This window comes from Burkholderia sola (assembly GCF_905400185.1).
Classification (GTDB): Bacteria; Pseudomonadota; Gammaproteobacteria; order Burkholderiales; family Burkholderiaceae; genus Burkholderia; species Burkholderia sola.
This window is the reverse complement of record NZ_FR989675.1, coordinates 1,542,925-1,658,267: the sequence shown is the minus strand read 5'-3', so window position 1 is coordinate 1,658,267 and position 115,343 is coordinate 1,542,925. Positions and strand designations below refer to the sequence as shown.

Sequence of the window (115,343 nt, the reverse complement as noted above, 5' to 3'; positions counted from 1 at the left end):
CTCGCGGCGAAACAGCTGAACCGTCCGAACATCGTGATCACGTCGGTCGACGGCGCGCCCGACATCGAGGTCGCACTCAAGTCGAATACGCTCGTGCAGGCGTCGTCGAGCCAGGATCCGTGGGCGATGGCGCAGCAGGCCGTCAATGTCGGCTACGGGATCATGAACGGCCAGAAGCCGGCCAACCCGATGATCCTGATCGAGCCGACGCTCGTCACGCGCGACAACGTGAAGACCTACAAGGGCTGGAGCGCCCCACGCTGATCGCGGCGAGCGCGCCGCCCGCCCGCGACGCCGGGCGGTGGCGGGCCGCGTCGCCGCGCGCGACGGCCCGTACTGCCCGACCGTTCAGATTCAGATCAACCGCCGTACGGCCGCGCGCGACGCCGCGGCACAAGGTTTCAACATGACGACGACGTTTCCCCGCCTGATCGTGTTCGGCGAAGCGCTGACCGATTTCATCCGCGACGACGCAAACCACTGGCACAGCATCGCCGGCGGCTCGTGCTGGAACGTCGCGCGCGTCGGCGCGCGACTCGGCGTGCCGACGGCCTTCGCCGGCACGGTCAGCCGCGACACCTTCGGCGACGAGCTGATGCGCAAGAGCGCCGACGCGGGGCTCGACATGCGCTTCATCCGGCAGGTCGACCGCGCGCCGCTGCTCGCGATGGTCGTATCGAAGCAGCCGCCCGACTATTTCTTCATCGGCGAAAACAGCGCCGATCTCGCGTTCGATCCGGCCGACTTGCCGGCCGGCGCGTTCGACGCGGCCGACATCGTGCACGTCGGCTCGCTCGGCGTCGTGCGCGAGCCGCTCGCGTCGCGCCTGATCGCGCTCGCGCAGGCCGCGCGCGCGGCCGGCAAGCGCATCTCGTTCGATCCGAACTTCCGCGCGCCGATGGCCGCACCGTCGTATCGCGACACGCTGCGCCGGTTGACCGCGCTCGCCGACTGGATCAAGGTATCCGACGAGGATTTGCGCGGGCTGTTTCCGGAACTCGACGAAGCAGCCGCGCTCGCGCAACTGCGCACGTGGGCGCCCGACGCGACGATGCTCGTCACGCGCGGCGCGGCCGGCATGCAACTGCTGCATCGCGATACCGTGCTGTTCCAGCCTGCGTTCCCGACTGAAGTCGCCGATACGGTCGGCTGCGGCGATGCGAGCATCGGCGGCTGGCTCGCGAGCCAGCTTGCGCGGCCCGATGCGTCGGCCGCCGAGCATCTGCGCCACGCGGCCGCGTGCGCGGCCGTGGCGTGTGAACATGCGGGCGCCTATGCGCCGACGGCCGCGGAAGTGGCCGACATGATCGAGCGCACCGCCGCCGGCGCCGCGCTTTCGCCATAGACGGCGCCGACGCGCCGCGCCGTCACGCGGCGCTCGTGCCTTCGCGGCCGCCGCTGCCGTTCGGCGGCCTGCCCGCCTGCAACAGTTGCAGGCTCTCGTCGACGCTCAGCTCCGACATCACGTCGGCGTGCAGCGTACCGTCCGCCGCGCGGCGCAGCGCATGCAGTGCGTGCACCTTGAGTCGCACGAGCGCGAGCCGCAGCCCGCGCGCCGCGCATTCGGCCGCGAACGTGCGCAACGATTCGATCGTCGTGCCGTCGACATCCGGCGTTTCCTCGAGACTCACCATCACGGTATGCGTGTCCGGCGCGGTCTTCAGCAGCGCCCGCACGCGATTGAGCATTCGGTCCGCGTTCGCGAAGAACAGCTGCGCCTCGGGCCGCACGATCAGCACGCCCGGCACCGATTTCGCCTCGGCATGGCTCGCGACGTCGACGAAATCGTGGCTGTCGCGCAGCCGGCCGAGCACGCTGACGTTCGGCTCGGACAGCTTGCGCAGCGTCAGCAGCAGGCTCACGCCGATGGCCGCGAGCAGCCCGTGCAGCACGCCGAGCACGAGCACCGCGAGCAGCGCCGCGATCACGACGAGCCGGTCGCGATGCCACGCCCAGTACGGCCGGAACACGGACGGATGCAGCGAATGGCTGACGGCGAAGATCACGATCGCCGCGAGCACCGGCTCGGGCGTGCGCGCGAGCTGCGGCAGCAGCAGCCAGACGATCAGCGCGACCACGCCGGCTGCCCACAGGCCGGCCACGCGCGACTGCGCACCGGCCGCCTCGTTCGCCGACGTCGCCGAATAGCCGGCGCCGACCGGCATCCCGTGCAGCAGGCCCGACACGAGGTTCGCGCAGCCGAGCGCGACGAGGTCGCGGTTCGGCGATACGGTATCGCCGTGCTTCAGCGCGAAATTGCGGATCGATCCGTACGATTCCGCGTACAGGATCAGCATCAGCGCGAATGCGAGCTCGACCGTCTGCATCCACGCATTGCGATCGAGATGCGGCAAGCCGAATTCGAGGTGCCGGAAGTCGATATGGCCGACGATCGCCATGCCGTACCGCTGCCAGTCGACCGCATAACTCGCCGCGATCGACAGCACGATCACGACGAGCGTCGCGGGCACGCGCGAGCGGCGCCCGAGCACGAACAGTAGCGCGAGCGCGGTCGCGCCGAGCACGACGCTCGCGAGATTCGCGTGCGGCGCGCCGGCGAGCAGGTCGAGCGCGACGTGCGGCGCGTCGCTGTGCTGCACGGCAATCGCGAGAATCTTCGGCAGCTGCTTGATAACGATCGTCAGCGCGAGACCGAACGTGAAGCCGCGCAGCACAGGCCGCGCGACGAAATCCGACATGCCGCCGAGCCGCGCGACGCCGGCCAGGATGAACAGCGCGCCCGTCATCGCGACGAGCGCCGCCGCCAGCGCGAGCTGCGCGGCCAGCGCCATCCCCGATTCGGCGAGCACGGTCGCGGCGAGCACCGCGGCCGACGACGACGTCGACGACACGATCGCGAAGCGGCTGCTGCCCGTCAGCGCATAGACGACGAGCCCCGACAGCAGCGCGATCAGGCCGGCCTGCGGCGGCAGATTGGCGAGCCCCGCATACGCGACCGCCTCGGGAATCAGCAGGCCGGCAATCGACAGGCCGGCGAGCGCATCGAGGCCGACGCGCCGCGTGCGCGGCGCGGGCGGCGCGTCGAGCGTCGCGAAATGGTCCGGATGTTGCGGGCCGGCGTCGGGGCGGATCGGGGCGATCGTCATGAGGCGGTGCGCGCCGTGCGCCGGTCAGGGTTTGACGGCAATCACGCCCGACCAGCCGGGCAGATAGCGCGCATCCTGCTCGTGCGCGCGATGCAGCGCGACGTCGAGCGCCTTCGCGAAGTTCTTGCGGATCTGGTCGAGCGTCACGTGCTGGCGCAGATAGTCGGCCCACAGGAATTCGCTGAACGGCGTCGCGTCCTTCGCATAGCCGCCCGCCGTGCGCAGCTCGCCGGCGAGGCTGCGGTACGGATCGTCCTCGAGGCCCGTCAGCGCCTTCGGCAAATGCGCATAGTCGCGCCGCGAGCCGTCCGGGCCGAACGGATGCACCCACTGGTTGTGTTCCATCATCCGCCAGAAGATCGTGTCGTCGAGCCACGACAGATCCTTCAGCAGCATCGCGTTCACGCGTGCCTCGCCCTCCTCGATCAGCGCGAGGCCGAGATGATGATGATCGGTGATGTAGTGCAGCCCGCCCGGGCCGAGCACGGCCGGGAACCAGTGCGATTCGATCGCGGCCTTGCGGGCGCGCCGGTTCAGCGCCTTCCAGTGCTTGCGCTTCGCCTTCACTTCGCGATAGCCGACCGTCATCTGGGTCGGACGCAGCGCGTCGAGCCTGACGGGAATGAGATGAACGTCGTTGCCGAGTGCCATGGTCGTACCCCATGTAGCGAAATTCCGGCAACGATACTCCTGATCGCGCGCGCCGTTAATCCGTCATCGTCTTGATCCGCGTTCGGTCGACGATCCGCGACGCCCGCTGCCTGCACGACGCCGCGCTACGCGCGCAAATCGTTGCGTTCGAGACGATGCCGGATGTAGGGAATGCCGTCGTGCACGATGCTCACGCGCCGCATTCCGAGCTTGCGCGCCACGTTCAGCGAGCCGCTGTTGGCCTCCGCGATATCGGCGATCACGCGCGGCAGGCGCACGGTGTCGAACGCGTGCCGCACGACGGCCGCCGCGGCTTCGCTCGCGATGCCGCGCCCCCACGTCGCACGCACGAGCCGCCAGCCGATCTCGACGTCGCGCGACCCGTCCTTGTAGTCGGGGATCAGCAGGATCCAGCCGATGAACACCTCGGGCGCGGCCTTCTCGAAGATCGACCAGTAGCCGAGACCGGGCGGATAGTCGCGCGTGATCCGGTGCGTGACGAAGCGGCGATGCTCGACGGGGTCGTGCCACGGGCCCGCGATGTGGCGAGTGACCTCGGGATCGCGATCCATCTCGATACACGCATCGAGATCGGCCAGCACGCGCGGACGCAGCCACAGCCGCGCGGCTTCGAGCACGGGCAATGCAGTGGCGGAACGGTCGTTCATCGGGACTCCTGATTCGGTGGCGATGCGCAGCGCGCGCATTACAGAACTGATACAAAAAGCCTTCCGGAATGATACAGAGTCCGGTCGCGCGCCTCGCGCGGCTCCGTTTCCATTTCCGAAACAGTGCATTTCGTAGGGATTATTCCCGATTCGCGGCTATCGCGCCCCACCTCGCGCGGCGCGCAAGCCTACACTCGATCAGTGCCCCGCGCCGCGCGCGAGCCGGGCCGGCATCCGCATGCAGAATCGCGAGCGCGCAAGCCAACGAGGAGACCCGCACATGAGCTGGACCCGCGAGCAACGCAACGTCACGATCGCCGCCTATCTGGGCTGGACGCTCGATGCGTTCGACTTTTTCCTGATGGTTTTCGTGCTGAAGGACATCGCCGCGGAATTCGCGTCGACGATCCCCGCCGTCGCGTTCGCGCTCACGCTGACGCTCGCGATGCGACCGCTCGGCGCGCTGATCTTCGGCCGGCTCGCCGACCGCTTCGGTCGCCGCCCGACGCTGATGGTCAACATCGCATGCTATTCGCTACTCGAACTCGCGTCGGGTTTCGCGCCGAGCCTGACCGCGCTGCTCGTGCTTCGCGCGCTGTTCGGCATCGCGATGGGCGGCGAATGGGGCGTCGGCTCCGCGCTGACGATGGAAACCGTGCCGACCCACGCGCGCGGCCTCGTGTCCGGGCTACTGCAGGCCGGCTACCCGAGCGGCTATCTGCTCGCGTCGGTCGTGTTCGGCCTGTTCTACCAATACATCGGCTGGCGCGGGATGTTCATGGTCGGCGTGCTGCCCGCGCTGCTCGTGCTGTACGTCCGCGCACACGTGCCCGAATCGCCGGCCTGGAAACAGATGGAGAAGCGCGCGCGCCCGAGCCTCGGCGCCACGCTGAAACAGAACTGGAAGCTCACGATCTACGCGATCGTGCTGATGACCGCGTTCAACTTCTTCTCGCACGGCACGCAGGATCTCTATCCGACCTTCCTGCGCGAACGGCACCACTTCGATCCCCATACCGTGTCGTGGATCACGATCGTGCTGAACATCGGCGCGATCGTCGGCGGGCTGTCGTTCGGCGCGATCTCGGAGCGGATCGGCCGGCGCCGCGCGATCTTCATCGCCGCGCTGATCGCGCTGCCCGTGCTGCCGCTGTGGGCGTTCTCCAGCGGCGCGATCGCGCTCGCCGCCGGCGCGTTCCTGATGCAGATCTCGGTACAGGGCGCATGGGGCGTGATACCGGTTCACCTGAACGAGATCTCGCCCGACGAGATCCGCGCGACCTTCCCCGGCGTCGTCTACCAGCTCGGCAACCTGCTCGCGTCGGGCAACGCGACGATGCAGGCGTCGCTCGCCGTGTCGAACCACGACAATTACGGCTTCGCGCTCGCGCTCGTGGCCGGCATCGTCGCCGTCGCGATCGCCGTGCTGATCCTGTTCAGCCGCGAGCGGCGCGGCATCGACATGACGCAATCGGTCAATACGCGTACCACTACCGGGTGACCCCGCACGTTGCGGCACCGCGTCATCGCGCGCGCCGCGCCCCGCCGGGCGCGGGCGCCGTGCTTTCCGCACCCGCACATCGAACTAGAGGAATTGATCCAGATTCCGCGCTTGCCCGGTCCGCCCGCGATTTTTTATCTTAATAAAAACGACTGTTTGAATCAGATAATCAAATCACCAGTTCGCGGCCGGGAAACCGGCATGGGAGGCGGAACATGGCAGTAAGTCAGGAGGGGCGGCCATCCGCGGGACGGCCGTCGGGGGCACGGTCATCCGGCACGCGGCAGACCGGCGGGACGAAGGCGCGCATTCTCGATGCGGCCGAGGACCTGTTCATCGAACATGGCTTCGAAGCGATGTCGATGCGGCAGATCACGTCGCGCGCGACGGTCAATCTCGCCGCGGTCAACTACCACTTCGGCAGCAAGGAAGCGCTGATCCACGCGATGCTGTCGCGCCGGCTCGACCAGCTGAACCAGGAACGCCTCGGCATCCTCGACCGCTTCGATGCGCAGCTCGGCACGCACATCACCTGCGAGCACGTGCTCGGCGCGATGTTCATTCCGGCGCTGAAGGCATCGCGCAACCCCGAACGCGGCGGGCCCGGGTTCCTGCGGCTGATCGGCCGCGCGTACACCGATCCTTCGCCGTTCGTGCGCAACTTCCTGACCGCGCATTACGCGAGCGTCGCGGGCCGCTTCTTCGACGCGTTCCAGCGCGCGCTGCCGCACCTGCCGCGCACCGAGCTCGGCTGGCGGCTGCACTTCGCGATCGGCGCGCTGTCCGGCGCGCTCGCGGGCGCCGAAACGGAAAGCCTGATCGACGAATTCTCGCAAGGCCGCACGATGAACGACGTGCAGATGATCGCGCGGCTGTCGTCGCTGATCGTCGCCGCGCTGAAGGCGCCGATGCCCGACAGCGCTCAACTGTCGATCTTCGCGGCGGTACTCGACGACGCGGGCGCAAGCGAAGCGTTCGGGCTGCCGCAGTCGTGCCCGACGACGACCGCCGAGGCTACGACACTGCATTCCACGAACTGAGCGCGCGAGGCCACGCGCGGCTTCCTGTTCACGATTTGATTGATACGCGCGGTCGGGCACGGCGTCGAGACGCCCGCGTCGGCCGGCCGCGAAGCACGGGGCATGGGCAGGCGCTGACGCGCGGGCCCTCGCCGAGAGCCAAGACCGGAGACACGTCATGTCATCTTCCGCAGCACCCACCTCGGCCCAACTTCCGCCGAACACCGACGCCGTCTGGTACGCGTCGTACCCGCCCGGCGTTCCGCACGAGATCGACGTCACGCAATACGCGTCGCTCGTGCAGTTCTTCGACGAATGCACGACCCGCTTCGCCGAGCGCGTCGCCTACGTGAGCGCCGGCGCGTCGATGACCTACCGCACGCTCGCGCAGAAGGTCGACGCATTCGCGTCGTATCTGCAAAGCGTCGGCGTGAAGCCCGGCGACCGTGTCGCGATCATGCTGCCGAACACGTTCCAGTATCCGGTCGCGCTGTTCGGCACGCTGAAGGCCGGCGCGATCGTCGTCAACGTGAACCCGCTCTACACCGCGCGCGAACTCGCGCATCAGTTGAAGGACAGCGGCGCGCAGACGATCGTCGTGTTCGAGAACTTCGCGCGCACGCTGCAGGACGCGCTGCCGGAAACGCAGGTGAAGCACATCGTCGTCACCGCGCTCGGCGACCTGCTCGCCGACGGCCTCAACGCGAAAGGCCGCCTGATCAATTTCGTGCTGAAGCACGTGAAGAAGCTCGTGCCGGACTACCACCTGCCGCAGGCGATCCGGCTGCGTTCCGCGCTCGCGCTCGGCGCGCGCGGCAAGCCGCAACCGGTGCAGATCACGCGCGACGATCTCGCGTTCCTGCAGTACACGGGCGGCACGACCGGCGTCGCGAAAGGCGCGATGCTCACGCACGGCAACCTGATCGCGAACCTGCTGCAGGCGAAGGCCTGGATCGCCGACCAGGTGTCGGGCGACGTCGAGACCGTGCTCACGCCGCTGCCGCTCTATCACATCTATTCGCTGACGGTGAACGCGTTCATCTTCATGGGGCTCGGCGGGCGCAACATCCTGATCGCGAACCCGCGCGACATGAAGATGGTGATGAAGATCATCCGCCACGAGACGTTCACGGGCATCACCGGCATCAACACGCTGTACAACGCGTTCCTCGACAACGAGGAATTCCGCAAGCGCGACTTCTCGAAGCTCAAGCTCGCGATGGCGGGCGGGATGGCGATGCAGCGCGCGGTCGCCGAGCGCTTCCAGCAGGTGACGGGCCGGCCGGTGGTCGAAGGCTACGGCCTCACCGAGTGCTCGCCGATCGTCACGATGAATCCCGTGGACCTGAACGACATGGCCGCGTTCAGCGGTTCGATCGGGCTGCCCGCGCCGTCGACCGTCGTGCGCTTTCGCCGCGAGGACGGCACCTGGGCCGCGATCGGCGAGCCGGGCGAGCTGTGCGTGCACGGCCCGCAGGTGATGCGCGGCTACTGGCAGCGCCCCGACGAGACGGCGAAGGTGATCGACGCCGACGGCTGGCTCGCCACCGGCGACATCGGCGTGATGGACGAGCGCGGCTTCATCCGCCTGATCGACCGCAAGAAGGACATGATCCTCGTGTCGGGCTTCAACGTGTATCCGAACGAGATCGAGGAAGTGCTCGTGATGCATCCCGGCATCAGCGAAGCCGCGGCGATCGGCATTCCCGACGAGGTCCAGGGCGAACGGATCAAGGTGTTCGTCGTGCGGCGCGACCCGTCGCTGACGGCCGAGGACGTGCTCGCGCACTGCCGCAAGAACCTGACCGGCTACAAGATGCCGAAATTCGTCGAGTTCCGCGACGCGCTGCCGCAGACGAATGTCGGCAAGATCCTGCGCCGCGCGCTGCGCGACGAGGAACTCGCCAAACTCAAGGCCGCGAAGCAAGGCTGAACGATCCATCGCTCCGGGAGACGCCGTCGATGAACGAACGAATGAAACGCCGCGCGCGGCATGCCGCCGTGGCGACCGTCGCGTGCGCGCTGGCGCTCGCGCAAGCCGCGCTGCATGCGCAGGAAACGGCCGGCGCCGAGAGCGCGGCGCAGGCGGCCGCGCTGCCGGCGGAGCTCGCGAAGGTCACGCACGAGCCGGTTGCGCAACAGGCGCGCTGGCTGCGCACGGCGGCCCAGCGCGGCACGCTCGCTCAGCTCGACGACACGACGCTCACCGCGCTCTTCAAGGCGCTCGATCCGCTCGCCGTGCCGCTCTATATCCGTCACGGCCCGAACGGCTATCCGTCCTACCAGTTCACGATGGTGCGCCAGGAGCGCATCAGCGGAAAATGGCCCGACACGCCCGATCGCATGCTCGTGAAGACGACCCGCGAGCCGCTGCGCCTGTATGCGAAATGGCTGCCGGGCGGCGCGCATGCCGGACAGGAGACGATCTACGACACGACGCAGCGCAAGGACGAGATGTACGGCCACCTCGGCGGCCTGCTCGGCAAGATTCCGCTGTGGACGGCGATCGACGGCGCGCTCGCGCGCGCCCAGTCGAATCATCAGGTGAAGGATCTCGGCACCGAGTTCATCGCGAACCTGTACCTGACCGAAGGGAAGAAATACGTGGAAGCCGGCGTGCAGCGGCCGACCGACGTGGAGGCCCGGACGATCGACGGCGTGCGCGTCGTCGCACTCACCTACGAAACGCCGACCGGCCGGCCGCAGTTCTATGCGAAAAAGGAAGTGCTGGGGCTCGACCTGCACGCCCCCTATTTCCGAACCGTCGAATCCTATGACAACGACGGCAGGATCTTCGAGCGGATCGTCATCGAGAAAATCGCGCCGACGCCCCTCGACGACACCGCATTCGACCCGAAAAACCCGGATTACGCGTTCTGACGCGCGTCGGCGCGGCTCACCGCGGGTTCAATCGTCATCGTCGTCGTGGTGACGATGCCAGTGCTTGTAATAGTGCTTGCGCCACTTGCGGTAGCGGTCGTCGTCGTCATCGCCGTAATAGCCATACCCGTAGCCCGGATAGGCGACGACGGCGGGCTGCGGCGCTACATAGACCGGCGCCGGCTCGACATAGACCGGTGCTACCGGCGCGACCGGTACGCCGATGCCGACCGACAGATCCACACGCCCCGCCATTGCACTGCCGGAAACGAGCAACGCCATGCTCCCGATCACCACTGCGACTTGCCTCTTGTTCATGCTCCGCATCCCTGATAAGCCGGCCCGCCCGGCTCGCGCGACCAATGTAAGCGCAGCGCGCGCACCGAGGTGATACGGGGCTGCGAGAGTCGTAACGCAGCGTAACGAAACGGCTTCGGCCGTTCGGCCTAATCGCGAAAATGCGCCGGAACGTCTATAGTGGGTTACGGTTCGACACAATCGCGACTGCGCGCTCCCCTATCGAACAGGGTAGAATTCCGCCAAACGCCTTGTGGACGAACACGCCACACACACGCACAACATATTCTCTGACGCAGGCTCCTGCCGCACCTCAATGGCCAATCCCGCAGAATCCCATCCGCAAAACGACTTCATCAATTCGGCGCGCAAGGAACGTAAGCGTGTTGAAATCTATCTCGTCAACGGCATTCGTCTGACGGGATGTATCGAGTCGTTCGACCAGTATCTGGTGATGCTGCGCACCCCCGTGGGTCTGCAAGGCATCTACAAGCGCGCGATTTCCACGATCCAGCTCGATACGGGCGGCTCGCGCCCTGGCGGCGGCGGCCCCCGCGGCCCGCGCACCGGCGGTCGCCCCGGCGGCCGTGAAGGCGGCGGTCACAGCCCGTACGGCTCGCACGGCGGCCCGCGCGAATCGCGCGGCGACGGCGGCTACGGCTCTCGCGAGCCGCGTGAAGGCTACGGTTCGCGCGAACCGCGTGAGGGTTACGGCTCGCGTGAGCCGCGCGAAGGCTACGGCGCTCCGCGTGAACCCCGCGAAAGCTACGGCGCGCCGCGCGACACCGGCGACGCATCCGGCAACGCCGCGCCGTCGGATTCCCGCGGCGGCAACGGGCCGGTCATCGTGACGCGGCGCCGGCGAATCGTGCCGGACGGCCAGTAAAACAAAAGGGCAAGCCAACCGGCTTGCCCTTTTCACTGGTACGGCCGGCGCGGCACGTCGCCGCACCGCCGCCGCGACCGGGTTCAGCGTGCCGTCGTCGGCAGGCCCGCGTTGGCCTCGCGCTGCAACGAACGCACCTGCTGCTGCAACGCCCGCAGTTGCGACTGAAGTTGAGCCTGTTGCGCCTGCAGCGTCGCCGTTTCGCTCCGCACGCTCTTCTGGCGATCCGCCACCGCCGCCTGCTGCTGGCGGGCGATCGAGATGTCCGCCTGCAGACGCCGCGCGCGGTCCTGCACGACTTCGATCTGCTTGTCCATCTGCGCCTTCTGCGATTCCAGCTTCGCCGCGCGCAGTTCGTCGACGGCCAGCCGCTCGGCCTGGTGCGAGAAATCGCGATAGATCGCTTCCGCTCGCGCTTCGTTGTAAGTCTTGATCACGCGCCAGAACGCCTTTTGCTGAAACAGCGCGACGAAATACGCACCGTCCTTGACGTTGAACAGCAGGCTCGCGCCGTAGCTGCCGTTGTAGCTCGTGCGCATTTCCGTCAGCGAATGCGCCTGGATCTGGCGCTGCAAATCGTCTACCGTGCTCGGCCCCGTCGACTCGCCGGCCTGCGGCTGCACCGACGTCGGTGCCTGCGAATCGATCACCGGAATCGCGGCCACCGGCGCCGACGCCGGCTGCACCGCCGACGGATCGCTGCCTGCCAGCCCCTGCGCGAACGCGCCTTGCATGCCTCCTACCAGGGCGAGCAATACGCTCACCCGCCCCAACCCCGTCATATGGCTCATGAAGTTTTATTCCCGCGCGGATCGTTGTCATTCCACGCGATTTTATCTCATTAATTACTCGCTTTCGCGGGTCTCGGGCTCTTCGTCGAAGATCTGGTACTTGCGCATTTTTTCCCACAACACCTTGCGGCTGATGCCGAGCTGCTGGGCCGTGTCCTGACGCCGCCAACCGTTGGCGTCGAGCGCCGCGATCACACGGTTACGCTCGTTCATGTCCCACTTGCTGCGATCGACGAACACCTCGGCCGCACTCTCCGCCGGCACCGGCTGGGCCGAGCTGCGTGCGTGCGCGATCAGCCGCTGCAGCCGCGCGGCATCCCAGCCGCCCGTCTGCCGCACCGTCACGCCGACGCGCTCGGCGAGGTTGCGCAGTTCGCGCACGTTGCCGGGGAAATAGCTGTCCGCCACCGAATCCGTGAGCCAGTACGGCAGGTCCGACAACTCGGCGAGCCGCTCCTCGCCGACCACCTGCGCGACGAACGACTTGAACAGCGCGATCTTGTCCACCGCACCGCGCTCTTCCAACGACGGAATGCTCAGCTCGATCACCGCGAGCCGGTAATAGAGGTCCGCGCGGAACAGCCCTTCCTTCACGAGCTGCGGCAGCTTCTTGTTGCTCGCCGCGACCAGACGGAAATCGACCTTGACCGGCGCCGTCGCGCCGACGCGCAGCACCGCGCCATCCTCGAGCACGCGCAGCAGCTTGACCTGCTGGTACAGCGGCAGATCGCCGACTTCGTCGAGGAACAGCGTGCCGCCGGCCGCCTGCTCGAAATAGCCTTTATGCGCAACAACCGCGCCCGTGAACGACCCTTTCGCATGGCCGAAGAACAGCGATTCGAACAGGCCATCCGGAATGGCGCCGCAGTTCACCGGCACGAACTCGCCGTGCCGATAGCGGGAATGCTTTTCGTGCAGCAGTTGCGCGATGCGCTCCTTGCCGACGCCGGTTTCGCCGTGCAGCAGCACGTTGGTGTCGCAGTCGGCGAACGTATCGACTTCGTGCAGCAGCGCCTGCATCGATTCGGAGTGCGCGACGAGTTCCGACGGCTGCAACGTTTCGGCGGCGTGCGCGCGCAGTTGCGTGACGAGCTTGCCGATCATGCCGCGCAGTTCCGCGCACGTGAAGTCGAGCGGCAGGATGTGCGAGTACTCGGGCGGATACTGCGACGCGTCGTGGTCGCGCGCCGCGCCGACCCAGACGACCGGCATGCCGATATTGGCCTGCCAGTCGCGCAGGAATGCCGCGCCGCCTTCGATCATCGTCACGCTGATGATCGCGAGCGACCGCCGCATCGCGGCGCGCTCGGGCGAGACCGTCGCGTTGTCGGCGCGGATCACTTCGACGTCGAAGCTCGCCATGCACCGGGCGACGCGGTCGACGATGTCCGCCTTGCCTTCCCAGACGTACAGGTCGAGCTCTTCGATTGCGGGCGTATTTCTCATCTGATCTGCTTCTTCAGTAAACCGTTTGGGCGACCCCGCAATTGAGCGAGATCTGATGGACCGTCGCCGCACCGACCTGGACGCCGAGGAGATTCAGCAGCGGAACGAGGACTGCGTCGAGACTCGACAGGAGCGGGCCGAGCAGGCCGGTCAAAAACGTGAGCAATGTGGAGACGAAGTTCCCCGGGACCGTCAGGACGTTGGCGCCGAACAGGCCGAGGTTGACGGTGATATTCGCAGCCGCGAGTTGCGTCAAAGCCGAGCTAAGCGCCGAACCGAGCGCATTCGAGTTCACCGTCCAGTAATTCGCATCGATCCCCGGTACGCCACTGAACGTATGCGATTGGGACGCGCCTTGGACCTGAACCGATATGTTGGACATGGAAACTGTCAACTGGGCCAGCCCGAGAACATTGGAGTTGATGATCTGTGCAGGCGACGTACAGCTGTAATTCGACGACAGGCTGATCTTGCCGGATGAATCGAGCGGCGGCTTGCCGATGCACAGATTGGCCACGCCCGGTTGGGCGGTAATGACGGCCGTGCTTGCCGCCTGCGTGGAAGCGCATTGCGTCGAGTTCAATGTGGCGGTGCCGGTACCGGCCTGAAGATAAATCGGCAAATTGACATCGACCTTCACGTTCAGCAACGCCAGCAAAGCGCCCAGCAGCGGCAACTGCGCCGTCCCAAGATAGACATTCAGATACACACCCACCGCCGCCGTCGACGCCTTCGTCCGCCACGTTCCCGTCGCCGGATCCTTCCCACCCTCGCCAACACCGATCGACGGCGGGCTGATGATCTGCACCTGCAACTGCGTCCCCGTCAGCCCGCCGAGATTCACCGACGGCACGTTGACCGCGACCGCCGGCTTGCCCGTTGCCGCGATCTCCGCACCGACCATCAGCAGATCAAGCAGATCCACCTGCGCGTTGAGCGCCGCCTGCGTATCCGCGAGCGCGACGTTCAGCAACCCGCCCGCGCCGCCGAGACCGATCGACGTGCCCGGAACGTTCGCGTTCAGAATCGCTTGCAGCGTCGCAATGCTCGCCTGCAGGCTTGCGTTCGCGACGGCCGTCTTCGTGGCCGCGTTCACCATCAACTGGATCAGTTGCGGCAACGTGAGCTTCAGCGCGAGCAGTTGATCGACCGTGCCGACGCCCGCCGCCACAACGAGATCGCCGACCGTCACGTTCGTGCACGCCAGCGCTTGATACGATGCGATGTTCAGGTTCAGGTTGGCGCCCAGCAGCGCGCCGATCAGCCCGTTGACGAGCCCCGGATTGCCGGACGCCGGCGCGGATCCGCCCGCGCAACCGACCCCGCCGAGCGCGGCCAAGGTTGCACCAACCGAGAATGTATCGATGTTCGTCGAACGCGCGGTCGATACCGCGGATATCGTCTGCGGGGGTCCGACGAAGAAGAACGGCACCTGACGCCTGACGATCACCTTGGCCGCGTTCAACTGCGTGGCCCCGGATGTCGCGGCAGCGTAGTAGCTCGGTGACGGGTTGACCGACGTATCCCAACGGCCGCACTCGATGTTGATCGTGTCGCCGTTCGACGCGTTGAGCCCGTTCGACTGCGCGTTGCTGGTCGCGGTGGCAGTCGGCTGCGAACAGGCGTCGTCCATCCTCTGCACGGCCGCGAGCGCGGCCATGTCGGCAATCCGCTGCACGTCCCGACGCTGGTAAAAGAGATTACCGACGCCAATGGCGCCAAGCGTCGTAATGGCGATCAGCGTCGCGATGATCGCCATCACCGAGAACGCGCCGCGCTGTCGTGACGCGCGACGGATCGTGCCGCCACTGTGCCGGATAGTCACCGTGGTGCTCCGTCAGCGCGCGAGATCGCCACCGGACAGTCCGCCGCTGCCGCCGCCGCTACCGCCGCCCGACGCCGACATCGTGCCGAACCACTGCGGAATCGGCGTCTTGAACGAGTCGATATAGCGCTGATAGGCAAACGTACCGGCGGCGCCATCGATCGGTTGCGGCGTGGCGGCCGCGCGGTTCGAGCGCTGCAGGTCGAGCAGCGCACTCGTCGCATGACCGATTTCGGCCGCCGGCGTGTCGCCTTGCGCATGCGCGACGCCCGCCCCCAGCGAGCAGGCGAACGCGATGCCCACGGCCCACACGCGGATTGAGGAAAGGTGAAACATGATGGCCTCCGTGAATATCGTCGTTATCGCGCGAAACGCTGCAGCAGCGGCACGGCAAGATCCAGATTGTCGCTGCTCGCCACCGACGGCACGGACACATTGGCCGGCGCATAGGCGGTGGCGCGTTGCTTCGCGCGCATCGCGGCCGCGACCTTCGTCTCGTCGTCTCGAATCTGGCCGCGCACCGCGGGCGACAGCTTCTGCTGATCCATCAGCCGCCGCGCGTCCTTCGCATGACCGGTCGCGAACAGGTAAAGCACGAAGTTGCTGAGAATCTTCGGGTTCTTCTGCTCGAGTTCGGCCGCCTTCAGCAGCGGCACGCGCGCGCCCGCCAGATCGCCTTCGCGCATCTTCGAATAGGCGAGGTCGGACAACGTCGCCGCATCGGTCGGCGCAAGCGTCGTCGCCTGTTCGAGCCGCTGCGCGGCCAGCGCGAAATCGCCGCGGGCGCCGGCGGTCAGGCCCAGCCCGCGATAGCCGCGCGCGGCGAGCGGCGTCGTCAGCAATTGGGTATAGGCGGCCACGCCGGCGTCGTATTGGCCGGTCGCGCGCAATGCGTCGGCGCGCAGCAGGATCGTATCCGGCGATGCGCCATATTGCTTCTCGTACTGATCGATGTGCGCGAGCGACGCAAAATACAGCCCCTGCGCCTGCATCCGCTCGATCAGGCCCAGATACATGCCCGGCGTATCGGGCGTCGCATTCTTGTCGGCGGCGGCCTGCATCAGCGCGCCACGTTCGGCCTGCGCACCGATTCCGTATCCGGACTCCTTGAACATCGCGCACCCGCTGGCCAGCAACGCGCACGCCGTCGCGCCTGCAATCGTGCGAACCCACCCCAATCGATTCATCTTGTGTCGCTCCTTCCCCTCATGCCGCATCAGCGCTGAAACGCAGCGAGCGCGGACAGCACGGTCATGATCCCGGGCCCCGCGGTCACGATCAGCAGTGCCGGCAACAGCGTGACGATCATCACGCCGGTCATCTTCACCGTCAGGCGGCCGATCTGCTCGCGCAGCGTCGCGCGACGCCCTTCGCGCAGACGATCGCCGAATTGCTTCAGCGGCTCTTGCACCGCGCCGCCATGCTTGTCGACCTGAATCAGCAAACGCACGATCGCGCGCAGATCCTCGTTGTCGAAACTGTTCGTCAGGCGTTGCAGCGATTGCTCGCGCGTGCGCCCGGCCGCGAACTGCCGCTGCGCGACGCCGAGCTCCCACGACAGCACCGGCAGCATCGTCTGAAAATCGTGCGTGACGACCTGGATGCTCTGGTCGAGCGACAGGCCGACGCCCTGCAGCAGCCGCAACATGTCGACGAGCAGCGGCAGTTCGGCCCCGATGCTCTGCCGGCGCGCGGTCGCGCGCCGGCGCACGTAGATTTTCGGCAGCATGTAGCCGGTCACGAGCGCGACGGAGATCCACAACGGCCAGCGCGTCTGCTGCCCGCGGCCGATCAGGACCAGCACGGCGAGCGCAGGCAGCAGGATCGCGCAGACGATGCGCGCGCCGACGAACAGCGCTCTGGCGCGCACGTCGACGAAACCGCACTGCTCGAGCAACTGGCGGTCTTCGTCGGCGATCAGATACCGGCTGAAGCCGGTCTCGAGCCACCGCATCCCGACGTCTTCGAAGCGTTCGCGCAGCCCCGCGAAACGGACGCGCGGCGCGGCAGGCGCCGCCGCGTCGCGCGCGGGCTCGGTGGCACCGGCGCGCGCGGCGGCCGCTTCGATCGCCGCTGTCCGGCGATCGAGCGCATCCACCAGCGCGCGCTCGGCACGCTGCACGAGCACGATGCGAACGATCGCGAGTGCGGCGAGCAGCAGCACGCCGACCGATCCGAGCACCAGCGCAAGGGCGCCTAAACGGTTTGCATCCATCGATTCACCTCAGCCGCGCGAGCCGGTACAGCCAGAAACCGCCGACCGCCTGCAGCACGAACGCCAGATAAATCATCTGACGCCCGCTATCGTCGCTCCACATCGTCGTGAAATAGCGCGGGCTCGTGGCGATGACGAAGCTGCCGACCGCGATCGGCAACAGCGCCAGCACCCATGCGGACAGCCGCGTTTCGGCCGACATCGCGGACAGTTCGCGCTCCGCCTGCTCGAGATCGCGCATGAACGTCGACATCCGGTCGAGCATCACGTCCGCCCGCCCGCCGTAGCGGACCGACAGACGCAGCACCGCACCGACCAGTTCGAATTCGCGGATACGATAGGTGTGCGCGATGTGCAGCATCGCGCGATCGATCTCGACACCGGAGCGCAGCATCCGCGACACGTCGTCGAGGCAGCGGCGCAGCGGCATTTCGGTCGTCTGAAGCGCCGACTGGAACGCCGCCGGCACGCTGTTCCCGAGCGTCACGAGCCGCACGATCCCGTCGAGAAACGACGGCAACTGACGGACGATCTTCAGGCGGCGCCGGCTGATGCGCGACGTGATCCACAGCACGACGAGCACACTGCCGGCAACGACCGCCGCTGCCGCGGCGAGCACGCCGCCAGCCATGCCGGCCCACAGCGCGAGCATCACAAGGACCCCGAGCGCCAGCACGAGGCCGGTGCGCACTTCGTCGAGGCCCACACGGTCGGACAGCACGGCCCATGCACCGAACGCCGACGCGCGCCATCGCGCGAACCCCTGTTCGGGCTCCTGCGCGTTGGCCGTACCGGCCGCCGGGGCGCGTGCGGTGCGCGTCTCGCCGGCCGGGGCCGCGGCGCGCGCGCCCTGTCCCACCCGGCTGTCGAAGAACCGCTGCGCATGCGCACGCCCTTCCCGCACCTGGCTTGCACGCCACAGCAGCAACCCGGCCGCCGCGCAGATCAGCGCGAACATCAGCGCGAGCAAGGTGGCGCTAGACATTGAAGCCTCCGCCTCGCCCGAAGTGGCCACCGAACCCGCCGCCGCCGGACGACACCAGCGTGCTGCGGAAACGTGCCAGCTTCGGCGAATGCGGATGAATGCCGAGCGACTCCCAATGATCGATCTCTTCGCCCTCCGGGGTGACGCGCGCCTCGTAACGATACAGCTCCTGCGTCGACACGATGTTGTCCGACATGCCGGTGACTTCGGTGATCGACAGGATGCGGCGGCGACCGTTGGACAGCCGCCCGATCTGCACGATGAAGTCGATCGCGTTGGCGATCTGCCGCCGCAGGCTTGCTTCGGTGCCCTGAAAACCGGCGAAACCGGCCAGCATCTCGAGCCGGTACAGGCATTCGCGCGGCGAGCTGGCGTGCACGGTGCCCATCGATCCGTCGTGGCCGGTATTCATCGCCTGCAGCATTTCGAGCACTTCGCCGCCGCGCACTTCGCCGACGATGATCCGGTCCGGCCGCATCCGCAGCGTGTTCCGCAGCAGGTCGCGAATCGTCACGATGCCGCTGCCGTCGAACCCGCCGGGACGGCTCTCGAGCCGCACGACGTGCGGGTGATTCAACGACAGTTCGGCCGTATCCTCGATCGTCACGACGCGTTCCGCCATCGGGATGTGGAACGCCAGCGCGTTCAGCAGCGACGTCTTGCCCGAGCTGGTGCCGCCCGACACGAGGACGTTGCAGCGCGCATCGACCGCAGCCTCGAGCAGCCGGCCGATTTCCTCGTTGTAGGTGCCGTTGCCCAGCAGGTCCTCGGGCTTCAGCGGATCCTTGCGGAACTTCCGGATCGACACGACCGGGCCGTCGATCGACAGCGGTTCGATCACGACGTTGACCCGCCCGCCGTCGGGCAGCCGCGCATCGACCATCGGGTTCGATTCGTCGAGCCGCCGGCCGACCGGCGCGAGAATCCGCCGCACGATCCGCAGCAGATGCGCGTTGTCGGTGAAGCGGATCGGCAGCTTCGACAGGATCCCGTGGCGCGACACGTAGATGTCGTTGTAGCCGTTGATCAGGATGTCCTCGACATGCGGGTCCGCCAACAGGTCTTCGATCGGCCCGAAGCCGGCGAGCTCCTTCGTCAGCGCCTCGGCCACCGCGCGCACCTCGCTCTCGTTGAGCGGGATGCGCCGCAGCCGCACGAAGCTGTCGATTTCGAGATCGACGAACTGGTTGATCGCCTGTCGCGACCAACGGCCGAATTCGGCACCCAGTTCCTCGATCCGCGTGAGCAGATGCTCGTGTGCGGCATTCTTGATGTCGTGAAACTGTTGCGTTTGCGAGAACGGCGCTGCGCCGTCGGCAAATTGAATGTCGTGTGCCATCGCTTACGACCGCTTCGTTGAGGATTGAATGATTCGCCTGAGCGCCGAGAGGCCGCCGGCCGCACGCTGTGTCGCTCCGGGCGCCGGCGCGCCCGCGAGGCGCTCGACCAGCGGCCCGAGCGCGCGGACGTACGGATCGCGTTCCGCGACCTCGGCGATCAGCTTGCCCTGGTTCGCCGCATGCCCGATCGACACGCGCCGCGACGGCAGCGTCGCGACCAGCGACAGGTCGAGCCGTTCGGCGATCTGCGCGGGCATCAGCCCAAGCTCGGCGTCGAACTGGTTGACGACGAGCCGGATCCGGTCGGTCGCCGCGCCTGCCTCGCGCAACCCGTCCAGCATCTCGACCGCCGACACGACCGATGCCACGCCCTGGTCGCAGACCAGCCATGCTTCGTCCGCCAGGTTCACGACCTGCGCGATGAATTCGCGATTCGGGAAGCCGCCGAGATCGACGATCTGGTGATCGAAGAACGCGCGCAGCCGGTTCAGCAACGCCGCGCACGACGCCGTCGCCACGTCGCGCAACTCCGCGAGATTCGGTGGCAGCGTCGTCAACGCGACGCCGCTCGAATGACGTGCGAGCGCGGTCGTGACGAACGTGCGGTCGATCCGGCGCAGGTTGCGCACGGCCTCGACGAAATGGAATTCGCACCGCGTGTTCAGGAACAACGCGCCGTCGCCGGCCGGCAGCCCGAGATCGAGCAGCGCCGCCGTGCGCGCAGGGTCGGCCGGCCGCCGCTGCATCAGCACCGACAGGTTCGCGGCGAGCGTGCTCACGCCCATCCCGGCGCGTGCGCCGAGCAACGCGGTGACCTTCCCGTGACGGTTGGCCGGCTCGCTGACGTTGTCGAGCAATACGCGCGTGATCCGCAGCGCCTCATCGGCCGGCGCGGAAAAATCGACGAAATCGCGCACGCCCGCGCGCAGCGCGGCGAGTGCCCCTTCCGGTTGCGCGAGCGAGCCCAGTGCGACGACCGGCACGCCCGGATGCGCCGCGCGTACCGCGGCGACCACCGTGCTTGCCGCCGCGCAGTCACCGGAAAAATCGATGAACACCAGTGCCGGATTCAGCACGCCGATACGCTGCGACAGCGCGGCGCCGTCGAGCGGCACCCCTTCGACCGCGCCGGCGGACACGAGCGATTGCGACAGCCAGTGCACATGCTCCGCGAGCGCGGATGCACAGACGAAGTAGTCGGTGACGGCGGGCTCAGCCAAAGAGTAGGTTCTCGCATTCATCTTGGATACTCCCAATGAAGCAAGGCATCGCGTCGTACGCGACGGCCTGCGCGGTCCGGTAACGATTCGGCGCGCTCATTTCGAGAACCCCGGCCCCGCGTCCGGCGATGCCATGCCGCCCAGATACGAACGCCACACCGGACCGTCGCGCTGCTCGGACAGCTCGCCCGGCGTCGCCGGCAGCGGTGCACCCTGCGCGATCGGGGCAACGAGATGCGGCGTCACGATGATCACGAGTTCCTTGTCGTTCTGCTGGTAGCTCAAATTCTTGAAAAACGCACCGATGATGGGCAGATCGCCCAGGAACGGCACCTTGTTGACGTTGGACGTGGTCTCGCGGTCGATCAGGCCGCCGATCACGAAGCTCTCGCCGTCGCCGAGCTCGACCGTCGTGTCCGCGCGCCGCGTCGTCAGCGCGGGTACCTGCACGCCGTTGATCGTGATCGAATGCACGAAGTCGAGCTGGCTCGACTCGGGCGCGACCTTCAGCGCGATCCGCCGCGGGTTCAGCACGGTCGGCGTGACCGTGAGCCCGACGCCATAGGGTTTCCATTCGATCGAAATCGTGCCGAGCGATTGCGGCACCGGCACCGGAATCTCGCCGCCCGCGAGGAAGTTCGCGCTCTGGCCGGACAACGCGACGAGCGTCGGCTGCGCGAGCACGCGGGCCAGGTTGTTCGCCTCGAGAATCGACAGGTCGGCGAACAACCCGTGCGTCACCGAATTGACGACGAGGTTGAACGCCGACGAAATCGGCACGTTCGTGTTGTAGGTGAGCGAACCGCCCGGCGTACCGGTAATCGATGTGAGCCCCGTCGGCGCGAAGGCGCCGAACGCAAAGCCGTTGCTCTGCTTGAAGAAGTTCAGGCCCGCCTGCTTCAGCACCGAACGGCTGAATTCGACGACACGTACGTCGACCTGCACGACATTCTTGCCGGAGATCGTCGACGCATCGAGCGTCGTTCCGTCCTTGCCGCCGACCGTCTTCGCTGCGTGGACTGCCCGCTGATGTCCGTCGAGCGTTGCGGCCGCACCGCCGATCACCGTCGCGCCGCCGTACGTGTTCACGCTCGGCGACGCGCCGTCCAGCAGCGCCCGCGCCGCACCGCTCGTAACGTTCACGTTATAGGCGGTCGGCTCGTCGCGGCCGCGCTCCCAGATCATCACGTTCGTCGCACCGGCATTCTTCGCCACCAGCAGCACGCCGCCGCGCCCGCCCTTCACGACGAGCACGTCGGCCACCGACGGATCGCCGACCGCGACCCGCTGCAGTGCGCGCCCCGTCGCAAGCTGCCGCTGCGCGCCGACCGCAAGGCTGATCGTGCCACTCGTGTCGGCCGCGTCCGACAGCGGCGGCATCGCCAGTGCGCTCAATGCAATCGCCAAACCAACCAGTTTCTTTTTCATTGTTTTGCCGTCTTCGTCCCGCTCAATAAGCGACCGTTTCGGTCCGCCCACCCCGAATGACTTCGATGCTGCCGCCGCTCGGATGCCGCGCGACCACCCGTGGCGCCGCACGCGGGGCCGGCGCCGTCGTCGCGCTCTTCGACAACTCGCCCAGCACCATGCCGGCCGCGGCAAGCGCCGACGGACTCTTGTCGTCGCCGACGCGAACGGCGACGGTTTGCGCCGCGACGTCGTCGTCGCGCGGACTACGCAGCGCGAGCACGAGCCGGCCGCTCTGCTCGGCGAGCGTCAGCGCGTCGACCTGCGCCGTGGGCACGGCCAGCACCGCGGTCCGCGTGCCGATCACCGAGCCGTTCGAGCTGTCCCGCTCGGTCGTCGCATCGCCGAACGACAGCACGCGGACCTTCGACATCAGCAGCCGCGCCTGAGTATTCACGATCTCGGCCGTCGACGTCCCGCCGATCGCCACGCCGGTCCCGTCGCGCTTCAGATTCACGAACACGTCGACATAGTTGCCCGGCCGCACGCGGTTGCCAACCGCGTTGGTCTCGTCGACCTTGATCGCCACGGCGCGCTCTCCCGGTGCAATCTGCTCGGCGAGGCCGGACGACAATGCGCTCCCGACGACGGCCGCCTGCGCGGGAATGTCCGCTGCCGGAATGCGGCCGACCAGTTGCAGCGGATCGGCGAACGCCCCCTGCGGAGCGGCGCTCGACTGCTGGACCTTCAGCGCATCGGCCGGAATCGGCTGGCCGGCTTGCAGTTGCCGCGTCGTCACGACGACCGGCACGCTCTGCGTCGCGACCGTCGACGCAACCGGCGCGACGTCGGCCGGCTTGCGACCGAGCATCCACGCATAGATGCCGAGCAGGATCGCGATCGCGATCAGCAAGCCCGCGATGATCTTCGTCAGGTTGTTGGCCATGGTGTTGTTATGCTTCCCCGCTACTCACGATTGAATTCTCCGCGCGACGTCGCCGACCGGGCGCCCTCGACCGGCACGGCGCCGTCGCCGCCGTCTATATGATGTTGACCGGGCTGATCTGCACCATCGCGGTTCCGGTGAGTGTCGACGGCACCGGCAACAGCGAACCGAGCAGCGGGAACGACGGAATCAGCGGGCTCTGCGCGTACGGGTAGGTCAACGTGATCTGGACGCACAGCATCGTCGCGTCGTACGAACAGTTACCTTGCTGCGTGGGCGAGCATGTCGACCCTTTCAGCCAGGTGGTCAGGTTCGTCGCGGCCGTGCATGCGGCCTGGGCCCGCGCCGCCAGCGCGGCTTGCTGCGCTGCCTGCACCGATGCGGCCGCACCGACCTGCTGATAGTTCAACGCGGCGCGCGCGCCTTCCGTTGCGGCAAGCGTCAGATTTTGCTGGGCCGCGAAGATCATCCCGTACGTGATGATCGCGTACAGGATCAGGAAAAACACCGGGAGCATCAGCGCAAATTCGATCGCCGTCGCGCCACGCTCGCGCCGCCGCGTCCCGGATGCCGGACGAACCGCCGTCATTGCACTCCCCCGGTCGCGATCCGGTACAGGCACCACAGGGCCGCGGGGATCACGAGAAACGCGGCATACGGCGAGGCCCGGAAACCGGCGATCTGCATCGTCGGGGAACGCCGCTGCCACAGGGCCGACACCGGCGTACGGGTGGAGAAGACCAGCATGCCCGCATGCGCGAATGCCAGCAGGCTTGCGACGATCCAGAGCCACAGCAATGCTTGCGGGCCGCACCACGCGCCCAGCACCGCGAATACCTTGACGTCTGCTGCGCCCATGACGCGCAGCACGAAAAACGGGAAAAGACCGAGAAAGCCGACCAGTACGCCAATGAGCGCCTGATTCACGGATATGCCTAATGGATTATGTCCGGCGAGCACAAATGCGGATACGAACCCACCGATCACCAGTGAATTCGGTATGCGCCTATGCCGGATGTCCTCAAGCGCGACGAGCGTCGCCCACGCGAGGAAAACCCCGACGCCAGTTAGCAGGATCATTTGCGCCCCGAACGGCAAAACTTACCGCGCGGATTGCCGAAGCAATCCGCGCCCCTGACAACAGGGAAATGAGCAAAAGCTCGTTCGTTATGCCTTCGGTAGCTGGTTCGCGATGTAGCTGAACGCCCCGGAAATGCCGCCCGTCAACGTGCCAACGGCAGTGACGAGAGCAACGGCGATCAGCCCTGCGATGAGGCCATACTCGACTGCGGTAACCCCGTCTTCTTCCTTAAGGAAACGCTTGATGATTGCTTTCATTTTATTCCTCGTGCCTGTATTTACGTTTTCTGGCCTTTATACGTATACATCCCCGCATTCTGGCCGTTTGCCCCAACCGTTCGTCACATCTGCTGTAACGTCAACCGGGTGCGCTTTCTTTATAGGTCGCCCCGAAGGGCATTGCTCACGATTTGATGCAAGTTAACATTCGCGATAGCGCTCCTCCTCGAACGTAGTGTACCGAACCGTACATTTCCTTACATCTGCTCCCGATTCTATATCCGTTCCTATTTAAATTCCAACCTCTTTTAACCGCTCTGACGGAAAAAAAGACCAGGAGCACGACGTATTTGTACGGCGTTTCGGTACGACTTACACATAGGATTTACGATAGGTTAGATGTGCACACCTAATCCATCAGTAAAACCATTGCCGTGTCCACCAAGCCTGCGCGGGGCCCACGTTACGCCGCACGCGTAACGCCAATGTTGTGACGTTACGTTACGAAACGGCCGAAACCGTTCTCATTCATCTGCTTTTAAACAGATTCAACAATCTTTCAATTCCCGCGACTTCCTTTTCCGACAAGGAATTGCCTCGTTTAAAACCGGTTGTCGAACCGTCGGGCCTCGAAATGGCACGACAGTTGCAGAGTAGTCCTCGCACCACTCAACACAACGCAGTTCACAACACATTTTTAATGCGAGGAAGAAATGGACATTAAGGTTATCCCTCATGGCGTGTTCCGGACGACTCTGATCGCGGCCACCGTTGCAGCCATGCTCTCCCTCTCCGCGTGCGGCGGCTCCGGCTCCATCAGCCAGGGCCTCGGCGGCGGTTCCAGCTCGGGCGGCGGCGATACGATCTCCACGTCGGGCGGCAACGGCACGAGCGGCACCTCGGGTACGAGCGGCACCTCCGGCACCAGCGGGACCTCGGGTACGAGCGGCACGAGCGGTACCTCCGGCACCAGCGGAACTTCGGGTACGAGCGGCACGTCCGGCACCAGCGGAACTTCGGGTACGAGCGGTACGTCCGGCACCTCGGGTGTCTCGTCGAACGCCGTGGGAACTGTCCTCGCACAAGCCAGCACGATCCCCACGGGGCTCGGCGGCGCCGTCTCGGGTCTCGGCACCGTCATCGCCGGCCAGTCGCTGCCGGGCGTCAATCCGGGCACCACGCAAGCCGCGGGCGGCATCGTGCAAAGCGTAGGCGGCGCGGTCACCGCGCTGGGCAATGGCCTCGGCAGCGGCCTCGGCCAGCTCGGCGCGACGAAGGATCCGGTCGGCACCACGGTCGCCAGCACCGGCGGCGTGGTCAATCAGCTCGGCGGCGCAGTCACGCAAACCGGCAATCTGGTCACGAGCCTCGGCAGCGGCCCGCTGTCGCCGCTCGCGCCGGTCACGGGCGCCGTCGGCGGCCTCGTATCGACGCTCGGCGGCGCCGTGTCGAACGGCGGCACCACGCTCACCAACGCGCTGTCGACCGGCCCGATCCAGCAAGTCACGCAAACGGTCAGCTCGGCCATCACGCCGATCACGACGATGGTCGGCCAGACGACGCAGACGATCGGCGCGGCAACCGGCCTCGGCGCACCGGTCAACACGCTGCTCGGCACGATCGGCAACGGGCTGAACCAGGCCGGCGCGCTGATCGCATCGACGGGCGGCAACCCGGTCACCACGGGCCTCGGCGGCACCGTCTCGTCGACGGGCAACACCGTGAAGGCCGTCGGCGGCCTGCTCACAGGTGGCACGGGCGGCGTGACGAATCCGCTCGCGCCGCTCGCCGGCCTCCTCGGCACCGTCGGCGGTCTGGGCGGTGCAGCAGGCGGCACGAGCGGCGGCCCGCTGGCTCCGGTTACCGGCCTCGTCTCCACCGTCACCGGCGCGCTCGGCGGCGCCGCAGGCGGCGCAGGCGGCGGCCCGCTGGCTCCGGTCACCGGCCTCGTCTCCACCGTCACCGGCGCGCTCGGCGGCGCCGCAGGCGGCGCAGGTGGCGGCCCGCTGGCTCCGGTCACCGGCCTGGTCTCCACTGTCACCGGCGCGCTCGGCGGTGTGGCGGGCGGCGCGGGCGGCAGCCCGCTCGCACCCGTCACCGGCTTGGTCTCCACCGTGACGGGCGCGCTCGGCGGTGCGGCAGGCGGCAGCGGCAGCCCGCTCGCCCCGGTGACGGGCCTCGTCTCCGCGGTCACCGGCGCACTCGGCGGCGTAACGGGCGGCGGCAATCCGATTGCAGCGCCGGTCCCCGCAGCCACCAGCACCGTCGGCGCGCCGGCGCTGAGCGGCGGCACGGGTGCCGTCACGAGCTCCGGCTCCGGCACGAACCTGCTCGCACCCGTCACGTCGCTGATCGGCGGCTTGCTCGGCGGCACGCACAAGTAATCCGACATCCATTCATCGACAAGACAGCGAGGAGTCCATCATGTCCCAGCGTTCCAACACGACGACCACCCTGCGCCAATGGCGCGTACCCCTTACCGTTTTCGCGACGGCCTGCCTGCTCGCCGCGTGCGGCGGCAACAGCGTCAGCGCGCCGCCGAGCGGCAGCACCAGCGGGACGAGCGGCACCAGTGGCACGAGCGGTACCAGCGGGACGAGCGGCACCAGCGGCACGACGACCGGTACCAAGGGCGCCGTCAGCACGCTCGGCCAAACCGCCACCGACCTTGGCAGCACCATCGGGAACGTCAGCCTGCCGGGCCTCGGCGACGGCGTGACGAAGGGCGTCGGCAGCACCGTGTCGAGCACCGGCACGATCATCGACGCGGCCGCCGATGCGTTGAGCAACGGGCTCGGCCAGACCGGCTCGATCAAAGATCCGGTCGGCACGACGGTCGCCGGTCTCGGCAACGTCGTCGGCGCGACGAGCAACACGGTGTCCGGCCTGAGCTCGACGGTCAAGGCGCTGGGCGCGGGCCCGCTGGCGCCGCTCGCACCGGTCACGACGCCGGTCGGCACCGTGCTCGACACGGTCGCCAACGGCCTGACGGCCGCCGGCACGACGATCGGCTCGACGCTGTCGTCGGGCGCCGTGCAGCAGGTCACGCAACCGATCAGCTCGGCGATCACGCCGCTCGTGATCACGGCCGGCCAGGTCACGCAGCAGGTCGGCACGACGACCGGTCTCGGCCAACCCGTGTCGGGCCTGCTCGGCCAGATCGGCGGCGCGATCAGCTCGGCCGGCAAGCAGGTCGGCGGGACGTCGAGCCAGCCGCTCGTCGGCGACGTCGGTCAGCTCGTGACCGCGGTCGGCAATACCGTGACCAACGCGGGCGGCCTCGTCAATCCGAACGGCCCGAACGGCGCAGCACCGATCCCCGGCCTGATCACAAGCCTCGTCGGCGGCTCGACGGCAACCGTCCAGAACGGCTCGTCGTCGGGTTCCGCTTCGACGAATCCGCTCGGCGGCCTGCTGTCGGGTCTCGGTTCGACACCGCTCGGCTCGCTCACCGGCGCAACGGGCGGCTCGGGCAGCGGCCCGCTCGCACCGGTCACGGGCCTCGTCTCGACGGTCACCGGCGCGCTCGGCGGCGCGACGGGCGGCGCAGGCAGTGCAAACCCTCTCGCGCCCGTCACCGGTTTGCTGAATACTGTCACCGGAGCAGTGGGCGGTGCAGCAGGGTCCGGGGGCTCGAGCCCGCTCGCGCCGGTCACGTCGCTGGTCGGCAGCGTGTCGGGTACGGCATCGTCGGGCAGCGGTTCGACGGGCCTGCTGGCACCGGTCACGGGGTTGCTGGGTACGCTGGGTAGCGTCGGCAAGTAAGGAGGACGGTCGCGTCATCGCAGCCGGAGCGAATGACGCGGCCGTACGAACACAACCGGCATGGCGGCACGCGGCGCGCGACACCTGGGTGTCGCGCGCCGGCATTACAAAGAAGACGAAAAGCAAGGCCTACGAGGAAGAACAATGAAATCCAGACTCGACAGATGGATGATGCTGCTCGCCATCGCGGCAGCAGGCACGGCACAGGCGCAAACGCGCGTCGGCGGCAACCCGCTCGACTCCCTTCCCCAGATCAACGCACCGAAGACGGGCCCGAACGTCACCGTTCAGGTCGCGCCGCAGGCGCCGCAATTGCAGGAGCTGCTGTCGCGGCACCTGACGCCGAAGACGTTCCAGGTCGAAGGCGTGAAGTCGATACCGTTCGAGGAAATCACGCGCCGCTTCACACCGCTCGTCGGCAAGGACATCACGATCGGCGAGCTGATCGAAACCGCCAACGGCGTGACGAAGCTGTATCAGGAACGCGGCTACGCGCTGTCGTTCGCGTTCGTTCCCGCGCAGACGTTCGAGAACGGCGTCGTGCGCATCACGGTGGTGGAAGGCTATGTGTCGGACGTCAAGGTCACCGGCAAACCCGGCGCGATGGAACCCAAGATTCGCGCGATTGCTGCCCACATCACGGACGATCGCCCGCTGCGCCGCGCGACGTTCGAGCGTTACGTGAACACGTTCGGGCTGTTGCCGGGCCTCACGGTGAAGGCGAACGTGCCGCCGCCGCAAACCACCGACGGCGCGACGACGCTCGAACTCGCGGTCGATCGCAAGCCGTTCAACGTCAGCACGGGGATCGACTTCAACCACCCGGGCGTCCAGGGCCTCATCACCGCGACCGAAAACGGCCTCACGCGGTTCGGCGAGCAGTTGAGCATCTCGGCGCTCGCGCCGCCGGGACGCGACAAGCAGACCTACTTCGCGTTCAGCGGCGCGGTGCCGATCGGCAGCAACGGCCTCATCACGCGCCTCGATGCCAGCACGTATCGCGGCAAGCCGACCGACAACCCCGGCCTGCCGTCGTCGGTCGAGCGCACGGTCAAGAACGAGAAGCTCGGTCTTTCGGCCTCCTATCCGATCTTGCTGAACAATCAGCGTAGCCTGCTCGGTACCGTGTCTGGCTATGCGTCGCACAACGAAGACCGTTACCAGAGCAAAATCAACGGCAACAGCATCGATACGCGCTCGCAAGTCCGCGTGCTGCAGATGCAGCTCGACTACACGAGCGTCCAGCCGAAACAGGTGCAGAAGCTGAGCGTCAACGTCGCGAAGGGCTTCAACATCCTCGGCGCGTCGAAAGCGCAGGACACGACTATCGGTACGACGACGATCTCGGCGGACAGCCCGATCTCGCTGACCTTCGTTCGAACCGGCGCGACCTTCACGCAGACGAACGAATGGCCGTTCCGCATCGGCACGTCGGTGTCGCTGACCGGGCAATACAGTCCCGATTCGCTGCCGACGTCCGAGCAGATCTCGTTCGGCTCGACCCGCTATGCGCTCGGCTATCAGCCGGGTGAAACGTCGGGCGACTCGGGCTGGGGGATGTCGCTCGAAGTCAACCGCGGCTTCACGCCGGGCTGGACGTATCTGAAATCGATCACGCCGTACATCGCATACGACATGGCGCGCGTGTATCTGCACGCGGGCACGCCATCGCCGAATCGCATGTCGTCGGTCGGCATCGGCGTGCGACTCACGGACAGCCGCTACTACAGCCTCGATCTGAACGTCGCCAAACCGGTCGGCGATGCGCCGGTCGAAAGCGCGTCACGCAGCCCGCGCATCAACGCGGCGTTCTCTTATCAGCTCAACTGATCGGTCACCAAAGTCACGAACGGCGAGCGTCATGCTGGCCGTTTCGATTAGAGTCCCCTCTATCAAACGCGGCGTGCGGTTTCACGTATTCTGGCGAAGCTCGCAACATGCCCGCCCCATGCAGACGGTCGTGCGAGCGAATCGAACAGACATGCAAAACAAGGAGGATGACAATGATTCAACTGACTCGCCCGTTGCGTGCACTCGCCATCGCCGGCGCCCTGCTCGCGTGCGCAGCCCCCACGTTCGCACAAGCCGACAGCCCCATCGGCATGTGGCAAACGATCGACGACAACACCCATCAACCGAAGGCGCTCGTGCAGATCGCCGAGGACGGCGACGGAGCGCTGACGGGCAAGGTCGTCAAGGGCCTCGGCGCGAATGATACGCCCGATCGCCGCTGCACCGCATGCACGGACGAGCGCAAGGATCAGCTCATCAAGGGCATGACGATCATCAAGGCGATGAAGAAGGACGGCGACCACTGGGACGGCGGCAACATTCTCGACCCGGAGAACGGCAAGGTCTACAAGTGCAAGATGACGCTTGAAGACGGCGGCCAGAAGCTCGTGGTGCGCGGCTACATCGGCGTGTCGCTGCTGGGCCGGTCGCAGACCTGGGTGCGCCAGCAATAACGCCGTACGCGCGAGTACGCGCGGCTCAATGAAAAATCGGCCTGCGACGACGTCGCCAGGCCGATTTCTTTTGGTGCACGCACAACGAAAAACCGATGGGCTTCACGCCGCGTGCTTCATCGCATCCGATGGATAGCTGCCCGGCGCACGATATGCGGGTGCCGCGTGGCTACGCGCCTCCGCCGCCTTCGATTGCGTGTGCTTGCGCATCCGCGCGGACAGCTCATTGCAGAGATTCATGCCGACGTCGCCATAGAGCTCACGCATCACGTTCATCAGCGTGCCCGTTTCGTGCCACGCCTTGAAGCGTCGATGGCATGTTTGATACGACGGGTAACGGCGCGGCATGGCCGACCATGTCGCGCCACTGTAGATCACCCAGAGCACGCCGTTCAGCACGGCGCGCGTATTGGCTAACGGCCGGCCGCGCAATTCGGTGCGCGGCTGCATTTCGGGCAGAAGCGGCGCGACGCAGCGCCATTGGTGGTCGGTCAAATCGCGATACGGGGTCATGGACATCTCCAGCCTTAATAACCATGACACCACAATATCGGCTCACCTCAACGATGAATATAAGACAAATCCGAAAATACCCTGAGATTCGCTGAATTTAACCGAAATTGACGTTTAAATGTCGCCAATTACCCGAGCCGGCAATCGGCTCAGGTCAACGACGTATCGACGATGCGGCGCGGCGTCTCGATATATTCCTTCGACTGCATCTCGACGATGCGCGAGACCGTACGCGCGAATTCGTTGGCCATCGGCCCTTCGACGTACAACGCCTCGGCCGGCACCGCCGCGGACATCAGCAGCTTGACCTTGTGGTCGTACAGCACGTCGATGAGCCACGTGAAGCGGCGCGCTTCGGACGCCATCCGCGGCGACATCTGCGGCACCTCGGACAGCACGATCGCATGGAAGCGGCTCGCCAGCTCGAGGTAATCGTTCTGCGAACGCGGGCCACCGCACAGCGTCGCGAAATCGAACCACACGACGCCGTCCGCCTTGCGCAGCGCCTTCAGCTCGCGCTTCTCGATATGCAGGATCGGGCTCTCGTCGGGCACGGCCGCGAGCTTGCCGAATGCATGGCGTAGTTCGCGATCGGCCTCCGCGCCGAGCGGCGTGTGATACATCTTCACCTGCGCGAGCGTGCGCTGGCGATAGTCGACCCCCGCGTCGACGTTGAGCACGTCGAGCTTTTCCTTGATCAGCGCGATCGCCGGCAGCATGCGGTCGCGATGCAGGCCATCCGGATACAGGTCGTCGGGATCGTAATTGGACGTCATCACGAACTGCACGCCGTTGTTGAACAGGCGGTCGAGCAGGCGGTATAGGATCATCGCGTCGGCGATGTCCGACACGTGGAACTCGTCGAAGCAGATCAGCCGGTAACGCTTCGCGATGCGTCGTGCGAGTTCGTCGAGCGGATCGGCCTGCCCTTTCAGCTCCTCGAGCTCGCGGTGCACTTCGCGCATGAATTCGTGGAAATGCAGGCGCGTCTTGCGCTGCACGGGCACCACCGCGTAGAAGCTGTCCATCAGGAAGCTCTTGCCACGGCCGACACCGCCCCACATGTAGACGCCGCGCGGGAGATCCGGGTGATTGATGAGCTTCTTGAACGCGTTCGAGCGGCGCGCCTTGTAGTCGACCCATTCGTCGAAACAGCGCTGCAGGCGATCGACGGCCGCGCGCTGAGCGGGATCGGACTGATAGCCGCGCGTGGTCAGTTCGCGCGTGTAGTATTCGGTGACGTTCATCAGGGCAAACCGGAAAAAACAAAGGCGAGCGGGAAAAACCCGCCCGCCCTCGTCATGAGACGGTTGCGCCAGCCGGTGGCCGGCCGGCGCTATACCGCGCTCAGCTGTTCAGCGAGCGCTTGTCGACCGCGAGCGCCGCTTCGCGCATCACTTCCGACATCGACGGGTGCGGATGGCAGATGCGGGCGATGTCTTCCGACGCCGCCTTGAACTCCATCGCCACCACGGCTTCCGCGATCAGGTCCGACGCGTTCGCCGCGATCACATGCACGCCGAGCAGTTCGTCGGTCTTCGCGTCCGCGATCATCTTCACGAAACCGTCCGGCGCGTTCATGCCGAGCGCGCGGCCGTTGATCGAGAACGGGAACTTGCCCGACTTGATCTCGCGGCCTTCGGCCTTCAGCTGCTGCTCCGTCTTGCCGACCCATGCGATTTCCGGGTACGTGTAGATCACCCAAGGAATGCAGTTGTAGTCGATGTGCGGCTTCTGGCCGTCGATCACTTCCGCGACCAGCACGCCTTCGTCTTCCGCCTTGTGCGCGAGCATCGGGCCGCGCACCACGTCACCGATCGCGTACACGTTCGGCACCGCCGTGCGGCAGTGGTCGTCCACGTCGATGAAGCCGCGCTCGTTGGCCTTCAGGCCGATGGCCTCGAGGCCGAGGTTGTCGGTGTTCGGCACGCGGCCGACCGACACGATCAGGCGGTCTGCGTCGAGCGTCTGCGCGTTACCGTCCTTGTCCGTGTACGCGATCGACACGCCGTCGGCGCTCGTCTTCACGTCGCCGATCTTCACGCCGAGATGGATGTCGAGGCCCTGCTTCTTGAACAGCTTCGCCGCTTCCTTCGCGAGCGCTTCGTCGGCTGCGCCGAGGAACGCCGGCAGCGCTTCGAGCACCGTCACTTCGGCACCCAGGCGACGCCACACCGAGCCGAGCTCGAGGCCGATCACGCCCGCGCCGATCACGGCGAGCTTCTTCGGCACCGCGTCGAACGTCAGCGCACCTTCGTTGTCCGACACGATCTTGTTGTCGACCGGGATGTTCGGCAGGTGACGCGCCTTCGAGCCCGTCGCGATGATCACGTTCTTCGCGGTGACGACTTCGGTTTCACCCTCGCCGCTCACTTCGATCTGCACGCCGGCGTCGGTCTTGCCGGTGAACTTGCCATGGCCCTTCAGCCAGGTGATCTTGTTCTTCTTGAACAGGAACTCGATCCCGCTCGTCATCTTCTCGACGATCGCGTCCTTGCGGCCGAGCATCTTCGCGACGTCGATCTTCACGCCGTCGACCGTGATGCCGTGGTCGGCCAGGTGATGCGACGTGTTCTCGAACTCTTCCGACGACGCGAGCAGCGCCTTCGACGGGATGCAGCCGACGTTCAGGCAAGTGCCGCCGAGCTTCAGCGCGCCGGCCGGGTTCTTCCACTTCTCGATACAGGCAACGGTCTTGCCGAGCTGCGCGGCGCGAATCGCGGCGATGTAGCCGCCGGGGCCGGCGCCGATCACGACGACGTCAAATTCCTTGGACATGACAATCCTTTCTACTTGTACGCCCGTGGGTTCGCGCTTGGGCGCGAACCCACGGAACGGGTCGATGCGGTGAGACTCGGCTTACAGGTCGAGCAGCAGGCGTGCCGGATCTTCCAGCGCATCCTTCATCGCGACGAGCGACAGCACGGCTTCGCGGCCGTCGATGATGCGGTGGTCGTACGACAGCGCGAGGTAGTTGATCGGGCGGATCACGATCTGGCCGTTTTCGACGACCGGACGCTCCTTCGTCGCGTGCACGCCGAGGATGGCCGACTGCGGCGGGTTGATGATCGGGGTCGACAGCATCGAGCCGAACACGCCGCCGTTCGAGATCGAGAACGTACCGCCCGTCATTTCCTCGATCGACAGCTTGCCGTCCTTCGCCTTCTGGCCGAATTCGGCGATCTTCTTCTCGATCTCGGCGAGGCTCAGCTGATCCGCGTTGCGCAGGATCGGCACGACCAGGCCGCGCGGCGAACCGACCGCGATACCGATGTCGAAGTAGCCGTGATAGACGATGTCGTTACCGTCGATCGACGCGTTCACGAGCGGGAACTTCTTCAGCGCATGCACGGCCGCCTTCACGAAGAACGACATGAAGCCGAGCTTCACGCCGTGTTCCTTCTCGAACTTGTCCTTGTACTTGTTACGCAGCTCCATGACCGGCGCCATGTTCACTTCGTTGAACGTCGTCAGGATCGCGTTGGTCTGCTGCGATTCGAGCAGACGCTCGGCGATACGCGCACGCAGGCGCGACATCGGCACGCGCTGTTCCGGACGGTCGTTCAGCCAGGTCGCTGCCGACGCCGGCACCTTCACTTCCGGCAGTGCCGGCTTCGCGGCGGCGGTCTTCGCCGGTGCGGCGGCCGGAGCCGCCTTCGGTGCGCTGCCTGCTGCCAGCGCGTCGCCCTTCGTGACGCGGCCGTCGCGGCCCGACCCTGCGACGTCGCCCGTCGACAGGCCCTTCTCGGCCAGCAGCTTCGCGGCGGCCGGCGATGCGGCGGCCGAGCTCGATGCGGTCGCGGCAGCCGGCTGGGCGGCCGGCGCGGCTGCTGCAGGCGCGGCGGCCGGCTTGACTTCGGCGGCGCCTGCCGCTGCTTCGGCAGCACCTGCCTTCGCTTCGGTGTCGATCGTCGCGATGATCTGGTCGGCGACCACCGTGTCACCGTCGTTCTGCAGCACTTGCGCGAGCACGCCCGCTGCCGGCGCCGGCACTTCGAGGACGACCTTGTCGGTCTCGAGTTCGATCAGGATTTCGTCCTGCGCGACTGCTTCGCCCGGCTTCTTCTTCCACTGCAGCATGGTGGCTTCCGACACCGACTCCGACAGCTGGGGGACTTTGACTTCTACGATAGCCATGTGATTTTCCTGGATGCTTAATCTGGGGTGTGACGAGGTTCGTGCGATTCCTTCGGCCGGTGCGGCGCGCGACGCGCGCGGGGGCCAAAAGGGACGGGAAAGCGCCGCGCGCCTTCCCGTGTCGCTTGACGTCGGTTATTTCGCGATCGATGCGCTCTTCAGGCGGCCGAATGCCCCTTCGATCAGGGCCTTCTGCTGCTCGTAGTGCTTCGCGTAGTAGCCAACCGCCGGCGAGGCCGAAGCCGGACGGCCGCTGTATGCCAGCTTCTGCCCTTCCTTCATGCCTTCCTTCAGGTGGTGCTCGACGTAGAACCAGGGGCCCTGGTTCTGCGGCTCGTCCTGCACCCAGACCACTTCAGTCGCGTTCTCGTACTTCTTCATTTCGGCTTCGAACTGCTTGTGCGCGAACGGATACAGCTGCTCGATACGGATGATCGCGACGTCGTTCGCCTTCGCTTCACGGCGATGCGCGACGAGGTCGTAATACACGCGGCCCGAGCATGCCAGCACGCGCTTGACCTTCTTCGCGTCGATGCCACCATCGGTTTCGCCCAGCACCGGCTGGAACGAACCCTTCGCCAGTTCCGACAGATCCGACACCGCTTCCTTGTGGCGCAGCAGCGACTTCGGCGTGGCGACGATCAGCGGCTTGCGGAACAGACGGATCATCTGGCGACGCAGCAGGTGGAAGATCTGCGCCGGCGTCGTCGGCTGGACGACCTGCATGTTGTGGTCGGCACACAGTTGCAGGAAACGCTCGATACGCGTGGACGAGTGTTCCGGACCCTGGCCTTCGTAGCCGTGCGGCAGCAGCATCGTGAGACCGGACACGCGGCCCCACTTCACTTCGCCCGACGAGATGAACTGGTCGATCACGACCTGCGCGCCGTTGACGAAGTCGCCGAACTGCGCTTCCCACAGCACGAGCGTGTTCGGCTCGGCGGTCGAGTAACCGTATTCGAAGCCCAGCACCGCTTCTTCCGACAGCACCGAGTCGATCACCGTGAACTTCGCCTGACCGTCGGCGATGTTCTGCAGCGGCACGTACGTGCCGTCGTTCCAGCGCTCGCGGTTCTGGTCGTGCAGCACCGCGTGACGGTGCGTGAACGTGCCGCGGCCCGAGTCCTGGCCCGTCAGGCGCACCGAGTAGCCCGATGCGACGAGCGACGCGAACGCGAGGTGTTCGCCCATGCCCCAGTCGAGCGGCTGGTCGCCGCGCGCCATGTTACGGCGGTCGTTGATCACGCGCTCGACGAGCGGGTGAACCTTGAAGTTTTCCGGGACCGTGGTGATGCGTTCGCCCAGGCGCTTCAGTTCGGCGAGCGGCACGGCCGTGTCGGCTGCGTCCGTCCATTTGCGGTTCAGGAACGGAACCCAGTCGACCGCGTACTTGCTCTTGTAGTTCGACAGGACCGGATCGACGGTGTGGTGACCGTCGTCCATCGCCTTGCGGTACGCCTTCACGTAGTTGTCGGCGTCTTCCGCGGTGATCACGCCCTGCTGCACGAGCTTCTCGGCGTACAGCGCACGGGTGCCCGGGTGCTGCGCGATCTTCTTGTACATCAGCGGCTGCGTGACCGCCGGCGTGTCCTGCTCGTTGTGACCCAGCTTGCGGAAGCAGACGATGTCGATCACGACATCCTTGTGGAACTGCATCCGGTAGTCGATCGCGATCTGGATCGCGAGCACGACGGCTTCCGGATCGTCGCCGTTCACGTGCAGCACCGGCGCTTCGATCATCTTGACGACGTCGGTACAGTACAGCGTCGAGCGCGCGTCGCGCGGGTCGGACGTCGTGAAGCCGATCTGGTTGTTGATGACGATGTGCAGCGTGCCGTGCGTGCCGTAACCGCGCGTCTGCGCGAGGTTCAGCGTTTCCATCACGACGCCCTGGCCGGCGAAGGCCGCGTCGCCGTGGATCTGCACCGGCAGCACCTGCAGGCCGTCTTCGTCGCCGCGACGGTCCATCCGCGCCTTCGCGGAACCTTCGACCACCGGGTTCACGATTTCGAGGTGCGACGGGTTGAACGCGAGCGACAGGTGGACCGGGCCGCCTTCCGTCGACACGTCCGACGAGAAGCCCTTGTGGTATTTCACGTCACCGGCCGGCAGGTCGTCGACGTGCTTGCCTTCGAATTCGGCGAACAAGTCGGCCGGCATCTTGCCCAGCGTGTTGACCAGCACGTTCAGACGGCCGCGGTGAGCCATGCCGATGATGATTTCCTGCACGCCGCTCTTGCCCGCGTGCTGGACGACTTCGTCCATCGCCGCGATGAAGCTTTCGCCGCCTTCGAGCGAGAAGCGCTTCTGGCCGACGTACTTGGTGTGCAGGTAGCGCTCGAGGCCTTCGGCGGCCGTCAGGCGATTCAGGATGTGCTTCTTCTTGTCGACCGAGAAAGCCGGCGTCGCGCGGGTCGATTCCAGGCGCTCCTGCCACCAGCGCTTCTGTTCCGGGTCGCTGATGTACATGTACTCGGCGCCGATCGTGCCGCAGTACGTGTCGCGCAGGCCCTTGACGATGTCGCGCAGCGAAGCCTGGTCGAAACCGAAGTACAGGTTGCTTGCGCTGTACGTCTGGTCGAGGTCGCCTTCGGAGAAGTCGTAGAACGCGGGTTCGAGTTCCGGAATGGCCGGACGTTCGCGACGCTTCAGCGGATCGAGGTTGGCCCATTGCGAGCCAAGGAAGCGGTAGGCGCTGATCAGCGACTGGACGTGCACCTGCTTGCGCGCGGTTGCCAGATTGCTGGTGCTTTCGCGCGGGATGAAGGCATTGGCCTTCGCGCGCTCGGCGAACGATTCGACGATCGGGAAGTGAGCGACGTCATTGGCGTTGGAGCCGTCCGTCGCGGGCACGTTCTGCAGCGCGTCGAAATACTCTCGCCAGTTCTCCGGCACCGACGCCGGATTGTTGAGGTATGCATCGTACAGTTCTTCAACGTACGAAGCATTGCCGCCGAACAGATAGGAGTTCAGCTGAAACTGCTTCATTACATCTGACATTTTACGCTCACCTTTCTTCGAGCTTCTCGAGAAATAGCGGGTTACTCAACCTTCCGCGACACGGCCTGACCGTTTAGCGGATTGCGAATCAAGTCTTGCTTGGAAGGACCTAAAACTTGCGTGCGCGCAGCATATCACAGAACCGATACCGGAGTTCACGGTGAAATGTGCCCGAAAGCACCGCGTGGCGGGGTTTTGCCGGATTGCCGCGACCCGCCGGAACAGTGTTTTGCAGGCACTCCGGTTGCGCGATGCGCGAATGCAAAAAAGGCTGCCCGAAGGCAGCCTCTTTCGTCGTGCGCGGGAACAGTCGATGCTTAGTCGACCGCGCCTTCGCGGCTCGCGCGGCGACGCTCGTGCTCCTTCAGGAAGCGCTTGCGCAGGCGGATCGACTGCGGCGTCACTTCGACGAGCTCGTCGTCGTCGATGAATTCGACCGCGTATTCCAGCGACATCTGGACCGGCGGTACCAGACGCACGGCTTCGTCGGTACCCGACGCGCGCACGTTGGTCAGCTGTTTGCCCTTGATCGGGTTCACGACGAGGTCGTTGTCGCGGCTGTGGATGCCGATGATCATGCCCTCATACAGCGCGTCGCCCGGCTTCACGAACATGCGGCCGCGATCCTGCAGCTTCCACAGTGCGTAGGCCACGGCCGCGCCGTCGTCCTGCGAGATCAGCACGCCGTTGCGGCGCTCGAACACCGAGCCGTCCTTGACCGGTGCGTACGAGTCGAAGATGTGGCTCATCAGGCCCGTGCCGCGCGTGAGCGTCAGGAATTCGCTCTGGAAGCCGATCAGGCCGCGTGCCGAGATCTTGTATTCCAGGCGCGTACGGCCGCGGCCGTCCGACGCCATGTCGAGCATTTCGCCCTTGCGGCGGCCGAGCTCTTCCATCACGCCGCCCTGGTGCTCGTCCTCGACGTCGACCGTCAGCAGCTCGTACGGCTCGTGACGCACGCCGTCGATTTCCTGCATCACGACGCGCGGACGCGACACGGCCAGCTCGTAGCCTTCGCGGCGCATGTTCTCGACGAGAATCGTCAGGTGCAGCTCGCCGCGGCCCGACACTTCGAACACCGTTTCGTCGCCGGTATCCTTCACGCGCAGCGCGACGTTGTGGTTCAGTTCCTTCATCAGACGGTCGCGGATCTGGCGGCTCGTCACGAACTTGCCTTCGCGGCCGGCGAGCGGCGACGAGTTGACGAGGAAGTTCATCGTCAGCGTCGGTTCGTCGACGGTGATCATCGGCAGCGCTTCCGGCGTGTCGACCGCGCAGATCGTCGCGCCGATGCCGACGTCTTCAATCCCGTTGATCAGCACGATGTCGCCCGCTTCGGCCGATTCGACCTGCACGCGCTCCAGGCCCTTGAACGACAGCACCTGATTGATCTTGCGGTTCAGCACGTCGCCTTCCGGGCCGAAGCGCATCACGACCGGCTGGCCCGGCTTGATCCGGCCGCGCGTGATGCGGCCGACGCCGATCCGGCCGACGTACGTCGAATAGTCGAGCGACGTGATCTGGAGCTGCAGCGGCGCTTCCGGATCGGCCGGGCGAACCGGCACGTGCTCGAGGATCGCCTCGAACAGCGGGCGCATGTCGCCTTCGCGCGCGGCCGGGTCGAGCGACGCATAGCCGTTCAGGCCCGACGCGTAGACGATCGGGAAATCGAGCTGCTCTTCGGTCGCGCCGAGCTTGTCGAACAGGTCGAAGGTCTGGTTGATCACCCAGTCGATCCGCGCGCCCGGACGGTCGATCTTGTTGACGACGACGATCGGCTTCAGGCCGAGCGCGAGCGCCTTCTTCGTGACGAAGCGCGTCTGCGGCATCGGGCCCTCGACCGCGTCGACGAGCAGCAGCACCGAGTCGACCATCGACAGCACGCGCTCGACTTCGCCGCCGAAGTCCGCGTGCCCCGGGGTGTCGACGATGTTGACGTGCGTGCCTTCGTATTCGACCGCGCAGTTCTTCGCGAGAATCGTGATCCCGCGCTCTTTTTCGATGTCGTTCGAGTCCATCACCCGCTCCGCAATCTGCTGGTTGTCGCGGAAGGTGCCGGACTGGCGGAGCAGCTGGTCGACGAGCGTGGTCTTGCCGTGGTCGACGTGGGCGATGATGGCGATATTGCGAAGGGCGCGGGTCATAGAAACCTGGAAATCGTTTGAACGCGCAAACGCGCGCGCTTGTTTTCCACGGGGCGCGCGCGTTGCAGCTTGGAGAGCCTCAAATTATAGCACGTGTGCGTGTCGACAGCTGTCCCGCGCGTTGCAACGCAGCAAAACAGGCTGCGCCAATCCGCTTCGCCCCACCGCGCCCGGACGAAAAACCTTATCGAGACAAGGGATTCTCGCCGTGCCGAGCACGCGCTTAGCCGTTCGATTAACATTTGCCGCGGCAAGCAATTGCGCCTATACTGCTGCCTAGTCAACTATTGCAGCTTCAGGGTTTTATGTCGGATTCTCCTACCCCACCGCCCGTTTCGCCGTTGTCCACGTATCAGATGAACGACAGCGTCGGCTATCTGATGTCGCGCGTGAAGTCCGTGATGACCAACCTCGTCACGCAGCGCACGCAGGAAGAGCTCGGCATCACCGGCACGCAGGCGAGCATGCTGTTCATGATCGCGGTCGGCAAGTGTTCGACGGCCGCCGAACTGGCGCGCGAATACGGGATCGACGCGAGCGCGGTCACGCGCCTGCTCGACCGGGTCGAGAAACGCGGCCTGCTGTCGCGCGTGCGCAGCATCGAGGACCGGCGCGTCGTGCGCCTCGAACTCACCGACGAAGGCCGTGCGCTAGCCGAACGGCTGCCGCCCATTTTTCGCAGCGTGCTCGACCAGGTGCTGGACGGGTTTACGCCGGAAGAAGTCGGGTTCCTGAAGAGCATGCTGCGCCGCATTCTCAGCAACTATTGCGAGACGGCCGGCGGCAGCGTCACGTAATAGTTGCCATAACAATTACTTTTGACAGATTAATGTAAGGAAATCCTTGCAGTGTCCATCATTCATTCCGAGTCAGGGGTTAGCGCGATGAAAACCTCCCCGTTGTCCGTGCGCGCCGGGTCGTGCCGCGCCGCCGTCGCCGCCGCGGTCGCCGCGCTGGCGCTGGCGGGCTGCGCGAATTACATCGGCATCAAGAGCGACAAGCAGATCGCCCCCGCGTCGCAATTCGAATCCGCCCAGAGCCTGCCGGCCCAGGGCGGCCAGTGGCCGGCGCTCGACTGGGCGAGCCAGTTCGGCGATCCGCAACTGCCGAAGCTGATCGACGAAGCGCTGCAGGGCAACCCGTCGATCGCGCAGGCGCAGGCACGCATCGCGAAGGCGTCGTCGTACATCGAATCGTCCCGCTCGAACCTGATGCCGAAGGCCGAAGCCAGCTATTCGTGGACGCGCGAGCTGTATTCGTCGAACGCACTGTTCCCGCCTCCGTACGGCGGCCAGTGGTACAGCGAGAACAACGCGCTCGCGAGCGCGTCGTGGGAACTCGACCTGTGGGGCAAGAACCGCGAACGCCTGCACACGGCCGTGTCGCAGGAAAAGGCCGCCGAAGCCGACATGCAGCAGGCGCGCATCACGCTCGCGTCGTCGGTCGCGCGCACCTACAACTCGCTCGCGCAGCTCTATGCGCTGCGCGACATCGCGCAGCGCGAGATCAGCAACCGCGAGACGGTCGGCAAGATCACCGACGGCCGCGTATCGGCCGGCCTCGACACCAACGTCGAACGCCAGACGGCCCGCGGCAACATCGCGACGACGCAGGCTTCGCTGTCGGACCTCGACGGCCAGATCACGACGGTGCGCTACCAGCTCGCCGCGCTGCTCGGCAAGGGCCCGGATCGCGGGCTGCAGATCGCGGCGCCCGTGATGAACCCGAGCGGCGACGTCACGCTGCCCGGCAACCTGCCGGCCGATCTCGTGTCGCGCCGCCCCGACATCGTCGCCGCGCGCTGGCAGGTCGAAGCCGCGATGCACGACGTGAAGGAAGCGAAGGCCGAGTTCTACCCCGACGTGAACCTCGCGGCCGGCTTCGGCTTCGATGCATTCGGCTGGGGCAAATTCCTGAATTTCGCGAGCCGCCAGGCGCAGTTCGGCCCGGCGATCCACCTGCCGATCTTCGATGCCGGCGCGCTGCGCGCCCAGCTCAAGGGCCGCTACGCCGATTTCGACCTGTCGGTCGCGAACTACAACCAGACGCTGATCAGCGCGCTGAACGACGTCGCGACGCAGGTCGCGTCGATCCGCGCGGTCGATCGCCAGATGGGCGACGCCCAACGTGCGCTCGACGCATCGACGCGCGCGTACGATCTCGCGGTCATCCGCTACAAGGCCGGCCTGTCGCCGCAACTGCAAGTGCTGACGGCGGACAGCAACCGCCTCGCATCGGAGCAGACGGTGACCAACCTGAAGATGCGTCGCCGCGACATGCAGCTCGCGCTGATCAAGGCGCTCGGCGGCGGGTTCGACGCGACGGGCACGCCGCTCGCCGCGCCCGATGCGGCCACGCCGACCAAACAAGCCGCCAACTGAGCCGGCGCCACCACTACGCAGACACTCGAAATAACGGACGGAGAAAATCGCCATGAGCGACCAACAAAACGCCGCCAGCGCGCAGCCGCAGAACAACGGCAAGCGCAAACGAATGATGACGCTGCTCGTCGCGGTCATCGTGATCGCGGCCATCGCATACGGCCTGTACTACTTCCTCGTCGCCCGCTTCCATGAAGACACCGACGATGCGTACGTGAACGGCAACGTCGTGCAGATCACGCCGCAGGTCACCGGCACCGTGATCGCCGTGAAGGCGGACGACACGCAAACGGTCAAGGCCGGCGACCCGCTCGTCGTGCTCGACCCGGCCGATTCGCAGGTCGCACTGCAGCAGGCGGAAGCCAACCTCGCGCAGACGGTGCGCCAGGTGCGCGGCCTGTTCGTCAACGACGACCAGTACCGCGCACAAGTCGCGCTGCGCCAGTCCGACCTGTCGAAGGCACAGGACGACCTGCGTCGCCGCCTCGCCGTCGCGCAGACGGGCGCCGTGTCGCAGGAAGAAATCTCGCACGCCCGCGACGCGGTGAAGGCCGCGCAGGCATCGGTCGACGCCGCCCAGCAGCAGCTCGCATCGAATCGCGCATTGACCGCGAACACGACGATCGCATCGCACCCGAACGTGATGGCCGCCGCCGCGAAGGTGCGCGACGCATACCTCGCGAACGCGCGTAACGTGCTGCCGGCGCCGGTCACCGGCTACGTCGCAAAGCGCTCGGTGCAGGTCGGCCAGCGCGTATCGCCCGGCAACCCGCTGATGTCGGTGGTGCCGCTCAATGCCGTGTGGGTCGACGCGAACTTCAAGGAAGTCCAGTTGAAGCACATGCGCATCGGCCAGCCGGTCGAGATGACGGCCGACATCTACGGTTCGTCGGTCACGTACCACGGCAAGGTCGTCGGCTTCTCGGCCGGCACGGGCTCGGCGTTCTCGCTGCTGCCGGCGCAGAACGCGACCGGCAACTGGATCAAGGTCGTGCAGCGCCTGCCGGTGCGTATCGAGCTCGACCCGAAGGATCTCGACAAGCATCCGCTGCGCATCGGCCTGTCGATGCAGGTCGACGTGGACATCAAGGACGAACGCGGCGACCAGCTCGTCAACGCGCCGAACACCGTCTACGAGACCAACGTGTTCGCGAAATACGGCGACGAAGCCGACGCCGAAATCGCGCGCATCATCGCCGAGAACGCAGGCGGCAACGCGTCGGCGCCGGTCGCGGCGAAGCAGAACGCCGCCGCGAAAATGATGTAACCGTTCCGACTCCGGAAAGACAACCGACATGGCACAGGCTCCTGTCTCCTACCCGCCCCTGCAGGGCGGGCAACTCGTGCTCGGCACGATCGCGGTGTCGCTCGCGGTGTTCATGAACGTGCTCGACACGTCCATCGCGAACGTCGCGATCCCGACCATCTCGGGCGACCTCGGCGTGTCGTCCGACCAGGGCACGTGGGTCATCACGTCGTTCGCGGTCGCCAACGCAATCTCGGTGCCGCTGACCGGCTGGCTGACCGACCGTTTCGGGCAAGTTCGCCTGTTCCTCGCGTCGATCATCCTGTTCGTCATCTCGTCGTGGATGTGCGGGCTGGCGCCGAGCCTGCCATTCCTGCTCGCGTCACGCGTGCTCCAGGGTGCCGTCGCGGGCCCGATGATTCCGCTGTCGCAATCGCTGCTGCTGTCGAGCTATCCACGCGCGAAGGCGCCGATGGCGCTCGCCCTGTGGTCGATGACGACGCTGATCGCGCCGGTCGCGGGGCCGATCCTCGGCGGCTGGATCTCGGACAATTATTCGTGGCCCTGGATCTTCTACGTGAACATCCCCGTCGGCATCGCCGCCGCGCTTGCCACGTGGTCGATCTACCGTACGCGCGAATCGACGGTGCGCCGCGCGCCGATCGACGGCGTCGGCCTCGCGCTGCTCGTGCTGTGGGTCGGCTCGCTGCAGATCATGCTCGACAAGGGCAAGGATCTCGACTGGTTCGCGTCGACCACGATCGTCGCGCTCGCGTTGATCGCGGTCATCTCGTTCGCGTTCTTCGTGATCTGGGAGCTGACCGCGGAACATCCGGTCGTCGACCTGTCGCTGTTCCGCATGCGCAACTTCACGGGCGGCACGATCGCGCTTGCGGTCGGCTACGGGCTCTACTTCGGCAATCTCGTGCTGCTGCCGCTGTGGCTGCAGACCCAGATCGGCTATACGGCCACCGATGCGGGGCTCGTGATGGCGCCCGTGGGGTTGTTCGCGATCCTGCTGTCGCCGCTGACCGGCAAGTTCCTGCCGCGCACCGATCCGCGCTACATCGCGACCGCTGCGTTCCTCACGTTCGCGCTGTGCTTCTGGATGCGTTCGCGCTACACGACCGGCGTCGACGAATGGTCGCTGACGCTGCCGACGCTCGTGCAGGGCATCGCGATGGCGGGCTTCTTCATCCCGCTGGTGTCGATCACGCTGTCGGGCCTGCCCGGCCACCGCATTCCGGCGGCGTCCGGCCTGTCGAACTTCGTGCGGATCATGTGCGGCGGCATCGGCACGTCGATCTTCCAGACCGCGTGGGACCACCGCAACAACTTCCACCACGCTCAGTTGGTCGAGCAGACGAATCCGTACAACCCGACGTTCAATCAGGCCGTCACTCAGATGGGCAATCTCGGGCTTACGCAGCAGCAGGCACACGGCCTGATCAACAACATGGCCACGCAGCAGGCTGCGCAACTCGGCGTGAACGATCTGTTCTACATTTCGGCGGCGATCTTCGTGCTGCTGATCGGACTGATCTGGATCACCAAGCCCGAACGCGCGGGCGGCGGCGATGCGGGGGCGGCGGCGTCGGCCGCGCACTGAGCACCACGTTCAATGCAATGCACCCAACAAAAAACCCGGTCGATTTCGACCGGGTTTTTTTGTGCCGACGATGGCGCTTGCGCGCCTCGCATCACTCAGCCGTCACGACCAGCCGCTCCGGCGCGAGCACGCCATTCGCCTTGCGCGCCACGCCGAGCAACCGCGTTGCGTCGTACACGCGCACGCGCTCGCCCTCGCCCGCGTCGATCGGTTCGAGCGCCGACAGCGGTAGCCGCTGCCCGTGCAGAAACCGCTTCGTGCTAGCTTCGTCGAGACGCACCAGCGGAAACGTCGACAGCAGCGCATCAACCGGCTGCAGCCATGCATCGCGCGCCGATTCGGCCGCGTCCGACAGCGCGTCGAGCGTCACCGCATGCTCGAGCGTCAGCGCACCGACGCCCGTGCGACGCAGCATCGTCAAATGCGCGCCGCAACCCAGCGCTTCGCCGATATCCTCCGCCAGCGTGCGCACATACGTGCCCTTGCTGCAGGTCACGCGAAACGTCACGTCGGGCAGCTCGCACGCGAGTAGTTCGAGCAAGTGGATCGTCACGTTGCGGCCTTTCCGCTCGACGGTCTGACCGGCGCGCGCATATTCATACAGCGGCTTGCCGTCGCGCTTGAGCGCCGAATACATCGGCGGCACCTGCACGATGTCGCCGGTGAAGCGCACGAGCGCGGCTTCCACCGCCGCTCGATCGCATTCGACCGGCCGCGTGTCGATCACGTCGCCTTCCGCGTCGCCGGTGGCCGTGCGCTGGCCGAGACGCATCGTCGCTTCATAGGTCTTGTCGGCGTCGAGCAAATCCTGCGAAAACTTGGTCGCTTCGCCGAAACACAACGGCAGCAGGCCCGAAGCCAGCGGATCGAGCGTGCCGGTGTGACCGGCCTTCTTCGCGAGAAGCAGGCGCTTCGCGCGAATCAGCGCATCGTTGCTGGACAGGCCGACCGGCTTGTCCAGCAGGAGAACGCCGTCCAGCACGCGCCGGGGCACGCGCGGACGTTGGGGTGCTGCATTCGTCATAGGCCCGTCGAGCTCAGTCGTCCTTGGCAGGCGCGTCGGCCTCGTCGTCGTCCTTCGCGCGGGTCGAGTTCGCTTCCTTGATCAGGCGCGACATTTCGACGGCCTTCTCGATCGTCTGGTCGTAATGGAAATGCAGCGTCGGCACCGTATGAATGTGCAGGCGCTTGAACAGCAGGTTGTGCAGGTGACCCGACGCATGGTTCAGCGCCTCCTGCGTCTTGTCCGGATCGCCGGTGAGCGCCGTGAAATAGACCTTCGCGTGCGCATAGTCCGGCGTGAGTTCCACGCTCTGGATGGTCACGATGCCGACGCGCGGATCCTTGACCTCGCGCATGATGAGTTCGGACAGATCGCGCTGAATCTGGTCGGCGATCTGAACGTTGCGATTGGGGGAAGTACGTTTCCTGGACATGATCGATCCGTGATCCGTTTATCAGGATGAAGCGGCGGCCGTTTTCGGCACGCCACCATGAAAATGGGCGGGACAGGCCCAAGCCTGCCCCGCCCATGAGCCGATGCGCGACGATTACAGCGTACGCGCGACTTCGGTCACTTCGAAGACTTCGAACTGGTCGCCTTCGACGATATCGTTGAAGTTCTTCACCGACATACCGCACTCGAAGCCTTGCTTCACTTCCTTCACGTCGTCCTTGAAGCGCTTCAGCGATTCGAGTTCGCCCGTGAAGATCACGACGTTGTTGCGCAGCACGCGCACCGACGACGAGCGCTTGACGATACCGTCCGTGACCATACAGCCGGCGACCGTGCCGATCTTCGGTACCTTGAAGACCTGGCGCACCTCGACCATGCCGGTGATGACTTCGCGCTTCTCCGGCGCCAGCATGCCCGACATCGCCGCCTTCACCTCATCCACTGCGTCGTAGATGATGTTGTAGTAGCGGATATCGATGCCGTTCGCCTCGGCCAGCTTGCGTGCCTGAGCATCCGCACGCGTGTTGAAGCCGATGATGACCGCCTTCGATGCCGTCGCGAGGTTGACGTCGTTTTCGCTGATGCCGCCCACCGCGCTGTGCACGATCTGCACGCGCACTTCGTCGGTCGACAGCTTGAGCAGCGACTGCACGAGCGCTTCCTGCGAACCCTGCACGTCGGCCTTGATGATGAGCGGCAGGTTCTGCACTTCGCCCTCGCCCATCTGCTCGAGCATGCTTTCCAGCTTCGCGGCCTGCTGCTTCGCGAGCTTCACGTCGCGGAACTTGCCCTGACGGAACAGCGCGATTTCACGTGCCTTGCGCTCGTCCGGCAGCACGATCACTTCCTCGCCCGCACCCGGCACTTCCGACAGACCCTGGATTTCGACCGGGATCGACGGGCCGGCTTCCTTCGTCGGCTTGCCGTTCTCGTCGAGCATCGCACGGACGCGGCCGTAGGCCGTACCCGCCAGCACGATGTCGCCGCGGTTCAGCGTACCGGACTGCACGAGGATCGTCGCGACCGGGCCTTTACCCTTGTCGAGCTTCGCTTCGATCACGATGCCCTTGGCCGGCGCTTCGACCGGTGCCTTCAGTTCCAGCACTTCGGCCTGCAGCAGCACGTTCTCGAGCAGATCGTCGATACCCGCGCCCGTCTTCGCCGACACCGGCACGAACGGCGAATCGCCACCGTATTCTTCCGGCACGACGCCTTCCGCGACCAGCTCCTGCTTGACGCGATCGGGGTTCGCATCCGGCTTGTCGATCTTGTTGATCGCGACGACGATCGGCACGCCGCCCGCCTTCGCGTGGGCGATGGCTTCCTTCGTCTGCGGCATCACGCCGTCGTCGGCCGCCACCACCAGCACCACGATGTCGGTCGCCTTCGCGCCGCGTGCACGCATTGCCGTGAACGCTTCGTGACCCGGCGTATCGAGGAACGTGATGACGCCACGCGGCGTTTCGACGTGGTAAGCGCCGATGTGCTGCGTAATGCCGCCCGCTTCGCCCGCTGCAACCTTCGCGCGGCGGATGTGGTCGAGCAGCGACGTCTTGCCGTGGTCGACGTGACCCATCACCGTGACGACCGGCGGACGCGGCAGTTGCTCCGCATCGGTACCGGTTTCGCCTTCGACGAGCAGCGCTTCCGGATCGTCCAGCTTCGCGGCAACCGCGCGGTGGCCCAGTTCCTCGACGATGATCATCGCCGTTTCCTGGTCCAGCACCTGGTTGATCGTGACCATCTGGCCCATCTTCATCATCACCTTGATGACTTCGGAGGCCTTGATCGACATCTTGTGCGCGAGATCGGCAACCGACACGGTTTCCGGCACATGCACTTCGCGAACGATCGGTTCGGTCGGCGCCTGGAACGTCGAACTGTCCTGGTGACGGCCGCGACCCTTCGGGCCGCCGCGCCAGCCGCGGTCGACGCCGCCGCTCGAGTCGCCGCGCGTCTTGATGCCGCGACGCTTCGATGCGTCGTCCTGCCAGCCGCCCTTGCCTGCGCCCGGCTTCTTGTTGCGGTCGCCCGCGCCTGCCGGCGCCTGCGTGGTGGCCGGAGCCGCCGCACCCGCCGGCTTCTTCACGGCCGGACGCGCCTGTGCGCCTTCCGGCTTCGCCGGCTTGTGCAGCGTGCCCTTCGCTTCAGCCGGCTTCGGCGGCTCGACCGGCTTCGGCGGCTCGACTGCCTTGACCACGGCCTTGCGCGGCGTGTTCATCATTTCGCGGATCGCGCGTGCTTCGGCTTCTGCCGCCGCGCGACGCTTGCTGATCTCTTCCTGCTCGGCGCGCGCCTTGTCGGCTGCCTCGCGGGCAGCGTCCTCGGCCTTCTTCGCCGCTTCGCGCTGCGCCGCGCGTTCGGCGGCTGCGCGTGCTTCGTCCTGCGCGGACTGCGTCGGCGTCGCTTCCTGCTCGGCAGCAGCAGCCTGCTGCGCTGCCGCCTGCTGCTGGGCTGCGGCGGCTTCCGCCGCGGCACGCTTCGTCGCCGCTTCTTCCTCGGCGCGACGGCGCTCGGCCTCGGCCGCTTCCTCGCGGGCGCGACGTTCGGCTTCCTCGCGCTCGAGGCGCTCCTGACGCTCGCGCAGCTCCTGCGCCTGCTTCTCGAGCAGCTCGGCCTCGCGGCGCGCCTCTTCCTCGCGACGCTTCAGTTCTGCATCGTCGTCCGCTTCGGCGACCTGCGCCTGACCCTGTTCCGCGCCGTCGGCCACGTCGTCGCGCTTGACGAACGTACGCTTCTTGCGGACCTCGACCTGAATGGTGCGAGCCTTGCCCGTCGCGTCAGATTGCTTGATCTCCGACGTATGCTTGCGGGTCAGCGTGATCTTGCGCTTGTCGCCGTCGGTTGCGCCGTGCGACTTGCGCAAATGATCGAGCAGACGCGCCTTGTCCGCTTCGGACAGCGCATCGTCTTCACTCGCTTTCTGGACGCCCGCTGCCTGCAGCTGTTCGAGCAGCACACCAGCAGGCATTTTCAGTTCCGCGGCAAATTGGGCTACGTTGTTACTCGCCATTCATTCCTCTTAGTGCAAGGACCGATTCCTTGCGGTTAGCATCGGGTCAGGCCATACGGCCGCCATCAAATCAGTGCGCCATGGTCATTTCTCACTGGAACCAATGTTCACGTGCTTTCATGATCAACGCCTTAGCGGCATCCTCTTCCATTCCGGTCATGTCGACCAGTTCATCTACAGCCAGTTCGGCGAGATCGTCGCGCGTCTGCACGCCGTGTTCGGCCAGCTTCGCGAGCAGCTCCGGCGTGATGCCGTCGAGGCTCTTGAGATCCAGCGCTGCATTCTCGACCTTTTCTTCGTTCGCGATGGCCATCGTCAACAGCGCGTCGCGTGCGCGGTTGCGCAGTTCGTGCACGGTGTCCTCGTCGAACGCCTCGATTTCGAGCATTTCGTTGAGCGGCACGTACGCGATTTCCTCGAGGCTCGTGAAGCCTTCGTCGATCAGGATGTCGGCAACTTCTTCGTCGACGTCGAGACGCGCCATGAACAGCGCACGCAGCCGGTCGCGCTCTTCGCCCTGCTTCAGCGCGGATTCGTCCGGCGTCATGATGTTGATCTGCCAGCCGGTCAGTTCGCCGGCAAGGCGCACGTTCTGACCGCTGCGGCCGATCGCGACAGCCAGTTCGTTCTCGTCGACGACGACGTCCATCGAATGCTTTTCTTCATCGACGACGATCGACTGGACGGCTGCCGGCGCGAGCGCGCCGATAACGAACTGGGCGGGATCTTCCGACCATAGCACGATGTCGATGTTTTCGCCACCGAGCTCGTTGCGCACGGCCTGCACGCGCGAACCGCGGATGCCGACGCAGGTGCCGATCGGATCGATCCGCTTGTCGTACGCGATCACGCCGATCTTCGCGCGCACGCCCGGGTCGCGGGCGGCCGCCTTGATCTCGAGCAGGCCCTGCTCGATTTCCGGCACTTCCATCTCGAACAGCTTCATCAGGAATTCGGGCGCCGTGCGCGACAGCTCGATCTGCGGGCCGCGCGCGGTGCGGTCGACCTTCGCGATGTATGCCCGCACGCGGTCGCCCACGCGCAGGTTTTCCTTCGGGATCAGCTGATCGCGGCGCAGCAGCGCCTCGACACGGCCCGATTCGACGATGAAGTTGCCCTTGTCGAGCCGCTTCACCGTACCCGTCATGATCTTTTCGCCACGCTCGAGGTAGTCGTTCAGGATCTGCTCGCGCTCCGCGTCGCGCACCTTCTGCAGGATCACCTGCTTCGCGGCCTGCGCGCCGATCCGACCGAATTCGATCGACGGAACGGGTTCCTCGACATACTCGCCGACTTCGACGTCGGGCTTCTGCTCACGTGCTTCGAACAGCAGGATCTCGCGATCCGGCTCCTGCAAGCCTGCCTCGTCGGGCACGACGAGCCAGCGACGGAAGGTTTCGTGCTCGCCGCTTTCGCGATCGATATGGACGCGGATTTCGGCGCCTTCGTCGAACAGCTTCTTGGAAGCGGACGCGAGCGCAGCCTCGAGGGCGCCCAGCACCACATCCTTGTCGACGTTTTTCTCGCGCGCCAGCGCATCCACCAGCATCAACACTTCGCGACTCATTATTTGCGGCTCCTAAAGTCAACTTGCGGAATCAGGCGGGCTTTATCGATATCGGCCAGCGTGAAATCCAGCATGGCTGCCTCGCCTTTCTTCCCCTCAAATTCCAAACCGATCGTTTCGCCATTCGGCGCGTGCAGAATGCCCCGGTACGTCTTGCGCCCGTCCAGCGGCTTTTTCAAGGTCACGGAAACTTCGCTGCCGGCGAAGCGCTCGAAGTCGGCCAGCTTCTTCAACGGGCGGTCGAGCCCCGGGGACGAGACTTCGAGCCGTTCGTAATCGATATTTTCGACCGTCAAGACGTGCTGGAGCTGACGCGTAACCTTTTCGCAATCTTCGAGCGAGATGCCGGCAGGCTGATCGATATAGATGCAAAGCATGCCGCGCCCGGTGCGCTCGAGTTCCACCAGCTCGTAGCCGAGCCCGGTGACCGTGGTTTCTATCAGTTCCGTCAGTTGCACAGTGTCCTCTCAGGTGTTCGCGCCCGCCGCTCGCGATTCACCCGCGGGCGCGCGCCTTAGCCGGCGCAGGAAGCGCTACCCGAGATGCCTAACCGTTTCAGCAAAAAAAAATGGGCGGAACGCCCATCTTCTTACTGGTGGTCGCACCTGAGCCGCACATTGAATCCGTACGCCCAGCGACTCCGCGATTATAGCGATTTTTGGCGCAAACGCCAAGCCAGCCGGTAAAAGCAGCGCGTCGGCCGCCTTTACGGACCGAAAATGCGAAATCGGGCTTGTCCGGTCGACCGGCGCATCCCGCCGCGCCGATGATCGGCATTGCCGCGGCACGCGGCATGGATACAGCCGAAGATCATCGACGCGATGCGTCGTGCCGGAAAAATCGGCCGGACGCCGATCGAGCCGGCACGCCGGCGGCTCTACGCCGCCGTGCCCCAATAGACGCTTAGCGGCCGCGCGTGCGGCTGCGCTGCGGACGCTGGCCACCGCGCGCGCCGCCGTTGCCGGCGCCGTCCGCACGATTGCCGTTCGGATTGCGATTGCCGCCACCCTTGCTGCCGCCGCGCTTCGGGCCCGCGCCATACGACGCGCGATTGCCGTCGACATCGCGACCACCGCCGGTGCGATTGCCGTCGCGGCCGCCGCCTGCGCGATTGCCATCACGGCCGCCGCCCGCGCGGTTGCCATAACCCGACGGCGCAACCGGCAGGCTGCCGTAGCCGCTCAGGCCCGGCAGACCCGGGCCGCCGCGTCGGCCACCGCCGCGACGCGGCTGGTCGAGTTGCCCGTGCGTCGTCAGCACCGGCTCGCGACTGATGAAGCCCATCGACGTCTCCATCGGGTCGGGCTGGCGACGCTCGGCCGGACCGGCACTGCCGCGCTTGCCCTTCTCCTCGGCCGGCGCCTTCAGGCCGACGGTTGCCATCAGCTTGCGCACCTGCGCGTCGTCGAGCTCTTCCCAACGACCGCGCTTCAGGCCGCGCGGCAGCGGAATCGGGCCGTGACGCGTCCGGATCAACCGACTCACCATCAGGCCGACCGCCTCGAACATCCGGCGCACTTCGCGGTTGCGGCCTTCGGCCAGCGCGACGTGATACCAGTGGTTCGTGCCTTCACCGCCGCCGTCGCGGATGCGCAGGAAATTCGCCGGACCGTCGTCGAGCTCGACGCCGTGCAGCAGCTTCTGCCGCATCCCTTCGGCCAGCTCGCCGACGACGCGTACCGCGTACTCGCGCTCGACGCTGTAACGCGGATGCATGAAGCGGTTCGCGAGATCACCGGAGGTCGTCAGCATCAGCAGACCTTCGGTATTGAAGTCGAGGCGGCCCACCGCGAGCCATTTCGCCGTCTTCATCGGCGGCAGACGGTCGAACACCGACGGACGGCCTTCAGGATCCGCGTGGCTGACGATCTCGCCGGTCGGCTTGTGATACAGCAGCACGCGCGGCGGCTTGTTCGGCAGCTTGCGCTTGACCGGCTTGCCGTTGATCCGCACCTGGTCGGTCGGCATGATCCGCTGGCCGATGTGCGCGGGCTCGCCGTTCACCGACACGCGGCCGGCGACGATCAGCTCTTCCATTTCGCGGCGCGAACCCATGCCTGCTTCCGCCAGCACCTTGTGGAGCTTCGGCGCGTCGTCGTCCGGCGACAGCACGCGCTTGTTCGCCGGCTGGCTGCGGCCGCGGCGCAGCATCGGCGCACGCACGCCGCTGCCGCCCGCGGAGTTGTCCGCGTCGAAGGCGGGCGACGTCACGTATGCGAACAGCTCGTCCTGGGACGCATCGCCTTCCGCCGCCTTCGCCGGGCCGCCTTCAGCCTTCGCCGCACCGCGACGGCCCTGGCCGCCCTGGCCACCCTTGGGTGCGCCTTCGCGCTTGGCGGCCGGCTTGCGACCGCCCTTGGCCGCGCCTTCCTTGCGCGGCGCACGCGCCGGCTGCGCGTCGACAGCGTCGGCCGGCTGCGCATCCGCGCCCTCGGCACCCGGCTGCTCGCCTTCGGCGCCCTTCGACTTGGCCGCCGCGCGACGCCGCGCGATCAGGCTGCGCGGGCCGCGCCGCAGACCGCGGCGGGGACGCTCGTCGCCACCCGCGGCCGAAGCATCCCGCTCCGGCGCATCGTCGGCACGCGCTGCCTGCACGGCAGGCGCGGACGATTCAATATCGTGGATATCTGTCAAAACAACCTCAAAATGTCAGGTCTCGCGCCCGGCGCGGGCGCGGCAAGAAGTTGGCCGCGATCAGGCGCGACGCTGTTCGGGTTCTGCTTCGTCGTCCGGCAGCGCGTCGGCGCCGATGGGCGCACTGGCGCTTCGCACGGCATCCGCGAGACTGTCGGACGTGTCGTCCAGCGCCTCGTCGTCCGCAGGACGGAGGCGGGATGCGTCGGCCTGATCGGCCTCGCCGGGCATGCCGCCGGCCGCTTCCGCTCCGTCTCCGGCAGCCGCTTCGGCGGCCGGCTTGCGATCTTCCTCGCTCCAATCCGCACGCTGCGGCTCGGGCTGCACATCGGTCGGCACTGCTTCGGCGCCAACCTGTTCCGTCCGTTCAATCTGTTCCGTTTGCCCGCGATCAGCATCGAGCGTATCGCGACCCGGAATTTCCTGCGTCGACGCGACGTCGGCCGCGGCATCGCCGGCCCCGTCGGTCGACTCGCCGGCGACTGCTTCATCCGCCAGCGCCTGCGGCGCGTCGGCCGCCGGCATGTCACCGTCGAAATCCATCGCCTGCTGCGCGAGCAGCGCGGCCTCGATGTTCGCAGCCGGCTCTTCGAGCGCGGGCAGGTCGTCGAGCGCCTTCAGGCCGAGATCGTCGAGGAACTGCTTGGTCGTCGCATACAGCGCCGGACGCCCCGGCACGTCGCGATGACCGATCACCTCGATCCAGCCGCGGTCCTCGAGTTGCTTGACCACCTGCGTATTGACCGTGACGCCGCGAATCTCTTCAATGTCGCCGCGCGTGACGGGCTGCCGGTACGCGATGATCGCGAGCGTTTCGAGCACCGCGCGCGAATATTTCGGCGGCTTCTCGGGATGCAGGCGATCCAGATAATGACGCATCGCCGGCTTGCTCTGAAAGCGCCACCCGGTCGCCAGCGCCACCAGTTCGACACCGCGACCGGACCAATCCTGTTTCAGGTCTTCGAGCAACGTGCGGACCGTGTCAGCCGACACGCCGTCGGCAAAGAGCTTGCGCAAATCGCCAAGCTTCAGCGGTTCCTGCGCACAGATCAAAGCAGTCTCGAGGACGATCTTCGCCTCTTGGGTATTCATGCAGCTAGGCCAGACCCTGTGGTCAAACGAACCGGATCAACAAACAGACGAAAGGAACGGAAGACGCGCTCGCCCGATTCTGATCGGTCATATTGATGGGAGCACGAACCGGGGGCGGCGAACCAACTTCAGGCCAGGCCCAAACCGGACGGAACAGCACGGCTCAACGACGGAACCGCGTGACTGAGCGCCATATTACGCAAAATTGCCCGGTGCGTAAAGATGAGTGGAACAGGCCGCCGCCCGGGCGGCGCACCCGCTCCGTCCCCGCTTCAGCGGGCGCCCGCGCCATGCGCAAGGAACCGGCGCAGCCGCTCGACGCCCGCGTCGAGCCGCGCCGGATCGCACGCATAACACCAGCGCACGAACCCCTCCCCCTCCGGGCCGAACGCACGCCCGGGCGCCAGGCCGAGCCCCGCGTCGCGCACCAGCGTCTTGCAGAACGCCAGGCTGTCGGCCGCCCCCGGCAGCCGCAGGAACAGGTACATCGCGCCCGGCGGAGGCGGCACCTCGACGCCCGGCAGCGTCCGCAGCGCGGCGACCAGGTGATCGCGCGCGTCGCGCAGCGCCGTGACGAACGCCCGCACGAACGGCTCGCCGTCGCGCAACGCGACCTCGGCCGCGGCCTGCACGAAGCCCGGCGCGCACGACGTGTTGTATTCGACGAGCTTCGACAGGTCGCCCATCACCGAGGCCGGCGCAATCAGCCATCCGAGCCGCCAGCCCGTCATCGCCCATGCCTTCGAGAACGAATTCACGACCACGACGCGCTCGTCGCGAGACGCGATGTCGAGAAACGACGGCGCGCCGCCCTCGTCGAAGGCAAGCCGCTCGTACACCTCGTCGGCGACCAGCCAGATACCGTGACGACGACAATGGGCGAGCACGGCCAGCTGATCGTCGCGCGACATCGTCCAGCCGGTCGGGTTGTTCGGCGAGTTGATCAGCAGCATCCGCGTATCGGGCGTCAGCGCCGCGAGCAGCCGGCCGACGTCGAGCTGCCAGCCCGCGTCGCCGTAGCCGAGCGGCACGCAATCGACCTGCGCTCCCAGAATCTTCGGAATCTCGACGAGATTCGGCCACAGCGGCGTGACGGCGACGACACGCTCGCCCGGCCCGACCAGCATCTGGGCGGCCAGCATCAGCGCACTCACGCCCGAACTCGTCACGGCGACCGTGTCGGCCGCCGTCGCACCGTGACGCGCGCTGACGTAGGCCGCGATCGCGTCGCGCAGCGGCGCCGTGCCGAGATTGTGCGTGTAGAAGGTCGCGCCGTCGCGCAGCGCCGCCGCCGCGGCGTCGCGGATGAAGTCCGGCGTCACGCGATCGGATTCGCCGAACCAGAACGGCAGCATGTCCGGCACGCCGAAACCGGCGTTCGCGACCTCGCGGATCAGCGACGGCCGCAGCGCATGCACCGCGGTGCGCGCCGCCGGCTCATCGTGCGGCGGGAAAAAACCTGCGGAATGCGTCATCGAGAACACCGCGGAGGAACACGATCCGCGTAGTGTACCGGCCGGCAAGCCGGACCGGCGCACGGCGGCGCACGTCAGTCGAGATCCTCGGCCCTTGCCGGCATCTGCCGCACGAGCTCCCAGATCGCCTGCGCGGCGGGCGACAACGACCGGTCGCGGCGGCGCACCAGCTCGACGGTGCGTTCGGTGCGCGGCGTGAGCGGCCGCGCGACCAGCGTCGAGCCGGCAGGCAGCGGCAACGACAGCCACGGCTGCACGCTTACGCCGACACCGGCCTCGACCAGCCCGAACACGGTCGCCGAATGCCCGAGTTCCTGCATGACCGTCGCGTTGACGCGATGCGTGGCCAGCGCCGCGTCGATCAGCGGCCGACTGCCCGACGCATGATCGAGCAGCACGAGGCGCTCGCCGTCGAGCGCCGTCCACGGCACCTCGGCCCGCGCCGCAAGCGGATGGTCGGCGCGCGCGACGAGGCAGAACGAATCGGTCATCAGCGGCTCGCAGACGATATCGGCGACCGTCAGCGGCCCGATCACGACGCCGAAGTCGACTTCGCTCGACTTCACCTTGCGCAGCACGTCGCTCTGCACGTCGTCGCGCAGGCCGAGCGTCACGAACGGGAACTGGCGCTCGCACGACGCCACCACGCGCGGCATCAGCCTGCAGGCGATCGTCGGGCTTGCCGCGACGATCACGCGCCCGCGACGCTGCTCGCCAATCTCGCGAATCTCGCGCAGCGTGTCGTCGAGATCGTCGAGCAGGCGCGACACGCTCGCGATCAGGTTTCCGCCGACGTCGGTCAGCTGCACGTCGCGCGTCGTCCGGTCGATCAGCTTCAACCCGAGTTCGGCCTCGAGCTCACGCACGCAACGGCTGACCGCGGACTGCGTGAGCCCGATCTCGTCACCCGCCCGACTGAAGCTCTTGAGCCGCGCGACCTCGATGAACACGCGAAGCTGGCGCAGCGTAACGTTCATGTCCCGACCTCATCAATCGCCGATATCGATGCGTGATTCTAATGTGCGAAGCCGTCCGCGGTGAGCGAATCTGGCCCCCGCCGTCCATGTTTCGCTGCGGTGCAATAGATTCGCAAACGCACGTGACATGGGCGAATTGCACAAGATTGGTGATTGTCCCGATTTGCTGACGGGTTATTTTGGCGTCTTATACGCCCCTAGCTGACTTAGCCGTTAGCTCGCTGCCAAGCGGCTCTCGAGGGATTCACCTCCGACATGGCACGCTTCGTGCATTACCTTGCGCACAGGGTGCAGGTTCGTCGGACGGAAGAGCAGAAACGCCGCTGCCGGCCAACCGGACGCCCCCACCCGGCACTCGACGCTCGAGTGCTTGAAGAGTGCGCGGCGCAGGGCAGCGCACCGGAGTTAGCTTCGCTGAGGTGAGGACATGATGCTGTTCGACGATTTGAGAGATAACGAGTGGGCGCTGGTCGAGGGTCTGTTTTGCTCGGAGCCCGCGCGGAGCGAGCGGCGCGGCCGTCCCCGCGTGGAAGCCCGGTCGGTGGTCAACGCCGTGCTGTGGGTGCTGTCGACGGGTGAAGGCTGGTCGAAACTGCCGGGCCGCTACCCGTCCCCGCCGACCTGCCGCCGCCGCTTCGACGAATGGCAGGCGGACGGTACGCTCGCCGAAATCGTGAAACGACTCGGCACGAGCGGCCGGCAAATCTCGCTGCGCGGACGCATCGGCGCAAGCGCGGCGAAGCCGCCCGCCCCGCCGAGCCGCGACCGGCTGCGCGGCGCCTTCTGGACCAATCCGGAATCCTGGCGCGCCCCCGTCAAGATGGCGTAACGAATGCTCGATCGGGCGGCTGCGGCCGCCCGGTGTCTTTCTGCGACGCGACTTCGTTGCGTCGCACGCTTTGCCGTCGATTACCGTTGTCGTGCCGCGAAACATCTATTTACCAATATTTACAGCAAGCCTGCACTCCCACGCTTACCTTAGCGTCATATCAACAGGCCGCACGGACGGCTTGAGAGGGAGCCCCGCCATGAAAACAATGTCACTGCTCGTTGCATGCGGCATTGTCGTTTCCGTGGCGCTGGCCGCTCCGGCCCATGCCGACGATCGCGCGAAGCCGCCCCATCGCCAGCAGGACCACCGCAACAGCCTCCGCCAGCCGCCGGCCGCCAACTCGTCGAGCCGGCAAACCGTGCCGCGCGGCGACTTGCGCGGCGATATCGCCAGCAACGCTCGGGCGCGGATCGGCTCACAGCCGCCCGGCATGTCGCGTCATCCGTAGTCCTGTCGATTTCGAGATTTCGCCAAAGAAAATGCCCGGATCCGGGAACTGCGCCGCATGCGGCGAGTCACATCGTTGCCATGAGCACAGCGTGGCAGCAGCAAAAGTATCCGGTACGCCCGTATCCTCGCGATACGGGCTTTTTTTTGCATCGCCGGCCTGCGCGGCGACGCACGGGCCGGGATGAAGCCCGCTACAGGCGGCTTTCGAGAATCGCCACGGCGCCCGCTTCGCTCAATGCGTAGTCGTCCATGCGGCGATCAGTCCAGGAAAGTAATTTCTCGGCGCGCTCGAGGCGCGAGAATTCGGCTCGACCGCTGTCGGTCAGTACGGCAATGTCGACCGGTGCATGAAAGCCCGGTGCGGGGGCAACGGTCTTCTGCCTGACCGTGTCCATCAGCCCGAGCGAACGGAGATACTCGAACACGCCCGGGCGGCGTGCCCACGGTACCTGGCGGTACTGCACTCGTCTCAATGCGTCGAGCACCGCTTCGTTGGAATACGTGGCCATCTCGATTCTTTCTTAAAGTGCAGCGACAATGCGAAGCGGCGCACCGGGCGGGGTCTCCGCCCGCCGAAACCGCCACCGATTCTGGAGGCCAACGTTGTTCGGCGTCGCGTCAGGGCCGTATCGTCAGCCGTCCATAAAAAGACACCATACCCCAATCAAATTGATTCTGTTCGATTCATTTGTACTTCTCTTCATCGGTTTCATGCTCTGCCGCAAGCAGCGTCGAACCATTTCGATCGCCGCCGCCGCGCTGTTCTGGCTGCTCGCGACGGGCTGGCTCGCAGCGCCGCTGATCGCGTGGACCGAGGCCGGCGTCACGCCGGTCGAGCGCCCCGACATGCATGGGCGCACCACGCTGATCCTCATCGGCGCCGGCACGCACCGCACCGACACCGGATTGCAGCCGCCGCCGGACGGCGTCGCGCGCATCCGCAAGGTGGCGGCGCTCTATCGCACGTGCCGGCAGCAGGCCCAGCGCTGCACCGTCGTGATGTCGGGCGGCGACCCGCAACATCACGGCGACACGGAGGCGGCCGTCTACGGACGCCAGCTCGTCGCGCAGGGCGTGGCGCCCGCCGACCTCGTGCTCGAACCGAACAGCCGCACGACCTACGAAAACGCGAAATTCACTGCGTCTATACTACGCTCACAGTATGACGACGCGCGCATTCTCGTCACGTCGTCGTATCAGATGCGCCGCGCCCTGCTCGATTTCCGCCGTTTCGGCATCGATCCGCAGCCCGTTTATGCGAATCTCCGCCGCGCGCAGACTGGCTGGCTGCCGCGCTGGCGCAATGTGGCCAACGCCGCGCAGGCGCTGCACGAGCTGGTGGGAATCGCGCAATTCCACGTGTATCGCTGGCTCGGCTGGTTTTGACGACACCGGGAAACCCGGCGCGAAAATCGCGGTGCCACCCGGATGGCAGACGCGTGACGAAGTGCGCGAAGTGTTGCGCGACTTCAACGAGGTCTTGCGTCGTGCGACGATCCGGTGCACATTGATCCGTCACTTTTGTTACACTCGACACGCACTCGACGGCAGTCGCCAGACAAAACGGCAACACTCGGGTTCATCACCACTTAGCGGAGGTAAAGCAATGAAGAAGACGTCCCTGGCTATCCTGGTAGCGATGTCGGCGCTGACTGGCGCAGCGTACGCGCAAGAGAGCACGCAGATTCAAACCATCACCGATCCGGCCAAGATCGCCGAGATCGAGCAGCGTGCACAAGCGCTGCAACAGCAACAAGCGGCCGAAGCGGCTCAGCCGGCGGCGCAGGAAGAGCATCACCACGGCAAGAAGGCTGCGCATCACAAGAAGGCCGCCAAGAAGGCGAAGGCTGCAGACGCTGCCAGCCAGTAAGTTCGGCGGCACCGCTTCAGCGAAAAGCCGAATCCGGGCAGCCGGGTTCGGCTTTTTTGGTTGCGGCGCCTGCGCGCTGTGCTAAAGTCGCGCACCGAAATTTTCCACCCGTGCGCACCCCGGTGCGGAGGACAGCATGAGCAACATTCAACTCGACATCGAGTGGACCGAAGCCGCCACTCGCCAGATCAAGCAACTGATGCCCCGCGGCTCGGCCGACGCGTTCCTCGCGCTACCGCCGATCGAGTGCCTGCCGATGGAAGGCGACGTGCTGTTCCTCGGCCCGCAAGGCAAGCAGCAACCGTTCATCGTTGCCGAGCGCCAGTATCACCATGACGGCGACGCCGACTGGACGATCATCCTGATCCTGGACGTACCCGGCACGTCGCACTGACGCGCCGCCCGCGACCGGACACGTCCGGTCGCCCTGGCCTGCTCGCGTTCAGAGGAGCTTCGACAGCACGCGGATTTCGGAACGCTCGATCCAGTCCGCGGCCGCCTCGCGATAAGCGAGAATATGCGCGGAACGCGCATGAGCAGCCAACGCCTCCTCGCTCTCCCAACGCTCGACGAATACGAACCGCGCGGGCTCCTTCAGATCCCGGTGCAAGTCGTACTGCAATGCGCCGGCTTCGTTGCGGGTCGGCTCGACGATACCCTCGAGCACGGTGCGCAGTTTTTCCTCCGCGCCCGGCTTCGCCACGATCAGCGCCACGACTGCAATTTCCGCCATTCCCGCCTCCTTCGTCCGAAAAAGTCCGAGAATACGCGAATCCCGCAGCGCGCATCGGCTACGCCGATACGGCATGACGATGGCACAAAAAAAATAGCCCGCGCTTCAGAGAAGCGCGGGCGAAACCGTCGCCCTACGAGGATAGGCGACGGGGCCATCGAGATCCGCACGCGGGTGCGGATCATCATCTGTTGTGCGGACGCTTGTCGCGTCGGCATGTGAAGGCATCGAGACCGTTGTTCGGCGCACGCGGCGCACGCTCCGGACGCTGACGCCAGCCTCCCCGTTCTAACGATTCCAACCTATAAAGCAGGTTACGTGCCAAGCTCGACATGCACGACACTCCTTTGATTTGTAAGGACAATTTTTTGGATCGGCGACAATGTGACACGTGTTCTGTCGTCGTAACGCCCGAATGTTACGTAACGTCACGAGGCGGGCCGAACCACTAGAACAATCGCACGCGCCAGCGAGCAGCCATGAAAAAAGCCCGCCGGATGGCGGGCTTTTCAGGAGTGCGGGAAACGCCGGGATCAGCGGAGCTGATTCACGAGCAATCCCATGATTTGCCGAGCCGGCGACGACGTGTCGATCGCGCCCGCATCGTCGACGACCGCGACACGCGTCTGATCGGCAGTGAGCGCCTTCACGTTGACGCGATACTGCTTCGCCTGCTTTTCCTTCTTGCCGTGGAACAGCTGGCTCCAGAAGCCCTGCTCGGCCGAGCTCAGATCCTTCGGATCGACATAGCGCACGAAATACAGCCCCTTCGAGCGATCGCGATCGTCGACCGTGAAGTTCGCGCGATCGAGCGCGAGACCGACGTGCAGCCACGACCGGTCGTACGGCTCGCCGAGCGTGACTTCGGACGGCACGGCCGCATCAGCCGCGTCGCTGCCTTGCGCCGACGTGCGCGACACGTTCTGCGCGGCGATTGCCGCAGCGGCCTTCGACGACGCGTCGGCATCGGCCTTCTTGTCTTTCGGTACTGCGTCGTCCTTGATGTTCGCGATCGGCGGTTCGCCGTTCTTCGCGCGCTGCTCGTTCTGCGCGAGCACGGCCATCAGCCGCTTCAGGTATTCCGTCTCGAGCGCCGGATCGTTCGGCTTCGGCTCCCACTTGCTCGAATCGTTGTTCGCGCCGGTGATCGCCTCGCGCATCCCCTTCTGGCTGATGAACACGTAGGTGCCGCCGTTCGGCGCCGAATCGAGACGCGTACGGTACTTGTTGCGCTCGGCCGTCACGTACGAATTGCCCATCGCCTTCGAGATCACGCTGCGGATCAGGCCGTCGTTGATCTGCGGATGGGTTTCGTTCCAATCGGTTTCCATCACGCCCTTGTCGCGCTGGTCGACGACGAGCAGGAAGCCCTGCTCCTGCCAGAAACGGCGAACCTGCGGCCAGATCGCGGCCGGTTGCTTGCCGTCGATCACAAGCCAGCTTTCGGTGCCGTCGCGCTGGATATGCATGCCGGCCACGGCCGGCGCGACGGTGTCCAGCGCGGGCGCGGCTTGCTGGACCTGCTTGAGCGCGGACAGGGAAGTCGCGCCGCCCTGGGGCGGCAGCGAACGCTGATCGGCCGTCTCGTCGAGCATGTTGGGCGGCACTGCGAGCGACGCTTCCTTCGATTTCGAATCGCTCTTGTAGTCCACTTTCGTGGGCGACGACGTACCGCAACCGGCGACGAGCGCGCCGGTGGCGAGCACTGCAGCGAACCGCATGGTAAGACGAAGATCAGTCATGTTCGGGGAATCCTCTTCCGCTAAATCACGGCGCTTTCCGTGGATCAACCGTGCATTTTACCGGGGCCGCGCCGCGATGTGCAAAAAAGCGACGGCCAAGAAAAAACCCGCGTCAGCTTGAACTGACGCGGGTTCTTGTCTGGTCGGGGCGAGAGGATTTGAACCTCCGACCACCTGCACCCCATGCAGGTACGCTACCAGGCTGCGCTACGCCCCGAAAGAAAAAAATTATAACAGACAGTTCCCCGATTTAGAACGGGTCGCATGCATTTTGTGCCTGCCCTCGTGAAATTTTTTGGCGCGATCGTGCCGATGCAAGCAATCCGCGGCATCGAACCCGCATCGCCTTCACCGTCACCGCTTGCGCGCGATACAGATGACCGTCAGGCCGGCGATGCGGTTGAAGCGGAACATCGGCAACTCGATGCGGCAGATCGTCTTGAGCAAACCGTTGACGAACGGATGATGACGGCGCAATTGCGACGCAGGCTCGCGCGGATGCGAACGCGCCCGCTCGCCCAGCCGCAGTGCGGCCGCGAGCGGAAACGTCAGGCCGAAATAGTAGGCGCCGTGCTCGACGTCGAGCCCCGCGCGCCGGACCACGTCCTCGAGGCCGCCGAGCGTATACCTGCGCTTGTGCTCGAGAAAATCGTCGTGGCCGCTCCAAAGAAACTGGAACGCGGGAACCGTGATCAGGAACCGGCTGCCCGCAGGCGCGCCCTTCACATACTGCGTCAGCAGCCCGACGTCGTCGTCGACATGCTCGAGCACGTCCATCAGCAACACGAGATCGGCATCGAATCGATCGACGGAGCGCCGAAAGTGGATGGGCTTGCCGGCCTCTTCGCCATCGCTGTCGTCGGCGTAGCTCGTGTCGACACACCATGCTTCCGTCGCCGGCGTGCGCTCGAGCAGATGCTTCGAGAAAAAGCCGGAGCCCGCACCGACGTCGAGTATCCGGTTCACGCCCGACGCGCCCAGGAACCGGCGAATGGCGCTCGCCTTCGACGCGTAGTACCAGTGATCGCCCACTCCCGCACCCAGTACGTCGACTTCCTTCAGGTCCATGGCGCTTCCCCGTGATGGCTGCCGTGTTGTGATGTCGAATTCGCCACTGAGCCGATCTTACCTCGCCGCCCTCGCCGATCGTATCCGTCGATGCCCGGGGCCGCGCCACTTCGGCATCCGGTGAAACCCGCGCCGGCCATGGTCGACCGCGGGTTTTCAGGGGCGCGTCGAAAGACGCCGGCCGACGGTCCGGACAAACCAAACGACCGTTTGATCCGCCCGTCCATCCACCGCGAAACCATTGTCCGGCAGCCCGCCAGCGCGCCGTAACCGGGCGGCCGTTGTTTGGTAACGCCGCTCTAGCGCGCTATGACACACTGCACGGCATCGACGCTCGCGCCGTGCAGTGGCGCGCGCCCCCCGTCGATCAAGACAAGACATGGAGACAGACGATGCGGAATGCGGTCCGGCGCGGCCATCGCTCGCCTTTGGCAATTTTCGACCGGGTTGCCGGCCTGCGACGCACGGCCGCCCCGCGATCACACACGACATCCCGCGTGTTCGGCTGCGGCGCGCTGGCGCTCACGCTGCTCTGCGCCGGCTGCGCGGAATCGGCCGCGCAGCGCGACAGCAACACGTCGATCGCATCGACGAAGATAGAACGCACGAAGGCGGAGCGCCTCGCGCGCGAGCAGCAAATCGCGCGCACCGTGCCGTCGCTCGCGTCGATCAGCCTCACGCAACCGCGCCCGTTCACGCTGCGCGACTCGGGCCAGAACGGCGCGATGACGTTCCTGCGCGACGTCGATTTCCGCGTCGTCAACAATCTCGGCTTCTTCATTCATCAGCTGTCGGCCACGCTCGTGCCCACGCAGGCCGGCGCGCCGATCGTATTCGACGATCCGACGAGCTTCGAGATCGACGTGCACGAAGGCACGGTCACGCTCGACAACGCGAAGCTGACCGCCCTCTTCAACACCTACATCTTCGGCTATCGCAACGCGCCGCTGCGCAAGCTCGCGGTATCGGCCGGCGACGGCGTGATCCATCTGCAAGGCGAGATGCAGCGCGACGGCTGGGTACCGTTCTCGCTGACCGGCACGCTCGCGATCCGCGACGGCAGCCAGCTCGTGTTCCACCCGACCGGCGTACGCGTGTCGGGCCTCGACGCGCAGCCGGTGATGCGCGCGGCCAACGTGAAAATGGCCGACCTGCTGAAGGTGGAGACGCCGATCGCGCAACTCGCCGGCGACGATCTCGTGATGGCGGTCGACAAGCTGATGCCGCCGCCGCGCCTGAAGCTGACGATCACCGCGCTGCGCGTGACGCCGGCGGGCCTCGACCTGAAGCTCGACGACGGCACGCATGCGGGCTTCGCGATGCCCGCGAACGCGCCGCAGCAAGCGATGTACATTCGCGGCGGCGACGTGAAATTCATGCGCTCGATGCCGATGAACGCGGACATCCTGATCGCTCCGCTCGACGCGTCGAAGCGCGACCAGACGTTCGTGTTCGACCTGTACCACTATCGCGACCAGGTATCGGCCGGCTATTTCAACTTCGACGAAAGCGGCGCGATGGCGATCCGGATGCCTACATATGCGGGCCCGGCCAGCGGCGCGCTGCTCGGCAACGCGGCCGCGCGCCTGAACGACAGCTTCCTCGCCGCGCAGCAGAATGCGCTGCGCGACGTGCGCCAGCATTGGGAAGCGTACGCGCTCGCGGCGGACGCCGCGCGGCCCGGCATGCAGAAGGTCGCGATGCGGCGCACGTCGACGACGCCGTTCAACGAGCGGCACGTGTCGAACCGCAACCCGACGATCCATCTGCGCAACGTCGACTTCAACCTGTCCGGCGATATCGGTTTTCATGTCGAAGATCTCGACGTGGAACTCGTGTCGAAGCGCGCCGGCGAACCCGTCGATCTCGACGACCCGAACCAGTACGACATCCGCATTCTCGGCGGCACGGTCGTCGAGTCGTGGAAGGCGATGTCGGCGCTGTTCAACGACTACCTGCTCGACTATTCGCCGCGTTCGCTGAACGGCCTGCAACTGAGCGCGGACGGGCAGAACCTGCGCGTCCAGGGCGGCATCAAGCTGTGGAATCACGTGCCGGGCGTCTGGCTGCCGACCGACATGAAGGGCTCGCTGACGGTGCTCGACGACCGCCACCTCGCATTCAAGCCGTCGCAGGTGTCGGTGCTCGGCATCCCGCAGGCGACGCTACTGCGCTCGCTCGGCATCGAGCTGTCGTCGCTGACGCCGCTGCAGCGGCGCGGCGCGGAACTGCGCGGCGACACGCTCGTGCTCGACCAGTACACCGTGTTCCCGCCGCCCGTGCTGAACGGCAAGCTCGGCCAGGCGACGGTCGAGCGCGACGGCTTGCGTCTGACGTTCCGGCGCGCACCGGGCGCGCCCGCGCCGAAGCGGCCGCAGATCGATGCGCCGAGCTACATGTGGATGGAAGGCGGCGACATGAAGATGTTCAACGTGCTCGAACTGAACGTGCGCGCGCTGATCCGGAATTCGGCCGAGGCCGGCCCGATGCGGTTCGACCTGTACGGGTACCGCAACCAGGTCGCGCAGGGCTCGGTGCGGATGCTGCCGGACGGCACGCTGGTCGTCGACATGGGCCGGAAGAATCCGCTCGCGTCGCGCTGATCCGCAGGCGCGACCCGCATGAAAAAAGCCCGGTGGCGGTCGCCAACCGGGCTTTCCCATACATCCTGCGCACCGTGCGCTCAGTCGTGTTTCAGTCCGTCGATCACGTCCAGCAATGCCTGCCGCAACGCGGTCACATCGACGTTTGCGCCCGCGTTGGCCGCCCCGCGCGCATCGGCGGCCTGCACATCGGATTCGACCGGCTCCGCCGCGGCCCGATCGCTGCCCGGCGAATCGAGCCGGTTGCGCGCGCCGTTGATCGTGAAGCCCTGCTCGTACAGCAACTCGCGAATCCGCCGGATCAGCAGCACTTCGTGATGCTGGTAATACCGCCGGTTGCCACGCCGCTTCACCGGCCGCAGCTGAGTGAACTCCTGTTCCCAGTAACGCAGCACGTGTGGTTTGACCCCGCACAGTTCGCTGACTTCGCCGATCGTGAAGTAGCGCTTCGCGGGAATCGGAGGCAAGACGACTTTCTCAACCGTGGTGGTCATCGGTTAACCGTCGGTAAGGGTGCGCGGCGGCCGCGCGGGGCGTGGGCGCGTATTACTCCGCGCCGTTTTCGACCAGCGCCTTCAGCTTCTGGCTCGCGTGGAAGGTTACCACCCGGCGGGCCGCGATCGGAATCGCTTCGCCCGTCTTCGGGTTGCGGCCCGGGCGCTGCGGCTTGTCGCGCAACTGGAAATTGCCGAACCCCGACAGCTTGACGCTTTCGCCGTTTTCGAGCGCATCGCGGATCACTTCGAAAAACGCCTCGACCATGTCCTTCGCTTCACGCTTGTTCAGCCCGACGCTATCGAACAGCAGCTCCGCCAGTTCCGCCTTCGTCAGCGTCGGCGTCTCCGTGGACGCCGGCGCCGAAGCGTCGCGGTTCATGGCGCTGCGTTGCGCCGTCAGGAGGGCTTCGAATTCACTCGAGGTCATGTCGTTCATATCTGCCATACAGCGCGTTGAATCAAAACTTACGATGGAAAAAGCCGCCCGCGAACGGGCGGGCCCTCTCCTTAGCCGCGCAGGCGCGCACCGGCACGAGCCATTCGCTCGACCAGCGTCTGGATCGCCTGATCGACGACCTCGTCCTGCAGCGTGCCAGCCGCGTCCTGCAGCGTCACGCGGAAGGCAAGGCTCTTCTCGTTCGCGGCAAGACCACCGGAAGTATTTGATTTTGCACGAAATTCGTCAAAGAGTACAACCTTCTGAACGAATCGGCAGGCGTCTTCGGCAAGCGCCTTCTTCATTTCGTCGAAAAGTGCCTGAACCTCGACCGCCTGATCGACGACAACGGCGATATCGCGACGGACCGGCGGGAATTTCGACACGTCGGTCGGCGCGGGCAGCGCACGTGCAGTCAGCGCATCCGCGTCGATTTCAAACATCACCGGTGCGTGCGGCAGCTCGTACTTCTGCATCAGGCGCGGATGCAGCTCGCCGATCCAGCCGACCGCACGGCCATCGACTTCGATGCGCGCGCTGCGGCCCGGATGAAGGGCCGGATGCTCGGCCTTCACGAAGCGCGCGACCGCCGGCGCGAGCAGCGCCTCGAGATCGCCCTTCACGTCGAAGAAATCGACCGCGCGGGTCGCGACGCCCCACTGCTCGTCGAATGCCGGACCGTACGCCAGCGCGCCGACGCGCTTCGGCTGCGCATGACCTTCGACCGCCAATTCGCCGGCCTTCACCGACGGATCGGCAATGAATACGCGCCCCGATTCGAACACGCGCACGCGATCGGCGCGGCGGTTCAGGTTGTGGCGCAGCACCGAGATCAGGCTGCCGAACAGCGTCGTGCGCATGACCGAAAGCTGGCTGGCGATCGGGTTCAGCAGACGGATCGGGTTGTCGTTGCCCGCGAAATCCTGCTCCCACTCCGCATCGACGAAGCTGAAGTTGACGGTTTCCGCGTAGTCGCGCGCGGCGAGCGCGTGACGGATGTCGTGGATCGAACGCCGCGTCTCGTGGGTCGCACGCATTTCGCTCGTCGCGACCGGCGGCCGCGCCGGAATCTTCTCGAAGCCGTAGATGCGCGCCACTTCCTCGATCAGGTCTTCCTCGATCTCGATGTCGAAGCGGTGCGACGGCGGCGTGACGAGGAACGCGTCGTCTTCACGCTCGAACGGCAGGCCGAGGCGCGTGAAGATGTTCGCGATCTCGTCGGCGTCGATCTTCACGCCGATGATGCGGTTCGCGCGCGACACACGCATCTTCACCGGCACGCGCTGCGGCAGGTTCACCGCCTGATCGTCGACCGGGCCGGCCTTGCCGCCGCAGATTTCGAGGATCAGTTGCGTGATGCGCTCGACGTGCTCGACGGTCGTCGCGTAATCGACGCCGCGCTCGAAGCGATGGGCCGCATCGGTCGAAAAGTTGTACTTGCGCGCGCGGCCGCGGATGCTGTCCGGCCACCAGAACGCGGCTTCGAGGTAGATGTTGGTCGTATCGAGCGTGACGGCCGTGCTGTCGCCGCCCATGATGCCGGCCAGGCTTTCGACCTGACGATCGTCCGCGATCACGCCGACCGTTTCGTCGAGTTCGACCGTGTTGCCGTTGAGCAGCTTCAGCGATTCGCCGCGCTTGCCCCAGCGCACTTCGATGCCGCCGTGGATCTTGTCGAGATCGAACACGTGCGACGGGCGGCCGAGCTCGAACATCACGTAGTTCGAGATGTCGACGAGCGCGGACACGCTGCGCTGGCCCGAACGCTCGAGGCGCTCGACCATCCACTGCGGCGTCTTCGCGTGCGCATTCACGCCGCGGATCACGCGACCCGAGAAGCGGCCGCACAGATCGGGCGCGGCGATGCGCACCGGCAGCGTCTCGTCGAGCTCGACGTTCACCGGGCGGATGTCGACCGGCGTCAGCGGTGCGCCGGTGATCGCGGCCGTCTCGCGCGCGATACCGAACACTGACAGGCAGTCGGCCTTGTTCGGCGTCAGCTTGATTTCGAAGATCGTGTCGTCGAGATTGAGCGTCTCGCGGATGTCCTGGCCGATCGGCGTATCTTCCGGCAGGATCAGCAGCCCGCTGTGATCCTCGGACAATTTCAGCTCACGCGCCGAGCACAGCATCCCCTGGCTCTCCACGCCGCGCAGCTTCGACAGCTTGATCGCGAACGGCTTGCCGCCCTCTTCCGCCGGCGGCAGTTCCGCGCCGACCAGCGCGACCGGCACCTTGATGCCGGGCGCCACGTTCGGGGCGCCGCACACGATGTTCAGCGTCGCGCCGGTGCCGGCGTCGACCTGGCAGACATTGAGCTTGTCCGCATCCGGATGCTTGACGACTTCGAGCACGCGGCCGACGACGATCTTCGACGTCGGCGGCGCAGCCTTGCTCAGCGATTCGACTTCGAGCCCCGCCATCGTCAGCGCGTGCGACAGGGCGTCGGTCGTCAGCTGCGGGTCGACAAAGGTTCTCAACCAGGATTCAGGGAATTGCATGGATGTCTACGTTCGAAACAGGTTAGATCGACGCCCGGGCTCCGTCGGAAACGTCCGTCGGGGCATGCGCGGGCACAGGTCGGCGCGGCGAGCGGCGTTATGCGAACTGGCGCAGGAAACGCAGGTCGTTCTCGAAGAACAGCCGCAGATCCTGGACACCGTAGCGCAGCATCGTCAGGCGCTCGAGGCCGCTGCCGAACGCGAAACCGATGTAGCGCTCGGGGTCGAGGCCCATGTTGCGGATCACGGTCGGATGCACCTGCCCGGAGCCGGAAATTTCGAGCCACTTGCCGGCGTTCTTGCCGTGCTCGAACATCATGTCGATCTCGGCCGACGGTTCCGTGAACGGGAAATACGACGGACGGAAGCGCACGAGGATGTCGTCGCGCTCGAAGAATTTTTTCAGGAAGTCGGTATAGACGCCCTTGAGGTCGGCGAAGCTGATGTTTTCGTCGATCCACAGCCCCTCGACCTGATTGAACATCGGCGAGTGGGTCGCATCGCTGTCGACGCGATACGTGCGGCCCGGCGCGATCACCTTGATCGGAGGACGGTTCATGCGCGCATAACGCACCTGCATCGGGCTCGTGTGCGTGCGCAGCAGCAGCTGGCGGCCGTCGGCATCCTTGCCTTCGACGTAGAAGGTGTCCTGCATCGAACGCGCCGGATGGTTCTCCGGGCTGTTCAGCGACGTGAAGTTGTACCAGTCGGTCTCGATTTCGGGGCCGTCGGCCACGTCGAAACCGATCGAGCCGAAAATCTGTTCGACACGCTCCCACGTGCGCATCACCGGGTGCAGGCTGCCTGCACCGGCGCCACGGCCCGGCAACGTCACGTCGATCGCTTCGGCGGTGAGGCGCTGATTCAGCAGCGCGTCGGCCAGGGCCTGGCGACGGGCGGTGAGCGCGGCTTCGACCTGCTGCTTCGCGACGTTGATGCGTGCGCCTTCGGTCTTGCGTGCTTCGGGATCGAGCTTGCCGAGGCCCTTGAGCAACTCGGTCAGCGCACCCGATTTGCCGAGAAATCGGGCTTTCTCGTTTTCGAGCGTGGTGATGTCGGCAGCCTGTTCGAAGGACTGCTGCGCGTCGGCGACAATCTGGTCCAGATCCATAGATCCCATCATTTCCAACGTCATTCGGTCTTGGCGAGCGAAATGGCCTCGCCAAACAAAAAAGGGGCTCGGAAGAGCCCCGTTTTCGCTGCAGCGGCCGAGACTACCGGAACCTCGCTGCAACTAACCACGCAGTGCTAATTTCGCAATTAGGCTGCAACGGCGGCTTTCACCTGCTTGACGATCGCAGCAAAAGCAGCCTTGTCGAACACCGCCATGTCGGCCAGCACCTTACGGTCGAGTTCGATCGACGCCTTCTTCAGGCCGTTGATGAACACGCTGTAGGTCATGTCGTGCTGGCGAACTGCCGCGTTGATACGCGTGATCCACAGTGCGCGGAACACACGCTTCTTGTTGCGGCGATCGCGATACGCATACTGACCAGCGCGCATCACCGCCTGCTTGGCGATGCGGTAGACGTTATTGCGGCGGCCGCGATAACCCTTGGCCAGGTTGATGATCTTCTTGTGGCGGGCCCGTGCGGTTACCCCACGTTTGACTCGAGGCATGTTTCTCTCCTTGGAGTATCAGTTGAGGGGTTACGCGAACGGGAGCATCGCGCGGACGGAGTTCAGATCGGAATCATGAACTGCCGTTGCGCCGCGCAGATGGCGCTTGTTCTTCGTGGTTTTCTTGGTCAGGATGTGACGCTTGAAGGCTTGACCGCGCTTGACGGTACCGCCCGGACGCACCACGAAGCGCTTTGCAGCGCTCTTCTTGGTCTTCATCTTAGGCATGACGAACAACTCCAGTTTATTAGATGGCGATGGGTGTGCGGTTGGCTTGCGCCCTTGACCCGCCCTTCGAAACCCAGTCCACTTGTGTACGGCGCACCGCTTGCGCAGCCGCCGTCATCGTTGGCGCGCCGCCCTGACCGGGCTACGCGCCGAACCACTGTCGAACCTGCGCGCGATGCGCGCGGGCTCGTTACTTCTTTTTCTTCGGCGAGAGCACCATGATCATCTGGCGCCCTTCCATCTTCGGCATCTGCTCGACCTGGCCGACTTCCTCGAGATCCGTGCGCAGACGCTCCAGCATCCGCATACCGATTTCCTGGTGAGCCATTTCGCGGCCGCGGAAACGCAACGTGATCTTCGTCTTGTCGCCCTCTTCGAGGAAGCGCACGAGATTGCGGAGCTTGACGTTGTAATCCCCGTCATCGGTACCCGGGCGGAACTTGACTTCCTTGACCTGGATGACCTTCTGCTTCAGCTTCGCTTCGTGCTGCTTCTTCGATTCCTGGTACTTGAACTTGCCGTAATCCATCAGACGGCAAACCGGCGGCACCGCTTGTGGCGCGATCTCCACCAGGTCAACATCCAGTTCTTCCGATTTACGGAAAGCGTCAGCGAGTTTTACGATACCGAGCGGTTCGTTCTCGATCCCGACCAGGCGCACTTCCGGCGCAGTGATTTCACCGTTGATGCGGTGCGACGACTTATCAGTAGCGATGTTACGTTTCCTCTAAAAATTAAAAAAATGAGCCGCGCTGCCAGGGCGGTTACTTGAACGAGCGCAGGTCTTCCTGCAGACGCTCAACGAAGGCTTCGACCGGCATAACGCCAAGATCGACGCCGCCACGGGCACGCACGGCTACCGTTTGCGCATCACGCTCCTTATCGCCCACGACGAGGAGATAAGGCACCTTTTCCAGCGTGTGCTCGCGTATTTTATAGCTAATCTTCTCGTTGCGCAAATCGGCCGCCACTCTAACCCCTTGTTTTTGCAACGTTTGGGTCAGAGCGTGCGCATATTCGGCCTGACTTTCGGCGATATTGAGCACAATTGCCTGGTACGGCGCGAGCCAGACCGGCATTGCACCAGCATGGTGCTCGATCAAGATGCCGAGGAAACGCTCCATCGAACCGACGATCGCGCGGTGCAACATCACCGGCCGGCGACGGCTGTTGTCCTCGGCGACGTACTCGGCGCCCAGGCGCTCCGGCAGCACCATGTCGAGCTGCAGCGTGCCGCACTGCCACGAGCGGCCGAGGGCGTCCTTGATGTGGTACTCGATCTTCGGGCCGTAGAACGCACCCTCGCCCGGCAACTCTTCCCACGTGAGGCCACAGGCGGTCAGCGCGTCGCGCAAACCCTGCTCGGCGCGATCCCACGTTTCGTCCGTCCCCGCACGCTGGTCGGGGCGCAGCGACAGCTTGATGTCGATGTGATCGAAACCGAAGTCCTTGTACACGCTCATCGCGAGCGTGTTGAACGCGATCGATTCCGAGATGAACTGATCTTCCGTACAGAAGATGTGCGCGTCGTCCTGCACGAAGCCGCGCACGCGCATCAGGCCGTGCAGCGCGCCCGACGCCTCGTTGCGGTGGCACGAGCCGAATTCCGCGTAACGCAGCGGCAGGTCGCGGTACGAGCGCAGGCCGTGCTTGAACACCTGGACGTGGCCCGGGCAGTTCATCGGCTTGATCGCGTAGTCGCGCTTCTCCGACTCCGTCGTGAACATGTTCTCGCGATAGTTCTGCCAGTGGCCCGACGCTTCCCACAGCGAGCGGTCCATGATCATCGGCGTCTTGATCTCGAGATAGCCGGCGTCGTTCACGCGGCGGCGCATGTACTGCTCGACCTGCTGCCACAGCGCCCAGCCCTTCGGATGCCAGAACACCATCCCCGGCGACTCTTCCTGCATGTGGAACAGGTCGAGCTGCTTGCCGAGCTTGCGGTGGTCGCGCTTTTCCGCTTCCTCGAGCATGTGCAGGTACTGGTCCTGGTCTTCCTTCTTCGTCCAGGCCGTGCCGTAGATGCGCTGCAGCTGCTCGTTCTTCGAATCGCCGCGCCAGTACGCGCCCGCGACCTTCATCAGCTTGAAGACCTTCAGCTTGCCGGTGGACGGCACGTGCGGGCCGCGGCACAGATCGGTGAAGCCGCCGTGCGAATACAGCTTGATTTCGTCGCTTTGCGGAATCGATTCGATGATCTCGGCCTTGTACTTCTCGCCGATGCTGCGGAAGTAACCGGCCGCCTCGTCGCGCGACACGACACGGCGCGTGACCGGCTCGTCCTTCTTCGCGAGTTCCTGCATGCGCTTTTCGATCTTTTCCAGATCTTCCGGCGTAAACGGGCGGTTGTACGAGAAGTCGTAATAGAAACCGTTGTCGATCACCGGGCCGATCGTCACCTGCGCGTCCGGATACAGCTCCTTCACCGCATACGCGAGCAAGTGGGCGGTCGAGTGGCGGATGATGTCGAGGCCGTCGGCATCCTTGTCCGTGACGATCGCGAGCGACGCGTCGCGGTCGATCAGCGTCGACGTATCCACGAGCTCGCCATCGAGCTTGCCACCCAGCGCAGCCTTGGCGAGGCCGGGACCGATCGAGGCCGCAACCTCGGCAACTGTCACCGGATGCTCGTATTGTCGAACTGAGCCGTCAGGCAAGCGTATCGAAACCATAGCATTCTCCGTGATGCCGACAGTGGGCGGCAGACCAGGTACGCGAGATCAACTCGCGCGTGAAAATTCGCGACAAAAAAAATGCGGCCCCGCTTTCGAGGGGCCGCATTCGATACTTCACTCAAACTGAAAGGGCGAAAACGTTCCTCGACTAGCGTCGCTCCGAAGTGGTTTCGGTCAACGTTCGCGGTGTCATAACCGTATTCGCCTTGTTCGCGTTGAGTTGTGTACTGCTTCGAACACCCGTAGGCCGGGCATTCTCAATTCGTTGGTAGGCTCGATTGGATTCGAACCAACGACCCCCACCATGTCAAGGTGGTGCTCTAACCAACTGAGCTACGAGCCTAGAGAAGCTAAGATTATATGGAGTGGCTGCAGGCTTGGCAAGTGTTTTATGCGGTCGCAGCAAAATAACGCGGATCCAACCCCATCAGGATTTCCGCCCTGCCCGCACGACGCCCTGCACCTCGCCGAGCAGCGTGCACGCGCGCTGCACCTGCGCCGAATTCGAGACCTCGACCGTGAACTGCATGAAGGCCGCATTGCGGCGGCTTTGCGTCTTCACGCCCACGACGTTGATCTTTTCGCGCGCGAACACTTCGGAGATATCGCGCAGCAGCCCTTGCCGATCGCTCGCCTCGATCATCAGGTCGACCGGATAGACGGACGCGCCGCGCCCGCCCAGCACGTCGGCCGACCAGGTCGTCTGCAGCACGCGTTCCGGCGCGCGCTCGACCATCCGGCGAAACGTCGGGCAGTCGGTGCGGTGGATCGACATCCCCTTGCCGCGCGTGACGAAACCGCTGATCGGATCGGGCGGCGCCGGACGGCAGCAGCGCGCCAGCTGCGTCAGCAGCGCGTCGACGCCCACCACCAGCACGCCGGTCGATGCACCGTGCGCGACGCTCGCGCCGCTGCTGCGCTTCTCGAAATCGGCCGGCGCCTCGGGCGCCGGTTCCGGCGGCGGCGCGTCGGACAGCGCGTGCTCGACGTTGCGCAGGCTGAATTCTTCCTTGCCGACGACCGAGAACAGCTCCTCGGGCGACTTGAAGCCGAGCTTCGCGGCGAGGTTGTCCAGGCTGACCGACGTCTTGCCCTCGCGCTGCAGCGTCTTTTCGACGAGCGCGCGGCCGTGCGCGATGTTTTCTTCCTGCTCGATCGAGTTGAACCACGCACGCACCTTCTGCCGCGCACGCGGGCTCTTCAGGTAACCGAGCTGCAGGTTCAGCCAGTCGCGCGACGGCCCGCCTTCCTTCACCGCGACGATCTCGACCGTCTGGCCGTTCGAAAGCGGCGTGTTCAGCGGCACCATCACGCCGTCGACGCGCGCGCCGCGGCAGCGATGGCCGAGCTCGCTGTGCAGGTGGTACGCGAAATCGACCGGCGTCGCGCCCTGCGGCAGCGCGATCACGCGCGCCTGCGGCGTCAGCACGTAGATGTGGTCGTCGTCGAGCGACGTCTCGCGCAGTTGCGCCCACGCCTGATCGCCCGACACCTCGGTGCCGTCCTCGACGTCGTCCTTCCACGCGAGCAACTGACGCAGCCACGCGATCTTCTCGTCGTACTTGTCGCTCGCCGAGAACTGTCCGCCATAGCCGCGTGCGCCGGCCTCCTTGTAGCGCCAGTGCGCGGCGACGCCGTACTCGGCGAAGCGATGCATCTCCTGCGTGCGGATCTGCACTTCGAACGCACGGCCGTCGTCGCCGATCACGACCGTATGCAGCGACTTGTAGCCGTTCGGCTTCGGCCGCGAGATGTAGTCGTCGAACTCCTTCGGCACCGGCTGCCACAGGTGATGCACGATGCCGAGCACCGCGTAGCAATCCTTGATGTCGGGCACGATCACGCGAAACGCGCGCACGTCGTACAGCTCGGAGAAATCGAGCTCCTTGCCGCGCATCTTGCGCCAGATGCTGTAGATATGCTTCGGCCGGCCGCTGACGTCGGCCTGGATGTGCGCTTGCGCGAGCTCGTGCTGCAGCCGCGCGATCGCCTGCGTGACGTACGCCTCGCGCTCGATGCGCTTCTCGTCGAGCAGCTTCGCGATCCGCTTGTAGGTGACGGGATCCTCGAAGCGGAACGCGAGATCCTCGAGTTCCCACTTCAGTTGCCAGATACCGAGACGGTTCGCGAGCGGCGCATAGATCTCGAGCGTCTCGCGCGCGACGTCGGGCGGCGGATCGAGCTTCGCGGCCGCGTAGTAGCGCAGCGACTGCAAGCGCGAAGCAAGGCGGATCAGCACCACGCGGATGTCCTGCGCGAACGCGAGCAGCATCTTGCGCAGCGCCTCGATCTGCGTGCGCCGCTCTTCCGCCGCGTCGCGCCCGGAGTCGGGCTTCGCGTTCTGCGCGGCGCGCAGGCTGACGGTGCCGAGCCGCAACAGCTTGCGCACGTCGGCCACGAGCCGCGCGACTTCGTCGCCGAAACGCTCGGTCAGCTCGCGTTCGGGGTCGCTCAGATGCGGCGTCAGCACGAACAGCGCGGCGGCCTGCATCGCGTGCGGATCGACGTTCAGCGTGCGCATGATCGACGCCGTGCCGGCCGAGTGATCGGCGAGCAGCTCGCCGGACGACAGGCGCGCGTCGCCGGCCCGCTCGCGCACGAACGCGAGCACGTCGTCGAACGACGGCGCCGCGACGGGAGAAGCGGAAACGGATTCGGTCATTGCACGGCCTGCCGGAATACGGTCATCTTTGGCTGACGCTCAGCTCCGCTGCGCGGCGACGACCACGATCTCGACGAGCAGCGCCGGATCGGCAAGCTTCGCCTCGACGGTCGCGCGCGGCGGCGCGTTGCCTTCCGCAACCCATGCGTCCCACTCGGCATTCATGCCTTCGAAGTTCGCGAGATCCGAGATGTAGATCTGCACCGACAGCAGATGGGCCTTATCGCTGTTCGCTTCGGCGAGCAGGCGGTCGATGTGGCCGAGCACTTCGCGCGTCTGGCCGCGGATGTCCTGCGTGGTGTCTTCGGCGATCTGGCCGGCCAGATACACGGTACCGTTGTGGATCGCGGTTTCGGAGAGACGGGCCCCGACGTGGTGACGAATGACTGCCATGAAATGTTCCGGTCGTGATGGGTAGGGATTCGGGCGGCGGCACGGCCCGCGTGCCGCCGAACCGCATATTATGACGCGTTTATGCGTCGCCTTCGACGAAAAACCGCCGCGCGAGCGCAATCTGGTCCGCGCTGACGAACGCCGGCGCGTGCCCTGCCCCCGGAATCTCGACCTGCGTCACATGCCGGCCGCGACGGACCATTTCGGCCGCCGTCTCGCGCGACAGCAGGTCGGACGTCTCGCCGCGCACGACGAGCAGCGTCGCGTCCGTCGTCCCGATCGCGCGCCACAGCGCGGCCTCGCCGAGCGCGGCCAGTTCGGGCGTCGTCGCCTTGAACGGCTCGGCGATGCGCGGATCGTAGCGCATCGTCCAGCCGCCTTCGGGCAGTTCGTGCAGCAGCGGCCCGTTGATCTCGCGCCACTCGTCGGCGCTCAGCGCACCGAACGGCAGCGACAGCGACGTCAGATAATCGACTCCCTCCTGCTCGGTCGCAAAGCGCGGCTGCACGCCGAGGTACTCGCCGATACGCGTCAGCGAATCGGGCTCGATGCGCGGACCGACGTCGTTGACGATCATCCGGCGCAGCGGCGAACCGGGCAGCCCGGCAAGCGCCATGCCGATCAGGCCGCCCATCGACGTGCCGAACCAGTCGACCGATTCGACGTCGAGCCGGGCAATCAGCGTCACCATGTCGGCCACGTATTGCGGAATCGCATAGAGCCGCGGATCGGCCAGCCGGTCCGAGCGGCCACGCCCGGCGACATCGGGGCAGACGACGCGATACGTATCGGACAGCGCGGCGGCCAGCCGGTCGAAATCGCGGCCGGAGCGGGTCAGGCCGTGCACGCAGACGAGCACGCGCGAATTCGCGGGGTCGCCCCACTCGGTATAGGCGACGTGGTGAAGGCCGGCCGTGCTCGCACACTGCACGCGCCGCTGGCGGGGAACCGGGGGATTCGCTGAGGTCGTTGGCATCGTTGGCATCCTGTCGAACGGGGGGCGACGCGCGGGGCAACGCTTGCGACGCCCGATGCAAACGATTGTAAACCGCTTCGGAATGACGGGTCGCCACGCGCCCGGCCCGCCACCCGGGGTGGGTTCAGTCGTGGCGGTGCCACGCATGACGCAACTGCTCGCGCAGGAAATCGACGAATGTCCGCACGCGCAGCGGCACGTGACGGCCGCCGGGATAGACGGCATGCAGCGGCGCGGCGGACGCCGCGAAGGCCGGCAGCACGCGTACGAGCCGGCCGGCGTCGAGATCGGCGCCGACGTCCCAGATCGACTTCAGCGCAATGCCCGCGCCCTCGAGCGCCAGCGTGCGCGCCGCGCCGCCGTCGTTGGTCAGCAGCGCGGCCGTCACCTCGACCGCCACGCCGCCTTGCGCGCCGTCGAACCGCCATTCGGCACGCGGCTGGTCGCCCATCACGATGCATCGATGCGCACGAAGCTCGACCGGATGGGCCGGCGACCCGTGCGCCGCGAGATAACCCGGCGACGCGCACAGCACGCGATGATTCGGCGCCAGCTCGCGCGCGATCATCGTCGAATCGGCAAGATTGCCGATCCGCACGGCGACGTCAATGTCGGACGCGAGCAGATCGACGACCGTATCGGTCAGCATCAGCTGTACGGTCAATTGCGGATGTCGCTGCTGAAAGGCCGCCACGAGCGGCGCGATTCGCAGGCGGCCGAGCTCGCCGGGCGCCGTCACGCGCAGCACGCCGCTGACCGTGCCGCGGCGATCGCGCATCAGCGTTTCCGCCTGCTCGACCTCCGCGAGGATGCGTAGCACCTGCGCGTGAAACTGCGCGCCGTCGTCGGTGAGCGTTTGCTGCCGCGTCGTCCGGTGCAGCAGGCGCACGCCGAGCCGCGACTCGAGATGCGCGAGTCGCTTGCTGACGACGGACAACGACAGGTCGAGCTCGCGCGCCGCCGCCGACAGGCTGCCGGCCGACACGATCCGCGCGAAGGTATCGAGCGCCGGGAAATCGTCGATCAGCGTCATGGCGCCCGCCTCACCCAAACCTTTCCTTTTTTCGAATAATCCATTCGCCTTTTGCCCGTATTTGCATGCAGAACGGAAACCTACCATACCTGTTCCGCGTCGTCGCCTGACGCTTTCACAGGACCCTCGAAACCATGTCGATCCGCCTTCGTTCGGCCACCCGCCCCGTCGCGCACGCATTCGCGGCAGCTGCTTGCGTCGTGGCGCTCTGGCCCGCCGCGGCCCATGCCGCCGATCTCGTCGAGCCGCACACGCTGACCGTCGCGGCGGGCTTGCCGGCCGCACAGGCCCGCGCGCAAGTGCTGGCCGCGCGCCGCTACGGCAGCTTCTGGAATACCGGCGACCCCGCGCTCGCCCGCGCGGCGCTCGCCGACGACTTCACCGACCGAACGCTGCCGCCCGGCCGCGAACAGGGCCTACCGGGGCCGCTCGCGGCGTCCAGCACGATGCGCGGCGCGATCCCGGACCTGCGCTGCGACATCGAACAGATGATCGTCGCCGGCGACCGGGTCGTCGTGCACCTGCATTTCCGCGGGCATTTCACCGGGGCGTTCAACGGAACGGCCGGGCGCGGACAGGCGATCGACTTCATCGCGACCGATATCTATCGGATCGACCACGGCCGGATCGCGGAAAACTGGCACATCGAAGACAACCTGACGCTGATGCGTCAGCTTGGGCTCGTCGGTTGACGGAGGGGACGATGACTCACGGTAACGACACTTCCGCGACGCCGCTGCCGCGCCGCACATTCCTGGCCCAGGCCGGCGCCGGGCTCGCGGCCGGCGTCGCGCTGGCCGCAGGCACGTCCGTGCCCGCCACCGCCGCGCCGACGCCGATGCCTGCCGCACCGGGCACCACGCCGTTCTGGCCGGACGGCGCGCGGCTCGTGATCTCGATCTCGATGCAGTTCGAGGCGGGCGGCCAACCGCCCACGGGCGCGGACAGCCCGTTTCCGGCCGTCGCGTTCCCGCCGTCGGTGCCGGTCGATCTCGCGTCGGCCACCTGGTTTGCGTATGGCTACCGGGAAGGCATTCCGCGCCTGCTCGATCTGTGGGACCGGCACGGCGTGAAAGTGACGTCGCACATGATCGGGGAAGCCGCGCGCCGGCACCCCGAACTGGCGCGCGAAATCGTATCGCGCGGCCACGAAGCCGCCGCGCACGGCCCGACGTGGCGCGCGCAATTCGCGATGAGCCGCGACGACGAGCGCCGCTTCCTGACCGACGCGCGTGACATGGTCGAGGCGGTGACCGGCCAGCGCCCCACCGGCTACAACTGCAACTGGCTGCGGCGCGGCCCGCATACGCTATCGCTGCTGCAGGAACTCGGCTACGTGTATCACATCGACGACGTCAGCCGCGACGAACCGTTCATCGAGACCGTCGGCGGCCGCGATTTCGCGGTGGTCCCGTACACGCTGCGCAACAACGACATCCTGCTGATCGAAGGCCGCAACTACTCGCCGACGATGTTCGTCGAGCAGATCAAGCTGGATTTCGACCAGCTGTACGCGGAAGCCGGACAGCGGCGCAGACTGATGTCGATCAGCGCGCACGACCGGATCAGCGGCACGCCGCAGATGGTCCGCGCGTGGGACACCTTCCTGCACTACGCTCGATCACACCCGGGGGTCGTTTTCATGCGCAAGGACGACATCGCGCGCTTCGCGCTGCACAGCCCGTCGACGCTGCGCGAGGCCGAAACGATCTGACCGGATTCCGCTCAACTCTGCTCAATTCACTACCCAGGAAAGACTTTCATGAACGATCCGCTCCACGGAAAGAACGTACTCGTCGTCGGCGGAAGCTCCGGCATCGGCGCCGCCACCGCGACGGCATTCGCGCGGCGCGGTGCGCATCTGACGATCGCGTCGCGCGATCCGGCCAGGTTCGGCATCGATGCCATACCGGGCGCGCAGGTGCGGACCGAAGCGCTCGACATCACCGATACGGCGGACGTCGATGCGTTCTGCGCGCGCGTCGGCCGGTTCGACCACGTCGTGATTTCAGCCGCGAAGACGGCCACGGGCCCGCTCCGTGCGCTGCCGCTCGCCGACGCGCAGGCAGCGATGGACAGCAAGTTCTGGGGCGCCTACCGCATCGCCCGCGCGATCGATATCGCGCCAGGCGGCTCGCTGACGTTCGTGTCGGGGTTCCTCAGCGTGCGGCCGAGCGCGTCGTCGGTCCTGCAAGGCGCGATCAACGCGGCGCTCGAGGCGCTCGCCCGAGGGCTGGCGCTCGAACTGGCGCCGGTTCGCGTGAACACCGTGTCGCCGGGCCTGATCGCGACGCCGCTGTGGGATAAGCTCGCGCCCGACGCACGCGACGCGATGTACGCGGGCGCCGCCCAACGGCTTCCGGCACGCAGGGTCGGCCAGCCGGAGGATGTCGCGAATGCGATCCTGTATCTGGCGGCCACGCCTTATGCAACCGGTTCGACGGTACTGATCGACGGCGGCGGCGCGATTGCGTGACGCGTACGTGCGTTCGTGACAAAACGCCCCACGCTCCGTCGGGAACGCGGGGCGTCGAGGATCACGCACCAGGGTCGTGCTCAGGCCACGGCGCTGACGTCGAGCGGTGCGCCCGTCTTCGTCTGGATCTCGTCGACGCTCACGCCGTCGGCGAGTTCGAGCACCTTCAACCCGGACGGCGTCACTTCGATCACGCCGAGATCGGTGATGATCAGGTCGACCACGCCGACACCCGTGAGCGGCAAGTTGCATTCGTCGAGGATCTTGTGCTGATCGCCCTTCGCGACATGCTCCATCAGCACGACGACACGCCCCACCCCCGCGACGAGGTCCATCGCGCCGCCCATCCCCTTGATCATCTTGCCGGGGATCATCCAGTTCGCGAGGTCGCCCTGCTTGCTGACCTGCATCGCGCCGAGGATCGCGAGGTTGATGTGGCCGCCGCGAATCATCGCGAACGAATCGGCCGACGAGAAGATCGACGAACCGGGCAGCGTCGTGACGGTCTGCTTGCCGGCGTTGATCAGATCGGCATCGACTTCGTCTTCGGTCGGCGACGGGCCGATGCCGAGCAGGCCGTTCTCCGACTGCAGCCACACCTCGACGCCTTCCGGCACGTGGTTCGCGACGAGCGTCGGCAGGCCGATACCGAGGTTCACGTAGAAGCCGTCCTGCAGTTCCTTCGCCGCACGCGCAGCCATCTGGTCACGATTCCAGGCCATGTCAGTCTCCTTTCGCGCGTACGACGCGTTGTTCGATGCGTTTTTCCGGCGTCGCGTTCAGCACGATGCGCTGCACGAAGATTCCCGGCGTATGAACCTGATCCGGATCGAGCGTGCCGTTCTCGACGATCTCCTCGACCTCGACCACGGTGATCTTGCCGGCCATCGCGCACATCGGGTTGAAGTTGCGCGCGGTGCGGCGATAGATCAGGTTGCCGGACTTGTCGGCCTTCCACGCCTTGACGAGCGCGACGTCGGCCGTCAGCGACTGCTCGAGCACGTAGTGGCGATCGCCGAACTGGCGCGTTTCCTTGCCTTCCGCGATCACGGTGCCGTAGCCGGTATTCGTGAAGAACGCGGGGATGCCCGCACCGCCCGCGCGCAGCTTCTCGGCGAGCGTACCCTGCGGCGTGAATTCGAGCTCGAGTTCGCCGGCCAGGTACTGGCGCTCGAACTCCTTGTTCTCGCCGACGTACGACGAGATCATCTTCTTGATCTGGCGCGTTTCCAGCAGCAGGCCGAGGCCGAAACCGTCGACGCCCGCGTTGTTGCTGATGCAGGTGATGCCCTTGACGGCCGAATCGCGCAACGCCGCGATCAGCGCCTCGGGAATACCGCACAGGCCGAAGCCGCCCACCGCGAAGGTCTGTCCGTCACGGACGATCCCCTCCAGCGCGGCAGCCGCGCTTGGATAGACTTTGTTCATCAGTTGTCCCTTCCTCTATGGAAACCAGCAAAACCGGTTCACGCGCCACGTGGCGCAAGCCCGCCGCACCATTCTATGCATGCGCGGCGATGCCTGCGTCGAGGCACGCTTTTTATGTCGCGACGAACGCCGCGAGATGCCTGAAAGGGTACGATGCGGCGCGGATGCGGCACAATACGCAAAAATACATAAGCATTTCCCTCCGCCCCCGCGCCATGCCCGATCTCGATTACCAGACCGCCTTCCACCTCGCGCCGCTCGGCCTCGTGCTGTCGCGCGACCGCGTGATCGAGGACTGCAACGACGCGCTCGCGTCGATCTTCCGCTGCGCGCGGGCAGACCTGACCGGAAAATCGTATGCGGTGCTCTACCCGTCCACGGACGAATTCCAGCGAATCGGCGAGCGCATCGCACGCGTGATGGTCGCGAACGGCGTCTACTCGGACGACAGAATCATGAAGCGCGCGGACGGCGAACTGTTCTGGTGCCACGTGACGGGCCGCGCGCTCGACCGCACCGCGCCGCTCGCGGCCGGCATCTGGACCTTTGAGGATCTGAGCGCGACGCGCCGCGTCGCGGTCGAGCTGACCCCGCGCGAACGCGAGATCGCCGCGCAGCTCGCGACCGGCAAGACCAGCAAGCAGATCGGGCGCGTGCTCGACATCAGCTCCCGCACGGTCGATATCTACCGCGCGCGACTGATGCGCAAATACGGGACGAACAATACGCCGGAGCTGCTGCAGCGCCTGCTCGGGCAGTGAACGCGCATTGCATCGCGGCGCGCGAATGACGATCGGCCGCACATGGCGGCCGATTGACGGAAACGACGGGCACGGCGCGCCACCGGCGACCCGGTGCGCACGGCCTGCCGATATGCGCGCTCAGCCGATTTTCGTCGCGAGCGCGTGCTCGATCGTGTCGCGCAGCAGCGGCGGCAGCGGCACCGACTTGCCGAGCGCGTAATCGACCCACACGCAGCGCGCGTTGCCGCGTGCATAGACATGCTGCGGATCGTCCGCGCGCGTGAGCTCGAAGCCGGTGTCGAAGCTGCTTCGGCCGGGCTTCGCGGCCGACATCCTCGCGATCACGTCGCCCGGATAGTGCAGCTGCTTGAGGAACTCCATCGACGCGGTGACGATGACGGGCCCCTGCCCCTCGCCGTTGCCGCCCGCAATGCCGAGCTGCTCGAACCACGAGATCCGCGCCTGCTCCATGTAGCGGAAATAGACCGTGTTGTTCACATGGCCGAACGCGTCCATGTCGCCCCAACGGATCGGCATCGACATCTCAAAAACGGGGGAGTAATCGCTTGTTGCGCTCATTGCTGTCTTCTTTGTTGCGAAATGTCATCCGCTCACGCAAGGCCGAAGCCGTCGTCCGCGGAGATGATCGAGCCATTGATGAACTGCGACTCGTCGGCCGCGAGCAGCAACAACAGCCCGTCGAGATCCTGCGGCTTGCCGACGCGCCGGCGCGGCAGTATCGACTGCAGCTTCTGGCCCTGCTCGGTTTCCCACAGGTAATGATTGATTTCGGTATCGATATAGCCGGGGCAGATCGCATTCACGTTGATCCCGTGGCGGCCCCACTCCAGTGCCATCGCACGCGTCATCTGCACGACCGCGGCCTTGCTCATCGCGTACAGCCCGATCTGCGGGAACACGCGCAGCCCGGCCACCGACGCGATGTTGATGATCCGGCACGGCGGCTTGCCATTGCCGCCGCCGTTCGCGCGCATGATCATCCGCTTCGCGACTTCCTGCGCGACGAAAAATGCGCCGCGCGTGTTCGTATCGAACACGAACTCGAAATCCGCCGGCGTCACGTCGACGAGCTTCTGCATCGTCGACACGCCCGAATTGTTCACGAGGATGTCGATCGTGCCGGCTTCCGTCTCCGCATGCGCGACGGCCGCCTTGATGCTCTGGACGTCAGTCACGTCGAGCGACACGACATGCGCGGCGCCGCCCGCCGCCTCGATCTCCGCGCGCAGCTCCTTCAGGCGCTCGACGCGGCGGCTCGCGAGCACGACCTTCGCGCCGGCCTGCGACAGCACCTGCGCAAAACGCTGCCCGAGGCCGCTCGACGCGCCCGTGACCAGCGCAACCTTGCCCTCCAGATTGATCGATCGACCCATTTGCACATCCCCTTTCGATATCGTTGCGCCAGCCCGGACGGCACAGCCCGGGCGGCATTACCCTAGCACAAAAAATAGAACGATCGTGCTAATCTACCCGCATGCTGTTGCGGCAAGCGTTTCGTTTCGCAGACAATACGCTCCCGAATAAAAGCATTCTAACGGTTAGAGGAACGCCAATGACCCCCGCAAGCCTCATCGAGCAATACGGCCCGCGCGAATCGATGGAATACGACGTCGTGATCGTCGGCGGCGGCCCCGCCGGGCTGTCTGCCGCGATCCGGCTCAAGCAGCTGGCCGCCGAGAAAGGCACCGAGATCGGCGTGTGCGTGCTCGAGAAGGGTTCCGAAATCGGCGCGCACATCCTGTCGGGCGCGGTGATGGACCCGCGCGCGATCACCGAGCTGTTTCCCGACTGGAAGGAACGCGGCGCGCCGCTCGACGTCGAGGTGAGCGAAGACCGCTTCCTGTTCCTGTCCGAGAAGAGCGCCGTCACGACGCCGAACTGGGCGCTGCCGGACAACTTCAAGAATCACGGCAACTACGTGATTTCGCTGGGCAACGTCACGCGCTGGCTCGGCCAGCAGGCCGAGGCGCTGGGCGTCGAGATCTTCCCCGGCTTCCCGGCTGCAGAGATTCTCTATAACGACGACGGCTCGGTGAAGGGCGTCGCCACCGGCAACATGGGCGTGGGCAAGGACGGCGAGCCGACCGAGAACTTCCAGCTCGGCATGGAATTGCACGCGAAGTACACGCTGTTTGCCGAAGGCTGCCGCGGCCACCTCGGCCGTCAGCTGATCTCGACGTTCAAGCTCGACGCGAACGCCGATCCGCAGGCGTACGGGATCGGCATCAAGGAACTGTGGGAAATCGATCCCGCGAAGCACAAGCCGGGCCTCGTGATCCACACGGCCGGCTGGCCGCTGAAGTCCGACACGTACGGCGGCTCGTTCCTGTATCACATGGACAACAACCAGGTCGTGGTCGGCTTCGTGGTGGGCCTGGGCTACACGAACCCGTACCTGTCGCCGTTCGAGGAATTCCAGCGCTACAAGACGCACCCGTCGATCCGCGCGTTCCTCGAAGGTGGCAAGCGCGTGTCGTACGGCGCGCGGGCGATCACGGCCGGCGGCCTGCTGTCGCTGCCGAAGACGGTGTTCCCGGGCGGCGCGCTGATCGGCGACGACGCGGGCTTCCTGAACGCATCGCGGATCAAGGGCAGCCACGCGGCGATCAAGACCGGCATGCTCGCGGCCGACGCCGCATTCGACGCGGTGCAGGCCGGCCGTCAGTCGGACGAGCTGAACGCGTACCCCGATGCGTTCAAGCAATCGTGGCTGTACACGGAGCTGTACCGCGCGCGCAACTTCAAGCAGTGGATGGCGAAGGGCCTGTACCTGGGCACGCTGATGGTCGGGCTCGAGCAGAAGGTGATGGGCGGCAACGTGCCGTGGACGCTGCATCACCAGCATGCGGACCACGAGATGCTGAAGCCGGCGTCGCAGTGCGAGCCGATCGCGTATCCGAAGCCGGACGGCAAGCTGACGTTCGACCGGCTGTCGTCGGTGTTCATCTCGAACACGAACCACGAGGAGAACCAGCCGGCGCACCTGACGCTGAAAGATGCGAGCGTGCCGGTGAACGTGAACCTGCGCACGTACGCGGGGCCGGAGGCGCGCTTCTGCCCGGCGGCCGTGTACGAGTTCGTGAAGAACGACGACGGCGGCGAGCGCCTCGTGATCAACGCGCAGAACTGCGTGCACTGCAAGACCTGCGACATCAAGGACCCGACGCAGAACATCGTGTGGGTCACGCCCGAAGGCGGCGGCGGGCCGAACTACCCGAACATGTAAGCTGCCGGAACGCGCCGCCGCGAGCGGCGCGTTTTTTGGTCACGGCACACCACCGCCGCAAACGAAACGGGGCGCTGCATCACGCAGCGCCCCGCTTGCATTCATCGTTCGACGGCCGACGCGACGCGCCCGCTTCTATCAGGTCGCGCTGCCCGCGATCTTCGGCGTGGCCGTCTCGACGTCGCCGCACTGTGCGCGGTGGCGCAGCGCATGGTCGATCAGCACCAGCGCGAGCATCGATTCGGCGATCGGCGTCGCGCGAATGCCGACGCACGGATCGTGGCGACCGAAGGTTTCCACCGTCGCCTCTTCGCCGGACTTCGTGATCGAGCGGCGCGGCGTGCGGATGCTCGACGTCGGCTTGATCGCGATCGACACGGTGATGTCCTGCCCCGTCGAAATCCCGCCGAGCACGCCGCCCGCGTGGTTGCCGACGAAGCCGGCCGGCGTCAGTTCGTCGCCGTGCACCGAGCCGCGCTGCGCGACGCTGTCGAAGCCCGCGCCGATCTCGACGCCCTTCACCGCGTTGATGCTCATCATCGCCTTCGCGATATCGGCATCGAGACGGTCGAATACCGGCTCGCCCCAGCCGACCGGCACGCCGGACGCGACGACGTCGATGCGCGCGCCGATCGAATCGCCGTCCTTGCGCAACGCATCCATGTACGCCTCGAGCTCCGGCACGACCGCCGCGTTCGGCGAGAAGAACGGGTTCTCGTGCACGTACGACCAGTCGACGAACGGCACGTCGATGTCGCCGAGGCCGCTCATGTAGCCGCGCACCTCGACCCCGAAGCGCTCGCGCAGCCACTTCTTCGCGACCGCGCCCGCGCCGACGATCGGCGCGGTCAGGCGTGCGGACGAGCGGCCGCCGCCGCGGTAGTCGCGGATGCCGTATTTCTGCCAATAGGTGTAGTCGGCGTGACCGGGACGGAACGTCTCGACGATGTTGCCGTAGTCCTTGCTGCGCTGGTCGGTATTGCGGATCAGCAGCGCGATCGGCGTGCCGGTCGTCACGCCTTCGAACACGCCCGACAGGATCTCGACCTCGTCGGCCTCCTGTCGTTGCGTCACGTGCCGCGACGTGCCGGGCTTGCGGCGATCGAGCTCGACCTGGATGTCGGCTTCGGTCAGCCCCATCCCCGGCGGGCAGCCGTCGATCACGCAGCCGATCGCGGGACCGTGCGATTCGCCGAAGGTCGTGACAGTGAAAAGCGTGCCGAGGGTATTGCCGGACATGATGGAACCGCCCAAAGAGAAATGGTCAAACCGATGCGCTGCCGGCGCCGCAGGCAGGTCGATCGTTTGCCGGTCGAGAAAGAGGTAAACCGCTATTATGCCAGCCGTCCCGGGCCCGCGGGCCGGGTGAACCGTTCAGACCACACGGGCCGGCCGCGGATAAGGGCGGATGCGAGGCAGGTGTGGCAATCGCAGGCCCTCGGCGTTGCGCTCGGGACCCGCCGAACCGGGCCGCCATCCCGGCCCGGTGCGCGGATCGACCGTCCCGCGCCGGACCCGACGCCCGCCCGCCTACTTCCGCGCGCCGCGCAGCTCGGTCACCGCGACCTGCAGCGCCTCGGGCGTCGCCACCGACGCCGGAATCGGCTCGCCGACCGCCAGCGTCAGCCGGCTCATCACGCCGCGCTTGATGGGGCGCGGCATCCGCGCATCGGTATGCCGCGAAAAATAGCTGCCCCACAGCCCGCGCAGCGCCATCGGGATCACCGGCGCCGGCGTGCGGTTCAGGATCTCGGTGATGCCGTGATGGAACGTGTTGATGTCGCCGGTCTTCGTCAGCTTGCCCTCGGGGAAGATGCACACGAGTTCGCCGTCCTTCAGCGCGGCCTCGCAGAGGTCGTACGCCCGCGCGAGCATCGCGGGATCCTCGTGGCGCGGCGCGATCGGAATCGCCTTCGCATGCCGGAATACCCAGCTCGCGAAACGCGTCTTGAAGATCCGGTGATCCATCACGAAACGGATCGGACGCGGGCTCGCGGCGGCCAGCACGAGCGCATCGACGTAGCTGACGTGGTTGCACACGAGCACCGCCGCCCCTTCCGCCGGGATTCGCTCCGCGTGCACGAGGCGGATCCGGTAGAACGTATGCACGAGCACCCACGCGACGAAGCGCAGCAGGAACTCGGGCACGAGCAGGTAGATATACGTCGCGACCACGACGTTCAACAGCGCGGTGACGAGGAACAGCCCCGGGATGTCGATGCCGGCCTTGGTCAACCCCATCGCCATCACGGCCGACAGGATCATGAACAGCGCGTTCAGGATGTTGTTCGCGGCGATGATCCGCGCGCGGTGCGTCGGCGCACTGCGGCTCTGGATCAGCGCATACAGCGGCACGCTGTAGAAGCCGCCGAACATCGCGAGCAGGAACAGGTCGGCCAGGATGCGCCAGTGGCGCGCGCCGCCGAGGAATTCGCCGACCGACAGCAGATGGCCGGGCGACGGCAGCGCGTGGCTTGCGAAATACAGCTCGATCGCAAACACGCTGATGCCGATCGAGCCCAGCGGCACGAGGCCGATCTCGACGCGCCGCTGCGACAGCCGCTCGCACAGCAGCGAACCGAGGCCGATGCCGACCGAGAACGTCGCGAGCAGGACCGTGACGACGTCGGGGCTCGCGGACAGCACGTCCTTCGCGAAATTGAAGAACGACGTGAGGAACGTCGCGCCGACGAACCACAGCCACGAGATGCCGAGCAGGCTCAGGAACACCGTGCGGTTCTGCCGCGCGAGCTTGAGGTTGCGCCAGGTCTCGCTGACCGGGTTCCAGTTGATCACGAGATCGGGCTGCGGCGCAGGCGTCGACGGCACGCGCTGCGCGACGAGCCGCCCGGCCAGCGCGATGACGACGACGCTCACCGCGAGCACGCGCTCGCCGCTGCCTTCGATGCCGGCCGCCGCGCCGCCGATGATCGTGCCGATCAGGATCGCGATGAACGTACCCATCTCGACGAGCCCGTTGCCGCCGACCAGTTCATGTTCGCCGAGATGCTGCGGCAGGTACGAATACTTGACGGGCCCGAACAGCGTCGAATGCATCCCCATCATGAACGTGCACAGATACAGCAGCGTCGCGCTGTGCGTGACGAAGCCGGCCGCGCCGACCAGCATCAGCACGATCTCGAACGATTTCACGAAGCGCGTGAGGGTCGCCTTGTCGTATTTGTCGGCGATCTGGCCCGAGGTGGCCGAGAACAGCACGAACGGCAAGATGAAGATCGCGGAAATCAGGAACGCGGCCGTTTTCGCATCGACGCCGGAGAACCGCGCGGTGTGATACGTGACGAGCGACGTGAAGCCGATCTTGAAGACGTTGTCGTTCAGCGCGCCGAGGAACTGGGTCGTGAAAAACGGCGCGAAGCGGCGCTCGCGCAGCAGGTCGAACTGCGATGCGTGGGCGCGACGTTCGTCGCGCCGCCCCGATGTGGCTTGCGTGTGATCGCTCATGCGGAATACGCGCGCATCGTCTGGGCGATGCTGCGCGGGCCTCGTGTTGTCGTTGAAAAAACGGCGGCGCAGGACATGCCTGCGCCGCCGCGTGCCGGATGGCGGCGCCCATGCATCGACGTGCCGGGCGCGGCGCGATTCACGGCTTGTGCGCTTCGGCTTCCGATTCCGGCCAGTCGCGAATGTACGCCTTCAGCATCCGGTTCTCGAAGCTCTGCGCCTCGACGACCGTCTTCGCGACGTCGTAGAACGAAATGACGCCCATCAGCACCTTCTTGTCGAGCACGGGCATGTAGCGTGCGTGACGCTCGAGCATCATCCGGCGCACTTCGTTGACGTCCGTTTCCGGCGTGCACGTGAGCGGCTCGTCCATCACCTTGCGCACCTGCACGTCGCCGATCGCGCCGCCGTTCACGTGCAGGCGCAGGATGATCTCGCGAAACGTCAGCATCCCGACGAGATCGCCGTACTCCATCACGACGAGCGAACCGATGTCGTGCTCGGCCATCGTATCGACCGCTTCGCGCAGCGGCTTATCGGGCGTCACCGTAAACAGCGTGTTGCCCTTCACTTTCAGAATATCGCTGACGCGCATCGTAGTCCCCTCATGCTTGAATGCAAAATCTCTTTCGATCCTATCGGAAAGCCTGTCAAAAGGAAAGCACGGGCCGGCGCGGCGGGCCGCCGCCGCTTGCGGACGCGGCCCGCCGGCCGCACAATGACCTCATGAACAGCGGCCCGAGGAGACGGCCATGGCGCATACGCATACGGAGCAATTCGCCCGCTTCGCTGATTTCTACCCGTATTACCTGAACGAGCACCAGAACCTGACGTCGCGGCGGCTGCACTTCATCGGCTCGCTCGGCGTGATCGGCTGCGTCGCGATGGCGGTCGCGACCGGCCACTGGCTGTGGCTGCCGGCGGCGATCGTCTGCGGCTATGGGTTCGCGTGGGTCGGCCACTTCTTCTTCGAGAAGAACCGTCCGGCGACGTTCCGGCACCCGATCTACAGCCTGATGGGCGACTGGGTGATGTTCAAGGATATCTGTACCGGCAAGATCCCGCTGTAGCCGCCGGCCCGCCTTCAGGCCGGCCGCGGCGGCCGCGCGTGCGGGTCGGCCGCGCCCGGCGCCGGCCCGGCGCTCGCGGCCGGCTGCCCGCCCGCGAGCCGGTGCGCGGCGATCAACGACGCGAGCGTCACGTCGAACCGGTCGCTCGACAGCACCTCGAGCAGCGCCGCGCCTTCGACGTGGCTGCGGCGCCGCTCGAGCTGGTACGTCAACTCGGTACGATCGATCACCAGCACGTCGAACAGTTGGGCGAGCGTCAGCTGCTCCGGGTTCGCGAGCAGGATATAGCGCGGCGTGGCCTCTTCGCCGCCGTCGAGCCGCGCGACCCATTCCCGCTCCTCCATCGTCGTCAGCAGCCGCTGCGCGGTTTCCATGTCGCAGCGCAGCATCGTCGCGAGCCGCAGCGCCGTGTAGCCGCGCTTGCCGGCCGCGCGCGCTTCGGCCAGCCGCGCGAGCAGTTCGAGCGCGTCGAGCAGGTCGCTGCCCGGATAGTGGATCCGGTGAAACTGGCCGACGCGAATCGCCGGCAGCGCCGACGCGACCATCGCGCCGAGCAGCGCGATGAACCAGCTCAGATACACCCACAGCAGGAACACCGGCAGCGCCGCGAACGCGCCATAGACGGCCGTATAGGTCGGAATGCGCCGGACGTAGTAGCCGAAGCCGCGCTTCGCGAGTTCGAACGCGATGGCCGCAAACAGCCCGCCAATCACCGCGTCGCGCCAGGCGACCGCGCAGTTCGGCAGGTACACGTACAGCAGCGTGAACGCGAGCACCGTCAACGGCAGCGACGCAAGTGCAAGCAGCCACTCGACGATCGACGTCGACGCCCCCGCGCCGGTGAACGCGAGCGATTGCGTGAACAGGTACGACGAAATCGACAGGCTCACGCCGAACAGCAACGGCCCGAGCGTGATCAGCGCCCAGTACGCGAGCACGCGCTGCGCGAACGGCCGCGGCTTGCGCACGCGCCAGATCAGGTTGAACGCCGATTCGATCGTCATCATGGTCATCACCGACGTGACGACGAGCACGATCAGCCCGGCCGTCGTCAGCCCCTTGGCCTTCGACGCGAACTGGTTCAGGTACTTGAAGATCTGGATGTTGAACTGCGCGGGCATCAGGTGATCCGCGAGGAACCCCTGCAGCGAGATCTGGAACGACGCGAACATCGGGAACGCTGTGAACAGCGCGAACGCGACCGTCAGCAGCGGCACGAGCGCCAGCATCGTCGTGAAGGTCAGGCTCCCCGCCACCTGCGGGATGCGATCCTCGGCGCTGCGCCGGGCCGCGAACTGCGCGAGGCGCTTGATGGTGTCGAGATCGACGCTCAACTTCGGCAAACGGCTTCTCCTTCTCGAAACTGCGCGCGTCACGGCGCGCCGCCGCCGCGCTGCGCGACGGCTTCAGCCCCTATAATAGCCGCTCGATCCCAGCAGGGGCCGACTGCACCGGGCACGCGCGCGGCCGCACGCGGCTCCGTCGCCCATGAAAGACATTCTCGTCCTCTATTACAGCCGTCACGGCGCCACGCGCGATCTCGCGCTCGCGATCGCGAACGGCATCGACAGCGTGCCGGGCATGCAGGCCCGCATCCGCACCGTGCCGCCCGTGTCGGCCGTCTGCGAAGCCACCGCCCCCGACATCCCGGCCGACGGCCCGCCGTACGCGGAGCTGCGCGACCTCGAGGAATGCGCGGGCCTCGCGCTCGGCTCACCCACCCGCTTCGGCAACATGGCCGCGTCGCTCAAGTATTTCCTCGACGGCACGACGCCGCAATGGCTATCGGGCGCACTGACCGGCAAGCCCGCGAGCGTGTTCACGTCGACGGGCAGCCTGCACGGCGGCCAGGAGTCGACGCTGCTGTCGATGATGCTGCCGCTGCTGCATCACGGGATGATGATCGTCGGGATCCCGTACACCGAATCCGCCCTCAGCACGACACGTACCGGCGGCACGCCGTACGGCGCGTCGCACGTCGCGCAGCACGACCGCGCGGCGCCCGGGGGGCTGTCGGCGGACGAGAAGGCGCTTGCCGCCGCGCTCGGCGTACGGCTCGCGCGCGCCGCCGCGGCCCTTTCCGCCGCGCAGGCCGCCGAAGCCGCATGACCGCCCCCGCCCGCCCCGCCGTCGCGGCCCGGCCGCGCTACGCGCTGGCCGCCGCCGCGTGTCTCGTCGCGCTGATCGCGCTGTCGCTCGCATGGGAGCTGTGGCTCGCGCCGCTGCGCCCCGGCGGCTCCGCGCTGATGCTCAAGGCCGTGCCGCTCGCGCTCGCGCTGCCCGGCGTCTGGCGGCGTAACATCTATACGATGCAGTGGGCGAGCATGCTGATCCTCGTCTATCTGGCCGAAGGCATCGTGCGCGGCATGTCCGATCGCGGGCTGTCCGCGACGCTCGGCTGGTGCGAGACCCTGCTTGCCGTCGGCTTCTTCGTGGCGGCGCTGGCCTACGTCGCGCCGTTCAAGCGCGCGGCGAAAAAACCGCGCGCCGCGTCCTGACCCTTACGCGACAAGGTGATGATGTCCTCCGAAGCTTTCGTTTCCGCGTGCCGCGACGCGATCGGCGCCGACCACGTGCTGACCGATCCGCACGATACCGAACCGTTCCTGACCGACTGGCGCCGCCGCTACAAGGGCGCCGCGTGCGCGGTGCTGAGGCCCGCGAACACGGCCGAAGTCGCCGCGCTCGTGAAGCTCGCCAACGCGCACGGCGTCGCGCTCGTGCCGCAGGGCGGCAACACGGGGCTCGCCGGCGGCGCGACGCCCGACGCGAGCGGCAGCCAGGCCGTGCTGAGCGTCGCGCGCCTGAACCGCGTGCGCGCGCTCGATCCGCACAACAATACGATTACCGTCGAAGCCGGCGTGATCCTCGCCGACGTGCAGGCGCGCGCCCGCGAAGGCGGCCGGCTGTTCGCGCTGAGCCTCGCGGCGGAAGGCAGCTGCACGATCGGCGGCAACCTGTCGACCAATGCGGGCGGCACCGCAGTGCTGCGCTACGGCAACGCGCGCGAGCTGTGCCTTGGGCTCGAGGTCGTGACGCCGCAGGGCGAGATCTGGGACGGGCTGCGCGGCCTGCGCAAGGACAACACCGGCTACGACCTGCGCGACCTGTTCATCGGCGCCGAAGGCACGCTCGGGATCATCACCGCGGCCGTGATGAAGCTGCATCCGCTGCCGGCCGCGCAGGTCACCGCGCTGGCCGCGCTCGAATCGCCGCACGCGGCGCTCGATTTCCTCGCGCTCGCGCAGCGCGCGGCCGGGCCGCTGTTGACCGGCTTCGAGCTGATGTCGGATTTCTGCATGCAGCTGGTCGGCAAGCACTATCCGCAACTGCGCTACCCGTTCGCGCAGACGCATGCGCAAACGGTGCTGCTGGAGCTGTCCGACAACGAAAGCGAAGCGCATGCGCGCGCGCTGTTCGAAAAGCTGATGGAAGAAGCGTTCGAGGCCGGGCTCGTGGTCGACGCGGTGGTCGCGGAGAACCTCGCGCAGTCGCGTGCGTTCTGGGACTTGCGCGAGCACATCCCGCTCGCGCAGGCGGACGAAGGGCTCAACATCAAGCACGACATCGCGGTGCCGATCTCGTCGATCGCCCGTTTCATCGACGAGACCGACGCGGCGATCCAGCAGGCCGCGCCGGGCGCGCGCATGGTCACGTTCGGCCACCTCGGCGACGGCAACCTGCACTACAACGTGCAGATGCCCGAAGGCGGCGATCCGAAGGCGTTCCTCGCAGCGTTCCAGGCGCCGATCAACCGGATCGTCTACGACAACGTGCACCGTCACCACGGCACCATCAGCGCGGAGCACGGCATCGGCCAGTTGAAGATCGACGACGCGCAGCGCTACAAGTCGCCGGTCGAAACGACGCTGATGCGCACGCTGAAGACCGCGCTCGACCCGCGCGGCCTGATGAATCCCGGCAAGGTCCTGCGCTGAAGCCGCCCACTCAGGAGCCACGCCCGTGAAAGTCCGCGTCCTGTCCGACCTGCATCTCGAAAACAACCTGCCCGACGCGATCCCGCATGCCGACGCGGATCTCGTCGTGCTGGCCGGCGACATCCACAATCACGCGGAAGGTCTGCGCTGGGCCGCCGAGACGTTCGACCCGGCGGTGCCGGTGATCTACGTGCCCGGCAACCACGAGTATTACGACGGGGAATTCGGCGCGCTGGAATCGTCAATGCGCGACGCGGCGCATGCGCTCGACAACGTGCATTACCTGAACAACGGCGTCTACGTCGATCCCGCGCAACGCTTCCGCGTGCTGGGCACGACGCTGTGGGCCGATTTTTCGCTGTTCGGCCGGGACGAAGCCAGCGTCGCGCGCGCGACCGACGCCGGGCTGCGCGTGATGCTCGATTTCAAGGGATTGATCCAGGTGACCTGGCCGCACGACGCGGCGGTGCATACGACAGCCGCGGCGCCGGAACGGGATTTCGCGCCGGCCGACGCGATCGCGCTGCACCGGCGAGGCCGCGCATGGCTGGAAGCGCAGCTGGCCGCGCCGTTCGCGGGCAGGACGATCGTCGTCACCCATCATGCGCCGCACCGGCGCTCGCTGGCGGAACGCTATGCGAAAGATCTGGCTTCCGCGGGGTTCGTCACGGACATGGCGGAACTGGTGCGGCCGCCGGTGGATCTGTGGCTGCACGGTCACACGCATACGTCATTCGACTACGTTGCGGACGGCGGCACGCGCGTGGTGTGCAATCCGCGCGGCTACTTTCACCGGCGCACCGGCGAATGGGAAAACCCCGCGTTCGCGTGGGACAAGGTCGTCGAGCTCGGCTGAGCGCCGGCCCGGGCGGCCGCGTCGCACGGCCTTCCCGACCTGAAGCGTGACGCCCGCGGGATCAGCGGCCGGGGCGGCGCGGCTCGCGCACGCGGACCGGCACGGGCTTGAGCTGCGCCTTCGCCTTCATCGCACGCAGCAGGTCGCGGGTCGCCGCCGCGGCGGCAGCCGCGCCCAGCAGGACGCCAAGGCCGATCATCAGGTGCGTATCCATCGCTACTCCGGTGTGGTGTATCTCGTTAATTCCAACAGTATCAAACTGTCTGACACACGTTCGTAAAAAAATGTTGCGTGAAGGACAAATCTCGTCAGATCGCGGTCGACCGCGCGATCATGTCGCACGCGTGAACTGTTCGAGCGCGGCTTCGTCGGCTTGGAGCGTGAGCGGCACCTCTTCGCGCAGGAAATCGACCCAGGTCCGGATTTTCGCGTCGAGGTACTGACGCGACGGATACAGCGCGTAGATGTTCATCACGTGCGAGCGGTACTCGGGCATCACGCGCACGATGTGCCCGCCGCGCAGCCAGCCGATCGCCGAATAGAGCGGCAGGCCGCCGATGCCCATCCCCTCCCGCACGGCCACCGCGAGCGCCTCGGCGACGTTCACGCGGAACGGCGGCGCCGTGATCGGCACGACTTCGTCGCCGTTCGGCCCCGCCAGCGCCCATTCGTCGAAGTGAAAGCCCGGCGCGACCATCCCGAGGCACACGTGCTGCGCGAGATCGGCCGGCCGCTGCGGCAAGCCGTGCGACTCGATATAGCCGGGCGACGCGCACACGACGCTGTAGCTCTCGCCGAGCCGTTGCGACACGAGCCCCGAATCCGGCAGATCGCGGCCGACGACGATCGCGACGTCGTAGCCCTCGTCGAGCAGGTCCGGCATCCGCTGCGCAAGCGTCAGCTCGACGTGCACGTCCGGATAGCGCTCGCGGTAGCGCGCGATGGCCGGCACCAGGTAGTGCTGGCCGAGGCTCGTGAAGCAATGGACCTTCAGCTTGCCGGACGGGCGCGCATGCGCGTCGCCGGCCTCGGCTTCGGCCTGGTCGACATAGGCCAGGATCTGTTCGCAGCGTTGCAGATAGCGCTCGCCGGCTTCGGTCAGCGCGATCCGGCGCGTCGTGCGGTTCAGGAGGCGCGTGCGCAGGTGGGCCTCGAGATCCGAGACCGCGCGCGATGCGTAGGCGGTGGTCGAATTCATCTGCTGGGCGGCGGCGGTAAAGCTTCCCGCGTCCACCACGCGGACGAATACCCGCATGTTTTGTAACGTATCCATCCGATTACCCGTGTGAATCCGCAAGGATTGTTGCACAGGGTCCAACAAATATTATCTCAGGATTCGTAAAAATGACTTGCACCGTTGTCCGTTTATTCAGGAATCGCTGAAAAATATAATCGCCTCCGACTCATCTATATCCGAAAGGGAGAAAATCGTGCAGTCTCCGGCGACAAAAGGGACGCTCGCACTGGCGGTTCTTGCAGTCTCATTAATAATGGCCGGTTGCGCGAGCATGGGCGACAACAAAACCCAGTCCACTCGCATCGAAGCGAACGCGCTCGACGCCGGCGCGGCCATCCGCGCGGCCGACCGAGACGCGGGCTGGCCCGCCGCCGACTGGTGGCGCGCGTACCGCGATCCGCAGCTCGATGCGTGGATCGCCGCCGCCCAGGCCGGCAACCCGACCCTCGCGGCGGCCGAGGCCCGCGTGCGGGAAGCGCAGGCGATGGCGCGCGTCGCCCGTTCGGCCGAGCTGCCGCAGATCAACGGCAACCTGTCGCTGATGCGTCAGCACTGGCCGGACAACGTGTACTACGGCCCGGGGCCGCTCGCCGATACCGACACCTGGAACAACACCGGCACGCTCGGCCTGTCGTATCACCTCGATCTGTGGGGCAAGGACAAGAACGCAACCGAGCGTGCGCTCGACACCGCGCATGCGACCGCCGCCGACGCGCGGGCGGCAAAGCTCGAACTCGAAGTCAACGTCGTGCGCGCGTATGTCGGCATGTCGATGAATTACGCGCTGCTCGACCTCGCGCACGAAACGTACGAACGCCAGCGCTCGCTCGCCGATCTCGCGCGCAAGCGCCTGCAGGCCGGCCTCGGCACGCAGCTCGACGTGAGCCAGGCGGAATCGACGCTGCCCGACTACGAGCGCCAGATCGACAGCTATGAGGAAGCGATCCAGCTCGCGCGCCACCAGCTCGCCGCACTGGCCGGCAAGGGTCCCGGCGCCGGCGACGCGATCAAGCGGCCGCAGCTGGCGCTCGAGGCGCCGGCCGGCCTGCCGTCGGCCATGCCGGCCGACCTGCTCGGCCGCCGCCCGGACGTCGTCGCGGCGCGCTGGACGGTCGACGCGCAGGCGCGCGGCATCGACGTCGCGAAGGCGTCGTTCTACCCGAACATCGACCTGCTCGCGACGGTCGGCGGCTTCGGCGTGACCGCGCCGTTCACCGACTTCCTGCGCGCGATGAACGGCGGCTGGACGGCCGGTCCCGCGCTGTCGCTGCCGATCTTCGAAGGCGGCCGGCTGCGTGCACAGCTCGGCGCCGCGAATGCCGGCTACGACCAGGCGGTCGAGCGCTACAACCAGACGATCGTCGGCGCGCTCAAGGACATCGCCGACCAGGTCGTGCGGATCCGCTCGCTCGATACGCAGAAGAAGGACGCCGCGCGGTCGGTGGCGGCCAACAATCGCAGCTATCAACTGTCCCGCGAAGGCTTCCGCCGCGGGCTGACCGATTACGTGAACGTGCTGGTCGCGCAACAGCAACTGCTGCGTGCGCAGGAGACGGCCGCCCGCATCGACGCGGAACGCCTCGCCGCACACGCGCAGCTGATGGCCGCGCTCGGCGGCGGGGTCGAGACGGGGACGGATGTCCGGGGCGGCCAACCGCCGAAGGATGAGGCCACCGTCGGTGTAGCCGCGCCAGCCGCCGCATCGGCCGCGAAGCCCGCGGCAGCCGCCGCCCGGCCCGCGCAGGTCGCAACCGCCGGCGGCGCCGCGCCGGCCGCACGGTAACGCGGAGCGCCGCCATGTCAGCTTCCTCCCCCGCTTCCCCGCGCGTCGACGGCCCGTTCGCGGCCTGGACCGACGCGTTCGGCGACTGGGCCCGCACCGACGGCGCCGCGTGGCTCTACCTGTTCAAGGCGCTGCTCGCCGCGTTCATCGCGACCGGCGTGTCGATGCGGCTCGACCTGCCCGCGCCGAAAACGGCGATGACGACCGTGTTCATCGTGATGCAGCCGCAAAGCGGCGCGGTGCTCGCGAAAAGCTTCTACCGGGTCGCCGGCACGATCTTCGGGCTGATCGCGACGCTCACCTTCGTCGGGCTGTTCCCGCAGCAGCCGCAACTGTTCCTGCTGGCGGTCGCGCTGTGGGTCGCGCTGTGCACGGCCGGCGCCGCGCGCAACCGCAACTTCCGCAGCTACGGCTTCCTGCTGGCCGGCTACACGACCGCGCTGATCGGGCTGCCCGCGTCGCAGCACCCGGACGGCGCATTCATGAGCGCGATGACGCGCGTGGCCGAAATCATGGTCGGGATCGTGTCGGCCGGCGTGGTCAGCGCGCTCGTGTTTCCGCAGACCACCGGCGAGCAGATGCGCACGACGGTGCGCAAGCGCTTCGGCAGCTTCGTCGACTACGTCGCGGCGGCGCTGTCGGGCAAGCTCGACCGCGCGCATATCGAAACCATCCATACGCGCTTCGTCGCCGACGTGGTCGGGTTCGAGGCCGCGCGCAGCATGGCCGTGTTCGAGGATCCGGACACGCGGATGCGCAGCGGCCGCCTCGCGCGGCTGAACAGCGAGTTCATGAGCGCGTCGAGCCGCTTCCATGCGCTGCACCAGTTGATGAACCGGCTGCATGCGGCCGGCGCGCAGGCCGCGATCGACGCGATCGAGCCGTACTTTCGCGAGATCGCGCCGCTGCTGCTGACGCCCGCCGGCGAACCGGTGCGCACGTCGGCCGATGCCGGCCACGCGGCCGCGCAACTGCTCGCGTGGCGCGACGCGCTGCCGCGCCGCATCCGCGCGACGCGCGCCGCGCTCGAGACGCAGCCGGACTTTCCGCTGCTCGACTTCGATACGGCCGCCGAACTGCTTTACCGCTTCATCACCGACCTGCACGAATACGCGGCCACCTACGCGTCGCTGTCGACCGCGACCCACGAGCGCGAACGCTGGATCGAGCGCTACGAGCCGCGCACCAATGCGACGGCGATGGTGATCGCGGCGATCCGCACCGCGACCGTGATCCTCGTGCTCGGCTGGTTCTGGATCGAGACCGCGTGGCCGAGCGGCGTGACGATGACGCTGACGGCGGCGGCCACCTGCGCGCTCGCGTCGTCGACGCCGCGCCCGACAGCGATGTCCGCGCAGATGGGCATGGGTACCGCACTCGCGATCTGCACGGGCTTCCTGCTGACGTTCGGCATCTATCCGCACATCGACGGTTTTCCGCTGTTGTGCGTCGCGCTCGCGCCGTTGCTCGCGATCGGCATCTTCATGACGCTGAAGCCGAAGCTCGCCGGCTACGGGATGGGCTACCTGATCTTCTTCAGCTTCCTCGCCGGCCCGGACAACATCACGCACTACGATCCGACCAGCTTCATGAACGACTCGCTCGCGCTGGTGCTGGCGATGCTGGCGTCGGCGATCGCGTTCGCGGTGCTGTTCCCGCCGACCGCGCCGTGGCTCAAGAAGCGCCTCTTCGCGGACCTGCGCCACCAGGCCGTCGCGGCCGGTCACGCGCGGCTCGTGGGCCTGCGCACGCGCTTCGAAAGCGGCGCGCGCGACCTGATGTACCAGGCGCACACGCTGTCGGCCGACCAGCCGGACGTGCAGCGCGACGCGCTGCGCTGGATGTTCGCGGTGCTCGAAGCCGGCAACGCGACGATCGACCTGCGCCAGGAGCTCGCAACGCTGCCGTCCGACCCGCGCTATGCGAGCGCGATGCCGTGGCGGCGCGCGATCGAGACGATGCGCAGCGCGCTGTCGGCGCTGTTCTCGAAGCCGAGCGCAGCACGTTTCGACGCGACGCTCGCCGCGACCAATGCGGCGATCGACGCGACCCGGCAGACGCTCGATGCGGTCGAGCCGTCGCGCGAAGAACGCCACCGGCTGCAGCGCATCCTGAGCCATCTGCATTTCGTGCGGACCGCGCTGCTCGACCCGGAATCGCCGCTCGAGCCGCTCAACCGCAACCGCCCCGTGCGTCCCCAACCAGGAGCCTCGTCATGATGCCGCGTGAAATCGCCATTCTCGATGCCTACATGCCGACGGTGGTGCTGATGTTCGTCCTCGGCGCGATCGCGACCTGGGCCGTCGACCGCCTGCTCGCCTATACGGGCCTCTATCGCCTTGTCTGGCACCCGTCGCTGTTCCGGGCCTGCCTTCTCGTCTGCATTTGCGGCGGACTGAGTCTTGCCGTTTACCGTTGATTCCGAACCATCATGATGCTCAGAAAACTCTTCGGCTTCGTCGCGACCGCCGTCATCCTTCTCGTCGCGATCCTGATCGGGCGCTCGCTGTGGGTGCACTACATGGACGATCCGTGGACGCGCGACGGGCGCGTGCGCGCCGAAATCGTCAACGTCGCGCCGGACGTGTCGGGCGCGATCGTCGAGCTGCCCGTGCATGACAACCAGCTCGTGAAGAAAGGCGACCTGATCATGCAGATCGACCCGTCGCACTACCGGATCGCGGTCGAGCAGGCGCAGGCGGCGGTCGCTGCCCGTCGCGCGGAACTGCAGATGCGCCGCGACGACGCGGCCCGCCGCGCGGACCTCGATGCGCTCGTCGTGTCGAAGGAAAACCGCGAGAACGCGGCGCACAGCGCGTCGAGCGCCGATGCGCAGTACCAGCAGGCGATCGCCGCGCTCGACGCCGCGAAGCTCAACCTCGAACGCACGCGCGTCGTCGCGCCGGTCGACGGCTACATCACGAACCTTCAGACGTTCAAGGGCAACTATGCGGTGGCCGGCCAGGCGAAGCTCGCGATCGTCGACAGCCATTCGTTCTGGGTCTACGGCTACTTCGAGGAAACCAAGCTGCCGCGCGTGAAGATCGGCGCGCCGGCCGAAATGCGGCTGATGAGCGGCGGCGTGATGAAGGGCCATGTGGAAAGCATCTCGCGCGGCATCTACGATCGCGACAACCCGCAAAGCCGCGACCTCGTCGCGGACGTGAACCCGACCTTCAACTGGGTGCGCCTCGCGCAGCGCGTGCCGGTGCGCATCCGGATCGACGAAGTGCCGGCCGACGTGGTGCTGTCGGCGGGCACGACCTGCACGGTCATCATCGATCCGGACAAGCAGAAGAAGTCGTAAGCGCCGGAGCGCGCCGCACGCTCAGTGTGCGATGCGGAAACGCCCGACCAGCGCCTTCAGCGCCTGAGCCTGCTCGTCGAGCGCGTTCGCGGCAGCCGCCGCCTGTTCGACGAGCGCCGCGTTCTGCTGGGTGCCGGCATCCATCTGGGTGACCGCGCGGCCGATTTCGTCGATCCCCGCGCTCTGCTCGTCCGACGCCGCCGAAATCTCGCCGATGATGTCGGTCACGCGCTTGACCGCGCGCACCACGTCGCCCATCGTGCGGCCCGCGTCGTGCGCGAGCGCCGCGCCGTTGGCCACGCGCTCGACCGACGCGCCGATCAGCTCCCGGATCTCCTTGGCCGCGGTCGCCGAGCGCTGCGCGAGCAGCCGCACCTCGCCGGCGACCACCGAAAAACCGCGCCCCTGCTCGCCGGCGCGCGCGGCCTCGACCGCCGCGTTCAACGCGAGAATGTTGGTCTGGAAGGCGATCCCTTCGATCGTGCCGATGATGTCGCGGATGTTCTTCGCGCTGTCGTCGATCTCGCTCATCGTCGCGACCACGCGCCCGACGACCTCCCCGCCCGTCTCCGCCACCGCCGACGCATTGGCCGCGAGCGAGCTCGCCTGACGCGCATTCTCGGCGTTCTGCCGCACGGTCGACGTGAGCTGCTCCATGCTGGCCGCGGTGCGCTCGAGCGCGACGGCCTGCTGTTCGGTGCGGCGCGACAGGTCGAGGTTGCCGGTCGAGATTTCGCCGGACGCGGCCGCGATGGCCTCGGCGCTCACCGCGATCTCGCCGACGGTGGCCGCGAGCCCCGTCTGCATCTCGGCCAGCGCGCGCACCATGCTGCCGCGATCGTGCCGGCCGAGCGCGATCGGCCGCGTCAGGTCGCCGCGCGCGATGTCCGCGGCGATCTCCTTCGCGAGCGCGGGCTCGCCGCCGAGCTGCGACGCGAGACGCCGCACGACGCGCTCGGCGATCACGACGGCCAGCACGATCAATGCGGCCGTCATCGCGGCGATCATCGCGAACGACGACGAAAAAATGGTGGCGGACGCATCGAGCGTCGCCTTCGACTTCTCGCCGCGCGTCTTCACGAGTTCGGCGACGAGTTTTTCGAGCTTGCCGGTTTCGACCAGCAGCGACACGTCCTGCGTGCCGACCTGCCAGTTCATCTGCGACAGGTCGAGCGGCTGCGCGCGCACCAGCGTGACGAAATCGCGCAGATGCGTGCTCCACGTGCCGACCGCCGTCGAGAACGCGTGCAGCCGCGCCGAATCGCCGGCATCGGCCGGATCCGCATAGCGCTGCAGCGTGCCGAGCGCCTGGCCGATCGACGCGAGCCCGGCGCTGACGTCTGCGCCGAGTTCGTCGCGCTCCTTCGCGGTCGTCGCGGTCAGCAGCATCTTCTGCGCGCGGCTCGCGCGCAGCACCTCGGCGCGGACTTCCGCCGCCGCCCGGCTCGCGACGTGACCCTGTTCGTAGACCGACGCGATCGACGCGTTCAGCCGGCTGATCTGCCACAGCGAAAACATGCCGATCGCGAGCGTGCCCGCCAGCAGGATCGCGAATGCGGCGCGCAACGTCGCCTTGACGGTCCACGGCCGACGCTCGCGACGCGCCGCGCGCGCACGCCGTGCGACACGACCGGCGGCAACACCGGATGCGGCGGCCGCCGCACCGGGCTGTGGATGCAAAGATGCTGCTTTCATCGAACTATCCCCGTATGGATCACGCTGCCGGAAAGGTCGGTCCGGCGGTCCCGCGATGGCAGGCCATGCCGCGCGTCCGGCGCCCGCCCGGCGGGTAGCCGGGGCCAGGCGCGGCGCGCGTGTTGTCATTGGGTCGTTCTACGGCCGCCACCGCCGTTTCTTGAGTCCGGAAAAACACGCACCGGGCCCCGGCGCGGCCCCGCTGAAGCGGCGACCGCGCCGCCAGCGTTATACCCGTCCAAAAAAGCACGCATCGGCCGATCCGTCCGACGAATGTCCGATTCGCGATAAAACTTGGCAGGACATTCGTGACACGCCACATTACACTTCTTTGACGCATCAACGAATCAACCACGCGCCGATCCCCAACAGAGCGCGCCAGCCACCTCAACTCGTTCAGCTCACATGGAAACCAGCCTCGACTCCGGCGCCGGCCCAGCCGTCGCTCAGCCGTCCGCACCGCCCGTCGCCCGCACCGTCTACCCGGTGCTCGGCGCGATCAGCTTCTCGCACATGCTCAACGACATGATCCAGTCGCTGATCCTCGCGATCTACCCGATGCTCAAGAGCCAGTTCGCGCTGTCGTTCGCGCAGATCGGCCTGATCACGCTCACTTACCAGATCACCGCGTCGCTGCTGCAGCCACTCATCGGCCTCTATACCGACAAGCGTCCGAAGCCGTATTCGCTGCCGGTCGGCATGGGCTTCACGCTCGCGGGGCTGCTGCTGATGTCGGCGGCGTCGAGTTTCCCGATGCTGCTGGTGGCCGCGGCGCTCGTCGGCTGCGGCTCGTCGGTGTTCCATCCCGAATCGTCGCGGGTCGCGCGGATGGCGTCGGGCGGCCAGCACGGGCTCGCGCAGTCGGTGTTCCAGGTGGGCGGCAATGCCGGCTCCGCGCTCGGGCCGCTGCTCGCCGCGCTCGTGATCATTCCGCACGGCCAGCACAGCATCGCGTGGTTCTCGGCGGCCGCGCTCGTCGCGATGATCGTGCTCACGCAGATCGGCCACTGGTACAAGAAGCATCCGTCGATGAAGAAGAAGGCCGTGGCGGCCGGCCACCCGACGCTGTCGCGCGGCCGCGTGATGGGCGCGATCGGCGTGCTGGTGCTGCTCGTGTTCTCGAAGTACTTCTACCTCGCGAGCATCAACAGCTATTTCACGTTCTATTTGATCGAAAAATTCCACCTGTCGGTACAGGCCGCGCAGATCCACCTGTTCGTGTTCCTCGCGGCGGTGGCGGCCGGCACGCTGATCGGCGGGCCCGTCGGCGACCGGATCGGCCGCAAGTACGTGATCTGGGTGTCGATCCTCGGCGTCGCGCCATTCACGATGCTGCTGCCGTACGCGAACCTGTTCTGGACGAGCGTGCTGACCGTGATCATCGGCGTCGTGCTGGCGTCGGCGTTCGCGGCGATCCTCGTCTATGCGACGGAGCTGATGCCCGGCAAGGTCGGGATGGTCGCGGGCCTGTTCTTCGGCTTCGCGTTCGGGCTGGGCGGCGTCGGCGCGGCCGTGCTCGGCCAGCTCGCGGACGCGACGAGCATCCCGTTCGTCTACAAGGTGTGCTCGTTCCTGCCGCTGATCGGCGTGCTGACGGTGTTCCTGCCGAACCTCGAAGGCAGCGGGCGCAAAAAGGCGTGACGAACGACCGGCCGCGGCGTGCGCACCGTGGCCGGTCGAGCGGTTTGAACGGAAAAGACGAGACGGCGGCTAGCAGGCTGTTGAAAAGCGCCTCGCTTTGATGACTGGGGCACTGTTTAAAAGGATTTCGTATGCGCTTGGCTGCCGAGTTGCCAACGAATCGCCGAAGCTGGACCGTTCGCGAGCGATCCAGCCGGCGCGTTGCCGTACGACGGCCGCGCTTGGGCGGCTCATTGCACCGCTCCTTGCGGCGGCACCACCGTCAGCATTCGCGCCATTCGAGTCAGATTGCTCGCCAGCATCGTCAGCTTGAAGTGCTGGTCGACCCGTTTGAGGCCGCGATACGCGGTCTGTCGAATCCTGCCGACGGTCTTGCCCCAGCCGAAGTGCTCTTCGATGCGTTTGCGAATCACTTGGCTAATGCCATAACCGGCGTGCCGCGAGGTGCGGCCGTCGATCGCACTGCCGCCTTGATGCGTGTCGTTGCGCGCGACGTGTGGCGTCACTTTGCGCGCTCGGCAATCCCGCACAAAGTCGCGCATGTCGTAACCCTTGTCGGCGCCGAGCGTCTTGGCGTGACGACCCGGCACGCAATCGAGCAGGCGCAACGCACTCGCGCGTTCGCCGAAACCATCAGCGTGGCTGACCACTGCGCCGACCACCAAGCCCGAGCGGTTCTCCATCAGGATGTGCCCCTGATAACAAAGGATGGCTCCGCTTTGCCGCCCCTTGCGGAACAGGCGCGCATCCGGATCGGTGCTCGATTCATGCGTGTCGTTGCTGCGCCGCTTGCCCTTCCAGTCGGTGTCGACATTGCGGCCACCGCCGGCTGGCGGATCGTCCGAACCGTCCTTGGGCCGGAAGCTCTTGTGGCTGGCCCAAGCCTGGATCAGCGTGCCATCGACCGAGAAGTGTTCTCTGGACAGCAGCCCTTGCTTGTCGGCCAGGCTCATGACTTCGGTAAAGAACGCTTCGACCACGTCGTGCTCCAGCAGTCGATCCCGGTTCTTCGAGAACACCGAGTGGTCCCACACGGCGTCTTCGATGGCCAAGCCGACGAACCAGCGGAACAGCAGGTTGTAGCGCATCTGCTCCATCAGCATGCGCTCGCTGCGTACCGAGTAGAACACCTGCAGCAACAACGCACGCAACAGCTTCTCCGGTGCAATCGACGCGCGGCCGCTGTCCGCGTAGATCGTGCCGAACAACCCGTTGAGCCGCTTCAGTGCCTGATTGACCAGCAGCCGGAGCGGCCGCAACGGGTGATCGGCCGGCACGAAATCTTCCAGCTTCACCGTCGTGAACAGCGGTTCCTGCATCTCGTCCATTCCGCGCATCGCTCTTATCTGCCCAAGGTCATGAACACGATATCTCTAACGCACCGCTCGCAACGCCCGTTTACACCGTTCCGAATTTCAACAGCCTGCTAGGCCGCCGTCGTCGCATGCAGCGTCAGGAAACGCTTGAGGATGCCCGACGAATAGCTGCTCGCAATCGCCGACAGGAAGTGCGAGAACGACTGCGTCGCGTGATCGTCGGCCGTATCGGAGATCGTGCGCACGAGCGCGAACGGCACGTCGTGTTCGGCACATACCTGGGCGATCGCGGCGCCTTCCATCTCGACCGCGAGCGCGTCCGGCAGCGCGTCGCGCAGCGCGACGACTTCGCGCTCGCTCGACACGAAGCGGTCGCCGCTGATGACGAGCCCCGCGTGCAGCGCCGCGCCGGCGAGCCCGAAGCGCTCGGCGAACCGCGCGGCCTCTTCGTCGACGAACAGCGCGCATGCGGCCCGCAAGCGGGCCGTCAGCGCCGCGTCGGTCGCGAAACGCGTGATGCCGAGCAGCGGCACCTCGTAGCGCGGAAAGAGCGGCGATGCGTCGAGATCGTGCTGCAGCAGCGTATCGGCCACGACGACGTCACCGACCCGCACCGTGCGCGACACGCCGCCCGCGACACCGGTAAACACCACGCCCGACACGCCGAACACGTGGATCAGCGCGCTGACCGTCGCGGCGGCCGCGACCTTGCCGACCCGCGCGAGCGTGACGACGCAGGCCGCGCCGTGCACGGTGCCAACGTGATAATCGCGGCGGCCGAGCGTGACCGTCTTCATCGCGCCGTCGGCGCGCATCGCGGCGATCAGGTCGCCGAGTTCCTCGGGCAGCGCGGCCAGAATGCCGAGCCGACGCGCGGCAGGCGCCACGACGAGGTCGACGTCCATCATTCCACCGCCTGCAGTTTCGCGACCGCGAGCGCGAGCCATTTCTCGCCGTGGCGCTTGAACTTCACCTGCGCCTTCGCATCGGTGCCGTTGCCTTCGAGCGCGGTGACCGTGCCTTCGCCGAACTTGGTATGGAACACCTGCTGGCCGACCCGGAAGCCGGTGTCGGCCGCGCGCTGCTTGTCCGCGAACGCGGGCAGCGGCGCGGACACGGCCGCATCGACGATCTGCTCTCGGCTGCCGCCGCCCGGCCGCGCGAACCAGTCGCGCCCGTAGCCGGCGTTGTCGGAGCGCCCGCCCCAGCGCGACCCGGCCTCGACCTTCGGCGTGAGCCACTTCAGCACGTGCTCCGGCAGTTCGTCGAAGAAGCGCGAGCGTACGTTGTAGCGGGTCTGGCCGTGCAGCATCCGGCTTTGCGCGAACGACAGGTAGAGCCGCTCCTTCGCACGCGTGATCGCGACGTACATCAGCCGGCGCTCCTCCTCGAGGCCATCCGATTCGAGCACGCTGTTCTCGTGCGGGAACAGCCCCTCCTCGAGCCCCGTGATGAACACGGCCGAGAACTCGAGCCCCTTCGCCGCGTGCACGGTCATCAGCTGCACCGCGTCCTGGCCGGCCTGCGCCTGGTTGTCGCCTGCTTCCAGCGACGCGTGCGACAGAAAGCCGGCGAGCGGCGTCATCGTGTCGGGGTTCTGGGCCGGGTCGGCGGGCGATGCCGGATCGAGCACGTCGACCGCCGGATCGTCGGTCGCGGTACCGAGTTCGGGCGCCGCGATCGCGCCCGCGCGCAGCGGAATCGAGCGGGCCGGCGTGTCGAGCCCATAGCCTTCCTCGGCGATGAACGCGGTGGCCGCGTTCACGAGTTCCTGCAGGTTTTCGAGGCGATCCTGACCTTCGCGTTCGCCCTGGTAGAAATCGGCGAGGCCGCTCGCGCGCACGATGTGCTCGACGGTGTCGGGCAGGTTCATGTGCTGCGTGTCGGCGCGCATCTTCGCGATCAGGTTCGCGAACCCGCCGAGGCTCGTGCCGGCCTTGCCGGTCACGTACGGAATCGCGGCGGCCATCGAGCAGCCGTACAGCCGTGCGGCGTCGGCCAGTTGCTCGACAGAGCGCGCGCCGATCCCGCGAGTCGGGAAGTTCACGACGCGCGCGAATGCCGTGTCGTCGTTCGGGTTGTCGATCAGGCGCAGGTACGCGAGCGCATGCTTCACTTCCTGCCGCTCGAAAAAGCGCAGGCCGCCGTACACGCGGTACGGAATGCCCGACGACATCAGCGTGTGCTCGATCGAGCGCGATTGCGCGTTGCTGCGGTACAGGACGGCCACTTCGCTGCGCGCCATCCCGGTATTGATCAGCGAGCGGATCTCCTCGACGATCCAGCCGGCTTCCTGCGAATCGGTGCTGGCTTCGTACACGCGCACGGGCTCGCCGTGGCCGGCGTCGGTGCGCAGGTTCTTGCCGAGGCGGTGCGCGTTGTTCGAGATCAGCTGGTTCGCCGCGTCGAGGATGTTGCCGTGCGACCGGTAGTTCTGCTCGAGCTTGATCAGGTTGCGCACGCGGAATTCGTCCTCGAAGTCGCGCATGTTGCCGACGTTCGCGCCGCGGAACGCGTAGATCGACTGGTCGTCGTCGCCGACCGCGAAGATCGCGTTCTCGCCGCCCGCGAGCATCTTGAGCCACGCGTACTGCAGCTTGTTGGTGTCCTGGAACTCGTCGACGAGGATGTGCCGGAAGCGCGCCTGGTAGTGCGCGCGCAGCGGCGCGTTGTACGCGAGCAATTCGTAGCAGCGCAGCAGCAGCTCGGGGAAATCGACGACGCCTTCGCGCTGGCACTGCTGGTCGTACGCCTGGTACAGCTCGACGAACTTGCGGTTGAAGTTGTCGGTCGCGTCGACCTTGTCCGGGCGCAGCCCCTGCTCCTTCGCGTTGTTGATGAAGTACTGGACGTTCTTCGGCGGGTACTTTTCGTCGTCGACGTTCGCCGCTTTCATCAGTCGCTTGATCGCGGACAGCTGGTCGGCCGTATCGAGGATCTGGAAAGTCTGCGGCAGGCCCGCGTCGCGCCAGTGCGTGCGCAGCATCCGGTTGCACAGGCCGTGGAACGTGCCGATCCACATCCCGCGCGTGTCGATCGGCATCATCGCCGACAGGCGCGCCATCATCTCGCGCGCGGCCTTGTTCGTGAAGGTGACGGCGAGCACGGTGGGCGGCGATGCATAGCCCTGCTGGATCAGCCACGCGATGCGCGTGATCAGCACGCGGGTCTTGCCGCTGCCCGCCCCTGCGAGGATCAGCGCCGGTTCGTTCGGCAACGTGACGGCGGCGAGTTGTTCGGGGTTCAGATTGGCGAGCAGATCGGGCATGGAGCGGCGGCTAACGGGCGAGAAAAATGCGGACCCGACATTATAAGTCCGTCGTGCGCGATACCGTGACCGACCGATGTGGCATCGCGGCCCAACAGGCCGCCTTCCCCGCCGGCGACGGCTTCGGCACGCGTGACCAGCGTTATTTTCTGCGCGGGGCAGCAGGTTGGTCGCCGATCCAGTCGGGATGAGGGACATACCGGCGAACTTGTTCGGCGAGTTCGGGGCCGTGATGCAGGTCCGGGCATTTCAGCAGAGCAAATTTTGCCCCGGCGTAACCTTCCACGGGATTGCCGTAATCGCGGCGCAAATAGTGTTCTGCAAGCCGCTCGACCGCCCGATCGCCTTTTTCCTCATCGTAATAAGTCCATTCCAGGAACGCACTCTTGGTGACGTCGGCATCCTTGCCTGCCGACGATCCCCGGTAAGCGAGCGACAGGCACGCCGCCAACGCCCTGTCCTTGTAATTCTCCGCATTGGTGCGCCGCACGGCCATGACGGAACCGGCTGCTTCGGCAGACAGTGCCGAACATAGCGCGACGGCGCAGACCACCCGAAAAATATTCATTTGAGCGACTGGAAATAAGCGCGGCTAGTGCGAGGGTTCGCCTCCGGCATCCGCCGAGGGTTCTTTTTATCCCGGATATGCGCAGCGACGCTGCCCCCGATCACCTGTGCCACTCTCTCGCCCGAACGGGCCGGATCGTAGATCTTCGTTGACGCCGCCCACGCGGCGGCAAATGTCGGTCGTATCACTCCACTCTCCTGGGTGACGACGGCGGACCGATGCGGCAGCGAGCCCTCGCCGACTCAAACCCGCAGCCTGACCCGCAAGTTAACCGTCCCAACACGCGTCAGCAATTGGACACGTGCGAACCTGACTGTAAGCCGCGAACGGCTCCGCTCGACGCCCGGCGACTTATAATGTGCGGTTCAAGTCTCCAACAAGCATTTTTCGGCAAATTTCCAACCATGAGCGACAACACGCTGGCGAAGAGCTTCGAACCCCACACCATCGAGTCCCAATGGGGGCCGGAGTGGGAAAAACGCGGCTATGCCGCCCCGGCATTCGATCCGTCCCGCCCCGATTTCGCGATCCAGTTGCCGCCGCCGAACGTGACGGGCACGCTGCACATGGGCCACGCGTTCAACCAGACGATCATGGACGGCCTCGCCCGCTATCACCGGATGCTCGGCGAGAACACGCTGTGGGTGCCCGGCACCGACCACGCGGGGATCGCCACGCAGATCGTCGTCGAGCGCCAGCTCGACGCACAGGGCGTGTCGCGCCACGACCTCGGCCGCGAGAAGTTCGTCGAGCGCGTGTGGGAATGGAAGCAGAAATCCGGTTCGACGATCACGGACCAGGTGCGCCGCCTCGGCGCGTCGACCGACTGGTCGCGCGAATACTTCACGATGGACGACAAGATGTCGGCCGCCGTGCGCGACGTGTTCGTCACGCTGTATGAACAAGGGCTGATCTACCGCGGCAAGCGCCTCGTCAACTGGGATCCGGTGCTGCTCACCGCCGTGTCGGATCTCGAAGTCGTCAGCGAGGAAGAAAACGGCCACCTGTGGCACATCCGCTACCCGCTCGTCGACGGCTCGGGCTCGCTGACGGTCGCCACCACGCGTCCCGAGACGATGCTCGGCGACGTCGCGCTGATGGTCCATCCGGAAGACGAACGCTACGCGCACCTGATCGGCAAGCTCGTCACGCTGCCGCTGACGGGCCGCGAGATTCCGGTGATCGCCGACGACTACGTCGACCGCGAATTCGGCACCGGCGTCGTGAAGGTCACGCCCGCGCACGACTTCAACGACTACCAGGTCGGCCTGCGCCACAAGCTCGCGCCGATCGAGATCCTGACGCTCGACGCGAAGATCAACGACAACGGCCCCGAACAGTATCGCGGCCTTGACCGCTTCGACGCGCGCAAGGCGATCGTCGCCGACCTCGACGCGCAAGGCTTCCTCGACTCCGTGAAGCCGCACAAGCTGATGGTGCCGCGCGGCGACCGCACGGGCGTCGTGATCGAGCCGCTGCTGACCGACCAGTGGTTCGTCGCGATGACGAAGCCGGCGCCGGAAGGCACGTTCCATCCTGGCAAGTCGATCACCGAGGTATCGCTCGACGTCGTGCGCGACGGCCAGATCAAGTTCGTCCCGGAAAACTGGACGACCACCTACTACCAGTGGCTCGAGAACATCCAGGACTGGTGCATCTCGCGCCAGCTGTGGTGGGGCCACCAGATCCCCGCGTGGTACGGCGAGAACGGCGAGGTGTTCGTCGCCCGCAACGAGGAAGACGCACGCGCGCAGGCCGCGGCAAAGGGCTACACGGGGGCGCTCAAGCGCGACGAAGACGTGCTCGACACGTGGTTCTCGTCGGCGCTCGTGCCGTTCTCGTCGCTCGGCTGGCCGAACGAAACGCCCGAACTGAAGCACTTCCTGCCGTCGTCGGTGCTCGTCACCGGCTTCGACATCATCTTCTTCTGGGTCGCCCGGATGGTGATGATGACCACGCACTTCACCGGCAAGGTGCCGTTCCATACCGTCTACATGCACGGCCTCGTGCGCGACGCGGAAGGCCAGAAGATGTCGAAGAGCAAGGGCAACACGCTCGACCCGATCGACATCGTCGACGGCATCGACCTCGAGGCGCTGGTCGCGAAGCGCACGACGGGCCTGATGAACCCGAAGCAGGCCGCGACGATCGAGAAGAAGACGCGCAAGGAATTCCCGGACGGCATCCCCGCGTTCGGCACCGACGCGCTGCGCTTCACGATGGCGTCGATGGCAACGCTCGGCCGCAACGTGAACTTCGACCTCGCGCGCTGCGAAGGCTATCGCAACTTCTGCAACAAGCTGTGGAACGCGACGCGCTTCGTGCTGATGAACTGCGAAGGCCACGACTGCGGCGCCGACAAGCCGGAAGTGTGCGGCGCGGGCGACTGCGGCCCCGGCGGCTACCTCGACTTCTCGGCGGCCGATCGCTGGATCGTGTCGCTCTTGCAGCGCACCGAAGCCGACATCGCAAAGGGTTTCGCCGATTACCGCTTCGACAACATCGCGAGCAGCATCTACAAGTTCGTGTGGGACGAGTACTGCGACTGGTATCTGGAGCTCGCGAAGGTGCAGATCCAGAACGGCACGCCGGAACAACAGCGCGCGACGCGCCGCACGCTGCTGCGCGTGCTCGAAACGGTGCTGCGCCTCGCACACCCGGTCATCCCGTTCATCACCGAGGCGCTCTGGCAAAAGGTCGCGCCGCTCGCCGGCCGCTATCCGCAAGGCAAGGCCGAGGGCGAAGCGTCGCTGATGACGCAGGCGTATCCGGTCGCGAACCTGCAGAAGCTCGACGAGGCGTCCGAACAGTGGGCGGCCGACCTGAAGGCGATCGTCGACGCGTGCCGCAACCTGCGCGGCGAGATGAACCTGTCGCCGGCCACCAAGGTGCCGCTGCTGGCCGCCGGCGACGCCGAGCGCCTGCGCTCGTTCGCGCCGTACGTGCAGGCGCTCGCGCGCCTGTCGGACGTGCAGATCCTCGCGGACGAAGCGGCGCTCGACCGGCAAGCGCACGGCGCGCCGATCGCG

100 protein-coding genes, 2 tRNA genes and 1 pseudogene (2 of these 103 only partly in view) are annotated in these 115,343 nt (G+C 66.3%); 37 read left to right on the top strand and 66 right to left on the bottom strand.

Annotated features, from left to right (window positions below):
• Together KR541_RS07650 and KR541_RS07645 are read left to right on the top strand one after the other, a co-directional pair.
• On the top strand, positions 1 to 264 hold the final stretch of the coding sequence (locus KR541_RS07650) for an ABC transporter substrate-binding protein (RefSeq protein ID WP_050012518.1). Its footprint begins 678 nt before the window's first position; the window shows 264 of its 942 coding nt (coding positions 679-942); its start codon lies off the left edge, out of view; its stop codon occupies positions 262 to 264.
• A gap of 142 nt (positions 265 to 406) precedes the next feature.
• On the top strand, positions 407 to 1,345 hold the full coding sequence (locus KR541_RS07645; RefSeq protein WP_050012686.1) for a carbohydrate kinase family protein: 939 nt from the start codon (positions 407 to 409) through the stop codon (positions 1,343 to 1,345).
• A gap of 22 nt (positions 1,346 to 1,367) precedes the next feature.
• On the opposite strand, the gene KR541_RS07640 is transcribed toward KR541_RS07645, so the two are convergent.
• From KR541_RS07640 to KR541_RS07630, 3 genes are all read right to left on the bottom strand, one after another.
• The gene (locus tag KR541_RS07640) at positions 1,368 to 3,107 is read right to left on the bottom strand and encodes a SulP family inorganic anion transporter (protein ID WP_204383825.1); all 1,740 of its coding nucleotides are present in this window, start codon (positions 3,105 to 3,107) and stop codon (positions 1,368 to 1,370) included.
• Between the two features lie 24 nt (positions 3,108 to 3,131).
• Positions 3,132 to 3,758 carry a ParB-like protein gene (locus KR541_RS07635; RefSeq protein ID WP_050012516.1) on the bottom strand — a complete coding sequence of 209 codons (627 nt, stop codon included), beginning with the start codon at positions 3,756 to 3,758 and terminating at the stop codon, positions 3,132 to 3,134.
• Positions 3,759 to 3,883: 125 nt separating this feature from the next.
• Positions 3,884 to 4,426, bottom strand: coding sequence for a GNAT family N-acetyltransferase (locus tag KR541_RS07630; protein ID WP_216089475.1), 543 nt, complete (start codon positions 4,424 to 4,426; stop codon positions 3,884 to 3,886).
• 280 nt (positions 4,427 to 4,706) lie between these two features.
• Here KR541_RS07630 and KR541_RS07625 point away from each other — a divergent pair, with 280 nt between their 5' ends.
• From KR541_RS07625 to KR541_RS07610, 4 genes are all read left to right on the top strand, one after another.
• Positions 4,707 to 5,927, top strand: a complete 1,221-nt coding sequence (locus KR541_RS07625; RefSeq protein ID WP_124630427.1) for an MFS transporter — start codon at positions 4,707 to 4,709, stop codon at positions 5,925 to 5,927.
• A gap of 215 nt (positions 5,928 to 6,142) precedes the next feature.
• On the top strand, positions 6,143 to 6,967 hold the full coding sequence (locus KR541_RS07620; RefSeq protein WP_050012514.1) for a TetR/AcrR family transcriptional regulator: 825 nt from the start codon (positions 6,143 to 6,145) through the stop codon (positions 6,965 to 6,967).
• 157 nt (positions 6,968 to 7,124) lie between these two features.
• Positions 7,125 to 8,879 carry an AMP-binding protein gene (locus KR541_RS07615; protein WP_050012513.1) on the top strand — a complete coding sequence of 585 codons (1,755 nt, stop codon included), beginning with the start codon at positions 7,125 to 7,127 and terminating at the stop codon, positions 8,877 to 8,879.
• Positions 8,880 to 8,908: 29 nt separating this feature from the next.
• Positions 8,909 to 9,826 carry a DUF1571 domain-containing protein gene (locus KR541_RS07610; RefSeq protein ID WP_050012512.1) on the top strand — a complete coding sequence of 306 codons (918 nt, stop codon included), beginning with the start codon at positions 8,909 to 8,911 and terminating at the stop codon, positions 9,824 to 9,826.
• A 27-nt stretch (positions 9,827 to 9,853) separates the two neighbouring features.
• Here KR541_RS07610 and KR541_RS07605 read toward each other — a convergent pair whose 3' ends face one another.
• Positions 9,854 to 10,144 (bottom strand): hypothetical protein, encoded by a 291-nt coding sequence (locus tag KR541_RS07605; protein WP_089488641.1) that lies wholly within the window; start codon positions 10,142 to 10,144, stop codon positions 9,854 to 9,856.
• Between the two features lie 295 nt (positions 10,145 to 10,439).
• Here KR541_RS07605 and hfq point away from each other — a divergent pair, with 295 nt between their 5' ends.
• Positions 10,440 to 11,009: an RNA chaperone Hfq gene (gene hfq / locus KR541_RS07600; protein WP_006495323.1), complete on the top strand. Its 570-nt coding sequence runs from the start codon at positions 10,440 to 10,442 to the stop codon at positions 11,007 to 11,009.
• 83 nt (positions 11,010 to 11,092) lie between these two features.
• On the opposite strand, the gene KR541_RS07595 is transcribed toward hfq, so the two are convergent.
• From KR541_RS07595 to KR541_RS07530, 14 genes are all read right to left on the bottom strand, one after another.
• A complete protein-coding gene (locus KR541_RS07595) occupies positions 11,093 to 11,800 on the bottom strand; it encodes a DUF2968 domain-containing protein (protein ID WP_050012510.1) in 708 nt (235 codons plus the stop codon).
• A gap of 54 nt (positions 11,801 to 11,854) precedes the next feature.
• A complete protein-coding gene (locus tag KR541_RS07590) occupies positions 11,855 to 13,246 on the bottom strand; it encodes a sigma 54-interacting transcriptional regulator (protein ID WP_050012509.1) in 1,392 nt (463 codons plus the stop codon).
• Between the two features lie 13 nt (positions 13,247 to 13,259).
• Entirely contained in the window at positions 13,260 to 15,071 is a 1,812-nt protein-coding gene (locus tag KR541_RS07585) for a TadG family pilus assembly protein (protein ID WP_050012508.1), read from the bottom strand.
• 12 nt (positions 15,072 to 15,083) lie between these two features.
• The gene (locus KR541_RS07580) at positions 15,084 to 15,407 is read right to left on the bottom strand and encodes a DUF3613 domain-containing protein (protein ID WP_050012507.1); all 324 of its coding nucleotides are present in this window, start codon (positions 15,405 to 15,407) and stop codon (positions 15,084 to 15,086) included.
• Positions 15,408 to 15,430: 23 nt separating this feature from the next.
• The gene (locus KR541_RS07575) at positions 15,431 to 16,258 is read right to left on the bottom strand and encodes a tetratricopeptide repeat protein (protein WP_050012506.1); all 828 of its coding nucleotides are present in this window, start codon (positions 16,256 to 16,258) and stop codon (positions 15,431 to 15,433) included.
• A gap of 29 nt (positions 16,259 to 16,287) precedes the next feature.
• Positions 16,288 to 17,286, bottom strand: a complete 999-nt coding sequence (locus KR541_RS07570; protein WP_050012505.1) for a type II secretion system F family protein — start codon at positions 17,284 to 17,286, stop codon at positions 16,288 to 16,290.
• Positions 17,287 to 17,290: 4 nt separating this feature from the next.
• Positions 17,291 to 18,271 carry a type II secretion system F family protein gene (locus tag KR541_RS07565; protein ID WP_050012504.1) on the bottom strand — a complete coding sequence of 327 codons (981 nt, stop codon included), beginning with the start codon at positions 18,269 to 18,271 and terminating at the stop codon, positions 17,291 to 17,293.
• Positions 18,264 to 19,610 (bottom strand): TadA family conjugal transfer-associated ATPase, encoded by a 1,347-nt coding sequence (locus tag KR541_RS07560; protein ID WP_050012503.1) that lies wholly within the window; start codon positions 19,608 to 19,610, stop codon positions 18,264 to 18,266. The genes KR541_RS07565 and KR541_RS07560 overlap by 8 nt, the downstream gene beginning before the upstream one ends.
• A 3-nt stretch (positions 19,611 to 19,613) precedes the next feature.
• A complete protein-coding gene (locus tag KR541_RS07555; protein ID WP_050012502.1) occupies positions 19,614 to 20,852 on the bottom strand; it encodes a fimbrial protein in 1,239 nt (412 codons plus the stop codon).
• A 75-nt stretch (positions 20,853 to 20,927) separates the two neighbouring features.
• Entirely contained in the window at positions 20,928 to 22,259 is a 1,332-nt protein-coding gene (locus KR541_RS07550) for a type II and III secretion system protein family protein (protein WP_050012501.1), read from the bottom strand.
• A gap of 22 nt (positions 22,260 to 22,281) precedes the next feature.
• Positions 22,282 to 23,184 (bottom strand): Flp pilus assembly protein CpaB, encoded by a 903-nt coding sequence (gene cpaB, locus KR541_RS07545; protein WP_089488390.1) that lies wholly within the window; start codon positions 23,182 to 23,184, stop codon positions 22,282 to 22,284.
• 94 nt (positions 23,185 to 23,278) lie between these two features.
• A complete protein-coding gene (locus KR541_RS07540) occupies positions 23,279 to 23,773 on the bottom strand; it encodes a TadE/TadG family type IV pilus assembly protein (protein WP_050012499.1) in 495 nt (164 codons plus the stop codon).
• Entirely contained in the window at positions 23,770 to 24,264 is a 495-nt protein-coding gene (locus KR541_RS07535; protein WP_050012684.1) for an A24 family peptidase, read from the bottom strand. The genes KR541_RS07540 and KR541_RS07535 overlap by 4 nt, the downstream gene beginning before the upstream one ends.
• Before the next feature lie 87 nt (positions 24,265 to 24,351).
• Positions 24,352 to 24,522, bottom strand: a complete 171-nt coding sequence (locus KR541_RS07530; RefSeq protein ID WP_050012498.1) for a Flp family type IVb pilin — start codon at positions 24,520 to 24,522, stop codon at positions 24,352 to 24,354.
• 674 nt (positions 24,523 to 25,196) lie between these two features.
• Here KR541_RS07530 and KR541_RS07525 point away from each other — a divergent pair.
• The 4 genes from KR541_RS07525 (at position 25,197) to KR541_RS07510 (ending at position 30,713) form a co-directional block, all read left to right on the top strand.
• Positions 25,197 to 26,867 (top strand): collagen-like triple helix repeat-containing protein, encoded by a 1,671-nt coding sequence (locus KR541_RS07525; RefSeq protein ID WP_050012497.1) that lies wholly within the window; start codon positions 25,197 to 25,199, stop codon positions 26,865 to 26,867.
• A 37-nt stretch (positions 26,868 to 26,904) separates the two neighbouring features.
• Positions 26,905 to 28,248, top strand: coding sequence for a collagen-like triple helix repeat-containing protein (locus KR541_RS07520; RefSeq protein ID WP_124556364.1), 1,344 nt, complete (start codon positions 26,905 to 26,907; stop codon positions 28,246 to 28,248).
• Positions 28,249 to 28,392: 144 nt separating this feature from the next.
• Positions 28,393 to 30,078 (top strand): ShlB/FhaC/HecB family hemolysin secretion/activation protein, encoded by a 1,686-nt coding sequence (locus KR541_RS07515; RefSeq protein WP_050012495.1) that lies wholly within the window; start codon positions 28,393 to 28,395, stop codon positions 30,076 to 30,078.
• Between the two features lie 173 nt (positions 30,079 to 30,251).
• Positions 30,252 to 30,713, top strand: a complete 462-nt coding sequence (locus tag KR541_RS07510; RefSeq protein WP_050012494.1) for a DUF2147 domain-containing protein — start codon at positions 30,252 to 30,254, stop codon at positions 30,711 to 30,713.
• A gap of 102 nt (positions 30,714 to 30,815) precedes the next feature.
• Here the strand turns inward: KR541_RS07510 and KR541_RS07505 are convergent, their stop codons facing one another.
• The 6 genes from KR541_RS07505 to typA form a co-directional block, all read right to left on the bottom strand.
• Positions 30,816 to 31,259 carry a transposase gene (locus KR541_RS07505; protein WP_124593173.1) on the bottom strand — a complete coding sequence of 148 codons (444 nt, stop codon included), beginning with the start codon at positions 31,257 to 31,259 and terminating at the stop codon, positions 30,816 to 30,818.
• Between the two features lie 116 nt (positions 31,260 to 31,375).
• Entirely contained in the window at positions 31,376 to 32,473 is a 1,098-nt protein-coding gene (gene zapE, locus KR541_RS07500; protein WP_027811308.1) for a cell division protein ZapE, read from the bottom strand.
• A gap of 100 nt (positions 32,474 to 32,573) precedes the next feature.
• Positions 32,574 to 34,004, bottom strand: coding sequence for a dihydrolipoyl dehydrogenase (gene lpdA / locus KR541_RS07495; protein WP_050012492.1), 1,431 nt, complete (start codon positions 34,002 to 34,004; stop codon positions 32,574 to 32,576).
• 81 nt (positions 34,005 to 34,085) lie between these two features.
• Positions 34,086 to 35,363, bottom strand: a complete 1,278-nt coding sequence (odhB, locus tag KR541_RS07490) for a 2-oxoglutarate dehydrogenase complex dihydrolipoyllysine-residue succinyltransferase (protein ID WP_050012491.1) — start codon at positions 35,361 to 35,363, stop codon at positions 34,086 to 34,088.
• A 135-nt stretch (positions 35,364 to 35,498) separates the two neighbouring features.
• Entirely contained in the window at positions 35,499 to 38,363 is a 2,865-nt protein-coding gene (locus tag KR541_RS07485) for a 2-oxoglutarate dehydrogenase E1 component (RefSeq protein ID WP_050012490.1), read from the bottom strand.
• A gap of 317 nt (positions 38,364 to 38,680) precedes the next feature.
• Complete coding sequence (gene typA / locus KR541_RS07480) at positions 38,681 to 40,507, bottom strand: translational GTPase TypA (protein ID WP_006476159.1); 1,827 nt, start codon at positions 40,505 to 40,507, stop codon at positions 38,681 to 38,683.
• A 305-nt stretch (positions 40,508 to 40,812) separates the two neighbouring features.
• Here typA and KR541_RS07475 point away from each other — a divergent pair, with 305 nt between their 5' ends.
• The 4 genes from KR541_RS07475 (at position 40,813) to KR541_RS07460 (ending at position 45,743) form a co-directional block, all read left to right on the top strand.
• Positions 40,813 to 41,304, top strand: coding sequence for a MarR family winged helix-turn-helix transcriptional regulator (locus KR541_RS07475; RefSeq protein WP_050012489.1), 492 nt, complete (start codon positions 40,813 to 40,815; stop codon positions 41,302 to 41,304).
• Positions 41,305 to 41,391: 87 nt separating this feature from the next.
• Complete coding sequence (locus tag KR541_RS07470; RefSeq protein ID WP_050012488.1) at positions 41,392 to 42,888, top strand: efflux transporter outer membrane subunit; 1,497 nt, start codon at positions 41,392 to 41,394, stop codon at positions 42,886 to 42,888.
• Positions 42,889 to 42,940: 52 nt separating this feature from the next.
• A complete protein-coding gene (locus KR541_RS07465) occupies positions 42,941 to 44,155 on the top strand; it encodes an HlyD/EmrA/EmrK family protein (RefSeq protein WP_050012487.1) in 1,215 nt (404 codons plus the stop codon).
• A gap of 28 nt (positions 44,156 to 44,183) precedes the next feature.
• On the top strand, positions 44,184 to 45,743 hold the full coding sequence (locus KR541_RS07460) for a DHA2 family efflux MFS transporter permease subunit (protein WP_050012486.1): 1,560 nt from the start codon (positions 44,184 to 44,186) through the stop codon (positions 45,741 to 45,743).
• Positions 45,744 to 45,834: 91 nt separating this feature from the next.
• On the opposite strand, the gene truB is transcribed toward KR541_RS07460, so the two are convergent.
• The 9 genes from truB to KR541_RS07415 form a co-directional block, all read right to left on the bottom strand.
• Positions 45,835 to 46,767 carry a tRNA pseudouridine(55) synthase TruB gene (gene truB / locus KR541_RS07455; RefSeq protein ID WP_216089474.1) on the bottom strand — a complete coding sequence of 311 codons (933 nt, stop codon included), beginning with the start codon at positions 46,765 to 46,767 and terminating at the stop codon, positions 45,835 to 45,837.
• 13 nt (positions 46,768 to 46,780) lie between these two features.
• Positions 46,781 to 47,179, bottom strand: coding sequence for a 30S ribosome-binding factor RbfA (rbfA, locus tag KR541_RS07450; RefSeq protein ID WP_050012484.1), 399 nt, complete (start codon positions 47,177 to 47,179; stop codon positions 46,781 to 46,783).
• Positions 47,180 to 47,293: 114 nt separating this feature from the next.
• Complete coding sequence (gene infB / locus KR541_RS07445; protein WP_050012483.1) at positions 47,294 to 50,212, bottom strand: translation initiation factor IF-2; 2,919 nt, start codon at positions 50,210 to 50,212, stop codon at positions 47,294 to 47,296.
• A 91-nt stretch (positions 50,213 to 50,303) separates the two neighbouring features.
• Positions 50,304 to 51,779: a transcription termination factor NusA gene (gene nusA, locus KR541_RS07440; protein WP_006476166.1), complete on the bottom strand. Its 1,476-nt coding sequence runs from the start codon at positions 51,777 to 51,779 to the stop codon at positions 50,304 to 50,306.
• Positions 51,779 to 52,237 (bottom strand): ribosome maturation factor RimP, encoded by a 459-nt coding sequence (gene rimP, locus KR541_RS07435; RefSeq protein ID WP_006476167.1) that lies wholly within the window; start codon positions 52,235 to 52,237, stop codon positions 51,779 to 51,781. The genes nusA and rimP overlap by 1 nt, the downstream gene beginning before the upstream one ends.
• A gap of 445 nt (positions 52,238 to 52,682) precedes the next feature.
• Positions 52,683 to 54,413, bottom strand: coding sequence for a 23S rRNA pseudouridine(2605) synthase RluB (gene rluB / locus KR541_RS07430; RefSeq protein ID WP_089488386.1), 1,731 nt, complete (start codon positions 54,411 to 54,413; stop codon positions 52,683 to 52,685).
• A gap of 60 nt (positions 54,414 to 54,473) precedes the next feature.
• Positions 54,474 to 55,505, bottom strand: coding sequence for an SMC-Scp complex subunit ScpB (gene scpB, locus KR541_RS07425; protein WP_050012481.1), 1,032 nt, complete (start codon positions 55,503 to 55,505; stop codon positions 54,474 to 54,476).
• Between the two features lie 272 nt (positions 55,506 to 55,777).
• Entirely contained in the window at positions 55,778 to 56,980 is a 1,203-nt protein-coding gene (locus KR541_RS07420; RefSeq protein ID WP_050012683.1) for a pyridoxal phosphate-dependent aminotransferase, read from the bottom strand.
• Positions 56,981 to 57,054: 74 nt separating this feature from the next.
• Positions 57,055 to 57,957: a LysR family transcriptional regulator gene (locus KR541_RS07415; protein ID WP_089488385.1), complete on the bottom strand. Its 903-nt coding sequence runs from the start codon at positions 57,955 to 57,957 to the stop codon at positions 57,055 to 57,057.
• Between the two features lie 430 nt (positions 57,958 to 58,387).
• Between KR541_RS07415 and KR541_RS07410 the strand changes: the two are divergent.
• Positions 58,388 to 58,783 (top strand): annotated as a pseudogene (locus KR541_RS07410) (transposase); the annotation flags it as partial.
• A gap of 202 nt (positions 58,784 to 58,985) precedes the next feature.
• Complete coding sequence (locus KR541_RS07405; protein ID WP_050012479.1) at positions 58,986 to 59,237, top strand: hypothetical protein; 252 nt, start codon at positions 58,986 to 58,988, stop codon at positions 59,235 to 59,237.
• Positions 59,238 to 59,430: 193 nt separating this feature from the next.
• Here KR541_RS07405 and KR541_RS07400 read toward each other — a convergent pair whose 3' ends face one another.
• A complete protein-coding gene (locus tag KR541_RS07400) occupies positions 59,431 to 59,748 on the bottom strand; it encodes a hypothetical protein (protein WP_050012478.1) in 318 nt (105 codons plus the stop codon).
• Positions 59,749 to 59,908: 160 nt separating this feature from the next.
• Between KR541_RS07400 and KR541_RS07395 the strand changes: the two genes are divergently transcribed.
• The 3 genes from KR541_RS07395 to KR541_RS07385 all read left to right on the top strand — a co-directional run bounded on the left by KR541_RS07395 (position 59,909) and on the right by KR541_RS07385 (position 61,503).
• A complete protein-coding gene (locus KR541_RS07395; protein WP_050012477.1) occupies positions 59,909 to 60,625 on the top strand; it encodes a YdcF family protein in 717 nt (238 codons plus the stop codon).
• A gap of 220 nt (positions 60,626 to 60,845) precedes the next feature.
• Positions 60,846 to 61,109 (top strand): hypothetical protein, encoded by a 264-nt coding sequence (locus KR541_RS07390; RefSeq protein ID WP_050012476.1) that lies wholly within the window; start codon positions 60,846 to 60,848, stop codon positions 61,107 to 61,109.
• A 136-nt stretch (positions 61,110 to 61,245) separates the two neighbouring features.
• Positions 61,246 to 61,503 (top strand): hypothetical protein, encoded by a 258-nt coding sequence (locus tag KR541_RS07385; RefSeq protein ID WP_034184019.1) that lies wholly within the window; start codon positions 61,246 to 61,248, stop codon positions 61,501 to 61,503.
• Between the two features lie 48 nt (positions 61,504 to 61,551).
• Here the strand turns inward: KR541_RS07385 and KR541_RS07380 are convergent, their stop codons facing one another.
• From KR541_RS07380 to KR541_RS07365, 4 genes are all read right to left on the bottom strand, one after another.
• Complete coding sequence (locus KR541_RS07380) at positions 61,552 to 61,842, bottom strand: putative quinol monooxygenase (protein WP_050012475.1); 291 nt, start codon at positions 61,840 to 61,842, stop codon at positions 61,552 to 61,554.
• Positions 61,843 to 62,375: 533 nt separating this feature from the next.
• Positions 62,376 to 63,584 carry an NlpB/DapX family lipoprotein gene (bamC, locus tag KR541_RS07375; RefSeq protein WP_050012474.1) on the bottom strand — a complete coding sequence of 403 codons (1,209 nt, stop codon included), beginning with the start codon at positions 63,582 to 63,584 and terminating at the stop codon, positions 62,376 to 62,378.
• A 140-nt stretch (positions 63,585 to 63,724) separates the two neighbouring features.
• Positions 63,725 to 63,801, bottom strand: a tRNA-Pro gene (locus tag KR541_RS07370).
• Between the two features lie 137 nt (positions 63,802 to 63,938).
• Entirely contained in the window at positions 63,939 to 64,652 is a 714-nt protein-coding gene (locus KR541_RS07365; RefSeq protein WP_050012473.1) for a class I SAM-dependent methyltransferase, read from the bottom strand.
• 392 nt (positions 64,653 to 65,044) lie between these two features.
• Between KR541_RS07365 and KR541_RS07360 the strand changes: the two genes are divergently transcribed.
• A complete protein-coding gene (locus tag KR541_RS07360; protein ID WP_050012472.1) occupies positions 65,045 to 67,255 on the top strand; it encodes a hypothetical protein in 2,211 nt (736 codons plus the stop codon).
• An 80-nt stretch (positions 67,256 to 67,335) separates the two neighbouring features.
• Here KR541_RS07360 and KR541_RS07355 read toward each other — a convergent pair whose 3' ends face one another.
• From KR541_RS07355 to KR541_RS07295, 13 genes are all read right to left on the bottom strand, one after another.
• A complete protein-coding gene (locus tag KR541_RS07355) occupies positions 67,336 to 67,749 on the bottom strand; it encodes a MerR family transcriptional regulator (protein ID WP_050012471.1) in 414 nt (137 codons plus the stop codon).
• A gap of 52 nt (positions 67,750 to 67,801) precedes the next feature.
• Complete coding sequence (locus KR541_RS07350) at positions 67,802 to 68,188, bottom strand: integration host factor subunit alpha (protein ID WP_006486093.1); 387 nt, start codon at positions 68,186 to 68,188, stop codon at positions 67,802 to 67,804.
• A gap of 71 nt (positions 68,189 to 68,259) precedes the next feature.
• Positions 68,260 to 70,689 (bottom strand): phenylalanine--tRNA ligase subunit beta, encoded by a 2,430-nt coding sequence (pheT, locus tag KR541_RS07345; RefSeq protein WP_050012470.1) that lies wholly within the window; start codon positions 70,687 to 70,689, stop codon positions 68,260 to 68,262.
• Positions 70,690 to 70,786: 97 nt separating this feature from the next.
• Positions 70,787 to 71,800 carry a phenylalanine--tRNA ligase subunit alpha gene (gene pheS, locus KR541_RS07340; protein ID WP_050012469.1) on the bottom strand — a complete coding sequence of 338 codons (1,014 nt, stop codon included), beginning with the start codon at positions 71,798 to 71,800 and terminating at the stop codon, positions 70,787 to 70,789.
• A gap of 149 nt (positions 71,801 to 71,949) precedes the next feature.
• Positions 71,950 to 72,309 carry a 50S ribosomal protein L20 gene (gene rplT / locus KR541_RS07335; protein ID WP_004192938.1) on the bottom strand — a complete coding sequence of 120 codons (360 nt, stop codon included), beginning with the start codon at positions 72,307 to 72,309 and terminating at the stop codon, positions 71,950 to 71,952.
• Positions 72,310 to 72,339: 30 nt separating this feature from the next.
• Positions 72,340 to 72,537: a 50S ribosomal protein L35 gene (rpmI, locus tag KR541_RS07330; protein ID WP_004191477.1), complete on the bottom strand. Its 198-nt coding sequence runs from the start codon at positions 72,535 to 72,537 to the stop codon at positions 72,340 to 72,342.
• A gap of 190 nt (positions 72,538 to 72,727) precedes the next feature.
• Positions 72,728 to 73,252 carry a translation initiation factor IF-3 gene (gene infC, locus KR541_RS07325; RefSeq protein ID WP_071734130.1) on the bottom strand — a complete coding sequence of 175 codons (525 nt, stop codon included), beginning with the start codon at positions 73,250 to 73,252 and terminating at the stop codon, positions 72,728 to 72,730.
• Between the two features lie 49 nt (positions 73,253 to 73,301).
• Entirely contained in the window at positions 73,302 to 75,209 is a 1,908-nt protein-coding gene (gene thrS / locus KR541_RS07320) for a threonine--tRNA ligase (protein ID WP_050012468.1), read from the bottom strand.
• Positions 75,210 to 75,478: 269 nt separating this feature from the next.
• Positions 75,479 to 75,555: transfer RNA gene (locus KR541_RS07315), tRNA-Val, on the bottom strand.
• 84 nt (positions 75,556 to 75,639) lie between these two features.
• The gene (locus KR541_RS07310; protein WP_089488381.1) at positions 75,640 to 77,874 is read right to left on the bottom strand and encodes a RelA/SpoT family protein; all 2,235 of its coding nucleotides are present in this window, start codon (positions 77,872 to 77,874) and stop codon (positions 75,640 to 75,642) included.
• 39 nt (positions 77,875 to 77,913) lie between these two features.
• A complete protein-coding gene (locus tag KR541_RS07305; RefSeq protein ID WP_050012466.1) occupies positions 77,914 to 78,267 on the bottom strand; it encodes a RidA family protein in 354 nt (117 codons plus the stop codon).
• A gap of 79 nt (positions 78,268 to 78,346) precedes the next feature.
• On the bottom strand, positions 78,347 to 79,243 hold the full coding sequence (locus tag KR541_RS07300; RefSeq protein WP_050012465.1) for an alpha/beta fold hydrolase: 897 nt from the start codon (positions 79,241 to 79,243) through the stop codon (positions 78,347 to 78,349).
• A 124-nt stretch (positions 79,244 to 79,367) separates the two neighbouring features.
• Complete coding sequence (locus tag KR541_RS07295; protein WP_050012464.1) at positions 79,368 to 80,276, bottom strand: LysR family transcriptional regulator; 909 nt, start codon at positions 80,274 to 80,276, stop codon at positions 79,368 to 79,370.
• Positions 80,277 to 80,410: 134 nt separating this feature from the next.
• On the opposite strand from KR541_RS07295, the gene KR541_RS07290 reads away from it, so the two are divergent.
• The 3 genes from KR541_RS07290 to KR541_RS07280 are packed head-to-tail and all read left to right on the top strand — an operon-like array spanning position 80,411 to position 82,752.
• The gene (locus tag KR541_RS07290) at positions 80,411 to 80,968 is read left to right on the top strand and encodes an ester cyclase (RefSeq protein WP_050012463.1); all 558 of its coding nucleotides are present in this window, start codon (positions 80,411 to 80,413) and stop codon (positions 80,966 to 80,968) included.
• 11 nt (positions 80,969 to 80,979) lie between these two features.
• Positions 80,980 to 81,990, top strand: a complete 1,011-nt coding sequence (locus KR541_RS07285) for a polysaccharide deacetylase family protein (RefSeq protein WP_050012462.1) — start codon at positions 80,980 to 80,982, stop codon at positions 81,988 to 81,990.
• 48 nt (positions 81,991 to 82,038) lie between these two features.
• Positions 82,039 to 82,752, top strand: a complete 714-nt coding sequence (locus KR541_RS07280; protein ID WP_050012461.1) for an SDR family oxidoreductase — start codon at positions 82,039 to 82,041, stop codon at positions 82,750 to 82,752.
• An 80-nt stretch (positions 82,753 to 82,832) separates the two neighbouring features.
• Here the strand turns inward: KR541_RS07280 and KR541_RS07275 are convergent, their stop codons facing one another.
• Both KR541_RS07275 and KR541_RS07270 read right to left on the bottom strand, forming a co-directional pair.
• Positions 82,833 to 83,474: a CoA transferase subunit B gene (locus KR541_RS07275; RefSeq protein ID WP_050012460.1), complete on the bottom strand. Its 642-nt coding sequence runs from the start codon at positions 83,472 to 83,474 to the stop codon at positions 82,833 to 82,835.
• 1 nt (position 83,475) lies between these two features.
• The gene (locus KR541_RS07270; RefSeq protein ID WP_050012459.1) at positions 83,476 to 84,180 is read right to left on the bottom strand and encodes a CoA transferase subunit A; all 705 of its coding nucleotides are present in this window, start codon (positions 84,178 to 84,180) and stop codon (positions 83,476 to 83,478) included.
• A 215-nt stretch (positions 84,181 to 84,395) separates the two neighbouring features.
• Between KR541_RS07270 and KR541_RS07265 the strand changes: the two genes are divergently transcribed.
• Entirely contained in the window at positions 84,396 to 84,941 is a 546-nt protein-coding gene (locus KR541_RS07265) for a LuxR C-terminal-related transcriptional regulator (protein ID WP_050012458.1), read from the top strand.
• A 120-nt stretch (positions 84,942 to 85,061) separates the two neighbouring features.
• Here the strand turns inward: KR541_RS07265 and KR541_RS07260 are convergent, their stop codons facing one another.
• Both KR541_RS07260 and KR541_RS07255 read right to left on the bottom strand, forming a co-directional pair.
• The gene (locus KR541_RS07260; protein ID WP_050012457.1) at positions 85,062 to 85,502 is read right to left on the bottom strand and encodes an acyl-CoA thioesterase; all 441 of its coding nucleotides are present in this window, start codon (positions 85,500 to 85,502) and stop codon (positions 85,062 to 85,064) included.
• 32 nt (positions 85,503 to 85,534) lie between these two features.
• Positions 85,535 to 86,317 carry an SDR family oxidoreductase gene (locus tag KR541_RS07255; RefSeq protein WP_050012456.1) on the bottom strand — a complete coding sequence of 261 codons (783 nt, stop codon included), beginning with the start codon at positions 86,315 to 86,317 and terminating at the stop codon, positions 85,535 to 85,537.
• A gap of 179 nt (positions 86,318 to 86,496) precedes the next feature.
• On the opposite strand from KR541_RS07255, the gene KR541_RS07250 reads away from it, so the two are divergent.
• Positions 86,497 to 88,170, top strand: coding sequence for an electron transfer flavoprotein-ubiquinone oxidoreductase (locus KR541_RS07250; RefSeq protein WP_176015712.1), 1,674 nt, complete (start codon positions 86,497 to 86,499; stop codon positions 88,168 to 88,170).
• A 138-nt stretch (positions 88,171 to 88,308) separates the two neighbouring features.
• Here KR541_RS07250 and aroC read toward each other — a convergent pair whose 3' ends face one another.
• The 3 genes from aroC to KR541_RS07235 form a co-directional block, all read right to left on the bottom strand.
• A complete protein-coding gene (gene aroC, locus KR541_RS07245) occupies positions 88,309 to 89,409 on the bottom strand; it encodes a chorismate synthase (protein ID WP_050018168.1) in 1,101 nt (366 codons plus the stop codon).
• Between the two features lie 291 nt (positions 89,410 to 89,700).
• Positions 89,701 to 91,635 (bottom strand): MFS transporter, encoded by a 1,935-nt coding sequence (locus tag KR541_RS07240; RefSeq protein ID WP_050018169.1) that lies wholly within the window; start codon positions 91,633 to 91,635, stop codon positions 89,701 to 89,703.
• Positions 91,636 to 91,774: 139 nt separating this feature from the next.
• Entirely contained in the window at positions 91,775 to 92,230 is a 456-nt protein-coding gene (locus KR541_RS07235) for a CBS domain-containing protein (protein WP_006488504.1), read from the bottom strand.
• Positions 92,231 to 92,387: 157 nt separating this feature from the next.
• Here KR541_RS07235 and KR541_RS07230 point away from each other — a divergent pair, with 157 nt between their 5' ends.
• Positions 92,388 to 92,705: an Mpo1-like protein gene (locus KR541_RS07230; RefSeq protein WP_050018170.1), complete on the top strand. Its 318-nt coding sequence runs from the start codon at positions 92,388 to 92,390 to the stop codon at positions 92,703 to 92,705.
• 14 nt (positions 92,706 to 92,719) lie between these two features.
• On the opposite strand, the gene KR541_RS07225 is transcribed toward KR541_RS07230, so the two are convergent.
• Positions 92,720 to 94,048, bottom strand: coding sequence for a YihY family inner membrane protein (locus tag KR541_RS07225; protein WP_089488378.1), 1,329 nt, complete (start codon positions 94,046 to 94,048; stop codon positions 92,720 to 92,722).
• A gap of 145 nt (positions 94,049 to 94,193) precedes the next feature.
• On the opposite strand from KR541_RS07225, the gene wrbA reads away from it, so the two are divergent.
• The 4 genes from wrbA to KR541_RS07205 are packed head-to-tail and all read left to right on the top strand — an operon-like array spanning position 94,194 to position 97,499.
• Complete coding sequence (gene wrbA / locus KR541_RS07220; protein WP_050018172.1) at positions 94,194 to 94,814, top strand: NAD(P)H:quinone oxidoreductase; 621 nt, start codon at positions 94,194 to 94,196, stop codon at positions 94,812 to 94,814.
• Positions 94,811 to 95,203 carry a DUF2069 domain-containing protein gene (locus KR541_RS07215; protein WP_050018173.1) on the top strand — a complete coding sequence of 131 codons (393 nt, stop codon included), beginning with the start codon at positions 94,811 to 94,813 and terminating at the stop codon, positions 95,201 to 95,203. Before wrbA ends, KR541_RS07215 begins: the two co-directional genes overlap by 4 nt.
• Positions 95,204 to 95,221: 18 nt before the next feature.
• The gene (locus KR541_RS07210) at positions 95,222 to 96,643 is read left to right on the top strand and encodes an FAD-binding oxidoreductase (protein WP_050018174.1); all 1,422 of its coding nucleotides are present in this window, start codon (positions 95,222 to 95,224) and stop codon (positions 96,641 to 96,643) included.
• 25 nt (positions 96,644 to 96,668) lie between these two features.
• Positions 96,669 to 97,499: a metallophosphoesterase gene (locus KR541_RS07205; protein ID WP_089488376.1), complete on the top strand. Its 831-nt coding sequence runs from the start codon at positions 96,669 to 96,671 to the stop codon at positions 97,497 to 97,499.
• 61 nt (positions 97,500 to 97,560) lie between these two features.
• Here the strand turns inward: KR541_RS07205 and KR541_RS07200 are convergent, their stop codons facing one another.
• Entirely contained in the window at positions 97,561 to 97,713 is a 153-nt protein-coding gene (locus KR541_RS07200; RefSeq protein ID WP_162838134.1) for a hypothetical protein, read from the bottom strand.
• Between the two features lie 117 nt (positions 97,714 to 97,830).
• Entirely contained in the window at positions 97,831 to 98,772 is a 942-nt protein-coding gene (locus tag KR541_RS07195; protein ID WP_050018176.1) for a LysR family transcriptional regulator, read from the bottom strand.
• A gap of 157 nt (positions 98,773 to 98,929) precedes the next feature.
• Here KR541_RS07195 and KR541_RS07190 point away from each other — a divergent pair, with 157 nt between their 5' ends.
• From KR541_RS07190 to KR541_RS07175, 4 genes are read left to right on the top strand one after another with little or no spacing between them, the layout of a single operon-like run.
• On the top strand, positions 98,930 to 100,519 hold the full coding sequence (locus tag KR541_RS07190; RefSeq protein ID WP_080334427.1) for an efflux transporter outer membrane subunit: 1,590 nt from the start codon (positions 98,930 to 98,932) through the stop codon (positions 100,517 to 100,519).
• Between the two features lie 14 nt (positions 100,520 to 100,533).
• Positions 100,534 to 102,738 carry an FUSC family protein gene (locus KR541_RS07185; protein ID WP_050018178.1) on the top strand — a complete coding sequence of 735 codons (2,205 nt, stop codon included), beginning with the start codon at positions 100,534 to 100,536 and terminating at the stop codon, positions 102,736 to 102,738.
• The gene (locus tag KR541_RS07180; RefSeq protein WP_006476212.1) at positions 102,735 to 102,938 is read left to right on the top strand and encodes a DUF1656 domain-containing protein; all 204 of its coding nucleotides are present in this window, start codon (positions 102,735 to 102,737) and stop codon (positions 102,936 to 102,938) included. The genes KR541_RS07185 and KR541_RS07180 overlap by 4 nt, the downstream gene beginning before the upstream one ends.
• Before the next feature lie 12 nt (positions 102,939 to 102,950).
• A complete protein-coding gene (locus tag KR541_RS07175; RefSeq protein WP_050018179.1) occupies positions 102,951 to 103,826 on the top strand; it encodes an efflux RND transporter periplasmic adaptor subunit in 876 nt (291 codons plus the stop codon).
• 21 nt (positions 103,827 to 103,847) lie between these two features.
• On the opposite strand, the gene KR541_RS07170 is transcribed toward KR541_RS07175, so the two are convergent.
• Positions 103,848 to 105,521, bottom strand: coding sequence for a methyl-accepting chemotaxis protein (locus KR541_RS07170; RefSeq protein ID WP_050018180.1), 1,674 nt, complete (start codon positions 105,519 to 105,521; stop codon positions 103,848 to 103,850).
• Positions 105,522 to 105,926: 405 nt separating this feature from the next.
• Here KR541_RS07170 and KR541_RS07165 point away from each other — a divergent pair, with 405 nt between their 5' ends.
• On the top strand, positions 105,927 to 107,162 hold the full coding sequence (locus tag KR541_RS07165; RefSeq protein WP_050018181.1) for an MFS transporter: 1,236 nt from the start codon (positions 105,927 to 105,929) through the stop codon (positions 107,160 to 107,162).
• Between the two features lie 230 nt (positions 107,163 to 107,392).
• Here KR541_RS07165 and KR541_RS07160 read toward each other — a convergent pair whose 3' ends face one another.
• From KR541_RS07160 to KR541_RS07145, 4 genes are all read right to left on the bottom strand, one after another.
• Positions 107,393 to 108,490, bottom strand: a complete 1,098-nt coding sequence (locus KR541_RS07160) for an IS5-like element ISButh6 family transposase (protein ID WP_080334439.1) — start codon at positions 108,488 to 108,490, stop codon at positions 107,393 to 107,395.
• Positions 108,491 to 108,588: 98 nt separating this feature from the next.
• The gene (locus tag KR541_RS07155; RefSeq protein ID WP_373452489.1) at positions 108,589 to 109,383 is read right to left on the bottom strand and encodes a 5'-methylthioadenosine/adenosylhomocysteine nucleosidase; all 795 of its coding nucleotides are present in this window, start codon (positions 109,381 to 109,383) and stop codon (positions 108,589 to 108,591) included.
• Complete coding sequence (locus KR541_RS07150) at positions 109,383 to 111,746, bottom strand: UvrD-helicase domain-containing protein (RefSeq protein WP_050017558.1); 2,364 nt, start codon at positions 111,744 to 111,746, stop codon at positions 109,383 to 109,385. The genes KR541_RS07155 and KR541_RS07150 overlap by 1 nt, the downstream gene beginning before the upstream one ends.
• 142 nt (positions 111,747 to 111,888) lie before the next feature.
• A complete protein-coding gene (locus KR541_RS07145) occupies positions 111,889 to 112,314 on the bottom strand; it encodes a type VI secretion system amidase immunity protein Tai4 (protein ID WP_089488371.1) in 426 nt (141 codons plus the stop codon).
• Between the two features lie 404 nt (positions 112,315 to 112,718).
• Between KR541_RS07145 and KR541_RS07140 the strand changes: the two genes are divergently transcribed.
• Positions 112,719 to 115,343, top strand: partial view of a valine--tRNA ligase gene (locus KR541_RS07140; RefSeq protein WP_050017560.1) — the 5' portion only. It continues 243 nt past the right edge of the window; only the first 2,625 of its 2,868 coding nucleotides appear in the window; its start codon is at positions 112,719 to 112,721; its stop codon lies off the right edge, out of view.

Excerpts from the sequence above, each read along its gene's own strand:
- pheT (WP_050012470.1), bottom strand. The coding sequence starts at position 70,689 with ATGCAATTCCCTGAATCCTGGTTGAGAACCTTTGTCGACCCGCAGCTG.
- KR541_RS07270 (WP_050012459.1), bottom strand. The coding sequence starts at position 84,180 with ATGAACAAAGTCTATCCAAGCGCGGCTGCCGCGCTGGAGGGGATCGTC.
- KR541_RS07465 (WP_050012487.1), top strand. The coding sequence starts at position 42,941 with ATGAGCGACCAACAAAACGCCGCCAGCGCGCAGCCGCAGAACAACGGC.
- KR541_RS07230 (WP_050018170.1), top strand. The coding sequence starts at position 92,388 with ATGGCGCATACGCATACGGAGCAATTCGCCCGCTTCGCTGATTTCTAC.
- typA (WP_006476159.1), bottom strand. The coding sequence starts at position 40,507 with ATGACCCGCGCCCTTCGCAATATCGCCATCATCGCCCACGTCGACCAC.
- KR541_RS07640 (WP_204383825.1), bottom strand. The coding sequence starts at position 3,107 with ATGACGATCGCCCCGATCCGCCCCGACGCCGGCCCGCAACATCCGGAC.
- bamC (WP_050012474.1), bottom strand. The coding sequence starts at position 63,584 with ATGACTGATCTTCGTCTTACCATGCGGTTCGCTGCAGTGCTCGCCACC.
- KR541_RS07510 (WP_050012494.1), top strand. The coding sequence starts at position 30,252 with ATGATTCAACTGACTCGCCCGTTGCGTGCACTCGCCATCGCCGGCGCC.
- rpmI (WP_004191477.1), bottom strand. The coding sequence starts at position 72,537 with ATGCCTAAGATGAAGACCAAGAAGAGCGCTGCAAAGCGCTTCGTGGTG.
- KR541_RS07215 (WP_050018173.1), top strand. The coding sequence starts at position 94,811 with ATGACCGCCCCCGCCCGCCCCGCCGTCGCGGCCCGGCCGCGCTACGCG.
- KR541_RS07475 (WP_050012489.1), top strand. The coding sequence starts at position 40,813 with ATGTCGGATTCTCCTACCCCACCGCCCGTTTCGCCGTTGTCCACGTAT.
- KR541_RS07485 (WP_050012490.1), bottom strand. The coding sequence starts at position 38,363 with ATGTCAGATGTAATGAAGCAGTTTCAGCTGAACTCCTATCTGTTCGGC.
- scpB (WP_050012481.1), bottom strand. The coding sequence starts at position 55,505 with ATGAATACCCAAGAGGCGAAGATCGTCCTCGAGACTGCTTTGATCTGT.
- KR541_RS07530 (WP_050012498.1), bottom strand. The coding sequence starts at position 24,522 with ATGAAAGCAATCATCAAGCGTTTCCTTAAGGAAGAAGACGGGGTTACC.
- KR541_RS07625 (WP_124630427.1), top strand. The coding sequence starts at position 4,707 with ATGAGCTGGACCCGCGAGCAACGCAACGTCACGATCGCCGCCTATCTG.
- KR541_RS07250 (WP_176015712.1), top strand. The coding sequence starts at position 86,497 with ATGACCCCCGCAAGCCTCATCGAGCAATACGGCCCGCGCGAATCGATG.
- KR541_RS07635 (WP_050012516.1), bottom strand. The coding sequence starts at position 3,758 with ATGGCACTCGGCAACGACGTTCATCTCATTCCCGTCAGGCTCGACGCG.
- KR541_RS07415 (WP_089488385.1), bottom strand. The coding sequence starts at position 57,957 with ATGAACGTTACGCTGCGCCAGCTTCGCGTGTTCATCGAGGTCGCGCGG.
- KR541_RS07260 (WP_050012457.1), bottom strand. The coding sequence starts at position 85,502 with ATGAGCGCAACAAGCGATTACTCCCCCGTTTTTGAGATGTCGATGCCG.
- hfq (WP_006495323.1), top strand. The coding sequence starts at position 10,440 with ATGGCCAATCCCGCAGAATCCCATCCGCAAAACGACTTCATCAATTCG.
- KR541_RS07360 (WP_050012472.1), top strand. The coding sequence starts at position 65,045 with ATGCGGAATGCGGTCCGGCGCGGCCATCGCTCGCCTTTGGCAATTTTC.
- lpdA (WP_050012492.1), bottom strand. The coding sequence starts at position 34,004 with ATGTCCAAGGAATTTGACGTCGTCGTGATCGGCGCCGGCCCCGGCGGC.
- KR541_RS07605 (WP_089488641.1), bottom strand. The coding sequence starts at position 10,144 with ATGAACAAGAGGCAAGTCGCAGTGGTGATCGGGAGCATGGCGTTGCTC.
- KR541_RS07280 (WP_050012461.1), top strand. The coding sequence starts at position 82,039 with ATGAACGATCCGCTCCACGGAAAGAACGTACTCGTCGTCGGCGGAAGC.
- KR541_RS07630 (WP_216089475.1), bottom strand. The coding sequence starts at position 4,426 with ATGAACGACCGTTCCGCCACTGCATTGCCCGTGCTCGAAGCCGCGCGG.
- KR541_RS07155 (WP_373452489.1), bottom strand. The coding sequence starts at position 109,383 with ATGGACGTCGACCTCGTCGTGGCGCCTGCCGCGCGTCGGCTCGGCATT.
- KR541_RS07580 (WP_050012507.1), bottom strand. The coding sequence starts at position 15,407 with ATGTTTCACCTTTCCTCAATCCGCGTGTGGGCCGTGGGCATCGCGTTC.
- KR541_RS07285 (WP_050012462.1), top strand. The coding sequence starts at position 80,980 with ATGACTCACGGTAACGACACTTCCGCGACGCCGCTGCCGCGCCGCACA.
- KR541_RS07255 (WP_050012456.1), bottom strand. The coding sequence starts at position 86,317 with ATGGGTCGATCGATCAATCTGGAGGGCAAGGTTGCGCTGGTCACGGGC.
- KR541_RS07265 (WP_050012458.1), top strand. The coding sequence starts at position 84,396 with ATGCCCGATCTCGATTACCAGACCGCCTTCCACCTCGCGCCGCTCGGC.
- KR541_RS07570 (WP_050012505.1), bottom strand. The coding sequence starts at position 17,286 with ATGGATGCAAACCGTTTAGGCGCCCTTGCGCTGGTGCTCGGATCGGTC.
- KR541_RS07595 (WP_050012510.1), bottom strand. The coding sequence starts at position 11,800 with ATGAGCCATATGACGGGGTTGGGGCGGGTGAGCGTATTGCTCGCCCTG.
- wrbA (WP_050018172.1), top strand. The coding sequence starts at position 94,194 with ATGAAAGACATTCTCGTCCTCTATTACAGCCGTCACGGCGCCACGCGC.
- KR541_RS07310 (WP_089488381.1), bottom strand. The coding sequence starts at position 77,874 with ATGACCGAATCCGTTTCCGCTTCTCCCGTCGCGGCGCCGTCGTTCGAC.
- KR541_RS07550 (WP_050012501.1), bottom strand. The coding sequence starts at position 22,259 with ATGAAAAAGAAACTGGTTGGTTTGGCGATTGCATTGAGCGCACTGGCG.
- KR541_RS07305 (WP_050012466.1), bottom strand. The coding sequence starts at position 78,267 with ATGGCAGTCATTCGTCACCACGTCGGGGCCCGTCTCTCCGAAACCGCG.
- KR541_RS07295 (WP_050012464.1), bottom strand. The coding sequence starts at position 80,276 with ATGACGCTGATCGACGATTTCCCGGCGCTCGATACCTTCGCGCGGATC.
- KR541_RS07235 (WP_006488504.1), bottom strand. The coding sequence starts at position 92,230 with ATGCGCGTCAGCGATATTCTGAAAGTGAAGGGCAACACGCTGTTTACG.
- KR541_RS07385 (WP_034184019.1), top strand. The coding sequence starts at position 61,246 with ATGAGCAACATTCAACTCGACATCGAGTGGACCGAAGCCGCCACTCGC.
- KR541_RS07525 (WP_050012497.1), top strand. The coding sequence starts at position 25,197 with ATGGACATTAAGGTTATCCCTCATGGCGTGTTCCGGACGACTCTGATC.
- KR541_RS07240 (WP_050018169.1), bottom strand. The coding sequence starts at position 91,635 with ATGAGCGATCACACGCAAGCCACATCGGGGCGGCGCGACGAACGTCGC.
- KR541_RS07355 (WP_050012471.1), bottom strand. The coding sequence starts at position 67,749 with ATGACCACCACGGTTGAGAAAGTCGTCTTGCCTCCGATTCCCGCGAAG.
- KR541_RS07200 (WP_162838134.1), bottom strand. The coding sequence starts at position 97,713 with ATGGATACGCACCTGATGATCGGCCTTGGCGTCCTGCTGGGCGCGGCT.
- thrS (WP_050012468.1), bottom strand. The coding sequence starts at position 75,209 with ATGGTTTCGATACGCTTGCCTGACGGCTCAGTTCGACAATACGAGCAT.
- KR541_RS07150 (WP_050017558.1), bottom strand. The coding sequence starts at position 111,746 with ATGCCCGATCTGCTCGCCAATCTGAACCCCGAACAACTCGCCGCCGTC.
- KR541_RS07515 (WP_050012495.1), top strand. The coding sequence starts at position 28,393 with ATGAAATCCAGACTCGACAGATGGATGATGCTGCTCGCCATCGCGGCA.
- KR541_RS07185 (WP_050018178.1), top strand. The coding sequence starts at position 100,534 with ATGTCAGCTTCCTCCCCCGCTTCCCCGCGCGTCGACGGCCCGTTCGCG.
- KR541_RS07555 (WP_050012502.1), bottom strand. The coding sequence starts at position 20,852 with ATGAATGCGAGAACCTACTCTTTGGCTGAGCCCGCCGTCACCGACTAC.
- KR541_RS07575 (WP_050012506.1), bottom strand. The coding sequence starts at position 16,258 with ATGAATCGATTGGGGTGGGTTCGCACGATTGCAGGCGCGACGGCGTGC.
- zapE (WP_027811308.1), bottom strand. The coding sequence starts at position 32,473 with ATGAACGTCACCGAATACTACACGCGCGAACTGACCACGCGCGGCTAT.
- KR541_RS07180 (WP_006476212.1), top strand. The coding sequence starts at position 102,735 with ATGATGCCGCGTGAAATCGCCATTCTCGATGCCTACATGCCGACGGTG.
- KR541_RS07160 (WP_080334439.1), bottom strand. The coding sequence starts at position 108,490 with ATGGACGAGATGCAGGAACCGCTGTTCACGACGGTGAAGCTGGAAGAT.
- KR541_RS07645 (WP_050012686.1), top strand. The coding sequence starts at position 407 with ATGACGACGACGTTTCCCCGCCTGATCGTGTTCGGCGAAGCGCTGACC.
- KR541_RS07380 (WP_050012475.1), bottom strand. The coding sequence starts at position 61,842 with ATGGCGGAAATTGCAGTCGTGGCGCTGATCGTGGCGAAGCCGGGCGCG.
- KR541_RS07615 (WP_050012513.1), top strand. The coding sequence starts at position 7,125 with ATGTCATCTTCCGCAGCACCCACCTCGGCCCAACTTCCGCCGAACACC.
- KR541_RS07275 (WP_050012460.1), bottom strand. The coding sequence starts at position 83,474 with ATGGCCTGGAATCGTGACCAGATGGCTGCGCGTGCGGCGAAGGAACTG.
- rplT (WP_004192938.1), bottom strand. The coding sequence starts at position 72,309 with ATGCCTCGAGTCAAACGTGGGGTAACCGCACGGGCCCGCCACAAGAAG.
- KR541_RS07165 (WP_050018181.1), top strand. The coding sequence starts at position 105,927 with ATGGAAACCAGCCTCGACTCCGGCGCCGGCCCAGCCGTCGCTCAGCCG.
- cpaB (WP_089488390.1), bottom strand. The coding sequence starts at position 23,184 with ATGGCCAACAACCTGACGAAGATCATCGCGGGCTTGCTGATCGCGATC.
- KR541_RS07560 (WP_050012503.1), bottom strand. The coding sequence starts at position 19,610 with ATGGCACACGACATTCAATTTGCCGACGGCGCAGCGCCGTTCTCGCAA.
- nusA (WP_006476166.1), bottom strand. The coding sequence starts at position 51,779 with ATGAGTCGCGAAGTGTTGATGCTGGTGGATGCGCTGGCGCGCGAGAAA.
- KR541_RS07420 (WP_050012683.1), bottom strand. The coding sequence starts at position 56,980 with ATGACGCATTCCGCAGGTTTTTTCCCGCCGCACGATGAGCCGGCGGCG.
- pheS (WP_050012469.1), bottom strand. The coding sequence starts at position 71,800 with ATGGATCTGGACCAGATTGTCGCCGACGCGCAGCAGTCCTTCGAACAG.
- KR541_RS07170 (WP_050018180.1), bottom strand. The coding sequence starts at position 105,521 with ATGAAAGCAGCATCTTTGCATCCACAGCCCGGTGCGGCGGCCGCCGCA.
- rbfA (WP_050012484.1), bottom strand. The coding sequence starts at position 47,179 with ATGTCCAGGAAACGTACTTCCCCCAATCGCAACGTTCAGATCGCCGAC.
- KR541_RS07540 (WP_050012499.1), bottom strand. The coding sequence starts at position 23,773 with ATGACGGCGGTTCGTCCGGCATCCGGGACGCGGCGGCGCGAGCGTGGC.
- infB (WP_050012483.1), bottom strand. The coding sequence starts at position 50,212 with ATGGCGAGTAACAACGTAGCCCAATTTGCCGCGGAACTGAAAATGCCT.
- KR541_RS07590 (WP_050012509.1), bottom strand. The coding sequence starts at position 13,246 with ATGAGAAATACGCCCGCAATCGAAGAGCTCGACCTGTACGTCTGGGAA.
- KR541_RS07610 (WP_050012512.1), top strand. The coding sequence starts at position 8,909 with ATGAACGAACGAATGAAACGCCGCGCGCGGCATGCCGCCGTGGCGACC.
- aroC (WP_050018168.1), bottom strand. The coding sequence starts at position 89,409 with ATGTCCGGCAATACCCTCGGCACGCTTTTCACTGTCACGACCTTCGGC.
- KR541_RS07405 (WP_050012479.1), top strand. The coding sequence starts at position 58,986 with ATGAAAACAATGTCACTGCTCGTTGCATGCGGCATTGTCGTTTCCGTG.
- KR541_RS07400 (WP_050012478.1), bottom strand. The coding sequence starts at position 59,748 with ATGGCCACGTATTCCAACGAAGCGGTGCTCGACGCATTGAGACGAGTG.
- KR541_RS07300 (WP_050012465.1), bottom strand. The coding sequence starts at position 79,243 with ATGCCAACGACCTCAGCGAATCCCCCGGTTCCCCGCCAGCGGCGCGTG.
- odhB (WP_050012491.1), bottom strand. The coding sequence starts at position 35,363 with ATGGCTATCGTAGAAGTCAAAGTCCCCCAGCTGTCGGAGTCGGTGTCG.
- KR541_RS07290 (WP_050012463.1), top strand. The coding sequence starts at position 80,411 with ATGTCGATCCGCCTTCGTTCGGCCACCCGCCCCGTCGCGCACGCATTC.
- KR541_RS07365 (WP_050012473.1), bottom strand. The coding sequence starts at position 64,652 with ATGGACCTGAAGGAAGTCGACGTACTGGGTGCGGGAGTGGGCGATCAC.
- KR541_RS07145 (WP_089488371.1), bottom strand. The coding sequence starts at position 112,314 with ATGAATATTTTTCGGGTGGTCTGCGCCGTCGCGCTATGTTCGGCACTG.
- KR541_RS07175 (WP_050018179.1), top strand. The coding sequence starts at position 102,951 with ATGATGCTCAGAAAACTCTTCGGCTTCGTCGCGACCGCCGTCATCCTT.
- KR541_RS07195 (WP_050018176.1), bottom strand. The coding sequence starts at position 98,772 with ATGGATACGTTACAAAACATGCGGGTATTCGTCCGCGTGGTGGACGCG.
- KR541_RS07620 (WP_050012514.1), top strand. The coding sequence starts at position 6,143 with ATGGCAGTAAGTCAGGAGGGGCGGCCATCCGCGGGACGGCCGTCGGGG.
- KR541_RS07460 (WP_050012486.1), top strand. The coding sequence starts at position 44,184 with ATGGCACAGGCTCCTGTCTCCTACCCGCCCCTGCAGGGCGGGCAACTC.
- truB (WP_216089474.1), bottom strand. The coding sequence starts at position 46,767 with ATGACGAATGCAGCACCCCAACGTCCGCGCGTGCCCCGGCGCGTGCTG.
- KR541_RS07390 (WP_050012476.1), top strand. The coding sequence starts at position 60,846 with ATGAAGAAGACGTCCCTGGCTATCCTGGTAGCGATGTCGGCGCTGACT.
- KR541_RS07470 (WP_050012488.1), top strand. The coding sequence starts at position 41,392 with ATGAAAACCTCCCCGTTGTCCGTGCGCGCCGGGTCGTGCCGCGCCGCC.
- KR541_RS07350 (WP_006486093.1), bottom strand. The coding sequence starts at position 68,188 with ATGAACGACATGACCTCGAGTGAATTCGAAGCCCTCCTGACGGCGCAA.
- KR541_RS07565 (WP_050012504.1), bottom strand. The coding sequence starts at position 18,271 with ATGTCTAGCGCCACCTTGCTCGCGCTGATGTTCGCGCTGATCTGCGCG.
- KR541_RS07210 (WP_050018174.1), top strand. The coding sequence starts at position 95,222 with ATGATGTCCTCCGAAGCTTTCGTTTCCGCGTGCCGCGACGCGATCGGC.
- KR541_RS07535 (WP_050012684.1), bottom strand. The coding sequence starts at position 24,264 with ATGATCCTGCTAACTGGCGTCGGGGTTTTCCTCGCGTGGGCGACGCTC.